We start from the raw sequence: 115,343 nt of genomic DNA on the forward strand, positions 1-115,343 counted from the left end.
GTGGAGTCGGATTCCCTCACACGCGCGTGGGCTGCGGCCCTGGACGCAGTCCCCACCGACGAGCTGGGGCCCGTCGCCACGTCGATGCTGCGCTCGGCCCGTCCCCTCGGCGATATCGAAGGCACGATCCTCCTCGCCGTCCCCAACGATTTCACCAAGCAGTGGATTGAAGACAAGGCGCAGTCGAAGCTGACGACCGCCCTGTCCGTGCACCTGGGCCGCACCGTCCGCATCGCCATCACGGTCGACCCCACGCTCGAGGTCGTCACGGAAGAAGAGGAAGAGGAGGAGCCGACCCCCGCCGCACCCGCTGCGCCCGCGGCCACCCCGGCCTCGTCGTTCGATGAGGACGAGGAGCACCACTCCCCCGCCCTCGTCACCGCGCCCACCGACTCCGGCCCGACCCACCTCAACCCGAAGTTCACCTTCGACACCTTCGTCATCGGCCCGTCGAACCGTTTCGCGCACGCCGCCGCGCTGGCCGCCTCGGAAACCCCGGGCACCGCCTTCAACCCCCTCTTTATCTACGGCGATTCCGGGCTGGGCAAGACGCACCTGCTCCAAGCCATCGGCCACAACGCGCTGTCGATGATGCCTCACCTGAAGGTCCGCTACGTCAACTCCGAAGAGTTCACGAACGAGTTCATCAACGCGATTCGTCTGAACAAGACGGACAACTCCCAGGTCGAGGCATTCCACCGCCGCTACCGCGAGCTCGACATCCTTCTCATCGACGACATCCAGTTCATCGGCGACAAGGAACAGACGGTCGAAGGTTTCTTCCATACCTTTAATGCGCTGCACAGCGCGAACAAGCAGATCGTCCTGACCTCGGACCTGCCCCCGGCCCAGCTCAAGGGCTTCGAGGACCGCATGCGGTCGCGCTTCTCCTCGGGTCTGCTCGTGGACGTTCAGCCGCCGGACCTGGAGACCCGCATCGCGATCCTGCATAAGAAGGCGGACGCCGAGGGCCTCGAGGTGACCCCTGAGGTCTTCGAATACGTGGCCTCGCGCATCTCCTCGAACATCCGTGAGCTGGAGGGCGCGCTCGTGCGCATCGGCGCGTGGGCGTCGCTGTATCAGGAGCGCATCGACCTGAACCTCGCGCAGATGATGCTCAAGGATTTCGTGTCCAACCCGGACGACAACGAGATCACCGTCAGCCTCATCATGAGCCAGTGCGCCGTCTACTTCGGCGTCACGATCGAGCAGATGGGTTCGTCGGAGCGCAGCCACAACGTCGTCGAGGCCCGTCAGATCGCCATGTACCTGTGCCGCGAGCTCACCGACCTGTCGCTGCCCAAGATCGGGCAGGCCTTCGGACGTGACCACACGACGGTCATGCACGCGAACAAGAAGATCTCGAAGCTCATGAAGGAGAAGCGCGAGACCTTCAACCACGTGTCGGAGCTTACAAATAGGATTAAGCAGAAGGCCAGGGAGTCGTGAAAATGGCGCGGGCGCTGACGAAAGTCGGCGCCCGCGCGAGATTCACAGGAGTTGTGCACAGCTGGTGGACGAATACGCATCGGCTGTGGAGAAAAAGGCCTTGCCTGTGGATCTCAAAAAGTTGTCATTTGCTTCATGCACAGGCGCTCGTGACGAATCCACAGCCTCGTCCCGGAATGACATCACAGAGATTTGACTGAAATTCCAACGCATAAGGGAGTTATCCACAGAACTCACAGCCCTTATGATGGAGGGACAGTCAAATGACAAAAATTTTTTCACAGGCCTCCGCACAACAACGTCGCCGCCGACGCTACGTGATGGCACGCGCGAGGCAAATTTCCTGCCCCACGTGGGCACACTTGTGGGTAAAGTAGTGTCCGATCCGTTTTGTGTTTTGGAGGCAGCTATGAAGTTCACCGTCGCCCGCGATGTTCTGGCCGAAGCCGTGTCGTGGACCGCCCGCGCGCTCCCCGTGCGTCCGGCCTCGCCGATCCTGGCCGGCGTGCGCATCAAGGCTGAGGGCGACGAGCTGACCCTGTCCTCCTTCGACTACGAGGTCTCCGCGAACTCGCACATTCCCGCGACCGTCGACGAGGCCGGCGAGGTCCTGGTGTCCGGTCGTCTGCTCGCCGACATCTCCAAGTCGCTGCCTTCCAAGCCTGTCTCCGTCGAGCTCGATGGCCAGAAGGTGAACCTGGTTTGCGGCTCCTCGCACTTCACGCTCGCGGTCATGCCCCTCGACGAGTACCCGCTGCTGCCCGCGCAGCCCACGGGAGTCGGCGCGATCGATTCGTCGACGCTGTCGCAGGCTGTGTCCCAGGTGTCGATCGCCGCGTCGCGCGACGACACGCTGCCCCTGCTGACAGGCGTGCGCATCGAGATCAACGGCCCGTCGATCACGCTGCTGGCTACCGACCGCTACCGCCTCGCCATGCGCGAGCTCGATTGGGAGCCCACCGACACCTCGATCGAAGAGGTTGCCCTGGTCAAGGCCCGCATCCTCCAGGACGTCGCCAAGTCGATGACCTCGGGTGCCAAGGTCGAGGTCGGCCTGTCCGGCGAGTCCCAGCCCGGCGCCTCGTCCCTCATCGGCTTCACCGCCCAGGGTCGTCGCACCACCTCGACCCTCATGGACGGCGACTACCCCGCCGTGCGTCGCCTCTTCCCCGACACGACGCCGATCCAGGCCGTCGTCGATCGCCACGCGCTGCTCGAGGCCGTCAAGCGTATGTCGCTGGTCGCCGAGCGCAAGACCTCCGTGCGCCTCGCTTTCACCGAGGGCCAGCTGGTCCTCGAGGCCGGCCAGGGCGACAACGCCCAGGCCTCCGAAGCCATCGAGGCGACCCTGAACGGCGACGACATCTCGACCGCGTTCAACCCGCAGTTCCTCATCGACGGCCTGCAGGTCCTGGACACCGACTACGTGCGCTTCGGCTTCACGCACCCCACGAAGCCGGCCGTCATCACGGGCCAGAAGAAGGCCGACGAGGGCGAGGTCACGCAGTTCCGCTACCTGCTGATGCCCATCCGCTTCGGCATCTGACGTGCGCGTCTCCCACCTGGCCCTCGACGACTTCCGCTCCTGGAAGCACGGGGTCGTCGAGCTGCCCGAGGGCCCCACGGTCCTCGTGGGTGCGAACGGCCAGGGAAAGACAAACCTCGTCGAGGCGCTCGCCTACCTGTCCACGTTCTCGTCGCATAGGGTCGGCGCCGAGGGTGCCCTCGTGCGCATCCCCATCGACGAGGACGAGGCCGCCCCGGGCGGTGCCGTCATCCGCGCGCGGGTCGTAGCCTCGGGCCGCGAGCAGGTCATCGAGCTCGAAATCGTTCGCGGCAAGGCCAATCGCGCGCGCATCAACCGTGCGCAGGTCAAGCCCCGCGAGATTCTGGGCATCGTGCGCACGGTCGTGTTTGCACCCGAGGACCTCTCGCTCGTGCGCGGCGACCCGTCGGTGCGCCGATCTTTCTTGGACGACCTGGCCACGCAGCTCTCCCCCATTCACGCCTCCGTGCGCTCCGACTTCGACCGGGTCGCGCGCCAGCGTGCGGCGCTCATGAAGGCCGCACAGGCCTCGCTTCGTCGCGGCCACTCCCCCGACCTGTCGACCCTCGAGATCTGGGACCAGCAGTTCGCCGCCCTGTCCGCGCGCATCACGGCCACTCGCGCATCCATCGCATCGCGCCTGGAAGAGCCTGCCGCGCGCTCCTACGACGACGTCGCTGACTCCCCGCGCCACCTGCGCCTCGCCTTCGACGCCTCGGTCGACCGCGTCATCGGCACCGACCCCGAGAACCCGGCCAGCGCCGACCTCACCAACGTGGATGCTCAGACCGAGCGCATGCTCGCCGCCCTCGCGTCGGTGCGAGAGAAGGAAACCGAGCGCGGCGTCAACCTCGTCGGCGCACACCGCGACGACCTGACCCTCAGCCTCGGCGCGATGCCGGTCAAGGGCTATGCCTCGCACGGCGAATCATGGTCGGTCGCCCTCGCGCTGCGCCTCGGCGCCTTCGAGCTGCTCAGCGACGACGGCGACACCCCGATCCTTATCCTCGACGACGTCTTCGCCGAACTCGACTCCTCGCGGCGCGAGGGCCTGGCCGCCCTCGCCTCGAAGGCCGAGCAGATCATCGTCACCTGCGCGGTCGCCGGCGACCTGCCCGCCTCCCTCGACCACCACGCCCTGCACGTGCGCCTCGACCCCGAGCGCGGCACCGTCATCGACGAGGCCGACGATGAGTGAGCGCGAGGACGTGGCCGCCGACGAGCTGAGCGGAGCTGTGGCCCCCGGCGAAGAAGCCGACGCCGACGAGTTCGTCGTCCGTGCCCTCGAGCGAGCCCAGAGCGTCGCCCGCACGCACGGCTACACGAGGTCCACCCTGCCCTCGTGGGGCCTGGACGAAACACGTCCCCGACGCAGCCTCGACGGATCCAGCGAATACGCAGCCATCGAAACCGATGGATTCGGCCGCCTCGCCGACGAGGAGAGCGTTGCCGCGCGCGCCGCAGCCCGAGCCGCCGCCTACCGCCACGCCAACGGGATCGAAGCCCCGGCCTCGTCGACAGATGAAGACCCCGAGGGTGACCTCGCGGCCCTGCGCCAGGCCCTGGAGGGAACCGGCGCCTCGTGGAGCCGCGCCCCCGGCATGGCAGCCATGCGCCCGCGCTACCGCAGGGCCAACTCCCTGGGCGCGATCCTGGCGCGCACGATCAAGATGCGCGAATGGGACACCCCCACCAAGATGGGGTCGATCATGGCGAAATGGCGCGACATCGTCGGCCCGCAGGTCGCCGAACATGCCCGCATCGAGACCTTCGAGGGCCACCGCCTGGTCGTGCGCACCGACTCCACGGCCTGGGCCAAACAGCTCCAGCTGCTCCTACCCACCATCGAGCGGCGCATCGCCGAAAAGGTCGGATCCGGCGTCGTCGAGCAGGTCATTATCCGAGGCCCCGTCGCCCCCTCGTGGCGCAAAGGCCCATACGTCGTGCGTGGCCGAGGTCCGCGCGCCGACTACGGGTGACAGCTCCGCGCACGTCGGCGTCCAAATGATGTTTCTGACCGCGCGGTCTCTGATACGCTGTTCCGTTAGCCCGCGCGTGAGGGCTTGTTAAGGAGACATCATGAGCAATCCATTCGCCAGGAACGAAGGAAGCGCCCAGGGATTTGGCCAGCAGGGCGGATACCCCGGTGCCGCCCAGGGCGGATACCAGCAGGGATTTGGCCAGCAGGGTGGGTACGCCCCCGGCCAGTACCAGGGTGGATTCCCCCAAGGTGCACCCCAGCAGGCCTACGGCCAGTGGAACCCGCAGGGTGGATACGGCGGACAGGGTGGATTCCCCCAGGGCGCGCCCCAGCAGGGCGGCAAGTCCAAGACGCCGCTCATCATCGGCATCATCGCGGCCGTCGTCGTCATCGCGATCATCGTCGGTGTCGTCATCTGGGCGATGTCGGACTCCGATTCCGACGACTCCTCGAACACTTCCGCCCCCGCACCCGGCACCTCCGCACCGGCGAACCCGGGGAGCGGCAGCGCAAACCCGGCGAACCCCGCGCCCGGCAACCCTCAAGCGCCGAACAACACCAACCCGTCCGCCGCACCCACGCAGGGAAACGGAACGGGAGCCAACGGCTTGCTCAGCATGACCCCGGTGGGCGCTAACTGTCTCTACGAGATTACCGATATCTCGTACGGACCCAAGGCCGATAACAACGAGCAGACGCTCAAGATCACCTTCAAGGTCACGAACAAGGGTAATGCGGCGGAATTTGGTGGCATGTACCCCCGTCCGTACCAGAACAACGAAGAGCTCGGCTCGCCTAACTTCTTCCGGACTCCGGAGCCCGACGACTTCGAATACGTGCCTGGCGTAGTCGACGTTCCTGCTGGGCAGTCGGTCGAATATGTCGTCTACCGGGTTATCTCGGATAAGAGGGACCCCATCGAGTTCCGCGACCCGAACTGGATCATCCTCCAGGGCCAGGGCAAGGATTACCAAAAGTGGACCTGGCAGCCGAAGTGATCAGCTGATCAGGCGTCGCGCACGCATCCGCTCAGAGCTCTGTATCGGCGTCGTACGGAGCCTCCTGGCGCGCGAATCATCGCTGCTGACGAGTGAGTAACGGGGCCGCCCTCCCAGCCGGGAGGGCGGCCCCGTGCGTCCCAGCCGCAACCACAATCGACATGTGACTGATCACAGTCTACTTTTCGTTGGAATCATGCAGTTTGTAAAGTAACCCTCCGAGCCTGTCAATCCCGGGAACAAGCGCCACTTTTGGTAGAATCTACAAGGTTAAACATCTATTTTCGCGCAATGCGAGGGGAGCCACGTGGCTGACAACGAGAAGACCGCCGAAGGCGAGCAGTCCTACGGCGCATCGGACATCACCGTCCTCGAGGGCCTGGAAGCCGTCCGCAAGCGCCCGGGCATGTACATCGGATCCACCGGCGAACGCGGCCTGCACCACCTGGTGTACGAGGTCGTCGACAACTCCGTGGACGAGGCCCTGGCCGGCTACGCCGACCACATCGAGGTCACGATCCAGGAAGACGGCGGCATCAAGGTCGTCGACAACGGTCGAGGCATCCCCGTCGACGAGCACCCCACCGAGCACAAGCCCACCGTCGAGGTCGTCATGACGATCCTCCACGCCGGCGGCAAGTTCGGCGGCGGCGGCTACGCCGTCTCGGGCGGCCTGCACGGCGTCGGCATCTCCGTCGTTAACGCCCTGTCCACCCGCGTGAACACCGAGATCCGCCGCCAGGGCTACGTGTGGCGCATGTCGTTCGCAAACGGCGGCACCCCCATCACGCCCCTCGAGCGCGGCGAAGAAACCGACGAAACCGGCACCACGCAGGTCTTCTACCCGGACCCGGAGATCTTCGAAACCGTCGAATTCGACTTCGAGACCCTGCGCCAGCGCTTCCAGCAGATGGCCTTCCTCAACAAGGGCCTGCGCATCACCCTGACCGACGAACGCGAGTTCGCCACCGACGAAGGCGACGAGATCGCCGGCGGCGAGGAGGCCTCGGACAAGAAGACCAAGGGCCACCGCACCGTCTCCTACTGCTACGAGCACGGCCTGCGCGACTACGTCGAATACCTCGACTCCGCCAAGAAGTCCGAGACGATCAACAACGAGATCATCGACTTCGAAGCCGAAAACGACGAAGGCACCATGAGCGTGGAAATCGCCATGCAGTGGACCACCGCCTACTCCTCGTCCGTCCACACCTTCGCCAACACCATCAACACGACCGAAGGCGGCATGCACGAGGAGGGCTTCCGCACCGCGCTGACCTCCCTCGTCAACCGCTACGGCCGCGAAAAGGGCATCATCCGCGACAAGGACGACAACCTCACCGGTGACGACGTCCGCGAAGGCCTGACCGCCGTCATCTCGATCAAGCTCACCGAGCCCCAGTTCGAGGGCCAGACGAAGACCAAGCTCGGCAACACCGAGGCCCGCACCTTCGTCGCCCAGCAGGTCTACTCCAAGCTCACCGACTGGTTCGATGCCCACCCCGCCGACGCCAAGGCCATCATCAACAAGGGCCAGGCCGCCCAGGCCGCCCGCGTCGCCGCCCGCAAGGCCCGCGAGGCCACCCGCCGCAAGGGCGTCCTCGAGTCGGCTTCGATGCCCGGCAAGCTGCGCGACTGCTCCTCGCGCACGCCCTCCGAGTGCGAAATCTTCATCGTCGAGGGCGACTCTGCAGGCGGCTCCGCCGTCGGCGGCCGCGACCCCGAGCGTCAGGCCATCCTGCCGATCCGCGGCAAGATCCTCAACGTCGAAAAGGCGCGCTTGGACCGAGCCTTGTCCTCGGACACCATCCGCTCCCTCATCACCGCCTTCGGCACCGGCATCGGCGAAGACTTCGACATCTCGAAGCTGCGCTACGGCAAGATCGTCATCATGGCCGACGCCGACGTCGACGGCCAGCACATCGCCACGCTGCTGCTGACCCTCCTCTTCCGCTACATGCGACCCCTTATCGAGGGCGGCCACACCTTCATCGCCATGCCCCCGCTGTACCGCATCAAGTGGACCAACGCCGAGCACGAATTCGCATACTCCGACAAGGAGCGCGACGAACTGCTCGCCGCCGGCGCCGCCGCGAACCGCCGCCTGCCCAAGGAAGGCGGCATCCAGCGCTACAAGGGTCTGGGCGAAATGAACGACCACGAACTGTGGGAGACCACCATGGATCCGGCCAGCCGAATCCTCAAGCAGGTCACCCTCGACGAGGCCGCAGACGCCGACGAGACCTTCACGATCCTCATGGGCGACGACGTCGACCGACGCCGCACGTTCATCCAGCGCAACGCCACCGACGTGCGCTTCCTCGACATCTGACATCACCCACGACCAGCCCAGCCCCGGCCTCGTACCGGGCGGGCCTGATCGAGCAGAAACAACGTAAGGAAAAACGTGAGCGACGAGCAGACTACTGACGCGCGGCACATCTCGGACACCGAGCGCATCCGCCAGGTCGACCTGCAAAAGGAGATGCAGCGCTCCTACCTCGACTACGCCATGAGCGTCATCGTCGGGCGCGCCCTGCCCGACGTGCGCGACGGCCTCAAGCCCGTCCACCGCCGCGTCCTGTACGCCATGTACGACGGCGGATACCGCCCCACCTCCTCGTTCTCCAAGTCCTCCCGCGTCGTCGGCGAGGTCATGGGTAACTACCACCCCCACGGCGACGCTGCGATCTACGACGCCCTCGCGCGCCTCGTGCAGCCCTGGTCGCTGCGCTACCCGCTCGTCGCCGGTCAGGGTAACTTCGGTACCCCCGGCAACCTGGGCCCCGCCGCACCCCGTTACACCGAGTGCAAGATGGCGCCCCTGGCCATGGAAATGGTCCGCGACATCGACGAAGAATGCGTCGATTTCCAGGACAACTACGACGGCCGCAACCAGGAACCCACCATCCTGCCCGCGCGCTTCCCGAACCTCCTGGCCAATGGCTCCGAAGGCATCGCCGTCGGCATGGCCACCCGCATCCCGCCGCACAACCTGCGCGAGCTCGCGCGCGGCGTCGAATGGGCCCTCGAGCACCCCGAAGCCTCCCGCGAAGAGCTCCTCGAAGCGCTCATCAAGCTGATCCCCGGACCCGACTTCCCCACCGGCGCCACCATCCTGGGCCACAAGGGCATCGAAGACGCGTACCGCACCGGCCGCGGCTCCATCACGCAGCGCGCCGTCGTCAACGTCGAGGAGATCCAGGGCCGTCAGTGCCTCGTCGTCACCGAGCTGCCCTACCAGGTCAACCCTGACAACCTGGCCGACAAGATTGCCCAGCTCGTGCGCGACGGAGCGATCGGCGGCATCGCCGACATCCGCGACGAGACATCCGGCCGCACCGGCCAGCGCCTCGTCATCGTCCTCAAGCGCGACGCCGTCGCCAAGGTCGTCCTCAACAACCTCTACAAGCGCACCAGCCTGCAGGAGAACTTCTCCGCCAACATGCTCGCGCTCGTCGACGGCGTGCCCCGCACCCTGTCGATCGACGGCTTCATCCGCCACTGGATCAACCACCAGATCGACGTCATCGTGCGCCGCACGAAGTTCCGCCTGCGCAAGGCCCTCGAGCGCCTGCACATCCTCGAAGGCTACCTGAAGGCCCTCGACGCCCTCGATGAGGTCATCGCCCTGATCCGCCGCTCCCCCACGGTCGACGAGGCCCGCGCCGGCCTCATCGAGCTGCTCGACGTGGACGCCGTCCAGGCCGACGCCATCCTGGCCCTTCAGCTGCGCCGCCTGGCCGCCCTCGAGCGCCAGAAGATCATGGATGAGCACGCCGAACTCAAGGCCCGTGTCGACGACCTTAACGACATCCTCGCCAAGCCCGAGCGTCAGCGCGCCATCATCTCCGCCGAACTCGGCGAAATCGTCGACAAGTTCGGCGACGAGCGCCGCACCCGCATCCTCCCCTTCGACGGGGAAATGTCGATGGAAGACCTCATCCCCGAAGAGGACGTCGTCGTCACCATCACCCGCGACGGCTTCGCCAAGCGCACCCGCACGGACAACTACCGCTCGCAGAAGCGCGGCGGCAAGGGCGTGCGCGGCACCCAGCTGCGCGGCGACGACGTGGTCGAACACTTCTTCGTCACGACCACGCACAACTGGCTGCTCTTCTTCACCAACCTCGGCCGCGTCTACCGCGCCAAGGCCTACGAGATCCCGGAGGGCGGTCGCGACGCCAAGGGCCAGCACGTCGCCAACCTGCTGGCCTTCCAGCCCGACGAGCACATCGCACAGGTCCTCGCAATCCGCACCTACGAGGACGCAGACTTCCTGGTCCTGGCCACCAAGCGCGGCCTCGTCAAGAAGACCCCGCTGAGCCTGTACAACTCGCCCCGCTCCGGCGGCATCATCGCCATCAACCTGCGCGAGGACGAGGACGGCAAGCCCGACGAGCTCGTCTCCGCACAGACCATCATGGCCGACGAAGACCTCATCCTCGTCTCCCGCGACGGCCAGGCCGTGCGCTTCACCGCCACCGAAGACCAGCTGCGCTCCATGGGCCGCTCCACGTCCGGCGTGCGTGGCATGAAGTTCCGCGGCGACGACGAACTGCTCAGCATGGAGGTCCCGCGCGAGAACACCGACCTGCTGATCGTCACCGAGTCCGGCTACGCCAAGCGCACCCCCGTCGAGGAATACCCGACCAAGTCGCGCGGCACCCTCGGCGTGCGCGTCGGCAAGCTCGTCGACGAACGCGGCGGCCTCGTCGGCGCCCTCGTCGTCCGACCCGATGAAGACGTCATGGTCATCACCGAGTCTGGCAAGCTCGTCCAGGTCAACGCCTCCGACGTGCGACCCACCGCCCGCAACACCATGGGCGTCATCTTCGCCCGCCCGGACGACGGCGACCGCATCATCGCGATCACCCGCAACTCCGACTCGGGCGACGAGGACGAGACCGACGAGTCCGAGAACACCGAGGCTGTCGAGGGCGCTGAGGGCGCGGAGGTTGCTGAGGCGACCGACGCCCCCGCGGACGAGGCCTCGGCCCCCGCTGGCGGTGACGATACCGCAGACGCTGACAAGTGACGCGTGATCACGGGACGAGGCCCACGCCTCGTCCCGTGATCAATCTGCCAAAGCGGCGCGGAACCAGCGCCGGTGCCAGGCGATGCGGTAGCCTGGCAGGTAGGAAGTGCGACCTGGAAGGAAACCCATGAGCGACCACGTCTCGAGCACCCGCAGCGACGCTCCCCGCCGAGTTGACCTGGCCATCGCGCGCATCGACGCGTGGACCGTCATGAAGGTGGCGTTCCTGCTGTCCGTCGCCCTGGGTATCGCAATGGTCGTCGCCACGATCGTCCTGTGGCTCATGGTCGACGCCATGCACGTCTTCAGCCAGCTTGAGGAATTCCTCAAGACCATGGGCGCCGGACGCTACGCGGACCTCCTGGACTACGCTCGTCTGCCGCGCGTCATCTCCTACGCGACCATCGTCGCAGTCATCAACGTCGTGCTGCTCACCGCCCTGTCGACGCTGGGAGCCATGCTCTACAACGTCGTCGCCTCGTTGGTGGGTGGCGTCAAGGTGTCTCTCATGGATGAGTGAGGGCACTCGCGCAAGGGGTCGGCTGATGTCGGCCCCTTTTGCTATGCCTTGTGACGGTTATCGCGCTGCTTGTAGCCCCGCCTGATCTCCTTGTAGCCCCGCCTGATCTCCGGCCGCCGCGTGTCCTGCCCGCCCGCGAGTCGTCCGCGCCGCGAGCTTCGCTCGGCGCGTCGTCTCGAAGCACGGCCAGGCCCCGCAGGCCACGCGGCGGCCTCCAATCGGGCGGTGCTTGGTACGTGTGCCCCGCCACCGCCCACCGGCACTGCGGCAGCTCCCTCCGGCGCCCTTCACATCAGTGGCGCCTTGTCGCTGACGTGTGGCCGGGGCGTCGTCTCGAAGCTCGGCCAGGCCCCGCAGGCCCCGCGGCGGCCTCCAATCGGGCGGGGCTTGGGGTGCGTGTGCTTGCTCTGGCCCCGCCACCGCCCACCGGCACCGCGGCAGCTCCCTCCGGCGCCCTTCACATCAGTGGCGCCTTGTCGCTGACGTGTGGCCGGGGCGTCGTCTCGAAGCTCGTCCCGGCCCCACTATCGCTCACTGTCGCCCGATGTCGGCGCTGCGTGGCCTCACCTGACTGTGTGTGCTGTACCTCGCTCGATGCCGGGTCATTAATTTCGCACGTAATTCCCCTGCGACTGTTTCAGGATTTGAATTGTGATCGTTGGTATTTCAACGTTTCTGCGTGTTGTTGTGGGGTCGGTCCGATCGAATTACGTGCGATTTTTCTAGGAGTGGGTTTGAAGCTACGTGTGGGTGTCGCAGATCCTTCGCGTGAAACCGGTTTGCCTGTGCTTGTGCGTGCTTGCGTGGGATTGAAACCGGCGTCGCCTTTGCGCGCTCGTACGTGGCTGGGGTTGAAACCGCCATCACCTTTGCGGGTGAGATACGGGTGTTTTTAGTGCGTTTTTCGGTTGCAGTGGTGTTGTTGGTTTCAATGGTTGCTGTTCAGGGGTGCGCAGTGGTGATGGTGGTTTCATGCTGGCCTGCATCAGTGGCTGCAGTGGTGTCATTATTTGCAAAGTCGCCACGGGCGGGGTCCTGCGTGTGAAGAAGTTCGCCCAGCACGGCCTGATCGTGGGTGTGAGCGTGAAGTAGTTCGCCCAGCGCGCTCGAAACACCCCACATTTGACGTTTTTAAGGTTGCTGGGCGAATTTTGTCACGGGTTGAGTGGGGGACAGGGCGCGCCGGGCGAACTTTGTCACGCCTACCGGCTCGCTACTGTCACCGGCCCTTGCTCGGCCACAGGCCCCGTCCCCGTCCCGGAACAGTCCCGGCCCCGCCACCGCCTGCCGGCCCCGCCACCATAGTTTGCGGTGCCTCCGGCACCCTCCACATCGGCGTCGGTGGGGGTTTTGCAGCATTAGGAGCTGGATGTCGGCGTGTCGGCGGCGTGTCGGGGTTCTAATGACGTCATTTCCCCATGTGGCAGCAGTGAGGTCACGGTTCGAGGCCAAAGTGCAGACCACCTTGATGAACAACGCTGACAACGGGCTGTTATGGGCGAGGTGGTCAAGGTTTTGGGTACACCGGTGATGTCGGTTTCTGTGGTTCCTTGTTGGGGGTGTGCAGTGGTGATGGTGGTTTCAATGTCGCCACTTTATCGCCCAGTGGGCCTGGTGGCTGGGTCTATCTACTGGCGACCTTAACCCACCGATGCGCAGCTAAACCCCATTGGTGGCATGGTGGGCAGCCCGCCCAGACCACCACCTGTCGGGTTAACGTGCGCGTAGGTGGGCTTAGATAGCCACCAGGTGGGCCCGCGTGCGCATCACAGGGCCCGGGTGTCCGGTTCGCTAGTTGATGCCAATCCGCGTCGGGCGAGCCCGCAACAGTGCGCTGAGAACAGCACGCAGAAATCGGCCCGACCGCGACGGCTGACGGTAATCGGGCGCAAGCGAAGACCTCTGACACCGCCACGCATAGGGGTTGTGGCTGAGCGGCCCCGGCCATGACGACGCGACGACGGTGGCCGGCGCGGGCAGGGGGAGCAGCGGACTCACCCAGGAACCCGCCGTCACGTAGATGTGTATCAGCCCGCAGATGCTCGCGAAAAATCCACCGTCAACAACCGGGGCTGGAAAACCCACGGGATCAAACGCGTAGACGTGCTTGAGCGGCGGAGGAGTGACCGTCGCAGCCGCGTACAGCGCGAGATTCGCGCCCTTCGAGTGTCCGACAACAATAATCGGCCCATCGGATCGCGACGCCGCATATGCCAGATAGTTGGCGGCCCACCGCTGCGAATCAGTCGGGAAATCAAGGCCGAAGCGGGCATCCTCCGCCCACCCGACCGCGCTTGCATTCGTCCCGCGGAAGACCACGTAGGTCGCCCCGGCCTCGTCGATGAAGGTGACGGAACCGAACTGAGCAAGCGGGCTCGACGTCAGCCGAGTGACCGCATCGCACACCGCAGGTCCCCGAAGCGCGCGCTCGCACCGGCGGCCTCGAGGAGGGGACGATCGGCGTGGGACGCCAACGAATAGCGATACAGAGACGGGATTGACGAGGCCTGGGCGACTTCTCGGAGCAGGCATCCGCGCGCGGAACGAGGGCCGGGCAGCGCGTGGAAATCCACGTAGACCAGGCACGAGAGAGCGAGGGCGTCGGCGGGGGAGAGGTCCGCTCGTAGCGGTGTGTGCGAGTCTCGGACGTGCTCGATGACGGTGGTCACGAGGCCTCCTCCTCTCCATCGAGGGCCGGACGATCGCGGTCGTGTTGGACGTCACCAACGCTCGATTTTGCCGGATGGCCCTGTGCTGTGTACTATATCCGAGTGCCCGAAAGGGTGCCGGTTGGGCCTATAGCTCAGTAGGTTAGAGCGCAGTCCTGATAAGACTGAGGTCGGTGGTTCGAGCCCACCTAGGCCCACCATCCGCAGGCGAGCGAAAGCGGAGGATCATCATGAAGAAATGGGTCACCTGTTGTGTGGCTGTCGGATCCGTCGTGGCCGTCGGCATCGCCGTCCGACAAATTCTCGTTGATCTTTCCGATAACGCTGACCTGTGGACGTCCGTCACGGACGCCGTGGAGGACTGAGTTCCTCCAACGGGGCTATGGCGCAATTGGTAGCGCACCTGCTTTGCAAGCAGGGGGTTACGGGTTCGAGTCCCGTTAGCTCCACTCGACGTACAAGGCTCGAATCCTTGCCATCTTGGATGGTTTCGGTTCGGGCCTTTTTGCTGTCTTAGGTCCGGCCCGGCCCGGGCGTTGGTGAGGGTGGCTCCGGCGTCGGCGTCATCCCGTGGACACTCACCTCAACCACGTTGAGGCCTGGCATGGGAGCCGGATGCCCCGCGTACTTGCTCGTAAGCGGCGAGTGCCTCGCGTCGCGACTCGGCCAGGTCGACGACAGGGACGACAGGCCGATCGGCTCCCTCCGGGATCCAGCGCTTGACATAGCAGCTGCGCGGGTCGAAGCGGGTGCGCTGGAGGTCAGGGTTGAAGATGCGGAAGTAGGGCGCAGCGTCCGCGCCGCAGCCGGCCACCCACTGCCAGGAGACAGGATTGTTGGCCTCGTCTGCGTCCACGAGAGTCTCCCAGAACCATTGCTCGCCGTCTTGCCAGGGCTGGAGCATGTTCTTGGTGAACAGCGATGCCGCGACCATGCGCACCCGGTTGTGCATCCAGCCTGTCTGCCATAGTTGCCGCATTCCAGCGTCGACGAGGTCGATGCCGGTGCGGCCCTGTCGCCAGGCCTGCGCCAGGTGGTCGTTGGGATCGTAGGGGAATTCCGCGAAAGCCGGACGCATGGGGGTGTCCTCGAGATATTCGCGGTGGTGGAGCAGGTGCCAGCTGAACTCGCGCCAGTAGAGTTGCCTGGTCCAAGCGGCTATATCCTCGCCCGAGGCCGTGCTGCTACGGGCTGCGGCCACGGCTTGGCGCGGCGATAGTTCCCCGCACCGCAACCTCGGCGAGATTCTACTGGTGGATGTTTCCTCCCCGGGCAGGTCGCGGCGTGTGGCATAGCCGGGCAACCAGCTGTCAATCGCATCCAGTTGCTGCAGGGCCGCCAATTCACCGGGCTCCCAGTGCTGTGCGAGGGTCTCTTCCCACCAGGCGGGGCCGTCGTCGAGCAAGCCAATGTCCTCTAAGTTCTGCAGGACGCCGTCCTCCCGCAACGAGGCGAGGGCTGTGGCCGCGCCGTCCGGATCAATGACCGGTGAGGGCTCGGGCAGGAGGGGACCGAGGGGCAGGGAGGCTACGGCGTGGCTGAACGGTGTGAAAACTTGGTAGTGGGAGCCGTTGGTCGTCTGCATCAGCCAGGGCTCGGTGAGCAGGCTGCCGGGGTGGCTGTGCACCTCGGTGCGGGATTTCAACTCTTGCTTGATGGCGGCGTCCAGTCGGCAGGCTGCCGGGGCGTAGCGTCGTGTCCAGTGCACGACGGTAGGTTGTAAGGCGTCCACGACTCGGCGCATGACGTTCGCGGCATCACCCCGGGCGAAGACGAGTGGAATGCCAAGGTCAGCAAGCCGCGGTGCCAGCTGCTGCAGACTGCGGTGGTACCACCACCGGGTGGCCGCACCGAGCGGGCGTGGGCCGTGCCGGTTGTTGTCTTCATCGGTCCTGCGGGTTTCGTGGATCCATAGTGCCACCACGGGCCCATGTGCTGCCGAGCAGGCGGCCGTCAGAGCTGGATGGTCAGCCAGACGGAGGTCGTCGCGAAGCCAGATCAGTGTGGTCATGGATGGTCCTTGAGAGTGTTCAGCGCAGGAGTTGGCCGGCGATCGTGTCGGCGAAGGGTGGGAGGGTCATCGGCTGCTGCTCTCGATCAAGGAAGGGGTCCGCCCAAACCCGGGCTTGGAGTGCTGTGGTCATGCACGTTATCGTCGCTGGTCATCGTACTTGACAGGCGAGCTGTGCCACCAGATACGTCGGAGGTCTGGGGATGGCGCGTGGCCGAGCCAACACTCTCAACCTGTCTACGGAGGTCCGCGTGTCACCCGCAACCTGGTGGTTGCGGGTTTTCTGTATGTGAGCTTCGACAATTTGAGCAGGTCAGCGGTGCCGCTGAGGCCATATTGTGCGCTCGGATAAAACTTGTCCGACCACCTGGTTACAGGTGGGGAATCAGGGTGCCACATCACAAAATACATGCAAAGTGGCCCATCAGCTGCACTGAAAGCCCGTATTTATCCACAGCGCTATGCACAGTTGTGTATAAACCGTGTGGACGGTTGTTTGTCGGCGCTCCACCATTGTTTGAAAACTGACCTACATAAGTGAAGTTGGAAGGCTTCTCATCTCGGAAAATAGCTTCTTCACACTTGTTGAGAAACTCGTAAAATTGGCTTGAAATATACACTTTTCGCACATTCAGGAGAAGGCTGTGCACATCAACCACACGTGGTCGAAGGCTTCCAAGCCGGCCCAGCTGCTTGCCATGCTGGTCACGACCGCCCTCGTTATGCTCGGCGTCACGACGCTGCCCACATATGCGGCGGCCCCGACGCTCAAACTCGCCATCACACCCGACGAGACCTCGTATCTCTCCGGTGTCGAGCAGCGCTACGTCGTCGAGTTCGCGTGCGCCTCCACCACGGAGGACTGCCTCGACTCGGTCGTCACCATCACGCTGCCCCACACGGTGACCCCCGCGGGCAACTCGAACCTCGACTCGGCCCCCGAAGGCGTCAACGCCACGGCGACCGCCGGCAAGAAGGTCGTCACCCCCACGATCAAGGCTCCGACCGCTAACGCCGATGGCCTCGTCACCTACAACCTCGGAACAGTCGCCGCCGGCTCGTCGTTCCAGACGGTCCTGACCTTCACCGCCCCGCGCGGCGTGACCCCCGGCGGCTCCACCGTCACCCCGGTCGCGACCTTCACCTCGGGCGAGAGCAAGGAAACCTCCCAGGCGACCGTCACGATCAAGTCCGAGCCGACCCCGCTCCTGAGCAAGACCGGCCCGGTCGCAACCCCCAAGAACGTCGACGTGACCTACCAGATCACGCCGAAGTACGACACCAACGTGGACGGCCTCAACGGCAAGTCCAACATGACCGATGTCGTCATCACCGACCCGCTGCCCGCGTGCGCGAAGTACGTGTCCTCCTCGGCCTCGGGTAACACCAAGACGAACACGGCCGCGACCGTCGAGAGCTCCTACGACGCCGCGACCCACACCGTCACCTGGAACGTCGGCGACGTCAACCCCGCGTTCATGAACATCGTCCTGTCCGTCACCGTCCACTACGACGACACCTGCACGGACGAGACCGTCACCAACACCGCGAAGCTCACCGGCAAGGAGATGCACAACGAGACCAACGTTGTCACCGCCGATGCTTCCTTCACGCACCGCTTCGACAGCGAGATCCGCTACGGTGGCGGCTTCAACAAGCGCGCCATGAGCCAGTTCGAGCGCGGCAAGCAGGGCAACTGGCTGTACAGCTACTCCAACAACTCCAACGTCCCGGTCGTCATGGAGTACACCGACTACATGACCTGTGGCCTCGTCTCCCCGACCGACGGCTCCAAGGACTGCGACAAGCCCCTCATGCGCGTCAAGACGATCGACACCCAGACGACGACGCCCATCGAGATTACCTACTGGACCAACAAGGGCAACACCGGCACTCAGACCGTCTACCGCGGCAAGGCATTCGACTTCTCCTCCTTCGCCGCCGACGAGTACCTGACCGTCTTCCACTACAAGCAGACGATCCCCGCCGGTGAGTCCTCGATCCTGAACGTCGCCGGCCCGGTCGGCGCCGGCACCCCAACGACCGAGGACGGCACCACCTACGTCCAGGCCGATACCAACTCCGCCGCATGGAAGGCCGGCAAGTCCGACCAGTACGTGCGCGTCCAGAACTGTGTCTCCGACTGGTCCATGAAGTCCCTCGACGGCTCCCGATCCATCCAGATCCCCGCCGACGACTACTGCGACATCCTCACGCTGGGCACCGCGCTGCCCAAGTACTACAACGCCAAGTCCACCATCAAGGGCAACCTGGCGTCCCCCGGCTCCGAGGTTACCTTCAGCGTCACCGCGAACAACACCTCGACCGTCGTTGACTCCCAGCCCGTCATCTCCGACCTGCTGCCCTGCGGCATGACCTTCGTCGAGGACTCCGTCACCGGTGGTCCCGCAGGTAAGGAAAAGACCGTCACGGTCCGCGACGTCACCGACGCCACCGGCTGCACCCGCCAGCTCGTCCAGGTCACCTGGCCCGGCTACCAGACCAAGGGTGGCACCACCATCCAGCTGCGCGGCAAGGTCGGCCCCTCGATGAGCGCAGGCACGCACAAGAACGAGGCCTACATCTCCGCAGCCGAACCCGAGTACGCGCTGACCTCCAAGAAGACCACGATCTGCTTCTACGGCTCCACCGACGACACCTACGATGTCAACGGTGATGGCAACACGGCCGACCAGGTCTGCCCCGTCTCCTCGACCTTCACGGTCTCCGAGCAGGCCGGTGCCGACGTCGTCCTCGAGAGCCTCGGCTCCGTGGAAGGCTCGACCTACAAGAAGTACACCGACGGCGTGTCCATGATCCGCCAGGGTGAAGACGGCCAGTACCGCATCACCCCCACCAACTCCGGTAACGCGGACCTGTCCGACATGACCGTGTACGGCATCCTGCCCCACGTTGGTGATACCGCCATCCAGGGTTCTGATTCTCGTGGCTCCGAGTGGGCGCCCATCCTCACCGGCCCCCTCCAGGTCGGCGCAGGCTCGGGCATCGACCCCTCGCAGGTCACCATCGAGTACTCAACCTCCTACAACCCCTGCCGCGGCGAAGTCATGAAGCAGGGCGACGCGATGGCGGCTGGCCCCGCCGGATGCGACAACAACTGGACCGCTACTCCGGCCTCGTGGGCCGACGTGAAGTCCTACCGCATCTACATCAACGGCAAGGCCACCCCGATCAAGGCCGGCGCATCGATCCCGATCATCGCGCCCATCAAGGCCCCCGATAACGCGACCGGCATCGCCTACGAGTCCGTCGCGATCGCGGCCACCCAGGCCTCGAACAACCGTGCCATCCTGCCCGCCGAGCCGATCAAGGTCGCCATGGCCCTCGCGCTCGACGTCGCCCTCAACAAGACCGTCGTCTCCGACGCTTCCAACCTGAAGCCCGGAGACCAGGTCACCTACCGCATCGACGCCGGCAACATCGGCCAGGGCAAGGCCCCCGACCTCAAGGTCAAGGAAGCCTTCCCCGCAGGTACCACCTTCGTGTCCGCCGAGACGCACAAGTGCGCCTCCGGCTACACGACCGGCCTGCCGCAGGAATGTAAGGGCACCGACGAGGCCGGCACCTTCGACGGCACCACGTGGACGATCGGCGACATGCTCGCCGGCGAATACGCCTCGCTCTTCGTGACCGTCACGCTGGACGCCGGCACCGACGGCAAGACCCTCAACAACACGGCCGCCTTCGTGAACCCGCCCGAGTACGACCTCGTGCCCGGCAACAACTCCTCCTCGGCGTCCATCACCGTCAAGCATCGCCTCTCCGGCAAGGTGTACTACGACGCGAACGAGTCCTCCTCCTTCGACAACGGTGAGGACCCCTTCAAGGACATCACGGTCGAGCTGGTCGGTGCCGACGGTAACGTCGTCGCCACCACCAAGACCGACGCGGACGGCAACTACTCCTTCACCGGCCTTGACGCCGGAACCTACACGGTCAAGGTCACCAAGGCCGGCGAGATCGCCGAGCTGACCCAGACCGAGGATCCGGACGGCACGAAGGACAACGCCTCCGGCGCGATCACGCTCAACGCCGACAACCCGGTCCGCGAGAACGTCAACTTCGGCTACATCAAGAAGCACGCGATCTCCGGCAACGTCTACCTCGATCAGAACCGCGATAAGACGAAGAACACGGGCGATATCGACCTGTCCGGTGTCACCGTGAAGCTGCTCGACAAGGACGGCAACGTCGTGGGTACCACCACGACCGACAAGGACGGCAACTACTCCTTCACCGGCCTCAGCGACGGCACCTACACCGTCCAGGTCGACAAGACCGGCCCGCTGGCGGACAAGGAGCAGACCGAGGATCCCTCCGGTAAGACGGACTCGCGTTCGCAGGCCATTACCTTCACGCGCAGCGACCCGGACGTCACCAACGTCAACTTCGGCTACGCCGAGGACTACACGGTCTCCGGCACTGTGTACTACGACAAGGACCGCTCCGAGTCCCTCAACAACTCCGAGCCCGGCTTCGACGGCATCACCGTGAACCTGCTCGGCGAGGACGGCTCGGTCGTCGCGACGACCACGACGAAGGCAGACGGCACGTACTCCTTCTCCAAGCTGCCCGCCGGCAAGTACACCGTCAAGGTGGAGCCCTCCGACCTCCTCAAGAAGCTCGAGCAGACCGAGGACCCGGACGGCACCAAGGACCACACCTCCGGCGTCGTCCAGGTGAACCACGACAACCCCTCCGTGAAGAACGTGAACTTCGGTTACGCCACGAACTACACGATCAAGGGCACCGTCTACCGTGACGCCGACCGCTCCGAGTCCCTCGAGAACGGCGAGAAGCTCTACCAGGGTGTGACCGTCGACCTTCTCGACACGGACGGTAACGTCGTGGCCACCACGACCACCGACGCCAAGGGCGCCTACGCGTTCACCAACCTCGAGGAAGGCACCTACAAGGTCCGCGTCCACAAGGAAGGCCCCATCGCCGACCTCGTCCAGACCGAGGACCCCGACGCCACCAAGGACAACACCTCCGGTGACATCACCCTCGAGCTGAACGACCCGATCAAGGAGAACGTCAACTTCGGGTACATCTCGAACAACTCGATCTCCGGCACGGTCTACCGCGACGACAACCGCTCCAACTCCCTCAACGGGGGAGAGGCCGGCTACCCCGAGCAGACGGTCCAGCTCCTCGATAAGGACGGACAGGTCATCGCGACCACCAAGACCGACGCCAACGGCAACTACTCCTTCGACAACCTGCCCGACGGCACCTACTCCGTCAAGGTCGTCAAGGACGGTGCCCTCACCGACCTCGAGCAGACCGAGGACCCGGACGGCACCAAGGACAGCGCCTCCGAGCCCATCGTCCTGAACGAGGACAACCCCACGAAGAAGAACGTCAACTTCGGCTACGTGCCCGACTACTTCATCAAGGGCACCATCTACCGTGACGGCAACCGCTCCGGCGCGCTGGACACGGATGAGAAGCTCTACGAGGGCGTGACGGTCAACCTGGTCGACGCCGACGGCAACGTCGTCGCCACCACCACGACCGACGAGAAGGGCAACTACTCCTTCGACAAGCTCCCCGCGGGCACCTACTCCGTCAAGGTCGTTCAGGATGGCCCCATCGCCGGCCTCGAGCAGACCGGCGACCCGGACGCCACGAAGGACAACGCCTCCGAGCCCATCACGCTGAACAACGACAACCCGTCCAAGACGGACGTCAACTTCGGCTACGTGAACAACAACTCCCTGTCGGGCACCGTCTACCGCGATGACTCGCGCAACGGCGACCAGGACGGCACCGAGCCCGGATACTCCGGCGTGACGGTCCAGCTCCTCGACAAGGACGGCAACGTCGTGGGTACCACGACGACCGACAAGGACGGCAAGTACTCCTTCGAGCACCTGCCCGACGGCACCTACTCCGTCAAGGTCGTCAAGGACGGCGAGCTCGCCGACACCGAGCAGACCGAGGACCCGGACGCGAACAAGGACAACGCCTCCGAACCGGTGACCCTGGGCGAGGACAACCCCTCCAAGGACAACATCGACTTCGGATACGTTCCCGACTACTCGATCCACGGCCTCGTCTACCGAGACGGTGACCGCTCCGAGTCGCACGGCGCGACCGAGAAGGGCTACGCCAACCAGACCGTCGAGCTGCGCGACAAGGACGGCAAGGTCGTCGCGACCACCACGACGGACGAGAACGGCGCCTACTCCTTCGAGAAGCTGCCCGCCGGCGACTACACCGTCAAGGTCGTCAAGGACGGTGCCCTCACCGACCTCGACCAGACGGAGGACCCGGACTCCACCAAGGACTCCACCTCCGGCGTCATCTCGCTGAGCAACGACCACCGCACCGAAACGGACGTCAACTTCGGCTACATTGCCAACAACTCCATCAACGGCACCATCTACCGTGACGGTGACCGCGATGGAAAGAAGGGCGACACCGAAGGACGCTACTCCGGCGTGACGGTCCAGCTCCTCGACAAGGACGGTAAGGTCATCGCCACCACGACGACCGACAAGGACGGCAAGTACTCCTTCGAGCACCTGCCCGACGGCACCTACTCCGTCAAGGTCGTCAAGGACGGTGCCCTCACCGACACCGACCAGACCGGCGACCCCGACAACAAGCTGGACAACGCGTCCGAGCCGATCACCCTCGACGAGAAGAACCCCACCAAGGGTGACGTCGACTTCGGCTACGTCCCGAACAACACCATCAAGGGCACCGTCTACCGCGACGACAACCGCGACAAGACGATCGACGGTGACGAGCCCGGCCTCGAGCGTGTGAGCGTCCAGCTCCTCGACGAGGACGGCAAGGTCCTCCAGACCCTCGACACCGACGCGGACGGCAACTACGCCTTCCAGCACCTGCCCGACGGCAAGTACACCGTCAAGGTCGTGCGCTCCTCGTCCATCAAGGACTACGACCAGACCGAGGACCCCGACGCCACCGTCGACGACACCTCCGCGGTGTACACGATGGGCCCGGAGAACTCCCTGCAGGAAAAGGTCAACTTCGGCTACGTCCCGGACTACTCGATCGCCGGTCGCGTCTACCGCGACTCCGACAAGTCCGGCTCCTACACCGACGGTGAAGAGACCTTCTCCGGCGTGACGGTCGACCTGCTCGACAAGGACGGCAACGTCGTGGCCACCACGACGACCGACAAGGACGGCAACTACTCCTTCGAGAAGCTGCCCGCCGGCACCTACCGCGTCAAGGTCCACCCGGACGGCGACCTCGCCGGCCTCGACCAGACCGAGGACCCGGACGGCATCGCCGACTCCATGTCCGGTGAGATCACGATCGGCTTCGACAACCAGAAGGTCACCGGCGTGAACTTCGGTTACGTCGCGCCCGACGTCCCGGCCACCAAGCCGAAGAAGGGCCTCGCCCGCACCGGCTTCGACGGCCTGATCGGCGGGGCTGGCCTGGGAGCGGCCGTCGTTGGCGGCATGTTCCTGTGGATGCGTCGCCGTCGCCAGGACTGAGGATCATTCGGCCTGAGCCTCGACGAGGCAGTGGCTGAGTGAGCCGACAAGGGGCGGGTACTTCGGTACCCGCCCCTTTGGCGTACCTGGGTGGTCGTGTGATGTACCCGGGCGGTTGTGTGGGCCGGGCTACTTGTGGCCTCACGGGTGTTCCGGGTGCCGTCGGGCCCGGCCGCTGTGTGTTCCGGTGGGCGGCGGCCCGCCCGCTCGCCGTCCGCGCCGCGAGCTTCGCTCGGCGCGTCGCCTCGAAGCCCGGCCAGGCCCCGCCACCGCCCACCGGCACCGCGGCAGATCCCTCCGGCGCCCTCCACACCAGTGGTGCCGGGTGTGTTGATGGGCACGGCGCGTCGTCTCGAAGCCCGGCCAGGCCCCGCCACCGCCCACCGGCACCGCGGCCAGGCCCTGCCGCCATCCACCGGTGTGGCCGGTGACTCTCGTGAAACCGTCATCACCTTTGCTGGCGCGTGCTCTGTCTCCAGTGAAACCGACGGCACCATTGCTCGACAGAAACACCCGTTTTTGATGCTATGTCTTCGAGCAAAGGCGTCGTGGGTTTCATGGTGGCATCATGAGGCTCCAGCATTGGTGCCCGCGGTTTCACACAACGGCAGGGCGAGCAGTTTCGGCGCGAAAAAGTTCGCCCTGCTCGGCCTGGTGTGGGCGTAAGCGCGAAAAAGTTCGCCCAGCATACGAAAAATGGCCCAAAAATGGTGTTATATGGCGTGCTGGGCGAGTTTTTTCGCGGGCGTGAGCTCGAAGGCCTCGTGTGGGTGGCAGGTGGTCAGTCTCCAGTGTTCAAGCCACCGCGGCACCCGGTGTGACTGGTGTTGTGGGTGCCTGGGGGATGTCGCGAAGGTGGGCAGGAAGCTGTTGCAAACGCAAACCTGTGAGGATGAAGCCGATGACGCCGCGTCCAACGATCTGCATACAGAAGCGCCCGGGGCCGTGGCCCCGGGCGCTCCCGGCAACAACTGAGCTCCGATAACTAGCGGAACAACTTTAGGGCGTTAGGCCCAATCATGAACGGCGCCAAGATCATCGACGAGCCCAGACCCACGCTGAAGCCGGCGATCACGTCGGTCACCCAGTGGACGCCCAGGTACAGGCGAGTCACGCAGATGAAGACGATGAGCGTCAGCGCCGCGGCCCACAGCAGGTAGCGCAGACGGCGACCGACGCGCGTCGTCGTCAGGACCAGCACCAGGGACACGAACAGCGCAGTCACGGCCGTCGCGTGACCCGACGGGAACGAATAGCCGTCCTCGGTGATCAGGCGTAGCGCCTCCTCGGGGCGAGGACGCTCGTACAGGTGCTTGATGATGTAGCTGTTTGCGGCCGAGAACACGACGGAACACAGGATGTACAGGGCGTTCATGACCTTCTTGATGAACCACCACACGGCGCCCGCCACGACCAGCGCCACGACGACCGCGCGCTTGGGGTCGAACAGCCACGAGGCGCCCGTCATGAAGGAGTTCATCGCCGGCGTGCGCGACGCGACGAAGTCAGACCACACCGTGGTGTCGATCGACAGGGGACTCGTGATGAATCCGCCCGCGACGGCGACAGCAGCGACGAGGAGAACCCCGATGATCACGGGGGGAGTCAGGAGGCGACGAGCAATCATAGTGAAATCCTACCGTAGTGTCAGTCGTTGGCGCCGTACTCGTACATCCAGCGCCCGGCCCGGCGTGAGAAGCGCGAATGCTCCCGCATCTGCCCGGATTCGCCAGTCGATGTGTCCCGCCACGAGGCCACGAACGTCACGGTGCCCTCCTCGTCGGAAGGACCCCCGGCCTCGGCCCCCAGGATCTGCAGACCCGTCCACTGCGTCCCCTCCACCCAGTAGGGGGGAGCGGGGCGCGTGCGCGGGTGCCACGTGCGGAACAGGTAGTCCTCGTCGCGCAGCGCGAACGCCGTGTAGCGCGACCGCATGAGCGCCTCAGCGGTCGGAGCTAACTCGCCGTCCAGGTAGCGCCCGCAGCACTGCGCCAGCATCGCCCCCGACCCGCACGGGCAGGTACGAGGCCGGGGCGCGCCAGCGCTCGCAGCGCCGGGGGCAGCGGGGGAGGAGGTCACGCCTGGTCGCCCAGGGAGGCCAGCCAGCGCTCCGCATCCAGGGCCGCACGGCAGCCGGAGCCGGCCGCCGTGATGGCCTGGCGGTACGTGTGGTCTACGGCGTCACCGCAGGCGAAGACGCCCGCGACGGACGTGCGCGTCGACGGCTCGTCGACCGTGATGTAGCCGGCCTCGTCGAGGGCGACCTGGCCACGCAGGAAACCCGTGCGGGGCAGGTGACCGATCGCGACGAACACGCCGTCCACGGCGATCTCACGCGTGGAACCGTCCACCGTGGAGGCGAGGCGCAGGCCGGTCACGGCCTCGTCGCCCAGGACCTCCTCGACGGTCGCGTTCCACTCGAAGGAGATCTTCGGGTTGTTCAGGGCGCGCTCGGCCATGACGCGCGAGGCGCGCAGGGTGTCGCGACGGTGCACGACGACGACCTCGGACGCGAAGTTCGTCAGGAAGGTGGCCTCCTCCATCGCGGAGTCGCCGCCGCCGATGACGGCCAGGCGACGATCCTTGAAGAAGAAGCCGTCGCAGGTTGCGCAGTAGGAGACGCCGCGGCCGGAGAACTCGTCCTCGCCGGGCACGTTCATGTGACGGTACTCCGAGCCGGTGGCCAGGATGACGGCGCGCGCGTAGAAGACCTCGTCCTCGGTCGCCACGGCCTTCACGTCGCCCTCGAGGTTAACGGCGATGACGTCCTCGTAGCGAACGTCCGCGCCGAACTTCTCGGCCTGCTCGCGCATGTTGTCCATGAGCTCGGGGCCCTGAATGCCCTCCGGGAAACCGGGGAAGTTCTCGACCTCGGTCGTGTTCATCAGCGCGCCACCCGCGGCCAGCTGACCGGCCAGCACGATGGGGGCGAGGCCGGCGCGGGCCGTGTAGACCGCGGCCGTGTAGCCGGCCGGACCCGAGCCGACGATGACAACGTCGTGGACGGTGGCGCCCTCGGGCACCTGCGCCGACGGGATCTGCACCTCGGCGGTCTCAGCGGTGGTATCGGTGGATTCGGCCGTCACCAGGCCCGGAATCGTCACGAAAGACATGCGTACCCTCCTTCAGGGTTACTGAACTGTAAGTTCGGAGATCCACGCCCAGTTGCGTCCGTCCTGGCCCTTGGGCATGGAGCGGAACTGCAGCGCGATCGAGTCGGTTTCGACGGCCGCGGGCAGCTGAATCGTCGTCGTCGGAGACAACGCTGACATGGCCAGCTCTGTTCCGCCGCGCGGGTTCGCCGGGTCCGTGACGTTACGCACGACGACCTCGCCGCCGGTCGTCGCCGGATCCATGTTGAGCGTCACCGAGGACACGGTGGCCTTCTGCTGGAGCTTCACGACGATCGTCACGGAGGTCTCGTCGCGGAACTGGTTGTTATCGAACCAGCGCGAGGACCAGGACGTCGACGGGTTTGAGTCGATCATGTTGATCGCGCGGTCCGGGTGGTCGCCGTCGTCGTTGTTCCACGACAGGACCTGCACGGAAGAAATCACGGGGGTCGTGGTCGGGGCCGGCGGGGGCGTCGTCGTGAGCGCGGGGCTGGGCTCCTCGTCAGACTGCTGCTGTGCGACGCCGGCGCGCAGGGACTGGGTGAGATCCAGATCGGTGACCGGTCGGGTGGCCATCCACGGACCCCAGATCGCGCCAAAGAGCACCAGGACGACGCCGAAGATCAGCGCGGGCTTCGTCGGGTCGATGAGCGTGCCGGAGCGCTTGGAGGAGCCCTCCTCGTTTGACGAGGCCGGGGCTGCCTGCGCGGGAGCGGCAGGCATCGGGGGGACGGGGTCCATGACCTCGGTGGCATCCTCGACCGGGGGAGCGGGCACCGCCTCGGGTGCCTGCACGCGCGGGATCTGATGCGTCGAGGGGCCGTCCGTCAGGGGAGCGGGATGGGGGTAGTCCTCGGGGTTGACCTCAGCGCCGCGCTCGTATCCGCTGGCGGCGGGGGCCGGCGGCGGGGGAGCGAGGGGGAACGCGGGGGCCTCAACCTGCGCGGCGTCCGTCTCGTCCGTCACGGGCTCGATGCCGTACTCCGCGAGGGACTCGGGGATCGCCTGTGCCTGCGCGGCCTCCGTGGCCTCGGCAATGTCGTCGACGATGGGCGCGGCCACGGCCTCGGCAACCAGCGGGTTTTCGACGGGTGCCTGCGTCGCGGGGCCGAGGGTCGGGACCTCGGCGGGCGCGGGGGCCGGCGGCATGTCGGCAAGTTCCGCGCCCTCAGCAGCGGCCAGTTCCTCAGCCTCATCGGCTGCGGGGGCCGCGGGAGGCGCGGGGGGCGCGGGGATCGGCGAGGCGGAGAGCACCTCATCAAACGACGGCAGCTTCTCGTCGTCGCCGGTGCGTTCGGGCGTGGGAGCCATCGGTTCCTCCGTCTCGTCGGGTGTGTGTCCCGTCATTATCTCAGCTGGTGCGGGGGTGGGCGTGGAGGACGCTGCCAGGATGTTCACCACAGCGCCGGGCACGCGCAGGCGGGTGAGCAGCGGGCGCATCATGACGGCGGATTCGCCGGGCGCTGCGAAGCGCAGGACCAGGAGGTACACGAGGCCGGTCAGCGCGGACACGAGCGAGAGCTTCACGCCGGCCAGTGCCATGCGGCCCAGCGTCGACGAAATCTCGGTGTGGATGCCCATGAGCCACAGGAGGCCGAAGCCCACGAGGCCAGCGACGATCGCCGCGCCGAGGTAGGACACGTAGGAGCGCAGCAGGCCCGCGCGGTCGACGTAGCGGTTCTCGCGCGACACCCACACGACCGCGATAATGCCCTGGGTCAGGCGGCACACGGTCTCGCCGAGCGCGGCCGCGACGACCCACCAGCGGGCGCCGGTCAGGGCGTACATCGACCAGCCCACGATCACCTGGAGGATCGTGGGACCAATGCCCATGAGGAACACGGGCTTGACGTCCTCGTAGGCGAAGAAGACGCGCTGGCTCATGAGGACCATGCCGGTCGAGGCGACACCGGGCATGAGCGAAGCGAGAACGAGGGCGTAGCCGGTCACGGCCTCGGGATCCCCGCCCTTGGCCGCCATCGCGATCTCCATCATGGGGATGGAACCGGCCATCAGCATGGCTGCGGCGACGAGGGTCAGCGATGTAATAGTGCGCACGCCCAGGTGGTAGTTGTCGGCCACCGCGCGGTCGTCGCCGTCGGCGACGGCGCCCGCCATGCGGGTGAAGATCGCGGTCGTCAGCGACACCGTGATGAGTGACTGGGGCACCATGAAGATCATGAACGCCGTCGAGTAGGCGAGGATGCCGACGACGCCGCCCTGAGCGCCGTTGCGGCCGATGAAACCGTCGGCCATGGCAGCGAGGTTGTTCGTGGACAGGACGCCGACCTGGGACACGCCCAGGGTCGCGAACGTCCATCCGGCCACGCGCGGCATCGACCCGAAAGAGGTTCCGCGGAAGTGGAAGTCCGGCTTGAAGGAGACTCCCGCCCGACGCATCGGCCACAGCAGGCACAGGGCCTGGCAGATGACGCCGAGGGTCGCGGATCCGGCGAGGACCCAGAACTGCGCGCCCGTCAGGTCGCCCGCGGGAATGCCGCCGTCCGGTGCGCCGCCCCAGATGGCGAGGAAAGCGCCGAGGCCCGCGATGCCCACGACGTTGTTGACGACGGGCGCCCACATGTAGGGCCCGAAGATCTCGCGCGCGTTGAGGAGCTCGCCGAGCAGGTTATACAGGCCGTAGAAGAACAGCTGCGGCAGGCACAGGAGGGCAAAGAGAATCGCGAGGTTGCGAATGTCCTCGGTGTAGCCCGCAGCCGTGATCATCACCAGGACGGGGGCGAGCACCATCGTCGCGAACGTGACGAGGAAGAGCAGGGTTCCCGCGAGGGTCAGCAGGCGGTTGACGTAGGTGTCACCGTCGTGGCGGCGCTTGATGGCGCCGACGATCTGCGGGACCAGGACGGCGTCGAAGATGCCGGAGGCCAGCAGGTTGAAGACCGTGTTGGGCAGCGTGTTCGCGGTCTGGAACGCGGCACCGACACCGCCGGCGGTCGCGCCGACCGCGGCGATGAGCATCGCGTTGCGCACGAAGCCGAGGATGCGCGACACCATGGTGCCCGACGCCATGAGCGCCGATGCCCTCAGGATCGATCGGCGAGGCGTGTTCGAGCTCATGGGGTCTCCTTCGTCGTTGCTGTCTCGGATTCAGTGGTGATGTCTGTCGTGTCGGTGTCGCCGGATGCGGCCCGCGCCTTGCGTGCGGCCCTCTTGCGCAGTGAACGCGTGATGCCGACCAGGAAGAGCAGGCCGAAGAGCGAGGCGATGACGGCCGTGATCGCATCCTCCCACCCGGCGCGCATGCGCACGGTCACGGTCTGGGAGTCGTCGAGGACGAGGCCGTCGGGTGTGGTGACCTTGTACGTGACCTCGATGTCGCCACTGCCGATCGCGCCCACGGGCACCTCAACCGTCGTCGCGCCCTGCGCGGCGAGCGTCTGGGATTGGGCGGGGGTGGCGCGCAGACGCGGGTCGTCGGGCACGAGGGTCACGTCGACGCGCACCGGCCAGGGCAGGTTATTGCGCACGAGGACAGGGAAGTTCGCTGATTTGTTAATGAGGTTGACGGCCGAGGAGGGCTCGACGGTCACGGCGGAGAGCATGGTCGTGACCTGCGAGGTGACGGCAGTCGCCGCGTCGAGCTGCTCGGAGGGGGTGAGCTGCGCGGACAGAGCCGGGAGAATCTGGGGGGTGACCGAGGCGTACACCGCGTCGGCGTCGTCCGTCGCCTTCGCCAGCGGTGTGAGCATGGTCAGGGACGAGGCCATGGCCGAGATCGCGGTCTCCGTGTCGGCCTCGAGGACGCCGGCCCCGACGGTCTGGCGGTCGATGTCGGTGGGTTCACTGGCGGCCATCTCGCTGAAGGACATGGCGCTCACCCAGCGTGGCGAGAACAGGGCTTTTGTGCGGCCGGTGAGCCGCTCGTTGATGACGGTTCCGCGCTGGGCCGCAGCGAAAATGGTGCGCGAGGAGGCTGGGCGCTCGCGGGTGATGATCGCGGTGATTGCGGTGAGGGCCTGTTCGGCGTCGAGCTCGTCGCCGCCGGATGCGTTCCACGACAGGAGCGCCGCGATGTCGCTCTGCTGGGCGAGGGTGCGTGCGCCCGTCCCGTCCGTCGAGGTCTCGCCGGTGGCGGGGTCGACGTTGACGCGCGCGTAGGAGGTGAAGGGAACGTCTTCGGAGGGGGTCAGGGTGCCGACCGGAGCGATCGTGATCTGCTGCGAGGAGGCGAAACCCGACAGGAATGACGTGCCGAAGGTCGTGTCCGCAGGCCAGGCGACGTTACGCAGGATCGAGGGCCCGGAGTCGGGCGCGGAGGTCGTCGTGGTGGACTGGCCGGCGGTGTTCGTGGATGCGCTCGGCGTGGGCGTGGCCTCGGGTGTCCCGGAGGGGGAGGGCGTGGCCGAGGCCGACGGGCTCGGGCTGGCCGGAGAGTTGGCGGGTGCGACCCACCCGGCCTTGCGCAGCGTGTCGGGGAAGTCGGCCATCGAGCGCGAGGCGCGGTCCCAGAAGCCGGTGTTGCCCGATAGCGACAGGGCACCGAGGTCGGCATCTCCCTCGGGCAGGGCGATGATCTCGGTCGCGTTCGACAGGAGCGCCGCGACGAAGGCCTCGGACTGGAGGTCACGCGCGCGCTGCGCTGGGTCCGTGGCCGTGGGGGCGGGCGTCGGGGTGGGGGACGCGCTCGGCGAGGCCGAGGGGGCACCGGACTGACCCGATTCCGCGTCGGACTGGCCGGACTGGGCGGGGTCAGATCCGGATTGGCCCGCGTCGGCCGAAGGGGAAGCCGAAGGGGAAGCCGAAGGAGAAGCCGAAGGAGAAGCCGAAGGGGTCGGCGTGGCCGTGGGCTGCGGGCCGCGAGGGATCAGCAGCGGGTCGACGGCCAGGGTGACGCCGCTGGCGGAGGCGAGGCTGAGGACCGCCGAGCGTTCGCCCTGGTCCTGGGTGGCGCTCGTTGATGTCCAGGGGATCACGGTGCTCACGCGCGAGGCGGAGACCTGCGCGCCCGAGTCCCACACGATGATCGATCGGTCCTTGCCCGAGTATTCGCCGGAGGTCGCAGTCACGGTTGTGACGCGCGGGCCCCACTCATCGGCGTCCGTGAGAGGCAGCGAGGACGTGGGAATGTGGATCTCGAAGGAAGTCGTGGCTCCTCGGGCGACGTCCGTGAGCGAGGAGGAGGCCGCGTGGGTGGCGTCCGGCTCGTCATCGGAGAGGGCGGTCGTCAGCGCGGGGACAGAAATCGGGGTCTCGTTGGCGACGAACACCTCGAGGGAGATATTCGCGAGCGTCGTCGGCGAATCGTTACGGACCGTTCCAGAGATAACGAGTTCGTTTTCATCTGTGATGATTCGAGGCGACAGCGAGTTAATGGAAACAGATAGAGCAGAATCCTCTGAGACCGTACCCATGACGGCGGGGCGCGACTCGTCCGACTGCGAGGTCACGGTGGGCGCCGGGGCGGCCCCGGCCTCGCCGAGACCGAGGCCGAAGGGAAGAGCCATCGCCGCGCACAGGACGCCAGCCGTCAGCGCGCGCCTAGTCACGGCCATCCCGATACAGCAGGTCCAGGGCGATGCGCACGATGCGACGCTCGTTGGGGTAGGCCAGCTGGCGCGACACGTCGCGCAGCGGCACCCACGCGGCCTCCTCGGCCTCGTGATCCGGATCCCCATCGACGGAGATCGTGCCGGACTCGTACCCCATCAGGTAGTGGTGGACGACCTTGTGGACGCGGCGGTCGTTGCCGGAGAACCAGTAGTCGATCGACGCGAGGTGGCGGATGATGCGCCCGTGGATGCCGGTTTCCTCGGCGACCTCGCGCAGCGCGGCCTGCTGGGGGGTCTCGGAACCCTCGAGGTGGCCCTTGGGCAGGCACCACTCGATGCGACCCGCTCGATTGCGTCGCGCGATCAACGCCGCATAGGGAATTCCGTCACGCACGTCGACGACGATGCCGCCCGCGCTGGTTTCCGCGGAAATCGGCAGGTGAGAGCGGCCAGCGCGCACAGAAGCGGACCGACGCGGGGGTCGGGGCACCCCGCCTCGGCGGTCAACTGGACGTGCAGGCATGACTCCACTTTAGCCGGTACGCGGCCCCCGGTAGTCGGCCAGGGTGCTTTCCTGGCATGCTTAAGGGCGATGAGTACCCAGTCAACTTCCCCGAATAACGGCCCCGTGACCGCGCAAAACGCCGGAACGACGGACATTCCTACCCTCATGGCGAACGCCACGAGGACGTTTGCGGCGCTCCCGCCCGCGATTATGGAACTCGGCACGATTTTTGACGAGGCCGGGGAGGAGCTCGCGCTCGTCGGCGGGCCCGTGCGTGACGCGTTCTTGGGAGTTACTCCGCACGACTTTGACATGACGACCTCCGCGCGCCCCGAGCGCACCGAGGAGCTCCTGGCGAAGTGGGGCAACGCGACCTGGGACATCGGCAAGGAGTTCGGCACGATCGGCGGGCGCCGCGGCGACCTGGTCGTCGAGGTGACGACCTACCGCACCGACGAGTACGAGATCGGCTCGCGCAAGCCCGAGGTGACCTTCGGCGACACCCTCGAGGGTGACCTGACGCGCCGCGACTTCACGGTCAACGCGATGGCGATGCGCCTGCCGCAGATGGCCCTCGTCGACCCGTGCGGCGGCCTGGCCGACCTCGCGGACGGCAACCTGCGCACCCCCGTGTCCGCCGAGCAGTCCTTCGACGACGACCCGCTGCGCATCATGCGCGCCGCGCGTTTCTCCGCGCAGCTGGGCCTCGACGTCGACATGGACGTCATGAACGCGATGGAGACCATGGCCTCGCGCCTGGAGATCGTCTCCGCCGAGCGCATTCGCGCCGAGCTCGAGCGCCTCATCATTTCGCCCTACCCGCGCCGCGGCATCGAGCTGATGGTGCACACGGGCGTCGCCGACATTGTCCTGCCCGAGGTCGCCGGCCTCGTCTCCACGGTGGACGAGCACAAGCGCCACAAGGACGTCTACGAGCACACCCTCACCGTCGTTGAGCAGGCGATGGACCTGGAGACCGGCCCGGACGGCGCCGTGCCCGCACCTGACTTCATCCTGCGTTTCGCCGCCCTCATGCACGACGTCGGCAAGCCGGCGACCCGCCGCTTCGAGCCGAACGGCACCGTCTCCTTCCACCACCACGAGATCGTGGGCGCGAAGATGACGCGCAAGCGCATGAAGGCCCTGCACTTCGACAAGGCGACGATCGAGGCCGTCTCCACCCTGGTCGCGCTGCACCTGCGCTTCCACGGCTACGGCGAGGCCGCCTGGTCCGACTCGGCGGTGCGCCGCTACGTGGCCGACGCGGGCGACCTCCTTGAGCGCCTCCACCGCCTCACTCGCGCGGACTGCACGACCCGCAACCGCCGCAAGGCCAACTACCTGTCCGCCGCCTACGACGACCTCGAGGCGCGCATCGCCGCCCTGCGTGAGCAGGAGGAGCTGGACGCGATCCGCCCCGACCTCGACGGCGACCAGATCATGGAGATCCTCGGGCTGCGCCCCTCGCGCGCCGTGAAGATCGCCCGCGACTACCTGCTCGAGCTGCGCATGGAGCGCGGACCGCTGGGCGAGGAGGCCGCCCGTCAGGCGCTTCTCGACTGGTGGGCGTCGGACGACGTGCGTGCCCTCGCCGAGGAGTACCAGGCCCAGCAGGCCCACTGGGAGGCCAAGGTCGCGGAAAAGAAAGCCCGCAAGGCCGCCGCGAAGGCCGCCCGCGAGGCCCAGGGGCAGTAAGAAGGGGCGCGGGGCGACAATCGTCACGCCCGCGCATGGTGCACCCCCGGCCATGCCGCCGTACTCTGGGAATAATTCAACTTTTTGTTAGGAGAGTTATCGCATGAGCACGTTCACCCCCGAGAAGGCATCGGCCGACATCGGCGTGTACGGCCTGGGAGTCATGGGCGCAAACCTCGCCCGCAACCTGGCCCGCAACGGCTACGCGACCGCCGTCTTCAACAGGACCCCGGCTCGCACCGAGAAGCTCATGGCGGAGCACGGCGACGAAGCGACCTTCGTTCCCGCGTCCACGCTGGAAGACTTCGTCGCGTCCCTGCGCGCGCCCCGCGTCGCCATCATGATGGTCCAGGCCGGCCCCTCGACGGACGCCGTCATGGAGCAGCTCGCCGATCTCATGGACGAAGGCGACATCATCGTCGACTGCGGTAACTCCCTGTTCACCGACACGATCCGCCGCGAAAAGTGGGCCGCCGAGCGCGGCCTGCACTTCGTGGGCGCGGGCGTCTCCGGCGGCGAGGAGGGTGCCCTGTGGGGTCCCTCCATCATGCCCGGCGGCACCCCGGCCTCGTACGACCGCCTCGGCCCCATGTTCGAGGCCATCGCCGGCACCTACGACGGCGTGCCCTGCTGCACGTACATCGGCGCGAACGGCGCCGGCCACTTCGTGAAGATGGTGCACAACGGCATCGAGTACGCCGACATGCAGGTCATCGCCGAGGCGTACACGCTCCTGCGTGAGGGCCTGGGTGCGACGCCTGCCGAAATCGCGGACATCTTCGCCGCCTGGAACGAGGGCGAACTCAACTCCTACCTCATGGAGATCACCGTCGAGGTCCTGCGCCAGGTGGACGCCGAGACCGGCAAGCCCCTTGTCGACCTCATCGTGGACGCCGCCTCGCAGAAGGGCACCGGCAAGTGGACGGTCCAGACCGCCCTCGACCTGGCCGTCCCCGTCACCGCGATCGGCGAGGCGACCTTCGCGCGCGGCGCGTCCTCCGAGCCTGCCCAGCGCGCGGCCGGCCAGGCGCTCGCGGGCAACGCTAGCGCCCTCGTCATCGAGTCGGACGAGGCCCGGGCCGCGTTCATCGAGGACGTGCGCCAGGCGCTGTTCGCCTCCAAGATCGTCGCTTACTCGCAGGGCTTCGACGAGATCGAGGCCGGCGCGAAGGAATACGAGTGGGGCATCGACAAGGGCGCCCTGGCTCGCATCTGGCGCGCGGGCTGCATCATCCGCGCGGCCTTCCTCGACGACATCACCCGCGCCTACGAGGCCGACCCCGACCTGCCGCTGCTGCTGGCCGCCGAGCCGTTCGCGACGCGCTTCCAGGAGTGCACGCCCGCGCTGCGTCGCGTCGTCTCCCAGGCGGCCCTCGCAGGTGTTCCGATTCCGGTGTTCGCCTCGTCCCTGGCCTACTTCGACCAGATTCGCGCGACGCGCCTGCCGGCGGCCCTCATCCAGGGTCAGCGTGACTTCTTCGGCTCCCACACCTACCACCGGGTAGACAAGGAGGGTGTCTTCCACACCCTGTGGGCTGTCGATGGTCGTCCCGAGGAACAGTGGTCCTGATCTGAGATTGCGGCGGAAGCTGCACGAGGGGGTGGGTGCGCGGCACCCACCCCTTTGTGTTGCAGCCCATACTTTGGGGTTCTTTCAGGAAACCTGGTTAATCTAGGGGTATACCAATCCGCTGAAAGGGCGAATACGTGGCTACTAACAACGGACAGTCTGACTGGAACGACATCATCGAGCCTGGCGGCTCCGGCACGTCAGGGCGGGATTCGCTGCCCTCGCGACGTGCGGCGCGCGCCGCGGCCGGATCGCATGCATCCCGGAAGGCTGCCAAGGCCTCGTCGGCCGGTAAGAAGGGCCCGGCGAAGAAGAAGCACCGGTGGGCCAAGCGCATCGGCTTCTCAATTCTGACCGTCTTCCTGGGCGTGTTCATCGCGGGCATGGCGATGTTCCTGTACCTCTACAACACGCTGACCGTGCCCGCGCCGGATGACCTGGCGCTCGCGCAGAAGACCACGGTCTACTACGCCGACGGCACGACCGAGATGGGTACCCTGGGTGACATCAACCGTCAGATCATCGACACGACGACGCTTCCCGACTACGTGTCGAAGTCGATCGTGGCCTCCGAGGATCGCACGTTCTACACGAACTCGGGTGTTGACCTGAAGGGCATTTTCCGCGCCCTCGTCAACAACCTGCGCGGCGGCGCCCGCCAGGGTGGTTCGACGCTGACCCAGCAGTACGTGGAGCGCTACTACATCGGCGAGACCACGTCCTACACGGGCAAGCTTAAGGAAGCCGTCCTGGCTATCAAGATCAACCGTGAGAAGTCCAAGGACGAGGTCATCGGTGCCTACATGAACACGATCTATTTCGGTCGTGGCGCGTACGGCATCGACGCGGCCGCCCAGGCGTACTTCGGCCACGGCGCTTCTCAGCTGACCCTGTCCGAGTCGGCGCTCCTCGCGGCCGTCATCCCCGCGCCCTCCGCGTGGGACCCCGCCGTCAACCCCGACAAGGCGAAGGAGCGCTGGGAGCGCGACCTGAACCTCATGGTCGAGGACGGCTGGATCACACAGGCAGACAAGGACGCCGCGGTGTTCCCCGACACCATCGACCCCGACACGCTCAATAGGGCCTCGATGACCGGCACGAACGGCTACCTGATGGCCCAGGTCAAGCAGGAGCTGATCGCTTCCGGCCAGTTCGACGAGGACAAGATCAGCCAGGGTGGCCTGCGCATCACCTCTACGATCGTCAAGGAGCACCAGGAGCAGGCCGTCGCGGCCGCCGAGGGCATGAACGAGGTCGAGGGCTGGGATCCGACGCACCAGCATGTGGCTCTGTCCTCCATGGACCCGGCGACGGGCGAGATCCTCGCCGAGTACGCGGGCGCGGATTACGAGAAGCGCCAGCAGAACGCCGTCACGCAGGACATCGCGATGGCCGGCTCGTCCTTCAAGCCGTTCGCCCTGCTGGCGAACGCGCGCCTGGGTGGCACGGTCTACGACACGTACTCGGGCAAGTCCCCCCAGTATTTCCGAGGCATGGGCACCCCCATCTCGAACGACGGCGGCTACTCCTTCGGTAACGTCACCCTCGTGAAGGCGACCGCGTACTCGATGAACACGGTGTTCGTGGGCCTGAACGACGATGTTGAGCCGGAGAATACGCTCAAGGCCGCCATTGACGCGGGCATCCCCGAGGACACGGTGGGTCTGAACGACGAGCTGCTCAACGTCCTGGGCCCCTCCTCGCCGCACAACATCGACCTGACAACCGCCTACTCGACGATCGCGAACGGTGGCGAGCGCGTTACCGCCCACATCGTCAAGAAGGTTGAGGACTCGAACGGCAAGCTGCTCTACAGCGGCGACGTGGCCCCCAAGCGCGTCTTTGACGTCGAGGAAGTCTCTTCGATCATGCCGGCCCTCGAGGCCGTCACGAAGGGCGAGGGCACGGCCGCCAACGTCGATGCGTCGATCGCGCGACTGACGACGGCCGGCAAGACCGGTACCTCCTCGGACCAGCTCTCCGCCCAGTTCGTGGGCTTCGTGCCCGGCATGGTGACCGCCGTGTCGATGTACCAGTCCGACGACGCCGGTAACTCGGTGCCCCTGGATGACGTGGGTGGCCTCGATCAGTTCCACGGCGGCGACTGGCCGGTCGACGTGTGGATCGACTACATGAAGCCGGCGACCGCGAACCTCCCGGGCGACGACTTCCCCTGGAAGGTCGAGTCCAACCGCAAGGCCCACAACAACGCGCCCACGCCCGCGCCGAGCGCGACGACCGAGGCCCCGCAGTCCGCTGCTGAGCCCACCGAGACGCCTACCCCCACCGAGACGCCCTCCGCCGAGCCCACCGAGAATTCGGAGAACGGCGGCAATGGTTCCAACAACGGCAACGGCGGGAATAACAACGGCGGCAATAACAACGGCAACGGCGGGAATAACAACGGCGGCAATGGTTCCAACAACGGCAACGGCGGGAACAATAACGGCGGCAATAACAACGGCAACAACAATGGCGGCCGAAGAAACTAGCCGCGCGTCCTAGCGCCGATGTTGCGGGCCCCGAGGAGCATCCTCGGGGCCCGCAGTGCGTTCACAGCGGAGTATGCGTACGCGGATAGGAAACGACGATCCGGATAGGTTACGAACATCTGGATAGGTTAATAACCTATCCACAAGCGAATAACCTATCCGGATGCGCACAACCTATCCAGATGTGAGCGTATGTGCTCCCGTCGTGTGCCCTCCGTTGCCGCGCTCATAATGGGATGAGCAATGACGTGTCGTAGACGAACGTCAGATCTTGCATGCACAGCAAAAGGGGTGGCCCCCGCTCGCATGAGCGGGGGCCACCCCTTCAATCAGCATTCAACCGATGCGTGAAGCCTTCACTTCGCGGCGGAAACGCGGACCTTGAGGTTCGCGGACACCTCGGGGTGCAGGCCGACGGTCACCGTGTAGTCGCCAACGGCCTTGATGGGCGAGGCGATGATGACGCGACGACGATCGATGGTCTGGCCCAGCTGCTCCTTGACCGCGTCAGCGATCGCAGCAGCGGAGACGGCGCCGAACAGGCGGCCGGAGTTGCCAACCTTGCCGGAGATCTCGACAACGGCACCCTGGAGGGCGTCGCGCACGGCGCGAGCGTCGTCGATCGTGGCGATCTCGTGGCGGCGACGAGCAGCGGCGATCTGGTCGATCTGCTTCTGCGCGCCGGCGGTCCACTTGGCGGCGAAGCCGCGGGGGACCAGGTAGTTGCGGGCGTAGCCAGCCTTGACCTCGACGACCTCGCCGGCGTGGCCGAGGTTGGGGACGTCGTGGGTGAGGATCAGTTTCGTGGTAGCCATATCAGCTGTGTCCTTCCCTTATCAGCGGCCGGTCGTGGAGTAGGGCAGCAGAGCCATCTCACGCGCGTTCTTGACGGCGCGAGCGATCTTGCGCTGCTCCTGGGTGGAAACACCGGTCACGCGGCGGGCGCGGATCTTGCCGCGGTCCGAGATGAACTTACGCAGCAGAGCGGTGTCCTTGTAGTCGATCTTTTCGATCTTGGCCGACTTCAGCGGGTTGGCCTTCTTCTTGATGGGCTTGTTGCGAAGTTGGGGCTTCGCCATGATGGTCTCCTAGTGAATCCGGGCGGACTGTGCCGCCCCAAGCGTGTTGTCTTCGACGTGGCGCTTTCCGGCGTAGGTGCCGGGGCGCTCGACTTTAGAACGGGGGCTCGTCGCCGAAGGAGGTGGCGCCGCCAGCGGGGGCGGAGCGCCACGGGTCCTCGGGGGAGCCGCCGGTCGGTGCGCCGTAGTTGGCGCCACCCTGGCCATATCCACCCTGGCCGCCGCCGTAACCGCCGCCCTGCTGGGGCGCGCCCTGCTGGCCGCGGTTGTCGGACTGGTAGCCGCCGCCACCGGAGGGGGCGGTGCGGGTGACCTGCGCGCGTGCGCGGCGCAGGGAGGGGCCGACCTCGTCGACCTGCAGCTCAACGACCGTGCGACGTTCACCCTGCTGGGTGTCGTACGAGCGCTGGGTGAGGCGACCCTGAACGATGACGCGCATGCCCTTGCGCAGCGACTCGGCGACGTTCTCAGCGGTCTCGCGCCACACGGAGCAGCGCATGAAGAGGGTGTCGCCGTCGCGCCACTCACCGGCGTTACGGTCGTAGGTTCGGGGGGTGGAGGCCACCGTGAAATCGGCGACCGCGGCGCCGGACTGCGTCCAACGCAGTTCGGGGTCAGCGGTCAGGTTACCGATGACAGTGATGACGGTATCTCCGGCCATGTCGGCTCCTCGGGCTTAGAGGGTGTGGTGTCGGCTCAGTGAGCGTCGGGGCGCAGGAGCTTCGTACGGAGAATGGTCTCGTCGATGCCCATGCGGCGGTTGATCTCGAGAGCGACCTCGGGGGTCGTGGTCATGTCGATGACGACGTAGATGCCCTCAGAACGCTTGAGGATGTCGTAAGCAAGGCGGCGCTTGCCCCAGACGTCAACGTTCTCGACGGATCCGCCGTTGGCAGCCACGGGTGCCAGGTACTTCTCCATCATGGGGGCGACGGTGCGCTCGTCGATCGAAGGATCGAGGATCACCATCAGTTCGTAGTTACGCACGTTGGTTCCCACCTCCTATGGTCTTTACGGTCACGGACGGTCCGTGACAGGAGGGCGTTGCGTATGGCCCGTGAGGGCCTGCTGGACCGGCCGCGGGTGCGGATAGTCCAGCTACCCACTTTACACGGGTGGCAGCGTCTTCGCTAGGGCGTTTCCGGTCACGATTGGGCTCCTCGGGACGAGGCCCGGGTACACCCCGCCGGGACGCCGACCCCCGCGTGGAACCGGGGGTGCGCACGAGGCCGGCCCCGGCCTCGTCGATCGACTACAGCGAGCGGGCGCCGAGCCAGTTGGTGAGGGCCCGCATGCCCGTGTAGACGGCCGAGTAGGCGAGCCAGACCATTGCGAGCGCCAGGGACGGGCGAGCGGTGAGGGTGGCGGAGTGGGCGATGACCCACAGGAGGGGCGCGTAGACGACCAGGTTGACGATGCCGGCGACGGCCAGGTAGCGGCCTCGGCCCGCGCCGATGAGCACGCCGTCAAGGAGGAACACGTAGCCGGCGACCGGCTGGAAGAGCGCGCCGACGATGATGGCGACGGTCGCGTAGTCGATGACGGTCTGGTCGGTCGTGAAGATGCGCGTGATCCAGGGCGCGGTGATCGCTAGGACGACGCCGACTGCGACGCCGAAGCCGATGCCCCAGCGCGACAGCGTGCGCAGGAGGGGGCGCATCGCGCCGCGCTCTCCGGTGCCGGTCGTGAATCCGGCGAGCGCCTGGGCGGCGATCGCGAGCGCGTCGAGCACGTAGGCGGCGAACGTCCACAGGGTCCACACGATCTGGTGGGCGGCCAGGGCCTGGGTGGAGATCGCAGTGACCGCGCTCAGGGTCGCGAGGAGGGCGACGCGCAGCGCGAGGGTGCGTACGAGCAGAGGCGCGCCCTCGAGCGCTGCGCCGAACAGGCCGTCCGTGGAGGGACGCAGGCTCACGCCCTCGCGCCGGGCCGCGCGCACGATCATCCACCCGAGGAAAGCCGCCATGAGCGTCTGCGTGATCGCGGTGCCCAGGCCTGAACCCGCCACCCCCAGGTTGAGGGGGTACATGAGCACCCAGTTGGCCACCGCGTTGAAGGCCGCGCCCACGGACGCCGCGATCAGCGGGGTGCGGGTGTCCTGCAACCCGCGCAGGGTGCCGGTGGCTGCCAGGACGACGAACATGCCGACGAGGCCGGGCGCGGAGGCGCGCAGGTAGGCCAGGGCGTGCGGCATCGTCGCAGCGTCGGCCCCCAGCCAGGTGAGCAGGGGAGAGGCGAAGACGGCCAGGAGGATCGCGGCGAGGGCGCCAAGGCCTCCCGCCAGCCACATGGCCTCGACCCCCGAGCGGATCGCAAGGTCCCGTCGCCCGGCCCCCAGGTGGCGGCCCGCCAGGGAGGTCGTCGAGTAGGCGAGGAAGATGAAGAGCCCGACCGCCGTGTTCAGCACGGTCGACGCGATGCCCAGGCCCGCCAGCTGCGGGGTGCCCAGATGGCCCACCATCGTGGAGTCGATGACGGTGAACAGCGGCTCCGCGATCAGGGCCCCCAGGGAGGGCAGCGCGAGCGCCAAGATCATCCGCGTGGTGATCGTCGGGGTCGACGAGGCCGGGTCCCCCTCACGCTTCGCGGGTGAGGTCGGGTCGCTGGGTCCCTGTGTGCTCGTCATGACACTCCGATTCTTTTCCACAATGTGTGCACAGGCCTGTGGAAAGCCGTGCATTGGGAAATTCTAGATGGCTCAATGAATGACAATGATGTGACTGTGATGAGGATATCTGCCCTGACAGATCGGTCATTTCGCGTTGTGCACAGGCGTCGTCGGCGTTGTGCACAGGTTATCCACGATATGTGCACATGCCCGTGCACAGCGTCGGTCGCGCAATCTCCTACAACGCGTTAGTCTTCGCCTGAAGGCTCTCTATCCACAGGGCTTCAGGCCGCGCTCGCGGCACTCAGCCCGGCCCCGGCCTCGTCCCTACACGCCCGCGCACCCGAGAGGATCACGATGTCCGACGACCAGTTCGACCGCGTCCCGCCGCAGGACATCGACGCGGAGATGAGCGTCCTCGGATCGATGATGCTGACGACCGAGGCCGCCAACATCGTCTCCGAGATGCTGCGCGGGCAGGACTTCTACCAGCCCAGCCACGAGACGATCTTCGACACCATCGTCGAGCTCAACGGCCGCGCGGAACCCGCCGACGCGATCACCGTCGCCGGCGAACTCAAGCGCGCTGGCGTCCTGTCGAAGGTGGGCGGCGCCGCCTACCTGCACACCCTCATCGCCTCCGTGCCCACCGCCGCGAACGCCGCCTACTACGCGCGCATCGTGCGCGAACGCGCCATCATGCGACGACTCGTCACCGCGGGCACGCGCGTCGTCCAGCTCGGCTACGCGGATGCCGGCGGCGACGTCGACGAGATCGTCGACCAAGCCCAGGCCGAGGTCTACGCCGTCTCCGACGGGCGCGAAACCACTGACTACGTGTCCATGACGCAGATGAGCTCGGACATCCTCAACGCCCTCGAAGACATCGAGAAGAACCAGGGCAAGCTCAACGGCGTGCCCACCGGCTTCACCGACCTCGACGAACTCACCCAGGGCCTGCACGGCGGCCAGATGATCATCGTCGCCGCCCGACCCGCCATGGGTAAGTCCACGCTCGCCCTGGATTTCTGCCGATCGGCGTCCATGAAGCACGGCATCACGTCGCTGATCTTCTCGCTGGAAATGAGCTCGCAGGAAATCGCGATGCGTATGCTCTCCGCCGAGTCCGGCGTGCGCCTGTCCAAGATGCAGGCCGGCAAAATGAGCGACGTCGACTGGCGCAAGGTTGCCGAAACCACCTCGCGCATGAGCGAGGCGCCCCTGTACGTCGACGACTCCGCGAACATCACCATCTCCGAGATCCGCTCGAAGTGCCGCCGCCTCAAGCAGCAGGAAAACCTGGGCCTCGTCGTCATCGACTACCTCCAGCTGATGACGAGCGGCCGTCAGGTCGAGTCGCGTCAGCAGGAAGTCTCCGCGATGTCGCGAAACCTCAAGCTCCTGGCCAAGGACCTCGACATCCCGGTCATCGCCGTCGCGCAGCTGAACCGTAACTCTGAGGGCCGCACCGACCGTAAGCCCATGATGAGCGACCTGCGTGAATCCGGCTCGCTCGAGCAGGACGCCGACATCATTATCCTGCTGCACCGCCCCGACTACTACGACAAGGAAGATCGCCCCGGCGAGGCCGACATCATCGTCGCCAAGCACCGCGCCGGCGCGACCGCGACCGTCACCGCCCTCTTCCAGGGCGACATGGCGCGCTTCGTCAACTACACCGGACGCCCCGAGCCCGGCGGCGGAGAGTAAGGGCTGGTTTACCCGGCCGCTGGTGTTGCTGGCCCCGCCTGTGCTTTGTGGGGCCGGGCTGCTTGGTGTGCCCGTGGGCGGCGGCCCGCCCGCGAGCCGTCCGCGCCGCGAGCTTCGCTCGGCGCGTCGTCTCGAAGCCCGGCCAGGCCCCGCCACCGCCCACGGGCACCGCAGCCAGGCCCCGCGCCTCGAAGCCCTCCCGTGCCCTCCGGTCCCTCTGGCGCCCTCCACACCGGCGGCACTTGTGTCGCTTGGACTAGCATGGCCAAGCCCCGCTGCCGCCCACGGGCACCGCAGTCTGTCCCTCCGGACCCTCCGGTGCCCTCCACACCGGCGGCGCTGTGTCACTGTGCGTGGATAGCACGCTCACCGCTCCCCCTAGCAATTTCGCACGTAATTCCCCTGAGACTATTTCAGAATTTGAATTGTGTTCGTTGGTATTTCAACGTTTTTGAGTGTTGTTGAGGGTCTGGTCCGATCGAATTACGTGCGAGTTTCTGAGGAGTCGGCATGTGGCTGAGCGCGGCGCGGTCGTCTGAAACCGGTGTCGCCTTTGCGGGCCGGCGAGGTGGGCCAGTTGAAACCGGTGTCGCCTTTGCGGGTGAGAAATGTGCGTTTTTGTTGTGTTTTTCGGTCGCAGAGGTGTCGTCGGTTTCAACGGGTGCTGTTCAGGGGCGCGCAGTGGTGACGGCGGTTTCATGCTGGCCTGCAGCAGCGGTCGCAGTGGTGGCGGTGGTTGCACCATCGCGACGTCACCGCGTCCAGTGCGCGAAAAAGTTCGCCCTGCGTGGCCTGTTGTCGGCCTGAGCGTGACAAAATTCGCCCAGCGCACGAAAAATGCCCCAAAATCGGCGGTTTGTGGCGTGCTGGGCGAGTTTTGTACCGGGTTGGCCCAAGAATGCCCAGTGCTGGGCGAGTTTTGTACCGGTCTGGCATTCCCGGGGCTCCCGCCGTTTCCGACGTAGCCCGACCTTCCATGCGTGCCCGGCCTCAGTCCTGGTGACCCGCGCGCGCCAGGCGCTTGGCGCGAATCGAGGAAAGCAGCCAGTCGGCGCTCAGGCAGCTCAGCGCCACCCACACGACGCCCATCGCGATCCAGCGGAACGTCGGAACGGTCTCGTGGAAGATGAACACCGCGACGAGGAGCTGCAGGGTTGGCCCCAGGTACTGCAGGAAGCCCATCGTCCCCAGGGTCAGGCCCCTCGCCGCCGAGGCGAACATGATGAGGGGGATCATCGTCAACGCACCCGCGCCCACCAGGAGCGCCAGGTGAACCACCCAGGACACCCCGGAGCCGTCGGAAGAAGCGATCGTATGGAAAGACGTGGAGGATGTGGCCGCCAGGTAGGCGTAGTAGCCGAGCAGGACGGGCGAGACTGCGGCCGTCTCGATCGCCATGCCCGCGAGCGGGTCGACGCGTGCGGCCACGTCCTTCTTCACGAGGGAATACAAGCCGAACGTCAGAGCGAGCGTGAGGGAGACGATGGGGACTGAACGCTGGCCGATCACGAGGATGACGACGGCGACGACGCCGAGGGCCAGGGCCACTTTCTGGATCGGCGTGACGCGCTCGCGCAGCACGATGAGGCCCAGCGCGATCGTCACGAGGGGGTTGATGAAGTAGCCGACCGCCGCGTCGGTTGTGTGGCCGGCGAGGACCGCGTACACGTACACCGACCAGTTGACGACGACGAGCGCGCCCGCGACCGCGAGGCGCCACAGGGCTCCCCGGTCGGCGATCAGCGCGCGGATCTTTCCCAGCGAACCCGTCACAGCGAGCGCGACCAGGCAGAAGAACAGGCCCCACACCGCGCGGTGAACGATGACCTCAACGGCGCCGGCGGGGGAGAGCAGTGAGAAGTACAGGGGGAAGAATCCCCAGATCACGTAGCAGGAAACGCCGAGGGCGAGTGCGCGTGGTTCGTTCTTCTGGGTGCTCATGCACCCAGTGTATGAACATCGTGTGGGCAGACGCCGCCGCGGGAACGGCCGTGATCACCTGGCGAGAAAGCGTGAGGGGCCGCGTCGTCCCCCGAAATAAGGGCGGTCTCGTCGATACCGAGGACCACGCCGAGGGCCTCCAGATAGCGTTCCTGCTGGCTCTCCTCGCCCGCCCGGCGCGCCATGACGGTCGGGTTGTGGATGAGGCGCGCGGCCAGGTGACGCAGTGCTCGGGCCGCGTCGTCGGTCGAGAGGGGAGCGTCTCCGAGATGATCGATCTCCTCCTCAACGATGCGGAAAACGCGTGAGCGCAGGTGTCGCACGACCGGGTCCATGGATCGGGCGCCGAGGCCGCGCTCGAAGGAGGAGACCTCCTCGTCGATGATGGCGCGGGCGCGCGTCAGCGCGTCAGCATCGGCGGCGGGGACCGACGCCTGGATGGTCGGCAGGTCGATGAGAGTGACGTTCGGGAGCGAGGCGACAGAGCTTTCGGTGTCGCGCATGAGGGCGAGGTCCAGGACCACGGTTGGCCCGGCCTGGGCGGCCATGTCGCGAGTCAGGACGGGGCTTCCCAGCCCTCGGCACGTCACCACGAGGTCGGCGCATTCCAGAGCAGAGGGCAGGTCTGCGGCATCAACCCAGCCGATGCCTCGTCCCTCGGCGAATTCGCGTGCGCGCCCAGACGTCGAGTAGACGGACACATCCGATGCGCCGAGTGCGTGCAGGGCGCTGACGGTCGCGCCCGCGTACGCGCCCGTGCCGACGATGAGCACGCGCGTGTCATCCCACGCGCTCAGGTGACGGAAGGCCATGTCGAGGCCGACGGCGACGACGGATCGTCCAGCCCCGGCCAGTCCGGTCTCGGTGGCGACGCGGCGGGAGGTGGCCGAGGCTCGCTCGGCGGCGCGCCCCAGGTCGCAGCTGAGGGTCCCGTCCTCCCAGGCTGTGCGCGCGGCGCGGCGCATTTGCCCGGCGATTTCGCGCTCGCCGATGACCATGGACTCCAGTCCCGCCGCCGTTGAAAACAGATCGACGAGGCCGTCGCGACCCCACAGGTGCCGCAGGCGCACGTCCTCGCGCGGCGCGTGCGAGGCGGTGGCGAGCTCCCGCTCAACCGCGTCCTTCAGCGTGTGGGGGTCGGACGAGGCAGGAGCGTCGATGTAGATGGTGACGCGATTGCAGGTGCGCAGGACCATGACTCCGCGAGCGTGCGGAAGCGCGCGCATGAGGGTAGGACCCAGGTCGTCCGCGCTGGAGAGCCGGGCGATGTCGTCGAGGGGGGTGTAGCGGTGGTCCGCGGAGAGCACATGAATAGTCACAACGCGTCCATTTAAGGGCACGGGGGAAGCGCAGGCAGAGGAGCGAAGCCATTTATGTTGGTGACGCCGTGTCATTTCGGCATATGAGCGAAATAAATGGCGTTCTCCCGCGGATAAATGGATGTAAAGGCACGTAAATCCAAGCATTTGCGACGTGTGAGAAATTGTCTTGAACTAAACTGGAAAACGACGGAAATGCGCGAATTAACGCATGAAAACATCATTAAATTAAGGGAGATACATGACGACGCCCCCGCTGATCGCCGCCCTGACCGGGCAACGCGGGCCCACCCCCGTGTGGTTCATGCGTCAGGCCGGACGCTCCCTGCCTGAGTACCGTGAGCTGCGCGCCGACGTTGGCCTGCCCATGCTCGAGGCCTGCCTGCGCCCCGACGTGGCCGCCGAGGCAACGGTGCAGCCCGTGCGGCGCCACGGCGTGGACGCGGGCATCTTCTTTTCGGACATCATGGTCCCTCTGCGCCTGGCCGGGGTGGGTGTCGAGATTGAGCCGGGGGTTGGCCCGGTCCTCGATCATCCCTATCGCACGCGCGAGAGTATCGACGAGCTGCTGAGTCATCGTTACGGGGAGGGGTCCTGGACGGATTCCACCGGGCGTGCGTGCGACTGTGCCGAGGGTGCCCAGTCCGTGCGCGACGGCGTCGCAACGGCGGTGCGCGAGCTGGGCTCCACGCCGCTCATCGGATTCGGCGGCGCCCCCTTCACCCTGGCCGCGTACATGGTTGAGGGGCGTCCCTCGCGCGATCACATGGCTGCGCGCGCGCTCGCGGCGTCGGACCCGGGCGCGTGGGATGCTCTCATGACCTGGTGTGCGCGGGTGAGCGCCGACTTTATTACCGCTCAGATCGAGGCTGGTGCCAGCGCCGCGCAGCTCTTCGACTCGTGGGTGGGGTCTCTCTCGCCTCGTACCTATAGGGAATCCGTCGCGCCGTATTCGCGCTTGGTTGCGCAGCGCGTCGCCGGCGCCGTTAGCCCGGTGACCGGTGAGCGCGCTCCGCTCATCCACTTCGGGACGGGCAGCGCGCCGATCTTGTCCGACATGGCCGAGGTCGGTGCTGACTGCGTGGGCGTGGACTGGAAGACGGACCTGTCGTGGGCTATTGAGCAGGTGCCCGGGAAGGCCGTGCAGGGAAATTTGGACCCCGCGCTGCTTCAGGCTCCGTGGCACGTTATCGAACAGGCTGTTCGAGATATTCTCGACGCCGGACGCTCCGCCCCCGGGCACGTCTTCAACCTTGGGCACGGCGTACCACCCACGACCGACCCCGACGTGCTGACGCGCATCGTGGAGCTGGTGCACGAGCTGGGTGACGAACGATGAACCCCCTGGAGGCCATCCCCGCCCACCCCGGCGCGGTCGTCGTCGGCGGTGGCATCGCCGGCCTCGTGAGTGCGTGGGAACTGGCCCGCGCGGGCGTGCGTCCCCTCCTGATCGAGGCGCGCGGCTACCTGGGCGGCCTCATCGCCCGGGGCACGGTTGGCGGAGCGAGCGTGGACCTGGGCGCGGAAACATACGTTGTGCGTGGCACCGACACCTCCTCGATCGTGGAGGCCCTGGGGCTGACCTCGGTCGAGCCCGCCGGATCGGGTGCCCGCCTCTATGCCCCCGCCCTGCGCGGCGGCTGGGAGCTGCGCCCCTTCCTGCGCGACTCGTTCCTGGGAATCCCGGCCCACCCGGACGCGCCTGACTGTGCTCACGTGCTCGGCGAGGCCGGGGTGAGCCGCGCCCTCGACGACCGCTCGATGGGCGCCGGCGTCGGCATGGACGAGGCCGGGGAGACTCTGGCCGGTTTCGTGGCTGCGCGCATGGGGGAGGCTGTGCTGGAGCGCTCGGTGCGGCCGATCATCGCGGGCATCTACACTGCCGATCCTTCCGTGCTGGCGACCGACGCGGTCGCTCCCGGCCTGCGCGCCGAGACTGCCCGTCACGGATCCCTGGCCGCTGCGGTCGCGGCACGTCTGGCCGCCGCCGGATCGCGCCGCACCCCCGAAGCCTGCGTCGAGGGCGGCATGTTCGTCCTCGTCGACGCGCTGAGGGCTGCTATCGAAGCGGCCGGGGGAACCGTCCTGACCCGCGCGGGCGCGTTCTCACTGAGGCGTGAGGCCACGGGATGGACCCTCGAGTGCGGGCCGACCAAGCCCGGGCCCACCCCCGGAGCTGAACCCGTGCCGAACGGGCCGGGCGTGAGCGTCACGACGGAGCGCCTCGTGCTCGCATGCAGCGCCAGCGCCGCCCTGCGCCTGCTGACCGAGGCGCGCATCCCCGGCCTCGTCCCCGATGTGAGCGTTCCCGAGGGTGCGCCCATCGCGCGCCTCACCCTGGCCGTGCGCGCCCCCGAGCTGGATGATGCGCCCGTCTCCCAGGGCCTCCTGGTCGCCCCCGCGCCCGCCGGCGAGCGGCCGGTAGAGGCCAAGGCCCTGTCCCACCTCAACGTCAAGTGGCCCTGGCTCGCCGACCAACTCCCGCCCCAAACGCACCTGCTGCGCCTGTCCTACGGGCGCCTCGGCGAGGCCGAACCCGCCGTCACCGTCGAGGGGGCCCTGCGCGATATCCGCACGCTCACCGGCGTCACCATCGCCGCCGAGGCCGTCACTGACCACCTCCTCGCCCGCTGGAACGGCACGCTCCCGCCCCTGCCGCCCGAGTATCGCGGCCGCGTTGGCGCGCTCGAGGAACAGGTGCGTCCCCTGGGGGGCGTGGCCCTCACGGGTGCATGGGTCGCTGGAACCGGCATCGCCTCCGTCGTCACACATGCCCGCGCGGGCGCGAAAGGACTGTTATGACCACGCGGACGTTCGTTCTGGGAACCAGGGGATCGCGCCTGGCGCTCGCCCAATCCACCACCGTCGCGCGGGCGATCGAAGAGGCCGGGGCTCGCCTCGGCGAGGACGTGCGCGTCAATCTGGAGGTCGTGCGCACGCACGGTGACGTGTCGGCGGCGCCCCTGGCAGCGCTCGGAGGCGTCGGCGTGTTCGCCGCGCAGCTGCGGCTCACCCTCCTTGGGGGAGAATGCGACCTGGCCGTCCACTCCTACAAAGACCTGCCCACCGCCCCCACGCCGGGCCTGCGCATCGCGGCCGTCCCGCAGCGCGAAGACCCCCGCGACGCCCTGTGCGCGGCCGACGGGGCGACACTGGCATCCCTGCCGGAGGGCGCGCTCGTCGGCACGGGCTCACCCAGGCGCGCCGCCCAGGTGCTCGCCGCGCGCCCCGACCTGCACGTCTGCGACCTGCGCGGCAACGTCCCCACGAGGCTCTCGCGCGTGCGCGGCATCGACCTGGGCGCCGACGCGGGCACCGCGCCCTCCGCCCTCGGCACGGGTGAGCGCCTCGACGCGGTCGTCCTCGCCCTCGCCGGGCTGCGGCGCATCGGCCTCGACGCCCACGCCACCGACGTGCTCGACCCCACCGTCATGATGCCCGCCCCCTCGCAGGGTGCCCTCGCCATCGAAACGCCCGACGAGGAGGACCCCCTCCTGCGCGTCCTCCTGGGCACCCTTCACCATCGGCCGACCGCGCTCGCGGCCAGCGCCGAGCGGGCTGTCCTCTCCGCCCTGGGTGCGGGGTGCGCGGCTCCCGTGGGTGCGTTCGCCCGTGTGGACGAGGCCTCCTCGGCCCTCCTGCTCGACGCGCGCGTGATGAGTGTCGACGGGCGCGAGCGGGTCGAGGCGAGTGGCGCGCTCCCGCTCACGGACTCGGTTGGTCGCGGCGACGCCGCCCACCTCGGCGAGGATGTGGCGCGCCAGCTGCTCGCGCGGGGCGCGGCCGAGGTCACCGACCTGGGAGCGACGAAAGCGCCGAGGCAATCCTCGTGAACGAGCCCCACGCGAGTGCACCCTCCGTGAACGCGGAGTTGACCGGGCGGCGGATCCTCCTGACCCGCGCCAAGTCCGATGACGCCATCGCGCGCGTCCTGCGCCTCGCCGGGGCCCAGGTGGATGCTCTCGCCCTCACCGTCTCGACGCCGCTGGATTCCGCACAGCTCGACGCGGCGCGCGCACGGCTCGCTGACGGCGGATACGCGTGGGTCGTCTTCTCCTCCTGGAGGGCCGCGCGGGCCGTTGCGGATGCCCTTCCGCGAGCACGCTCGCTCGGCACGCGTATCGCCGCCGTCGGCGAGGCCACGGCCCAATGGGTCAGTGACCACGCGGGCGTGAGCGCCGACCTGACCGGGGCCGGATCCGCCGCCGCTCTGCTCGAGTGCTTCCCCGCCCCGTCGGCTGATGCGCGCTCGGTCCTCATCCCCCGGTCGGCGGCAGCGCCCGATACGCTGCCGGACGGGCTACGCGCCCTTGGCTGGAGTGTCGAGGCCGTCGACGCCTACACCACCACTCCCGCGGGCGCCGACGATATTGACGCCGATATCGCGGGGAATTTTCGCGCGGGGCGCTACGACGCGGCGGTCCTCACCGCCTCCTCCCAGGCGCGCGCCCTCCCCCCGCTCCTCGGCCTGCCGCCCCCCACAACCCGGGTCGTGACCATCGGCGCACCCACCGCAGCCACCGTCAGGCGGCAGGGGATCGCGGTCGCGGCCCAGGCCTCGTCCCCCACACCCGATGCCATCGTCCGCGCCCTCATCGACGCCCTCGCCCGCCCCGCCCACGCCGACGCACCCGAAGAAAGAGACTCATGACCACCGTCCCCGAATCCGTTACCTCCTACCTCGCCGAGGCCGGGGTGGACTCCTCCCCGATCCCGACGATCCGCCCACGCCGCCTGCGCTCGACCCCCGCGATGCGCGCGCTCGTGCGCGAAACCCACGTCGACCCCGCCAAGCTCATCTGGCCCGTCTTCGTGCGCGACGACATCGACGAACCCCGCGAGATCGCCGCAATGCCGGGCCAGTACCAGCACACGATCGACTCGCTGCGCCGGGCCGCAGCCGAGGCCGCCGAAGCGGGCGTGGGCGCCATCGACCTGTTCGGCGTGCCCGCTCGCCGCGACGCGATCGGCTCCCAGGCGTGGGCGGAGGACGGGATCCTCAACCGCGGCCTCGCCGCCGTGCGCGCCGAGGTCGGCGACGCGCTCGTCGTGTGCGCGGACACCTGCCTGGACGAGTTCACCGACCACGGGCACTGCGGCCTCCTCGATTCCGAGGGAGGCGTCGACAACGACGCGACCCTGCCTCTCTACCAGGCGATGGCGATTTCCCAGGCGCGCGCGGGCGCACACATGGTGTCGCCCTCGGGCATGATGGACGGCCAGGTCGCCGCGATCCGCGCCGCCCTCGACCAGGCGGGACACGCGGATGTCGCCATCCTCGCCTACTCCGCGAAGTACGCGTCCGCCTACTTCGGGCCCTTCCGCGAGGCCGTCGGTTCCACCCTCAAGGGCGACCGCCGCACCTACCAGCAGGACCCCGCGAACCGGCGCGAGGGCCTTTTCGAGGCGCTGCTTGACGCTGCTGAGGGAGCCGACATGCTCATGGTCAAGCCCGCCGGCCCCTACCTCGACGTGCTGGCCGACGTGGCCGCCGCCTCCGACATTCCCGTCGCCGCCTATCAGGTGTCAGGCGAGTATGCGATGGTCGAGGCCGCCGCCGCCAATGGGTGGATCGACCGCACCCGCGTCATCGACGAGTCCCTCACCGGCATCTTCCGCGCGGGTGCCGACTCCGTCCTCACCTACTGGGCCCTCGAGGTCGCCCGCCGGGCCCGCTGAGCGCGCGTACCATACCAACAACCCCGTTTTCTTCTGTGAAGGTAGCCGTGACCACTAACGAAACCGCATTCTCCCAAGCAAAGGCCGTCATCCCCGGCGGCGTCGACTCGCCCGTGCGCGCCTTCGGCGGCGTCGGCGGCACCCCGCGCTTCATCGCGAGCGCGAGCGGCGCACGCGTCACCGATGTTGAGGGGCGCTCCTACGTGGACCTGGTCGGGTCGTGGGGTCCGGCGCTGCTCGGCCACGCGCACCCCGCGGTGGTCGCAGCCGTCCAGGAGGCGGCCTCGCGCGGCCTGTCCTTCGGTGCACCCACCGAAACTGAGACGCTGCTGGCTAGCGCCGTGCGCGAGCGCGTGCCCTTCGCGCAGCGCGTCCGCTTCGTGTCGACGGGCACTGAGGCGACGATGACGGCGATCCGCCTGGCGCGCGGCGCCACCGGACGCGACCTCATCGTGAAATTCGCCGGCAATTACCACGGCCATTCCGACGGCCTGCTCGCCGCCGCCGGGTCGGGCGTCGCCACCGGCGGCCTACCCGGGTCGGCCGGCGTTCCCGAGGCCATCACTGCCCAGACCATTGTCTTGCCCTACAACGATGTTGACGCCCTGCGCGCGTGCTTCGAGCAGGTGGGTGGCAGTATTGCCGCCGTCATCTTCGAGGGTGCCCCCGCCAACATGGGCACGGTCCCGCCCCACCCCGGGTGGAACCGCGAGATCCGCCGCCTGTGCACCGCGCACGGCGCGCTCATGATCCTCGATGAGGTCCTCACCGGCTTCCGCGTTGATCCCGCCGGCTGGTGGGGCCTCGAGGCCGTGGCCGGGTGGGTCGAAGGCGCGCCCTCGGGCCGCTACAGCGCCGGCTTCGTCGACGCGTCCTGCGTGGAGGGCGCCGACTGGGTGCCCGACCTGGTGACCTTCGGCAAGGTCGTGGGCGGCGGCATGCCCCTGGCGGCCGTTGCCGGGCGTGCGGACGTCATGGACCTGCTGGCCCCCCTGGGCCCCGTCTACCAGGCGGGCACGCTTTCGGGCAACCCCCTGGCCACGGTCGCCGGCCTGCGCACCCTCGAACTGGCTGATCAGGGCGTGTACGACCGTGTCAATGCCTCCGCGCAGGAGATCAGCACGATCGTGTCGGATGCGCTTAGCGCTGCCGGCGTCGCGCACCGCGTCCAGCGCACGGGATCCCTGTTCTCTGTCATGTTCGGCGAGGCCGCGGCCACCTCGGGCGTGTACGACTACGACCAGGCGCGCGCCCAGGAGGCGTGGCGCTACGCCCCCTTCTTCCACTCGTTCCTGTCCTCGGGTGTGGCCCTGCCGCCCTCGGTGTACGAGGTGTGGTTCGTGTCCGGCGCTCACGGTGAGGCGGAGCTGGAGGCTATCGCCGCCGCAGCTCCGGCGGCCGCGCAGGCGGCCGCTGCGGCTCAGCCCGAGTGATCGACCGCGTCGCGTAGCCCGTGCTGGCAACGAGGAGGGGTGGGAACCCTTGCTGGATTCCCACCCCTCGATATGCGCGGTTAGACGCGGTGATGCGTCAGTTGGAGCTCTTCATGAAGTTCCACACGATGACCAGCATGGCGCCGACCGGCTTGTTGGTCGTTGCCATGTCACGCATTTCATCGGCCGAGACGTCGGCGCTGGATCCCGCGAAGCCGCTCATGCCGTTGACAGCCTCGTTGACCGCGGCATCCGTCGCCTCCAGCAGGTTCAGGTTACCGACCGTGCTGATGAAAGACACGTGCCAGCCGGTGTTATCCTGCACCGCGAAAATGCCGAGGCGCTCGGGGTTGACGAGGCCCTCCGTGAATCGGACGGTCTGGCTCTGGGGCTTGGAGCTCGTGTATCGAGAGTTGTAGCTGGAGCCAGAGTCGGCGTAGCTGTAGGTCACAGTGTCGTTATTGAACTCAACTTTGTAGTTGCCATCGAAGGTGATGGACGTCGTGCCGAAGTTGACGACAGCTCCACCGCTCACCTTCGTGGACGTCAGTCCCCAGTTCACCTGGATGCTGTCGCCGACGCCACCGGTCGAGCCGGAGCCGCCGTAGACCGCGGCAACGCGACGCTCGGGTAGGTCAAGGTAGCGGTAGACCTCTTCGCTGCCCAGGCTCGCGCCGTTACGCAGGGCGTCGACCATGCCCGACACCGCTTCCTCGGGCGAGGAGGCTCCCTTGACGTCGGAGAACTTCGCAGAGTAGTTCGGCTGGCCCGAGCCCGTGCCCAGGTACTGTTCAGCTGCCGTCATGTAGCCGGACAAGTACCACTTTCCGTCTTCCTGGACGGAGACGAGCGTCAGCTTGTTGTTGGGGAAGTTCGTCAGGACGTTGCCGGAGGTGGTCGGGTTCTTCTCGATCCTCTCCTTCATATCGTCGAAGACTTTCGACTCGTTCGCCGTCAGGTCAGAACCCTTGGCTTCCTTGTAGTGCTCGCGGATCTTGTCGGCCAGCTCGGGCTTGACCTGGATGTCACCGTCCCACTTGGTAATGGTGATGAGCGCCAGCTGATCGGACTTGCTGTCGACCGTGTACTCCATATCGGAATTCTTGATCTCGATCTGGTCGATGTAGTCCTTGAGGGCCTGCGCATCCATCACCTTTGACCAGTTAGCGCCGCCGTTGGCCTTGTAATCCTTCTGCCAGGCGGTGGCCGCCGTGATCTCGGAGGGGGACAGTGCGCCCGCCAGCGACACGAGGGAGTTCTTTGAGAAAGCGGAATCGATTCCCTCAGCCAGGGCCTCGGGGCTCTTGTAACCGCCGCCAACCATGCGGGTGAGCGCGAAGGCGCCACCACCGATGATGACGAGAACGGCAACGACAATCACCGAGATGATGGCCGCCATCTTGCCGCGGCTCTTCTTTGCGCCCTGCTGGGGAGCCTGCCCCTGGTACTGGGGGTTGTAGGCGCCGGGCTGGGGGGCCTGTCCCTGGTACTGGGGGTTGTAGGCGCCGGGCTGGGGGGCCTGTCCCTGGTACTGGGGGTTGTAGGCGCCGGGCTGGGGGGCCTGTCCCTGGTACTGGGGGTTGTAGGCGCCGGGCTGGGGCACCTGCCCCTGGAACTGACCGTTGGGGCCGGGCTGGCCGCCGTAGTTCGGGGTGGACATCGTTGTTACCTTTCACCGATGGGAGTGAACGTCGCAGTATTTCACTTTTGAAATACATTGGCAAGTGACGGTGTGACAGCGCGATGGGGCGGTGAGACTGACCGGAGCGACCGATAGGTGATGTCGTCCGTGAGTTTCTTATGGATAGCTGCGGACAGTGAACGCGGGGTCTGGGTCAAAGCAGAATGTTGCTTTCCCTGGGTTGGGGGTGAACCAGACGATGTCTGAGTGGGCTTCCTTGAGGGTGAAGGTGCCGACCCCCTCGATGGTGGTGCTGTCGCCGCGGTGGAGATCCACAGCGCCTCCGAGGAATTCGTAGTGTTCTTTGTCGGTGCGTGCTGACAGGCCGAAGGAACCGAGCTGGCGTCCCTTGGAGACTTCTCCGGAGATGCTGATGTAGACGGCGCGTCCATCGGGGATGGTTCCCAATTTCATGGATCGTTGCTTGTCGTATGGGGTGAGGTAGTAGTTGCCGGTGCAGGCTTCGCCTGTGGATTTTTCTTTCCAGGGCCAGGCGTAGGCGATGTGTGCGTAGGTCCAGGGGATGACGAACGCCAGGACGAGGACAGCTACAACGATGGCGCGGACGCGTGCGGGTCTGTTGCTCATGGGATACGCCCAACGGTGACATCGCCAAAGTTTGCGTAGAAATCTTCCCAGCTCATCGTGAAGGTTGCTCCAGTGTCTCCTGTGCCTTTAATGCTGCGATTGTTAAGGCCCCACGGGTTGATGAGGGTGACGCCGTTCTCGTCTGCTCCAATCACCGTATATGCATGTTGGGAGACAATCTTAATTTTCTCGTGAGCCCCGTCGGGGGTGGTGACGGTCGTGTCATGTGTGAATATACTGGATTCTGCGACAACGGGTCTCTCCGCTTTGATGCCGTTGACAGCAGCTTCTTTCATGGCGCCTCGATCAAGTCCACCCCTAAAAGTCGGTGTGGCGTTCTCACCGGAGATGTCTTTCATTGTCCAAGCGCTGAAGCTTCCTGATGCTCCCCACGAGGGGAACTTTCCTTGCGTTCCCCCCATGTGCGACTGAACGAAGGCCTTTTCGAAGATGGAAGCGATGTCCGCCTGTGTATCGTTTCCATTGCCGTGAACGAGGACATCCTGCACGAAGACGCGTTGGTAGCCGCCATCATATCCAGGCAGAGTGACAAAGAAGCCGATACATTGTTCATTGGAGTCGAAAAGAGGAGTGATCATCTTTGCGAGATGTTCGCGTCCTTTCTTGGTCTGGTTGTAAGCGTTTAGTGAGGCGAGTAAGTGGCAATCGCCAATGCGGCCCTGATCGATGTCAAAAAGAGAGGAAGAAGGGTCAGCTTGTCGGGCAAGGATTTCCTCCAGTTCTGTATATGTCAGGGAGCGAGTATCCCCATAATCGAGCGTGTTCTTGACGCCATTTGATGTTTCCTCATGAATATCCTCTGGTGTGAAATACAAGGCCTCCCTGAGAAAAGCGGCCGTGCTCAATGCTCCTTCTGATAGGATATGTTTCGCATCGTCATAGGATTTCTGGAGATAAGCTAGTACGCCCTCAATCTCAGCGTGTTGACTTGATCTGGTTTCTGGGGACATTGCTTGGAATTGCTCCCACAATTCGTCTGCTTGGGCGCGGATGTTGTTGACTATTCTGATGACCGACTCCAGGATAAAGTAGTAGCTCTTCAGAGCGTCGGCAGCCTGGAGGCAGCCGTCTTCCCAAATGCTTATCTCTTTTTGTTCCGCTCGTGCGCTGTCGTTAAAGGCCTCTCTAGCGAGTCCTCTCCAATCTCCGCATGTGCTGATAGCGTCGGTGAGGCTAGTGCCCAAATCGCGAATATCTCGCCTGCGATTTCTGATTTCGTTTTGGCTCGACCAAATTGCACCAAGGTCTCCCGTTACTTCTGGGAAACGCTGTGAAAACCGTGTTGACATAATTCCCTCATTCCTACAGCTTGGCTCGAAGTGCCGCGAAGAACTCTGCCGCTTCATCGTCGGTGTCTGCGGATGCTTGTGCGGTGGTATGTAGGCTGTCGGAGCATCCATTGAGCCATTTTCGCGTCGTTTGGCCGCGCTTGTTGTACATGGAGACGAAGTAGGCCAGTGCTTCCTGCACGACGGCGTCTCCGCAGTCGAAGGAATCGTCGGACTTGGTGAGCTCCAAGTCGGACATTCTGTCGGCCAAGCGGCTCATAAGTACTGATGCCTCTTGGACATCCACGGGATTCATCTGAAAATCGCTCATGACATCCTCCTTGATGTTGTGCTTAACAGACGGACTTTAGTGGGGGAGAGCACAATATGCAAATCTCCTCATCGGGCCATGGTGGGCGACGGCGCCCGAGCGGAGGTGCTCAGACCGGGGGAAGGGAGGAGGTGCTACGAGTGTCAGAGGGGTGCAAGAAAGCAACGAAAAAGCGTGACACCTTCGTGGTGTCACGCTGGCGGGGGTGGGGCGCGTGTCGTTCACGCGCCCCGCATAAGCTCAGGCGCGAGTGCGAGCGATCGAGAGAAGAGCGGGGGAAACGATCAGGGCGGTCAGAGCGATGACGATCGCGAAGACGACCGATGCGACGGAAGCGACCTGAAGGGCAGCGAACACGCCGAGGCCCGCGAGAACAACGATCAGGGCGATGAGAACGGAAGCCGAGGCGGTGGCCTGGGACATGGTGGGGGCGGTTTCAGCCTTGACGATCTGGTTCATGGGGTTCTCCTTATGAGTGTCTTCGCGCGGAAGCACGAAGCGCGCCCCGCACGCCAGCGTGTTTGTGAACCTGTTGGTCCGTGCCGCCCGGGTGGGCGACGGCATCAAAAAAGGGGGCTGACTCGTGGTCGCCCCCCTTGGTGCAGTCACAATTCTACGCGGATTCCACCGCTCGGTCTATACCGCACAAGCCCTTGTAAGGCATGGCACAGGCATCGTAAAAAGCTGTTAAAGCATTGTTTTGTCAACGAAAAAGACATGCGTGAAGATTAGTAGAGAACATATCACTTCGTGCAAGTGTGCCCGAGTGGGGACTCCACCCGGGCACACAGTGTCACTCGGCTCGTGCCACATTCACAGCTTGGAGGCCCTTTGGTCCTTCAATCGCCTCATATTCGACCTTCTCGCCCTCTAGAAGAGTGCGGCGCCCAGATTGGCCGATGATGTTTGAATAGTGCACGAAGACGTCGCCGGATTCGTCATCAGGAGTGATGAATCCGAAGCCTTTGGCGTCGTTGAACCACTTGATGGTCCCGGTAGCCATGGGCCCTCCTTCGTGTTCGCCCCAACGCTGGGGCACCGTTCGGCCCCGTCTGCGGAGTCGACATGGTCCCGTTGCCCCGGCCCGGCATCGATGCCCCCCGGACTGGGCGTGCGGAATCACAGTTATACGGTACCGCACTCGCGGCGAAAATGTGGCTGACCTGCACAATCGTGACGAAGAAGTTTTCCGCGTGACGACGCTACTTATCTCCACTTAGTCGAACCGGAACGATCGCCTGCACGTCCTCTCCCTCGAAGGCGACGTTGCCGATCGCCACGTCCACCCCGAAGACGCTCGCGAGGGTGTCCGCGTTCATGACGGAGGACGCGGGGCCGACCACGGCCTCGTGAGTGGAGGAGAAGAGCGCGACCTGGTCGGCGACGCGCAGGGCGTGCGCCGGGTAGTGCGTGTTCATGATGATGGCGAGGCCTCGGTCCCTCACGAGGCGCTCGAGGAGTCCCAGGACGATTAGCTGGTTGCGGAAGTCGAGGCCGGTTTCCGGCTCGTCGAGCACGAGGACGCGCGGGTCGGCGACGAGGGCGCGGGCGATGAGGATCATCTGGAACTGGCCGCCCGACATGGTTGCGCAGGGCATCTCGGCCAGGTGGGAGGCGCCCACCTCGTCGAGGACGTCGCGGGCCATGCGCTCCTCGCGCGCGCCGGGCTGGGCGAGGGTGCGCATGTGCGGGGCTCGCCCGACCATCACCATCTCGAGGCCGGTGAGCGCCACGTTGGATGCGTTGCGGGCCTGCGGCACGTAGGACAGGACGCGGCCCAGCGCCCGGGTCGACATCGACGAAATGGGGGTGCCGTCGATGAGCGTGCGCCCGCTGTCCCATTTCTGCAGGCCGATCATGGTGCGCAGCAGCGTCGTCTTGCCGGCGCCGTTGGGCCCCAGGATCGCTAGGAGTGAGCGCTCGGGCACTTCGAAGGACACGTTCGTCAGGATCGGGGAGGGTGCGCCCGGATAGGTGAAGGTCGCGTTTTCGACGCTGATCATCGCGCTCCCCCCGTCCGACGCAGCAGCACGATAAAGAAGGGTGCACCGATGATGGCCGTCAGGATCGAAATGGGAATTTCCGAGGCCGACAGGGAGCGCGCGAGGGTGTCGATGACGATCATGAGCGCCGACCCGAGTAGCAGCGAGACGGGGATGACCGCTCGGTTGTTCTGCCCGCACAGCATGCGCGCGCAGTGTGGCACGAGCAGGCCGACCCAGCCGACCTGGCCGCACATTGAAATGACCGAGGCCGTGATGACCGTCGAGGCGACGATGAGGATGGCGCGCATGAGGGAGACGTTGACGCCTGCTGAGCGGGCCTCGTCCTCAGACAGGGAGAGGATGTTGAGCTGCCAGCGCAGTGCCACGATGACGACGACGCCCGCGATGATGAAGGGGGCGCCCAGCGCGATCTGGTGGTAGGTGACCGCGGCAAGGGAGCCCATCAGCCAGTAGGTGATCTCGGGGAGCTGGCTCGTGGGGTCGGCGGTGAGCTTGAGGAGCGAGAGGACCGCGTTCGCCAGGGCGGATACGATGACGCCGCCGAGCACGAGCGTGATGACGTTGAAAGAACCCGTGCGCGTGCGCGAAATCGCCGTCGTAAACGCCATCGTCCCCAGGCCTGCGACGAGCGCCGCAGCCTGCACGCCGATCAGGTTCCAATCCAGCAGCAGGGCGATGACGGCGCCGACGCACGTGCCCGCCGCGACACCCAACGTGTCCGGAGTGGCCAGGGGATTGGAGAAGAGAGACTGGAACGAGGCGCCGGCAACCGACAGGCCACCGCCGATCAGGATTGCCACGATGATGCGCGGCGCCCGCAGGTCAAACACGACGGAGTTGACCCGCGGGGGCACCGCCGGGCCACCCCAGAACCTCGCGCGCAGCGCCGCAACCACGTCCTCCAGGGACACGGAAAAACGGCCGATCAGCATGGCTGCCGCCGCGCACACGACGATGAGGGCGATCAGCGTGGGGACCACCCACACGCGCAGCCGCCCGTTCCTGGTCAGTACAGACTTCATGATGTCCTCTCCCCGACGCGCGCCGGGAGTAAAGCGCACAAGGGACCCCGGCCTCGTCGATAGGGGAGACGAGGCCGGGGCCAGGTATCAGGACGCGGAGTCCGGGTTGACGATGCGCTGGGCCTGCTCGTCCGTGAGCGTGAAGTTGTACATCTTCTGGTAGTAGTCCTTCGTCATCGACACGAGGTCAACGTCGGAGAACTGCTCCGGGTACAGGGACGCGCCGATCCAGTTCGCCACGATCGGGGAATCCGGGTTGGGGGTGAACCAGTTCCACATGCCCAGGCCGGTGGAGTAGACGCGGCCGGACTTCACGGAGCTGAGGGTGGACAGGTCCACGCCCTCGACCGAGTTCGTCAGGACGGTGTTCGCCGTCATGTTCGACATGCCCTTGCCGGTGACGAGGAGGACCTGGGGGTCCCACGTGAGGACCTGCTCGAAGGTGACGGGCGTGTGCGAAGTGTCGGTGTCGCGCGTGACGTTCGTGTAGTTCAGCGAGTCGGCCCATTCGTTGGTGAACCAGCCGTCCTTGCCGCCCGCAACCGCGAGCTGGCCGTCGGCCGCGCCCATGAGGACCATCGTCGAGACCTTCTGGTCCTCGGGGACCTTCGCGGTGCGCGCGCGGGCGTCGGCGACCAGATCCTTGCCGAGCGCGATCTTGTCGGCCATGTGGCCATCCTCGTTGAAGACGTCCTCAAGGAGCTCCATCCACTCCGCGTAGGTCTCCGAGGGGTTGCCCAGGGTCGTGAAGCCGACGGCCGGGATGCCAGCCTTGCGGAACATTTCGCCGTGTTCCTTGTTGAAGGCGTTGTAGAAGACGACGTCGACGTTCAGGTTCAGGAGGGCCTCGGCGTTGAGCTCGCCCTTGTCGTAGTAGCTGGTGTCCACCTGCATCATTTCGGGCGCCATCTCGGCGGCGATCGTCTGGCTCATGGCCTTGACGCGGGCGGCGCTCATGCCCACCAGGTAGGGGGCCTTGCCGTCGAAGTAGGCCAGGTAAGTGGATTCGATCGGGATCTGGTCGATGGCGACGCGGGTGATCTTCTCGGGCAGGACGACCTCGTTGCCTGCGTGGTCGGTGATCGTGCGCGTCGACGAGGCCGAGGCCTCCTGGGTGGTCGCCTCCGATTGGGTGGTGGTGGAGCCGGAGCTGCCCGCGCAGGCGGTGAGGGCCAGGGTGGCGGTGGCCAGGATCGCGGTCAGGGTGGCGAGGCGGGTTTTCATTGGGTCCTCTCGTGTTTTTGGGATTACGAGGGAGATGCTACACAAAATTAGGTGTTCCTCACAAGGCGGAGTGCGGCATTATGACACGGTGTATTTTCCTGGGGGTCGTGCAGAGGTTTTGGCGGCGTCGATGTGCGTGTTTCTCGGACGCAGATGAGCACGCTCGTTTTTATCCTGGCGTCGATAGGTTGAAGTGTGCGGAAGGAGCATCATGGCTGTGGAGCTCGATCTGGAGCGCGCCCTCGTCATTGGGGTTGCGTCCAGTGCCCTGTTTGACCTGGAAGAGTCCGACGCGGTGTTCCGCGAGCAGGGGGAGGAGCGGTATCGGGAGTATCAGCGCGAACATCTCGATGAGGTGCTCGAACCGGGTGTCGCGTTCCCCTTCATTCGGCGCCTCCTCGACCTGAATGACCTGTCGGATCGGGAGCGGCTGGTGGAGGTCGTCATCCTCTCACGTAATGACCCGGAGACCGGGATGCGGGTCATGCGTTCCGTCGCGAGTCACGGCTTGGACATCACGCGCGCGATCTTCATGCAGGGCCGTGCCCCGTATCGCTTCATGAAGCCACTGCGCATGTCGCTGTTCCTCTCCGCGAACGAGGCCGACGTGCGAGAGGCGATCAGCCTGGGATTTGCGGCGGGCCACGTCGTCGGGCACGCCGTACCGGACGATGGGGACACGGATCTGCGCATCGCCTTCGACTTCGACGGTGTGCTGGCTGATGATTCGGCCGAGCGCGTGTTCCAGAGTGGGGGCCTCGAGGAGTATCAGGAGAATGAGAGTGCCCTGGCCGAGGTGCCTCTCGACCGCGGGCCGATGGCCGATTTTCTGGAGAAAATCAACAGAATTCAGGGTCTTGAGGACTCAAAAAGTGTGGATGATCCGCAGGGATACCGGCGTCGGGTCCGCGTCGCCGTCGTGACGGCGCGCAGTGCCCCCGCCCATGAGCGTGCAATCAACTCGATCCGGCAGTGGGGCCTGCGCGTCAACGATGCTTTCTTCCTGGGAGGCCTCCCGAAGGGGCCCATGCTGGAGGTGCTGCAGCCGCACATCTTCTTCGACGATCAGCGCCGCCATGTGGAAGGTGCTGCCCTCTCCACCCCGAGTGTCCATATCCCCTTCGGAGAAATCAACAGGGAGTAGGTGTTGGTGGTCGTTGTGGCTTCCATTGTTGAGGGTGCCGGTGAAAGTGGGGCGGGGGTTGCACGCACGTGCAACCCCCGCCCCACTTGTGTCTCAGATGTCTTGTTGCGGAAAATCCGAGTCAGTCGTCCAGGTGGGCGACCGCGTAGTCGGCCTCTTCCTGAGTGAACTTCTCGCCGTACTCGCTGACGAGCTGCTCGCGAATTGCCTCATCGGACATGTTGAGCGTCTTTTCGTATTCCTTGGCCTTGGCGAGGGCGTTCGCGTTCCAGTCGGCCTGGATGTTGTCGATCGCGTACTGGGCTGCCTCGGGGGAGAATCCCTCAAACTCGCTGGTGAGCTGGTCGTAGATTCCCTGCTTCGACATGTGAAGCGTCTTCGAGTAGTTCTCTGCGGACTTCAGCGCCTTGCGGTGGTCGCGCGGAACGTCGTCCTTCTTGGGATCGGTCGTCGATGGCGCTTCGGTCGTCGGATTGTCTGTCGGCTTGGCGTCGTCCGTGTCGTGGTGGACGAAAAGCGTGACCTTAGCGTCCTTGCTGAGAGTTGCTCCCGCCTCGGGGGTCTGAGAGGTGACGGTCCAGTTCGTCACGTCGAGTACCATCTTCTTGCCCGACTCATCCTTGAAGGAGATGTCGACCTTGCCGAGTGCTTCGAGCGTCGCACGGGCCTCGTCGCCGCGCATGCCGACGACGTTGGGCACGGTGATGTCCGCACTCGATTCGGTTGTCGTTGACGTTGTCGAGGGCTCGGCGTCCTTGGTGCTGTTCTTGCCCTTGGGGTTCGTCAGGCTGCCGATGAGGACAAGGCCGACGAGGACTGCAATGGCGATGAACCACCACTTTTTGTAAAACGGCTTGCTCTGAGGGGGTGTCACCTGCTGAAAAGGTGAGTGAGGGGCGCTCGGGGCGTTGCCTGTCGCGTTGTTTCCGAGGCCGTACTGCGGTGTTGGGCTTGTCATCATGACTCCTGTGTCGAGTGGACTTAGTGAGTAAACCTAGTGATGTGGGACATGTTTGTCAACAACTAATTACTTTAAAATCTTGGACTTGTCAGGCATCAAGTGGGCTACCCGCTGCATTGTGGAGGGTGATACCGGCCCGGCGGTCGCAGATGTGGGCGGGGCCTGGGAGACTAGGCACATGAGCACATCCGCGCGCGATGCCCGCCGCCTCACCCCCGTTGAGGTGGCGACCGCTGGCGCGCTCTCGGGTCTGGCCGTCACCTTCGGCCTCATCGCCGCGGTCACCCCCGTCTTCCAGCTCTTCTTCCAGGTCGCCACGGCCGTCCCCCTCGCGATGGTCTCACTCAAGCTTCGGCCTCGGGCTGCCGTCGCGGCCTTCGCCTCGACGATCCTCCTTGCCATCGCCGTCGGCGGCGTCGCCACCGCCGGCCGCTCCTTCCAGGCCGCCCTCGTCGGCCTCATCATTGGCTTCCTCCATAAGAAGCGCGCTTCCTGGCTACCCGTCGGCGGCGTCGCCGCCGGCCTCGGTGTCATCTGGGGCGTCGGCACGGGCGTCGCGTTCTGGGTCCTGTCCGACCTGCGCACCCTTGGCCTTGAGAGCATCCAAAAGACCCTCAATGGCTTTCTCAAGCTGATTGGAAACATCCCCTACTCCGGCGGCTTCGTCGACGCAGGGCATCAGCTCGGCCAATGGTTCGTCGACTGGTGGTGGATCTGGATCCCCATCACCCGCTTCATCGGCGTCGCCTTCCTGGTCCTCGCCGCACGGTGGCTCCTCGGTGCGATCCTCAGCCGCATCTCCCTCGACGCGGGCTGGGACCCGCTCCTGGATGCGTCCGCCCGCTCGGTGGACCCGCGTGAAGGGGCCGAGGCCTCGTCCCACTTGCCCCTCACCCTCACCGACGTCGACTTCACCTACCCGGGCGCCGACCACCCCGCCCTGCGCGGCGTCACCCTCAGCTTCCAGCAGCCTGAATTCACGGTCATCGTCGGACATAACGGCTCGGGCAAGTCCACCCTGGCCCTCCTCCTCGCGGGCGCCGAACCCGGCTCTGGCGTGCGTGAGGGTGGCGGCGTCCTCGGGGCTGTCGGCGGGACCGCGCTCGTGGGACAGCGCTCCGAACTCCTTGTTCTCGGACAGAGTGTCGCCGAAGATATCACCTGGGGCATGAGCGCGGAGCATATCGCCGGCCTCGACCTCGAGGAGCTGCTCGAGCGCGTCGGCCTCGCAGGCCTCGCCGACGCCGACCCGCGCTCGCTCTCCGGCGGGCAGCTTCAGCGCCTCGCGCTCGCGGGCGCGCTCGCGCGCTCCCCGCGCCTGCTCATCTCCGACGAATCCACCGCCATGATCGACCGGGCCGGCCGCGCCGAGATGCTCGACCTCCTCGCCTCCCTGCCCGCACGCGGCATCGCCGTCGTCCACATCACCCACGACCCCGCCGAAAGCGCGCGCGCCGACCGAGTCGTCACGATTCGTAGCGGGCGCATCGTCTCGGACCGACGCGCGGGGGAGGGGAGCGCCGCCGCGGACGGGCTTCGCATCGACGAGGCCGGGGATCCTCTCGGTTCCCCCGCTCCCGGTGCGCCGACTGTGTCGTCTGTGTCGGGCGCGCCTGCGCTCATTAACGCCGCCCATCTGTGGGCCGACCGCGTCGCCCACACCTACGACCTCGGCACCCCCTGGGAGAAGCCTGTCCTGCGCGACGTCAGCCTGATCCTCGACCCCGGGCAGGCCATGCTCATCACCGGGGACAACGGATCGGGAAAGACGACACTCTCGCGCGTCCTCACCGGCCTGCTCGTTCCCACCTGGGGGCGGGTCACTCTCGGCGGGCGTCCCATGGAGCGCTGCGTCGGCGACGTCGCCCTCTCCATGCAATTCGCGCGCCTCCAGCTCCAGCGCCCCTCCGTGCGCTCCGACATCCTCGCCGCCGCCGGTCATGGGCCGCGCATTGGCACCGGATCTGTGCATCGCAAGGGTGCCATCAGCCGCGAGGAAGGCGACCGCATCGTCGCCGAGGCCATGGAACTGGTCGGCCTTGACCCGGCCCTGGCGACGCGCGGCATCGATGACCTCTCCGGCGGCCAGATGCGCCGCGTCGCCCTCGCTGGGCTGCTCGCCTCCCACCCGAGCGTCCTCATCCTCGACGAGCCCATGGCCGGCCTCGACGCGGCCTCGCGCGACCTGCTCATCTCCGTCCTGGACGAGCGCCGGCGCGCCGGCCTGTCCATCCTCGTCATCTCCCACGACCTCGAGGGGATGGACGCCCTGTGCGACACCCACGGACACCTCGCCGAGGGGGTGCTCTCATGATGGAACCCCACTCCGCCTGTGGGGCTACCGGCCCCGGCGGCGGTGCCACCGAGGGCCGCTTCTCAAGGACCCCTCCCGGCCTCGGCGAAGGGCCCCCGCGCCCCAAGCCGCGGCGCAGTGCGGGCTTCACCCTGCCTCGACCCCTGCCCTGGTCGACGCCACTGTCGCGCGCCTGGCCCGGCACACTTATCGCCTGCTGGACGGTGCTCACCACGTGCGTGATCCTGTCGCCGCGCTGGTCGACGCTCGCGATCGTGGGAGGCCTCCTCCTCGTTGCCTCGCTAGTCGTCCGTCTCCCCCTCGGTGTTGCACCGCGTCCGCCCATGTGGTTCGTCTCCGGCTTCATTGGCGGCTGTCTCGGTGCTTGGCTGGGGGATGGCCTCGAGCTCTTCCTACGCGTCTCCACCCTGGCGCTCGTCGTCCTGTGGGGATCCGGGCTCATCGCGTGGGTGACGCCGACCGCCTCGCTCGCGGCCGCTCTGCGTTTCTTCCTGCGGCCGCTGCGGCTCCTGGGGGCGCCGGTTGATCAGTGGTCGCTCGTCATGGCCTCCGCCCTGCGAGGCCTGCCGATGCTGCGAGACCAAGCGCAGGCGGTGCTCGACACCGCCAAGCTGCGCCTCGGTCAGGACATGGCGACACTGTCGCTGCGCGGGTATGCGCGCCTGAGTGTCGACGTCATTACTGCGATCCTGTCGGCCACCTCGCGAGGTGCGGCCGAAACCGGGCGCGCCATGTCCATGCGCGGAGCCATCGAGTCCCAGGACGGTGCGACTCGTGGGGCGCGCGTGCGGCTCGGATGGGTGGATGTCGCTGTGATCGCTGCAAGCCTGTTGGGTGTCGCTGGCATCGTTGCGTGCAGGTTGATGCTCTAGTGTGCCGGTCGCATCTTTCTGCGAAATAGTGCGGTTTAATCGAGGTTGTACGGGATCTTGTGCCCTGGGTCATACGGCGCTGATTTGACGCGGGGGGTGTGATGCCCCTATTCTTTCTGGGTACGCGCGAGTGGCGGAATAGGCAGACGCGCACGGTTCAGGTCCGTGTTCCAGTGATGGAGTGGGGGTTCAACTCCCCCCTCGCGCACGATGAAACCGCAGATCCTTTCGGGATCTGCGGTTTTTGTTTTCCCTGGTTGTGGCTTGTGGCCCCGCTGGTGTTCCGGGCGCCGGAGAGCCCGCCCGCGAGCCGTCCGCGCTGCGAGCTTCGCTCGGCGCGTCGCCTCGAAGCCCGCCCGTGCCCTCCGGTCCCTCCGGCACCCTCCATACCGGCGGCGCCTGCGTTGCTGGTGCGTCGCTTGGTGCGTTGTCTCGATGCCCGGCCAGACCCTGTCGCCGCCCACCGGCACCGCGGCCAGGCCCCGCCACCGCCCATCAATTTCGCACGTAATTCCCCTGCGGCTTGTTCAAACATTGAATTTGCGTCGTTGGAATTGCAACGTTTTTGGGGTGTCTCGAAAAATGACCGCGATAAATTACGTGCGAAATATGGGTGGCGGTGATGTTCTTGCTCCCGTGGGCACCACAGCCAGGCCCCGTGCCTCGAAGCGTTCCCTGTCCTCAGTTTCGCATGCAATTCCCTGACACCTGCAGTTCGTCACTGAGTGAAAAGCCCGGAATTTCAACGATTATATTTCAAAGCATGAAGTGTGCGCGGGGGAATTGCATGCGAATATGTGCCGATCGGGCCCGCGTGCGTGTGAAAAGTCCTCCATGTTGGCTCGGTGCCCACTGTTGGACCCTGGCAGCCCGCCTATCTCGCATCCCACACCCCATATAGTTGAAGATTCAACCGTAACCCCATAGGCTGAACCCATGAAATACTTCGGATTCCTGAGCTTCGGCCACTACTCGAACGGCGGCCGCCACGGCATCACCGCCGCCGAGTCCCTTCACCAGGCGATCGACCTGTCCGTCGCCGACGACGAGCTCGGCGTCAACGGCGCCTTCTTCCGCGTCCACCACTTCGCCCCGCAGGCGGCCGCGCCCATGCCGCTCCTCTCAGCCATTGCCTCGCGCACGAAGGCCATCGAGGTCGGCACGGGCGTCATCGACATGCGCTACGAGAACCCCCTCTACCTCGCAGAGGAGGCCGCCGCCCTGGACCTGATCGCGGACGGGCGCACGGCCCTCGGCGTCTCCCGCGGCGCCCCCGAAATCGCCTACAAGGGATGGGAATCCTTCGGCTACCACTCCGAGCAGCGAAACGGTGCCGACCTCGCCCGCGCCCACTACGAGCGCTTCCTCGATGCCATCGACGGAAAGGCGATGGCCGAGGCCGCACCCCTGCACGAGCAGTACCCGACCCAGTTGAACCCGGGCACGCCTCTGCCGGTCCTCCCGCACTCGCCCGGTCTGCGATCACGCATCTGGTACGGTGCGGGATCCAACGCATCGGCGATCCAGGCGGCCCGCGACGGCGTGAACCTCATGAGTTCCACGCTGGTCTTCGAGCACGGTGACAAGCCTTTCGGTGACATCCAGGCTGAGCAGCTGCGCGCCTACCGCCAGGCGTGGGCCGAGGCCGGCCACGGCTGGACGCCGCGTGTGTCCGTGTCCCGCTCGATCTTCCCGCTCCTGTCCGAGCGTGACCGCGGCCTGTATGGCCTGAGCGCCTCGGGAGACCAGGTCGGCCACCTCGACTCGGGAATCGCGACCTTCGGGCGCACCTACGCGGCCGACCCCTCGACGCTCATGAAGCAGCTGAGCCAGGACCGCGCCCTCGCGGAGGCCGACACCCTCCTCCTGACGATCCCCAACCAGCTCGGATTCGAGGAAAACTGGTCGATTATCCGCAACTTCGCGGAGTACGTGGCCCCCGCGCTCGGGTGGGAGCCGGCGCGTCCGGGTGCCCTCCCGACGGGTTACGACATCGACGAGGTCGTGGCCGAGTAGCCGGTCCCGTGCCTCGACGTGTTCCCTATCCTCAGTTTCACATGCAATTCCCTGACACCTGCAGTTCGTCACTGAGTGAAAAGCCCGGAATTTCAACGATTATATTTCAAAGCATGAAGTGTGCGCGGGGGAATTGCATGCGAGTTTTTGGGGTAGCGGGCACATTGATACCTGCTGGTCGCGCAGCTGGAACCCGCGAGCCAGGTTGGCCGGTTGTCTGAAACCGCCATCGCCTTTGCTCGCTCGTGCTCGTGTGGGATTGAATCCGTCATCGCCTTTGTGGGTGCGAAATGGGTGTTTTTGGTGCAGTTTTCGGGTGCAGAGGTGATGCCGGTTTCAATGGTTGCTGTTCAGGGGCGCGCAGTGGTGTTGTCGGTTTCAAAGTCGCCACGTTGTCGCTCCTCTTGCGCGAAAAAGTTCGCCCGGCGTGGCCTGATGTGTGCGTGAGCGCGAAAAAGTTCGCCCTGCGCGCTCACAATGGCTCAAAATTGGCGTTTTTACGCTTGCTGGGCGAACTTTTCGCGGAAATGCCGCTGAAGGGGCCGTGCTGGGCGATTTTTTCGCGCCAATCGGCCCTGCGCCCAGGTCTTGTAGGCGACGTGGCGCACGAGGCTGGCTGCGGTGGGGGTTTTGCAGCATTAGAAGCTGGTTAGCGGCGTGTCGTACCTCTAATGACGCCATTTCCCCCGTTTGGTGACGGCCCGGCCGAGCCGAGCGCCGCAAGTGCGCGCAGCGCGTGCGGCAGCCGCGACAACTGGACATTAGGTCAGCAGCTGCTGTATAGTTCAGTGCATGCTGACTATTGCTTCGCGCCTCGACGTCATGAACCGGCTCGGCCGGGCCATGGCCGACCCGACGCGTTCCCGGATCCTGATGTCCCTGCTTGACGGCCCGAGCCACCCCGCCGTGCTCTCGCGCGAGCTGGGGCTGACCCGCTCGAACGTGTCCAACCATCTGACCTGTCTGCGCGACTGCGGCATCGTGGTCGCTGAGCCCGAGGGCCGCCAGACTCGCTACGAGATCGCCGACCCGCACCTGGCCGCGGCGCTGACGGCACTGGTCGATGTGACCCTCGCCGTGGACGAGAGCGCGCCGTGCATCGACCCAGCCTGCTCGGTGCCAGGCTGCTGCGCCGCGAGCAGTTCGGGGGACGCCTCGTGAGCGCCGCCTGCGGCTGCGACGAGCCGACGACCAGTCCCGCGGACGAGGCAGAGGAGGTAGAGCGCCCGTGGTGGCGTGATCCCGGCCTGGTCGTGCCGATCCTCTCCGGCGTCGCGTTCGGCACTGGCCTGGCGCTGGAGTGGTCGGGGCTGCACATCGCGGCGCTGGTCGCGTTCTGGGCGGGCCTGCTGCTGGGCGCGTACACGTTCGTGCCCGGTGCGATTCGGAATCTCGTTGTGAAGCGCAAGCTCGGGATCGCGCTGCTGATGACGATCAGCGCCGTGGGCGCGGTGATCCTCGGCTACGTCGAGGAGGCGGCCGCGCTGGCGTTCCTCTTCTCGATCGCCGAGGCCCTGGAGGACAAGGCGATGGACCGCGCCCGCGGTGGGCTGCGCGCGCTGCTGAAGCTCGTGCCGGAGACCGCGACCGTGCTGCGCGACGGGACCTCCGCCTCGGTCCCGGCCAGGGAGATCGCCGTCGGCGACGTGCTGCTGGTCCGCCCTGGCGAGCGGGTCGCGACCGATGGGCTGGTCCGCTCGGGCCGGTCGAGCCTGGACACTTCGGCGATCACGGGTGAATCGATCCCGGTCGAGGTCGCGCCCGGAGAAGCGGTGTCGGCGGGCGCGATCAACAGCGCCGGCGTGCTGGAGGTCGAGGCGACCGCCGCGGGTACCGACAACTCGCTGACCACGATCGTGGAGCTGGTAGAGCAGGCCCAGGCCGAGAAGGGCGACCGAGCCCGGATCGCTGACCGGATCGCCCGCCCGCTGGTACCCGGCGTGATGGTCCTCGCCGTCCTCGTCGGCGTGCTCGGGTCCCTGCTCGGCGACCCGGAGACCTGGATCACCCGCGCCCTGGTCGTCCTCGTTGCGGCCAGCCCCTGCGCGATGGCGATCGCGGTGCCCGTCACCGTGGTCTCCGCGATCGGTGCGGCGACCAAGTTCGGCGTCGTCATCAAGAGCGGGGCCGCCTTCGAGCGCCTCGGCGGTATCCGGCACCTGGCCGTGGACAAGACCGGCACTCTGACCCGCAACCGGCCCGAGGTAACCGCCATCGTCGCCGCCCATGGGTTCGACGATGCGCAGGTGCTTGCTTGGGCTGCCGCAGTGGAGCAGCACTCGACGCACCCACTCGCAGCCGCCATCGCCGCCGCGGGCTGGGGAACCCCCGCCGCGCAGGACGTGGCCGAGGAGGCCGGGCACGGCATCGGTGGCCTGGTCGACGGCCGCAGGGTGGCGGTGGGCAGTCCGCGCTGGATTGACGCCGGTCCGCTCAAGGCCCGGGTCGAAGACCTGGAGGCCGAGGGGCAGACCTGCGTGCTCGTCACCGTCGACGGCTTCCTGGCCGGTGCGATCGGCGTCCGCGACGAGCTGCGCCCCGAGGTCCCCGAGGTCGTGCGGACCCTGCGCGACCAGGGCGTCGAGGTGAGCATGCTCACCGGCGACAACTCCCGCACCGCTGCTGCGCTGGCGAAGCTGGCCGGGATCGGCGACGTGCACGCCGAGCTGCGTCCCGAGGACAAGGCTCGTATCGTCGCCGGGTTCTCGGAGACGTCGCCGACCGCGATGATCGGCGATGGCATCAACGACGCGCCCGCCCTGGCCGGGGCGACCGTGGGCATCGCGATGGGCGCGACCGGCTCCGACGCCGCGATCGAGTCCGCCGACGTCGCCTTCACCGGCCACGACCTCGGCCTCATCCCGCAGGCTCTGCGCCACGCCCGCCGCGGCGGCAGGATCATCAACCAGAACATCGTTCTGTCCTTGGCGATCATCACTGTGCTGCTGCCGCTGGCGATCACCGGCGTGCTCGGCCTGGCAGCGGTCGTCCTCGTGCACGAGGTCGCCGAAGTCGTCGTCATCGCCAACGGACTGCGGGCTGCGCGTGCCCGCAAGCAATAGGTGTTCCGTCCAACGCCATAACTCAGACATGCGCTACGAGAACCCCCTCTATCTCGCCGAGGAGGCCGCAGCCCTGGACCTGATCGCCGACGGCCACACCGCCCTCGACGCTCATTAAGCAGCTGAGCCAGGACCGCGCCCTCGCGGAGGCCGACACCCTCCTCCTGACGATCCCTAACCAGCTCGGATTCGAGGAAAACTGGTCGATTATCCGCAACTTCGCGGAGTACGTGGCCCCCGCGCTCGGGTGGGAGCCGGCGCGTCCGGGTGCCCTCCCGACGGGCTACGACATCGACGAGGCCGGGGCCGAGTAGCCGGTCCCGCGCGGTTCGGTGACTGGGAGTAGGCGACTCGGTTATCGCATCTTGCCGTCTGTGATCGGGAGAGAGGTGTCAAGCGTCGATCAGCGCCTCGTCATTAAGCCGGGGTGGGGCATTGGGATGCCCCACCCCGGTTTCCCTTTTTGTGTGTGCTGGCATACACTGGTCGGACACTATCCATGCAAGACGATGAGGTCTTCTCATAATGGCTCGACGCTCCAAGGGCGCGGTGTCAATCAATCCGCGCTCCGCTCAGAATATGTCCACGCGACCGGCAGATTTTGCCAAGAAAAAGCAGGCGATCAGCCCGGTCAAGGTATTCGGCGCCGTAGCGGCGCTGGCGTGTATCGTGACCTGCCTGTTCGTGCAGCTACCCGGCCTGGATGTGGCCGGCACGCGCATGTTCGGCATCTTCCTGGCGGCGATTCTGCTGTGGGTGACGGAGGCGGTGCCGCTCGCGGGCACGGCGGTCCTCGTCATTTTCCTGGAGGTCCTGTTCATTTCGGACCACGCGCTGCTGAGCGTGGGTGAGGGCGCCCCGGCATACACGAAGTTCTTCGGTGCCCTGGCTAACCCGGTTATCATCCTGTTCCTGGGCGGCTTCATGGTGGCCGATGGCGCCGCCAAGTACAAGCTGGACCGTGCCCTGTCGGCCGTGCTCCTCAAGCCATTCATGGGCAAGCCGCGCCTGACCGTCATGGGCGTCATGCTGATCACCGCGATCATGAGTATGTTCATGTCGAACACGGCGACCACGGCGACGATGTTCGCCGTCATGATGCCCGTCATCATGGCCCTGCCCGAGGGCAAGGCACGCACCGGCATCGCCCTGTCGATCCCGGTCGCCGCGAACGTCGGCGGCATGGGCACGCCGGTCGGCACGCCCCCGAACGCGATCGCTCTGGGCGCCCTGGAGAACGCGGGTGTGAAGGTGACCTTCCTGCAGTGGATGCTCGCGGCTGTCCCGCTCATGCTGATCCTCCTGGCGCTGTCGTGGGCGTTCATCGCGTGGCGTTACATCCCCACCGACGCCAAGTTTGATATCGACACGTCGGCGCGCTTCGAGAAGTCGCGCAGCGCGATCATCTTCTACTCGGTCGCTGGCCTGACGATCCTCCTGTGGATGACGGAGTCCCTGCACCACATTTCCGCTAACGTCGTCGGCTTCCTGCCGGTCGTGGTCCTCCTGATGACGAAGGTGATGAGCGGGGATGACCTGCGCGCCCTGGACTGGCCGGTCCTGTGGCTGGTCGCGGGCGGTATTGCGTTGGGCTCGGGCGTGGCCGCTACGGGCCTCGACAAGTGGATGCTCGGATCGATCCAGTGGGCCTCGATCCCCGGCATCCTCCTGATCTTCGTGCTGGCCCTCGTGGGCTGGGTGACCTCGAACGTCATTTCGCACTCCGCGTCCGCGAACCTCCTGATCCCCATGGGCATGGGCCTGGCGACGACGGTCTCCACGAGCGCCGCCGAAATCGCCATCGTCATCGCCCTGGGCTGCTCGCTCGGCATGTGCCTGCCGATCTCGACTCCGCCGAACGCGATCGCGTACTCGACGGGCACGACTCCCACCCGCGAGATGGCGATCGTCGGCATCGTCGTGGGCGTCGTGGGCATCATCCTCCTGGCGTTCATCGCGCCGCTGACCTGGGGATTCATCGGGGTGATGTGACGTGTCCGGGGACGAGGCCATGGTCGGGTCGGGGGCGGTGCGCCCCCGGCCGGGGCTGGCCCACGGGTGGACGCAGGGGCCGGCGGCGGAGGACGCATCGGTGCTGGCCCGCACGGACGTGCGAAGCGGCGGGCACCGAGCCGGCTACCCGATTCACATGCTGGTCGTGGGCGACGACTCGCGCTCGATTGCCGCGCCCGTGACGAGGGATCTGGCGCATGCTTTCCCGGGCCTGTGTCTGGACCGTATCGATGGGATCGAGGACCTGGCCGGCTACGAGGCCAGCCTGAAGCCGGGCGACCACGTGCTGATGGGCCTGGTGACCTCCGAGGTCGATGACATCGATGCGCTCATTGACCGGGCGAGGACCTTCCCGGCGATGCAGCGCATGCAGTGGGTGGTGGTGACGGATAAGTCCGAGCATCGCGACCTGGCTCGGTGCATGCAGTCCTGCGCGCTCGCGTCTGTCTTGAAGTCCCCGTGGACGGTGCCGCTGCTGTCGGGTCAGGCGTATTCGACGATGGTGCGCTACCTGCAGGGGTGCGGCTATTCGGATAGGCAGATCCGCTCGCTCATCGCCGATCCGCCGCCTTTCGCCGTGCAGGGTCCGCTCTTGGAGGGCCTGGACCGCGACGAGCACGCGGTCGTCATGGAGCTCCTCGCCGGCGTCGAGCGCGTGCTCGGCCAGAGGCCTCGGCTGATTGTCCCCGAGGGGACGCAGCTGGTGACCCAGGGCGAGCCGGTGGGCGCCGTCTACCTGGTGCTCGACGGTCAAGTGTCGCTGAACAGGGATTCCCCGCAGGGCGAGGTCTTGGCGCACCTGGCGTCGTCGGGACCGCTCATCGGCCTCGTGTCGCTGGCCCGCGCGGAGGACGCGTTTTTCACGGGCGAGACGGCGACCGAGGCGACGCTGGTGCGCCTGACGACCGAGCAGCTCCAGATCGTCATCTCTGAGGACCCGTCGATCGGCGCGACCCTGACGGCGCTTGCGATCCGCTCGCTGACGCGCCGCCTCATGCGCGCCGAGGACCTTCACCTGCAAAACGCGATGCTCGCCGAGGACCTCGAGGCCCAGAAGGAGGCCCTGGCCGCCACTCTTGAGGACCTGCGCGCCACCCGCGCCGAGCTGGTCGAACGCGCGCGCTTCGCGATGCTTGGCGAGCTGAGCGCCGGTATCGCCCACGAGCTCAACAACCCGGTGACCGCCCTCGTGCGTGCCGCCAAGCATCTGCACGAGGATGTCGATGCGGCGCTCGCGGCACCGGCCACGGCCTCGTCGAGGGAGGCGATGGCCCGCGCCCTCACCGCGCCCCCGCGCTCCACGTCGGTTGAGCGCGCCCTCATGAAGGAGCTCCTGCCCGTCGTCGGTGACCGCACGCTCGCGCGGCGCCTTGTGCGCGCGGGGGTCCAGGGGGCGGACGGCGCGCGTGCGCTCGCGCAGATCCCGGGCGGTATCGACGCGTACGAGGCCGGGGCGCGCCTGGGCGGATCCCTGCGTTCGGTGCTCGCCGCGGGCGACCGCGTCATTGAGCTGACCCAGTCCCTGAAGGGCTACGCGCGCCCGGATGCCGAGGACCTCAAGCCCGTGGACGTGCGCGAGGGCATCGACGACGTCCTGCGCCTGACCGCCCACAGGGTGCGCGGTATCCGCATCGACTGCGACTACGAGGACGTGCCGCCCGTGTGTGCGCACCCGGCTAAGTTGCAGCAGGTGTGGACGAACCTCATCATCAACGCGGCCGAGGCCATCGAGGACGAGAACGCCGACCTGGTCGCGGCAGCCGAGGCCTCGGGCGGCGTGCCTGAGCTGCCCGCCCGCGGCGAGGCCGAGGCCCTCATCCGCATCACCGTGCGTCCCACGCCCGAGGGCGTGAGCGTCACTATCCACGACAACGGCCCGGGCATCGACCCGGGAATCGTCGACAAGATTATGGAGCCCCACTTCACCACCAAGGCGGGGCGCGTCCGATTCGGCCTGGGCATGGGCATGTCCATCGTCCGAAGCATCATTGCCGATCATGGGGGCACCCTCACGATCGATTCTCACCCGGGATCCACGATCATGCGGATCTCGATGCCCGCCCAACCACACGAGGAGGAATCATGACCCTGACAATCCTGTCCCTTGAGGACGAAGCAGACGTGCGCGACGCACTCGAGCGCGATCTTGAACAGTTCTGGGACAAGATCCGGCTCGAAGTCGCCGAGGACGTTGACGACGCGTGGGCCGTCATCGACGAGATCGTCGAGGACGGGGACGAGCTCGCGCTGGTGCTGTCCGACCATCGCCTGCCCGGAAAGTCGGGCGTGGATTTCCTCGTGGAGCTCATGAAGGACGAGCGCTTCGGCGCGACCCGCACGGTCCTGGTCACCGGGCAGGCCGACCAGTCTGACACGATCCGCGCGGTCAACCAGGCGGGCCTGGACTACTACATCGGCAAGCCCTGGAACCCCGAGGAGCTGCGCACGGTCGTACGCGACCAGCTCACCGAGTATGTCCTGGAGACCGACGTGGACCCCCTGCCCTACGTGAGCGTGCTCGACGGCGTGCGCGTCATGGAGGCAATTCGCTAAACCCTTGACAAAAGGGCCGCCGCACAACCAACGACGGTTGCGCGGTGGCCCTTGTTGTCTCTGTCAGCCCTGGGCCTGCTGGCCCGGGTCGTTGCACATGGTGATGCCTTCGAAACCGGCCGCGCCCAGCACCTGGAAGATCTCGTCGAGGAGGACCATCGGCTCGGCCGTGCCCGCCGCGAACTCGGGGTGGCGGATCTCGATGGCGGCCATCCCGCGAGGATCCGTGACTGGCTCGGTGTCGAACTTCTGGGACAGTAGGAGGTTCGCCTCCTCCAGGTCAGCGGGGGAGCCGAACGCCCAGGTCACGGCCTTGTTGCCAGCGCCCGTGGGGGTGCGCTGAATATACATGCGCGTCATGAGGATATGGCGGCCGTGGCGGGGGAACACGTCGCCCACGCGGGTGAACAGCGCGATGTCCGCCAGGTCCCCGCCCAGCGACGAATCCACGAGCGCGTAGGCGTAGGCGCCGATGCCGCGCAGGGTGAGGGCGTCCGCGAGGAGGCCCATGACCTCGTCGTCGAAGGGCTCGGGCTGGAAGTACACGCCCTCGCCGACCTCCGGCACGTCAGGGCCGAGGAGCGTGATGTCGAAGCCGGCGTCCGCCAGCGCGTCCCGCACGAGCGCAACGTTGTGCTCCGGGAAAGGGTGCAGCGCGGCCGCGTTCGCGGCGATGCGCTCGATAAACACGTAGGTGGAAAAACCAAGCTCAGCCATGCGCTCATTGTAAGCGCGCGACAAGCACAGCATGCGACGAGGCCGTGGCGCCCCGGGCGGTCGTCAGGTGACCACGAGGGGAGGCCACGGCCTCGTCAAGGAAGGAGAGTCAGCGCAGGCACAGGCCCTGTTCGTTGAGGACCTCCATGATGGGGGAGACGTGCGCGCCGCCCACGCCGATGTTGGTGGCGACCAGGTGCGAGAAGGACTCGAGGCGCGAGCCCGAGCGCAGGTCGTAGTACTCGGTGACCTCGCGGTCGTAGTCGGCCAGAGTCTCGGTGTAGGACTCGACGCGCGGGTAGGTGTTCTTCGCGGTCATGATGGACAGGGGCATGCGCGGCTTCTGGCCCGGATCCTGGTCCGGGTGGCCGACGAGCAGGCCGACGATCGGGAAGGTCAGCTCCGGCAGCTCCAGCGCCTTTACGACGGGGCGCGGATCGGCGAGGATCGAGCCGAGGTAGACGGTGCCCAGGCCCATCGACTCGGCGGCCACGACCACGTTCTGCGCGGCCAGGAGCGCGTCCTCCAGCGCCGTGAGGAACAGGTTGATAGACCCCAGGGCCTCCGAGGAGACGCCCTGCTCGGCGCGGATGCGGCTGTTGCGGTACAGGTCAGCGACGAAGATGAACAGGTCGCCCTTCGTGCCGCCCACGTAGGGCTGGCCGGAGGCAGCACCGATCGCCTCGCGCTGATGTGTAGGACCGTGCAGGACTGCAGGAACGAGGAGGTGGCGGTGTGGCGCGCCACGTCCATCAGCGTGGTGACCTCTTCCTCGGTGAGGGGCTGGTCCTTGTAGGCGCGGATCGTCCGGTGGGCGAGCTGGCTCGCAATCGTCTCGTTCGTCATGCGTTCATTCTACGATTGGGTGCGTGAAACAGATAGAGCCTTTCGGTCCTTTTGCGCTGGCAGCAAACGTCACCCCCGTCGCCGTCCCCTCCCCGGCCGGCGAGCTCAGTGGCCTGCTGACCGGCCCGAGCGCCCCCGCCCTCGTCGATGGCACGCCTGCGATCTCGGCGGTGTCGGCCCCGGGTGGCGCGGGGGAGAACCGCGCGCTCCTCGTCCCCGGCTACACGGGATCCAAGGAAGACTACTCGACCGTCCTGCCGTTCCTCGGGGAGGCGGGATGGGACGTCCTCGCGTACTCGCAACGAGGCCAGGGCGGGTCCGCCGCGCCCGCCGGCCTGGGCGCGTATGGGATGAGCGACTTTGTCGGTGACCTCATCGCCGTCGCCGAGGCCTGGGCCGGGACCACGGGTCGCGTGCACCTCGTGGGCCACTCCTTCGGCGGCATCGTCGCGCGCGCGGCCGTCGTCAAGCGCCCCGACCTCTTCGCCTCCGTCACCCTGTTCTGCTCGGGCCGGGCTGTCTACGACTGGATGAACACCCTGCCGATTCTCGACCCCCTGCCCACGGGCCCCGGCGCGCGCCAGCAGGTGCTGCGCACCTACTTCCCGGACATGAACTTTGACGAACCCGGCGTCGGATGGGCAGAATTTCAACGTATTCGCGCGCTGGACACGGCCTCGGAAAACCTGGTGGGCATCGCCCGCATCCTCTCCCAGCTGCGCCCCGACACCCCGGCGCTCGCGGCCACGGGCGTGCCCGTGCATGTGCTGTACGGGGACCAGGACGAGATCTGGCCGCCCTCGTGGTACGCCGAGGAGGCCGCCGACCTGGGGGCCCGCGAGAGCATCATTCGAGGGGGCACGCACAGCCCGCAGTTGCAGTTCCCGCAGCAGTGGGCGGAGTTAGCCAGCTCCTACTGGGCGGACGTGGAGTCGGGGGCGCTGGTCTGGTCCATGTGATGTGGGAGGGTGTGACATCGTCCCAAAACGGGCCTTGTGATGCATATCTGTGAGGATGGATGCTTAGTATGGTGTTTATGAACAAGCGTTCCATCCTTACTGCAGTGCTGGCGCTCGGCCTGGGCATCTCCGCCCTGACCGGCTGCGCCACCGATTCCGATTCCGCTCACTCCTATGTGACCCCGAAGGACGTCAAGACGGTCGAGCGTCCCATCGCTCAGATCGACGAACACGGCATCAAGGTCCCCGAGAAGCGCGACCTGAAGATCAAGCTGGCCGACTCCGACAAGGCCGCCAAGTGGAAGATCGAGGTCTCTGACCCCACGGCCCTCGAGGTCGGCAAGTCCGAGAAGAACGTCGTCACCCTGCACCCGCTGCGTGCGCTGGGCGAGGACGACGACCCGGTCACCGTGAGCCTGACCGATCCGGACGGCATCACGACCGACTTCAAGGTGACCATCACCCAGGGTGCCAACTGATTCCATACTGACAACGCTGTGGGCCCAGGATCTGCGGATCCTGGGCCCTTTGCGTTGCCTCGTGCGGGAGACCGGAAGCGGGGCACCCGTGGTGTGTCGGTGCCCCGCCCGGTCGTTAGTGCAGAATGCGCGCCAGGAAGTCCCTGGTGGCTTGCTCGCGCGGGTTATCGATGACCTGCTCGGGCGGGCCCTGTTCGACGATCTGTCCGTTTCGCAGGAACACGACGCGGTCTGCCGCCTGGCGGGCGAAGCTGATCTCGTGCGTCGCCATGAGGATGGTCGAGCCCTGCTCCTTGATCTCACGCACAAGGTCCAGGACCTCGCCGACGAGGACCGGGTCCAGTGCCGCCGTGATCTCGTCCAGGAGGAGCAGCTCCGGGTTCGTGGCGAGCGCGCGTGCGATGGCGACGCGCTGCTGCTGGCCGCCCGAGAGGCGATCCGGGTACTCCTTCGCCTTGTCCTTCAAGCCGATGCGGTCCAGCAGCTCCATGCCGCGCTCGTGCGCGCGTTCCTTCTTCCAGCCGTGCACCTTGCGGGCCGCGAGCGTCACGTTGTCCAGCACCGACATGTGCGGGAACAGGTTGTAGTGCTGGAACACGACGCCAATGCGCGCGCGGATCTGATCCGCGTTCGCGCGCGGGTCCGTGATGTCCTCGCCAGCCAGGAAGATCTGGCCGTCGTCGACCCGCTCCAGCAGGTTCGCGCAGCGCAGCAGCGTCGACTTACCCGAGCCCGAAGCGCCCAGAAGGACCACGACCTCGTGCGCTGCGACGTCCAGGTCCAGGCCGCGCAGGACGACGTTGTCGCCGAAGCGCTTGACGACGCCGACGGCGCGCAGAACCGGGGTGGTGTTGTCCGAGGCGGGGGAGGCCTCGTTCATCGTGGGGACCGACATCAGACGGTGCCTCCCATCTGCTCGCGCTTACGCAGTCGGGCCGTGTACCAGTCCGACAGGCGAATGAAGGGGAACGACAAAATGATGAACAGCAGGCCGGCGACGACGTAGGACGTCATGTTGTAGGTCTTGGCCTGGACCATCTGCGCCGAACGGATCGCGTCGACCGCGCCCAGGACCGAGATTAGGCCGACGTCCTTCTGCATGGAAATGAAGTCGTTCATGAGGGCGGGCGTGACCTTGCGGATCGCCTGCGGCACGATGATCATGCGCAGCGTCTGCCCGTGAGACAGGCCCAGCGAGCGTGCCGCGTAACGCTGGGAGGGGTGGACGGAGTCCAGGCCCGCGCGCAGCACCTCGGCGACGTACGAGGAGTACGTGAGGATCAGCGCGACCGTGCCCAGGAACGCGGTCGGGATGCGCGTCGTCGGGTTGAGCGCGGGAATGCCGAAGCCGATCAGATAGAGGACGACCAGGAAGGGGACGCCTCGGAAAATATCCGTGTACGCGGCCGCCAGGAAGCGGATCGGGAAGAACACGGGACCGGCCAGCGTGCGCGCGGCCGCGAGCAGAGTCGCGAAGACGGCGACGCCCAGCACCGAGATCAGCAGGATCCGGATGTTGAGCCACAGGCCGGACAGGACCTGGGGGAAGGCCTCGACGAAGTACTTGCCGTTGAAGAAGGTGTTGCGGGTGGCCTCCCACCCGTCGGAGTTGACGACCACGGCGATGAGGACTCCCGCGACCACGATCGTGGAAGCCAGGGAGATGAGAATCGACCGGACCGTCTGCTTGCGTCGATAAGCGCGGCGGCCACGCTCCACCGCCGAAACGGTGAGCGTGGCCGCCGCGTTACTTGAGTAGTCACTCATGAGTGTGGGGCCTCACTTGAGGGTGGGCACGTTCTGTGCCTCGTTCAGCCACTTTTCCTGCAGCTCGGCGAGCTTGCCGGATGAGGCCAGGCGATCGACAGCGGCGGAGACCGTGGGGGTGAGCTTGGAGCCCTTGGGCAGGACGATGCCGTACTCCTCGCCGCCCGTCGTGTCGTCGAACTGGCCGATGATGACGCCGTCATCGATCTGCGCGGAGACCATGTAGAACGCGGTCGGCAGGTCGACGATGATCGCGTCCACGCGGCCCGTCTGCAGGGCCAGGACCGTGTCGTCGGAGGAGTTGAACATCTGCAGCTTCTGGCTGAGGCCGGACTCCAGGTGATCGGAGGCGAACTGCTGAGAGGTGGTGCCCGCCTGGACGCCGATGAGCACGTCCTTGAGGTCAGCGATGGACTTCGCGTCGGCGGCCGGGGTGCCGGCCTTCGTGATGATTGCCGAGGTGGTCGTGTAGTACGGGGACGTGAAGTCGACGGCGTTCTTACGCTCGTCGGTGATGGAGAACTGCTGAATGTTCAGGTCCCAGTCTTTGGCGCCGGGCGTGATCGACGCGTCGAAGGTGGCGCGCACCCACTGGACGTTGTCGGCGGTGTAGCCGAGTTCCTCGGCCAGGGCGTAGATGACGGCGGACTCGTAGCCTTCGCCCGAGGCCGGGTCGTTGTCCAGGATCCACGGCGAGTAAGCGGGATCGGAGGTGGCGACGGTGAGCTTGCCTTCCGTCACGGTCGGCAGCGCGCCGGGGCCGTAGGTCTGCTCGGCGTCGGCGGAAGAAGAAGAGCTCGTGCCGCCCGTGCAGGCGGCCAGGCCGAGGGCCGCGATGGCGGCAACGGCAGCGAGGGAACGGACAGAGCGGCGCATGGGGCCTCCCGGTGACGTGGGGGATTCCGCCTTGTGGGCGGGTCTGACTCGATGAGAGTATCGGTGCGCCGAAAAATGCGCTGGCGTCATTTCGCTGCACGAAACAATGGAACGAGGTCTGGGCTGGGGAAACGTTGGAATCGTTGGGGTTTCGTGGGGTTGGGGGATGGGACACAGTGCCGCGTGGGTATGCGAAAGGGCCGGGCCGCGCCGGCCCGGCCCTCCCGTCAGATCACTTCTGGAACTTGTCCTTCAGATCGGAGACGACCTCGGTCGCCTTGTCCTTGGCAGCCTCGACGGCCTTCTCGACGTTCTCCTCGCCGAAGGTTTCCTTAGCCTTCTCGAGACCCTCTTCAGCCTGCTTCTTCAGATCTTCCAGACCCATGTTTCCTCCTTGGAACGAGCCGCCCATATGAGTCGAGCGGATGGTCTCACCCTATGCCCGAACCGGGGTGCTCGCGCGTTCAAGGCCTCCCGTGGCATGATCGTTCCCTGCGCGTCCGCGCCGTGGGACATTGTGCCATCGCGATCAGACGCCTTCGGCGAGCTTCCAGTCGTCGAAGGTGAACTCGGGGGAGACGACGCAGGTGGCCAGCGCGTAGTCGCCGCGGGCAAAGGTGCGCTGCCAGGTGCCGGCGGGCACGAGGACCTGCACGGGGTTGCTCGCATCGGAGGCCTCGGCGCCCGCCGGAGAGCCCAGCGTGACGATGCGCGGGTTGGCCTCGGGCGCGTTGCCGCTGCCTCCCAGGTGCACCTCGAGGGCGCCGGGCCCCGACCAGATCCACAGTTCGTCGGAGTGGACGAGGTGCCAGCGGGCCTCCTCGTCGCGGTTGAGGAGGAAGATGATCGCGGAGGCGCTGTGGCGGCTCCCGCGCGGCGTATCCACCTGCGCGGGCGCGGTCCACGTGCGGCGGTAGTGGCCGCCCTCGGGGTGGGGCGCGAGGCCCATGGCGTCAATCAGCGGGGACACGTCGGTCATGCGAAGCTCCAAACGAAGGGAAAGGGAGGCTGAGCGAAAGGGAAACGACAGAGTTAGCGCGAGGCCGAGTAGCGCACGCGCCCGGACACGACGGTTTCGACGACGCGGCCGGCGCCGTGGCGGGCGACGGTATCGATGGTTTCCACGATCGAGGTGACGGGCACGTCGACGACGCACATGTCGGCGACCGCGCCCGACTGGAGCTGTCCCAGGCGATCGGGGCCGGTCGCCAGGCCCATCGCGGTGGCGCCGCCCAGGGTTGCGGCCTGCAGGAGGCGGCGCGCCAGGTCCTGATCCTCGTAGCCCTGAGCTCGTGCCAGGTCGAAGAGGAGGGCGACGTCCTCGAGCAGGTCGAGGGACGGGGAGGAGGACAGGGAGTCCGTGCCCACCGCGATCATGTTGCCCTCGGCGAGGTAGGCGCCGACGGGCGGCGCGTCCAGGCCGATCACACGGTTCGAGCGCGGGCACAGCGCCACGGCCGTCTGGCGGGCGCGCAGTCGTCGGCGGTCGTCGGAGCGCATGTACACGCCGTGGGCGACGTGGCAGTCGGGTCCGAGGACACCCAGCTGGTCGACGAACTGCGTGGAGGAGAAGCCGCCGCCGCGCGAGCGCATCGCCGTGAACGAGGAGGAGTGCTCGCTCTTCCACAGGTCCGCCAGGGCGGTTGTGCGCGTTTCGGACCATTCGGCCTCGGAGTGGGACTCACCCAGGTGGATGTGGATGCGCATGCCGCGACGCCTGGCCATGTCCGGCAGATCCAGCAGCGGCTCAGCGTCGAGGGAGTAGGGGGCGTGTGGGGAGATACCCACGGCCGGAGGGGTCGGCATGGCGTCCAGGGATGCGGAGACCTCGCGTTCTCCTCGGGCTCGCCACTCGTCGTTCGACCAGCTCATGACCTCCCAGTAGGCGACGCCGTGCAGGCCCGCGTCGTGCAGGGCCGAGGCCGCGGCTGCGTCCGTCACCACGTCGGCGGCGGCGGTCGTGCCGCTTTCCAGGAGCAGCCGGGCGCCGGCGGCCGCGTCGCCTCCCCAGTCCAGGCCGCCCGCGTCGTAGACCTCGTCGAAGGCGCGCGCCCAGTCGTCAAAACCTCGGTACTGCCCGGCACCCACGGACGCCATGCCCGTGTACTGCAGGTGCGTGTGCGCATTGACGAGGCCGGGGAGCAGCACGCCGTCAAAGTGGCGTTCGGTGAAGGAAAGGCCGCGCTGCGTGAGCGTTTCGACGACCCAGTCGCGCGCTCCCACGTGCTCGATGCGCCCGTCGCGCACGGCAACAGCGCCGTCGAGGATCGAGGGGGCGGTGATCGGGATGACCATGCCGGCGGACCAGACGACCACGTCGCTCATGGGGGACCTTTCAGTGGGGGACGCTGAGTAACAGTGTAGAAGTGGGGCGGGCGCACCCGCCCACCGGTGGACGTGACCTGCGACTACGACAGGGACAGGGCGCCCAGCGCAGCTGCGGCCACCGCGTCGTCCGCCTCGCGCGGCAGGTCGTGCAGGCCGGGGGATAGCTCGCCTTCGCGGGTGAGGAGTTCGCGCAGGGATGCCAGCTGCACGCCGAAGCTCATGTCCATGATCTCGATGGGGTTTCCCTCGCCCGCCGTGTAGTTGATGCCCTCCCCGCGCTCGAGGATGCGCAGCGTCTTGCCGGAGGGGCTGGTCAGGGTCTGCACGTGGGGATCGCCCGACTCGGCCATGACCCAGGAGGCGGCCACGGCCTCGTCGATGGATACCTCCCCGTCGACGCCGCCGGCGACCGTGACGATCGCGCCGCCCGGCGCCGCTTCCAGCGCGCTCAGCGGGATCGTCGCCCGCTCGCCCGTCGCGGAGATCAACATGCCGGCGCTCGCGGCTGCCTGCTCCAGCGAGGCCACGGCGAACCCGTCCATCGACGCCTGCAGGGCGCGCACGGGGTCCAGCTCCACGACGGTCACGCGCGCCCCGAGCGCCGCGCCGAAACGCGCGCAGCCGCGACCCACGTCGCCGTAGCCGATGACGACGACGCTCATCCCCGCCACGGGCGCACCGACGCCGCGCGGGTCAATCAGGTCGAGGATCGTCGTCCAACACGACTGACCCGTCCCGTAGGCGTTGTCGAACAGGGTCTTCGACCGCGCATCGTTCGAGGCCAGGACCGGAATGCGTAGATCGAAAGAACGAAGGGGGCGCAGCCCCGAGGTGGTCTCCTCCGCCGCGCCGACCAGCGCGTCCAGGACGCCGGGGCAGCGCTGGGTATCGTGCGCCAGGCGGATCAGGTGGGAGCCGTCATCCAGCAGGAATTCGCTGCGCTGGGCCAAAAACTCGCGTGCGAGCTCCCACTCGCGCTCGCGGGAGGCGCGCGAGTCCGCGAACACGGGGATGCCGGCCTCGCGCAGGCGGGCAGCGACGTCCTCGCGTGTCTCGGATGCCCAGCCGAAGACGCTGATGCGCGCCCCGGCCTCGGAGAGCATGAGGGCCAGGGCGGCCGTTTTCGGCTCCAGGACGAGGGAGAGTCCCACGCTTCGGCCCGCCACCAGGGGAGCCAGGGCGCGTGCCGCCGCCTCGGTAACCGGCATGTGGGTGCGCGCCCACTCGATGCGCCCCTCGTCGCCGGGGCCCGTGATCGTGCGCCCGTCGGGGGCGATGACGGCATGGAACGTGCCTCCGGGCGCCAGGCCCGTGATCGCCCCGGGCGTGGGGGCCGCATCTTCCTCGAGCGCGAAGACGACCGGGGGTGAGGCCGGGGTCCCCTCGGCCTCGGCAATTGGGCGCACGTGGGCGCCAAACGAGCGAAGCAGGGTGGCCAACGCCGGGTCGTCCGTCGCGAAGGAACGCCCCGCGATGAGCATGTTCGTGGCCCGCGCGTAGGCGCGTAGCAGCAGCTGGGCGGCGAGGGGATCCAGGGCTGGGGTCATGTGTCAAAAGTAGCAACTGGGTGCCTGCGCGTCCCCGCGAGGGTGCGTGCGGCCCGTTGAGGGGCCCTCGAGTACCTGCCCGCGGGTATGCAAAAGGGACCGGGCCCTGCGGCCCAGCCCCTTCTGTTGGTTCACTTGCCGAGCTTGTCCTTGGCCTCGTCGGCAACCTCGGTCGCCTTGTCCTGGGCGGCTTCCTTGGCTTCCTCAGCCTTGTCCTGGGCGGCGTGGGCGGCTTCCTTGGCCTTGTCCTTGGCCTCGCCAGCCAGCTCGGTGAGCTTGTCCTTGGCTTCCTCAGCCTTCTCCTTGGCCGCGTCGACGACCTTCTCGATGCTCTCTTCAGCCTGCTTCTTCAGATCTTCCAGACCCATGGTGTTCTCCTTGGCGTAGTGCCGTTCCGACAACCGGAACGGATACAACCGATCCTACCGGCCGTTTGTCTAGGTGGCCTGGGGTGTGGGAACACAGTCCCGCATGCTGGTGTAAGGGTTAGACGAAGGCCGTTAGAATCGGTGATTTCCGCCATCTCGGTCAATGATTGGGGGGCTTTCAGGGGCCAACCAGGGCACTCCCTCATGGAGGTGAGATGCGCCTCGGGAATAACGTGGAGACATGACAGAGAACAACGCGGGTCTGGTGACCCGAGCACTGACGAAGACATACATGCGCGGGCACACGCCCGTCCACGCCCTGGCGGGCGTCGACCTGACCCTCCCGCAGGGTACGCAGGTGGCGATCATGGGCCCCTCGGGCTCCGGTAAGACGACGCTCCTGCACTGCCTGGCGGGTGTCCTGCGCCCCAGCTCCGGATCGATCACGCTCGATGGTGAAGAGATGACGACTATGTCGGAGCGGGTGCTCTCCGACCTGCGCCTGCGCCGCTTCGGCTTCGTGTTCCAGGATGGCCAGCTCCTGCCCGAGCTACCCACGGAAGAGAACATTGCGATGCCCCTCATGCTGGCGGGCACGCCCAAATCGCAGGCTATTTCCCGCGCCCGCGAAATCCTCGCGAACCTCGGGCTCGACGGCGCTGGCCCCTACCGCCCCGGCCAGCTGTCGGGAGGACAGGCACAGCGCGTCGCGATCGGCCGTGCGCTCGCCACCGATCCCTCGGTGATCTTCGCGGATGAGCCCACGGGGGCCCTCGACCAGGCCACCGGCGGTGAGGTCATGTCCCTGCTGACGAGCGCCTGCGCCTCCACGGGGGCATCCCTTGTCCTCGTCACCCACGACCCCGCCGTCGCCGCGCGCCTGCCGCACACTATCCACGTGCGCGATGGCCGCATCTCCCTCGAGGCACGAGGCAGTGGAACCCCCAACCAGGGGGTGGCCCGATGAGCGCGGTACGCACCGCCGCCGGGGCGCTCCTGCGGTCGCGTGACCGGGCAACGTCCGTCCTCACGGTCGCGGCCTTTGCCCTGCCGCACGCGTTCCTGCTCGCGGTCACGGGCGGCGTCATGGCCTTCGGGGCGAGGGCTGCCGTCGCCGCTGCGTCCGCCACGGCCGACGACCCCTCAAGCCTCGACGGGATGGCCTCGTTCTACGTGATGCTTGCGTACTTCGCGGCCACCCTGCTCATCGTCCCCATCATTTCGATGGGGGCAGCGGCTGCGCGCCTGGGCATGAGTCGGCGCGAGCGCGACCTCGCGGTCCTGCGCCTCGTCGGCCTCGCGCCGGGCAAGACGAAGCTCGCCTGCATCCTCGAAACCTGTGTGTTTGCGGTTGTCGGCGTCGTCGTCGGCTCGATCCTGTACGCCGTGACGCTGCCCGCGTGGGGTGCGCTGTCCTTCCAGGGCCGCCCGATGGGGGCCGGCGAGATGTGGGTGGGGGTTGTGGCCCTCCTCGTCGAGGGACTTGCCATGATCGTCCTGGCCGCCCTGTCCTCGTGGCTGGCCATGCGCAAGGTTGCGATCACCCCCCTGGGCGTCGCGCGTCGCACGCAGGCGGGCCGCGTGAGCGCGGTCGGCCCCGTCCTCGGCCTGGTTCTCCTCGTGGTGTGGCTGAGCGTCGGCACCCTCGCGATGAACCTGGGAACTGCTATCGGCATGGCCGTATTCCTGGGCTTCATGGGCGCGATCTTCCTGATCGTCAACCTGGTGGGCATCTGGTCGATCAGTCTCATGGGGCGCATCATGGCTCGGGCCTCGCGCAGTCCCCAGATGATGGTGGCCGGGCGTCGCATGGCCGACGACCCGCGCGCTGTGTGGCGCTCCTTCGGGGCGGTGGCCCTCGTTGGGTTCCTCGTGGGCATCATGTATCCGGCGAGTGATTCGATCTCGATGAGCGGGGACAGGACCGATGAGGTCGCGCTTATCGTCATCGGCGACATCAACAGAGGCATGTTGCTGACCTTCGCGATCACCCTCGCGCTGGGCGCCGTGTCGACCGCGGTCAACCAGGCGATCCGCGTCCTCGACTCCGCCGACCAGGTACGAGCCCTGTCCTACATGGGGTCCCCGCGCGGCTTTATGGACCGCAGCCGTCGCCTCGAGGTCGCGATTCCCGCGTTCGTCATGATCGTTGGCTCGATGCTGCTCGGCATGGTGTTCATGTCGCCGATGCTTGCGGCGGGTGCCGGAAAGGGTGTCCTCATTGCGCTCGCCTCATCGATTGCGGGCGTCATGCTCATCGTCGTTGCCTCCGAGGCGACCGTCCCGCTGCGCCGCCGCATCCTGTCGGGCGTGCGCGAGGGGCGCGAGTAGTCCTCTCCAGCGTTTACGCATGTCGTGGCCCCGGCCTCGTCCCCCTATCGACGAGGCCGGGGCCGAGTCGCGCTCAAATTGAGCGATATTGAAGAAATCAAACGTATGTGACGCGCGCCTCATGAGTGCTAGGATTGCGCCATTCACACCGCAATAGTCGATGGAGACATCGTGTACCGCTCGCCTTCCCAGTACTCGCACGCGGAGGGGGTCGGTGGGGCCGCGCGAGGAGCGCAGGTCACCAGGCCAGCCGCGCGTCGCCGGCGTCCCGCGCCGCCCTCGTATCCGCCCGCCGTGCGCCCGAGCGTGCGCGCGCGAGCCGACCTCGACGAGGAGATCTTCTCCTTATCCGACTCGACCCAATGCCCGCTGTCAGTGGGTGCGCGGCGCTTTTCGCGCCTCGGGGCCTTCGTGGCTGCCGTGCTGCTCGCTGCGGCTGTTGCCTTCTGGTGGTTCTAGTTAGATTCATTCACATCGCGAACGAGGAGGTTTGATGATGAGTGGAAAAGATGAGGCAGCGATACCTGTGGGGGTTGCTCCTAGCAGTCCAGCGAGGGCTCGGGTGTCTGAGGGCATCTCTCCTGCATCGCCGCAGTGGCAACAGGGAACGGCTGCGCGGATCCTGCCCGCGAAGCCCATCGTGAAGAAGCCGCGGGTTCCCAAAATTTGGATCATCTTTGCCGTCGTCGGCCTGCTGCTGCTTCTCGCGCCGAGCATCGTCACATTCCTGATTAATTTAGGGCCTGGGGATCACTCGGATAATGGCGATGGTCAGTACTGGCTTCCGGGTCTTCTCCTCGTCCCATGCATGATTTTTGGTTTACTCACCGTATTTCTTGCTTTCTGCGTGGGAATTGGCGAGTGGGTCGCATGGGTGTGGACTGCACGTCAACAAAACGCGCTGTCGGCGCGCATGTTCATCATTCCCCCGGTGGTCATAGTCGCCTTTTACTTCGTTACCAGATTCTGTGGGGCTACTCTGTTCAATCTTGGCATCTAGCGAAACTACCCGATGCAGCGAGCGAGCGTAGGCTCGTCGGGGCCTTCGTGGCTGCCGTGCTGCTCGCCGCGGCCGTTGCGCTATGGTGGTGGTAGTCATTACCCCAGCGACGGGCAGTGAAAGGACCAGGCATGAACGAGAGTAACGACGTGACGATGCGCGGCGAGAATGTCCCCGAGGCCATGGTTGCATCCGCTGTCGTGGCGCAGCCCGTCGCGCCTGGCGGATCGACCGCGGCAATCACTGGCGCACCTGTTACTCCCCCGCGGCGTCGGGGCTCAAAGCTGGCGCGCTTCTTCGTCATCTTGGGGATCGTGCTGCTCTCAAGCGTGTTCGTTTTGCCCCTGCTAGCTGAAGCGATGGATAGCGGCAGTAATCCCTCCGGTGTCGCGAGCGGCTGGACCTTCTTCTTCGCCGTGTTTTATGTTGCCCCCTTCGGTCTTATTTCGTTCCTGCTCGCGATCTTCGCCAAGCTCGCGCAGAAGCTTGATGAGAAGGAACAGGGCCTCTGAGGGTTTCAACCGCGCGCCGCGGCCGTTGCGCTATGGTGCTGGTTCTGGGGTACCCCGGTGTCTTCCCGAATGGAATAGAAGGCCGTTAAGGCGGCTTCATGATCTGGAGGTTGCTTCAGTTGGATAGCGTGCTGTTACTTGTCGCCCCCATCCTCATTATTTTCCTTATCGCGCTGGCAATCGATGCTGGGGTAACGAAGAGGCGCGAGAGGAAGGCCGCCGAAGCGGCGGCGTGGGCCGCACAGGCCTACGGAGCTGCTTGGGATCCTCAAGGCGCACTGAGCGTCCAGAAACCACGCCGCGGCTCAAAGGTGGTGCGCTCCTGCGTCATTTTGGGATTCGTTATCCTGGGAAGCGTCGTCTATTGGCCGCTGTTGGTGCTCCTGGTAGACCCTATTGTTTCGGGTGGCAATGCATCAGAAGCTGATGCTGGCCTTATGTTCCTGTTGTGCCTTATCTTCGTGGCTCTGTTCAGCCTTCTTGCCTTCCTGTTCGCCTTCATTGCACATCTCGCCGTCAAGGGTGCGGAGCGGAATCAGGGGTACTAAGACCGTCCACGCGTACGCCGCGGCCGTTGCGCTATGGTGGTGCAAGACATCACCCCAGCGGCGGGCAGTGAAAGGATCAGGCATGAGCGAGAGCACGAGTGGAGTGTCCCCTTCGACGAAGAAGAGTGGAAACTACAAGATTCCGCTCATTCTTGGTGCTATTGGGCTTCTGCTGATGATTAGCCCGTTCTTCTATTCGGCGTACGTCGACGCAACCGTCGGTCGGGGTGATCCCAATAGCGTTTCGTCGGGTTGGGCCTTCGTGTGGGCCTTCTATCGCTTCACTCCGGCCGGCGTTATTGTTCTCGTGATCGCCCTTTTCATGGCGTTCGCGGAGAAGATATCCAACATGCCGAGCAGCGACAACTAAGGTTCGTCGCCCGGCTGAGTCTGGCAGCGTGAGGTTGCCCCAGCCTCGTTCCCGGTGCGAGCACCCGTGCCTCCCGTCGGGCACAATGGACCCATGATGACCCCCACTGACCCCGCGCTTTACGCGGGCGCCGACCTGCGCCTGGCCGCCGTCGACATGGATGGCACCCTCCTGGACGATGACAAGAACTTCCCGCCCGGCATGGACGAGCTGCTCGACCAGATGGACGCGCGCGGCGTCACCTTCGCGCCCGCGTCCGGCCGTCAGGTGTGGACCCTCATCGACATGTTCCCCGGGCGCCCCGGCATGACCGTCATCGGGGAAAATGGTGGGATCGTCATGCGTGACGGCGTCGAGGTCTCCTCCCACCCGGTGGATACCCCCACGGTGCGCGAGGTCATCCGCCTCGTCCGCGAGGCCACCTCGGGGCCGGAGGGGATCGACGGCGGTCTGGTCATGTGCGGCAAGCAATTCGCCTACGTCGAGCGTACCGACGACCGCTTCGTCGACGGCGTTCTGCCCTACTACCACCGCACCAAGCGCGTGGATGATCAGATCGCCATCATCGACGCCATCGAGGCCGGCGAGATCGGCGACGCGATCGTCAAGCTCGCTGTTTTCGTCCTCGGCCCGGTTGAGGCGCTCGCGGAGGCGACGCTCGCGCGATTCGCCGACACGCACCAGTACGCGATCTCGGGTGCGAACTGGGCGGACCTGCAGATCCGAGGCGTCGACAAGGGGAGCGCCGTGCGCGACCTGCAGCGCTTCCTCGGTGTTGATCGCTCCCAGACCGCCGTCTTCGGCGACGCCGGGAATGACCTGTCCATGATGAGTGAGGGCGACCTGTCCTTCGCGATGGCCAACGCCTCGCAGGACGTCGTCGAGGCCGCTCGCTTCGTCGCCCCCTCGAACAACGAGGCCGGGGTCGCCCAGGTGCTGCGCGCGCTTGTGGGGTGAGTGCGTTTTGCGGGGGGTTGTTTTGTCGTTAGTCTCAATTCTTGAAAGACTTTTCGGTACGGGGGATGTGTGGGTTCTTCACAGTCTCGTTGCCGCACGTCGGTGCAATAGAGGAGGAATCTGATGAGCACGTCATATCCTCAGCAGCCTGCAGCGCAGCCGGCGCAGCCCGCGCAGCCGGCATATCAGGGGGTTCCCCAGGCGGGAGTACCCGCGCAGCCTACAGTTCCCGCGCAGCCGGTGCCGCAGGGGTATTCGCCAGCGCCCCAGGGATTTGCGCCGGGCTATGCGCCCGTGCCCCAGGGGCCTGTGAAAGTGCGGGTTAACTACCTCTCCCTCGTCTTCGGAATTGGTGTATGGGTGTTCATCGCGCTGTTAGTGCTGGACGCGTGGAGACTGATGCACTCGCCGGATGTGTCCGCGAGTGGGAAGGCTATTGTCGGCTTCTATCCTCTTTTTGTGCTGGCCCTCGGCGGTCCCTTGAACCTCATCGGTATCATCGTCGCTTCCTCAAGGGCGAAGGAGAAGCCGGCGAAATGGAAGCTCAATAGGCTGGGAATTATCCTCAATGCGAGCCCGTACGTCATCTTTTTCGTTATCATGTTCGTCGGCCTGGCCGTGGCACCGTTTTTCTCGTAGGTCGTGAGCGCACGCCCAGTGATGGCGTGTGCTTGTGTATGACGAGGCCGCCGCTGCGATCACTGGGAGGAGAATGCCATGAACGACTGCAGCGTTCCCGCAGGTGGGCCTCGCGAACACGCGTCGCGATGGATGTACAGGCCGTCCCTATTCTGCGTATTCGCGGGACTTGCGGTGATGATCGGGGGTTTCGTCGTCCTGTCAGCCTCGGTTGTTGACGAGATGAGTGCAAGTGCTAACCTCGTCATACCCGGCGAGTTTGCGGTCATGAGCGACGGCGAGTTTGTCCGTTCCCTCCTGCCTGCAGCCGGCGTGGCGGGGATCGTTCATCTGGTGGGTGTCGTCGCCGGGCTGATGGGACGAACGCGCGCCGAGGATTGGAGGGAGCTCGCGCGCTGCGCGCTCGGAGTGGGTGCGAATGCCTTCTTTCTTGCCTGTGCCTGTATCACCCCCGTCGTTGGCTTGGTCCCCGATCCGCGGGCGCTCGTGCCCCTCCTCGTTGTGTGCGGCGCTGCGGTCCTGGCTGCGTGTGTGTCCCTATTCCGCGGCATGCGTGCCAGCGCGGGCGCGATATCGGTGGGCGCGGGAGCCGCGGGCATGCTGGCTATGGCCGGAGCGTTGCTTGTCGGCCTGTTCGCGATGCTCCACGAACTAGCTACGACGCCGGGGCGACCCTTCTTGCCCGAGTTGATTGTCGTGGCCGTCTGCATCTACATGTCCGTCCCGGCGGGCCTTATCCAGTTGACGGGCCTGATCGTGGGTATACGGGCGCGTCGGCACGCCGACAGCGAGGCCGAGCGGGCGCTTGCCGGGCGAGGAATAGTCCTGAACGTGCCCCTGTGCTGGTGCGTGCTTTTCCTCCCCCTGCTGGTTCTCATCTGAACCTGCCCGGCGCTTTGCTGGCGATGGCCGAGGTGTCGCCTTTTCGTTGCAATATCGGTCCTGTGCTCGCATGAGGAGACCGTCGCTGCGTGCGCTTGTGGGGTGAGCGTGTTTTGCGTGGGAGTTGCCTTGTCGTTAGTCTCAATTCTTGAAAGACTTTTCGGTACGGGGGATGTGTGGGTTCTTCACAGTCTCGTTGCCGCATCATGTTGGTGCAATAGAGGAGGAATCTGATGAGCGTCCCTTATCCTCAGCAGCCTGCGGGGCAGCCCGCAGTTCCCGCGCAGCCGGCGCAGGCCGCGCAGCCTGTGCAGCAGGTTGTGCCCCAGGCGGGCGTGCCATATTCGCTGGCGCCCCAGCGCCAGGTCCCGGAAAAGATCAGTAGGCTGTCCTTCATTTTTGCGATCATCGGACTGGGTGTCCTGGTTCTGTCACTCCTGTACTGCGCCTATATCGTTTTCACTGCTGTGCACAGTGACCATCCCGAAGGCGGTGGCTTTGTATGGATCATTCCGTTCGTTGTATACATGTGCCTCCTGCCACCCATCAATCTTGCCGGTCTGATTGTTGGCTTCCTGAAGTTGGGGCCCTCGGTCTCTGGCCGACAGCGGATGTGGAGCCTGCTCGGTATCGGCCTGAATATTCTTCCCTGGGTGATCGCTGCAGCTCTTCTTGCCTGGATTAGCACGTCGAGCTTCCCCGGTGCTGCTGGCGCCGTGATGGCTCTCGGATGACTATTGTCTGCGAATAGCGCCCATTGAGTGGAGGAAGCAAATGAGTATGTCGTATCCACAGCAGCCTGTGGGGCAGCCCGCAGTTCCCGCGCAGCCTGCATATCAGGGGACTGCTCCGGGCTATGCGCCTGTGCCTCAGGGGCCCGTGGTTCAGAAGGTGAATCGAGCGTCGATCATCTTGGGTGTTGTCGGGTGGGCCCTCATTGGCCTGACGATACTGGCCATGTGGCTTGCTATCCGAGCCAGCGCATCCGATCCTGACCCGAGTGGCAAGGAAGCGATCGGATTCTTGCCACTCTTTGCGCTGATGTTTATTGGCCCGGTGAACCTCGCCGGCGGTGTTATCGGGATTGTTGGGGCAGTGGGGAAACCGAAGACGAGGAAGCTCAACTGGCTGGGAATCCTCCTGAACGCAAGCCCATACGTCGTCTTCACCGCCTTCATGATCGTTCTGATGCTGTTCATGTAGGTCACTGAAGCGTTGGACGGAGAAAACCATGAATGATCACAGCGGTCCCGCACCTGTGCCCAACAAGCGCATGTTGAGAATGATGAACAGGTTGTCCTTTGCCTGCGCACTCGCGGGACTTGCCGTGATCATCGGGGGTTTCATCGTCCTGTCGACCTCGTTTTTTGACGAGATGAACGCCGGCACTCACCCCGTCATCCCCGGGGACTCTGCGGTGATGAGCGACGATGAGTTCATCCGTTCTGTCCTGCCCGTAGCCTGCGCGGCGGGGATCATTCATCTGGCGGGTGTCATCGCCGGGTTCGTGGGGCGAAGGCACGCCGAGGATCGCGCGGAGCTCGGGCGCTGCGCGCTTGGAGTGGGAGCGAATGCCTTCTTCCTTGGCTGCGCCGGCATCATCCCTGCCGCGGGTCTTGTTGGCGACCCGGTTGGCCTCGTTGCCCTCTTCGCTGTCTGTGGCGGTGCGGTCCTGTCCATGTGTGTTTCCCTGTTTGAGCGCTTCTTCAGCAGCGCGGGCGCGAGATCCGTTGGGGTGGGAGTCGCAGGCTTGCTGGTGATGGGTGGAGCATTGCTTGTCGGCCTGTTCACGATGCTCGGCGAAATTACTTCGACGCCGGAGGACTCGTTCTTGCTCGGCATGTTTGTTGTGATCGCCTTCGTCATCGTGTCCGTCCCGGTGGGCATTGCCCAGCTGACGGGCCTGATCATGGGAATACGGGCGCTTCGACGCGCCGACAGTGAGGGTGAGCAAGCACTCGCTACGTGGGGAATAGTCCTGAATGGAACCCTGTGCTTGTGTCTTCTGTTCCTTCCCCTGGCGGTTCTTGCCTCAATCTCGTAGAGAGCTATCCCAGCTCATTCCTCCTTGCGTTAACACCCTCTCTCCATTAATCTCAATTTTGAAATACTTTTGGAGGGAGGGGCATGGAGGCTCCGGATCGTGAACGTGGCGGGGTACAGCCGTATCCCGGCACGCCCCGCAAAAGGTGGACGCCCCTCAGATGCGGTGCCGGCGCGTTGATTGTCACCGCGATCTCCATCACCGCTGTGATCATCGTCGAGATAGTCGTCTTACTCCACCCAGACTTCCATCAGGTTGACGGCATCGTCTACAACCGTGTCATTGCGATGATCGGCGGCGGCCTCACCACTTGTCTGAGTCTCACCGGCCTCGTCATCGCCAGGGCAGAGCTGGGTGAATCAGATGTGTCGAGCAGACAGCGCAGCGCGAGCCTGTGCGGAGTGGTCCTGTGCCTGAGTCCCATCGTCGTTATTGTCTTGACCTACAGCGTGCTGGGAGCAGGCGTCGCCGAGTGGCTATTCGGATGGAAATAACACCTTTCCGCGACGAAGGAGGCCACCGATGAGTGCGTCGAATGATGTTCCTGCGCAGGGTGCCACAGCGCAGCCTGTGACCTACCCTCAGTTCGTGGCCGGCGTCGCTCCCGGAGGCGACGTTCATGACGGACGTCCGCCCGTGCGCACGCGAAGCACGTGGGTGCTGTCGCTGGTGGCTGGCCTCGGTGGTTGGGTCGTAATCCTCTTGAGCATCGTCCTCACGGTCATCTATTACATCGAAATGGCAAACGCGGACGAGATGGTGCGCAAATATGGAATCGGCGGCGGCTTGATCTGGATATTCGCCCTGCTAGCCCTTTTCGTCATCAATGTCCTCGGGGGAATCTTCGGTCTCATCGAGTTGTTGCGGTGCAACAACGTTAAGGAAGTGAGACGAGCGCTCTACGTCCTCCTGCTCAACGTGTTGCCGTGGATCATCCTCGGAGTGCTGTACTGGGTGTACGTGCCTGACTGAGAAAGCCGCTCCGAGGCCTTGTGACTGTCGATGCGTGGCGTGAACATATGCTCGTTTAGGATTGTGATCGCAGCCCGCATGGGCGCACCGATCAACACGTGAAGGACCGACCGTGACAACCCCGAACCCGTACCTCCCGGACTCGCATCCCGCTCCGGGGTATCCTCCGGAGAACGCGACTCCCACTCAATGGGGCGCGCAGCCTATGAACGGTGCGATGGGCCAGGGGTATGTGCCTGCCGCACAGCCCGGCTATCCGGGCCAGGAACCCGTGCCTCGCGCGAAGAAGAGGCGGAGCATCGGCGGTATCATCCTGCTCGTCTTCGGTGCAGTCATCGTCATGGCGTCGATTGCTGGCTGTCTCGCGATCGATCTCATCCCCGGAGACCATGGGGATAGCGGGGACGGGCTCGCCTGGGCCGGCGTTGCACTTCTTCTGTACGTGGTCCCCTTCGGCCTGATGTTGATGGTCTCTGGCCTCATCCTGGTGTGTGCAGCCCGCAGTCGCTCACGGTGACCCCATCCGGTGGGTACTCAGACGTAATGAATAACGAGTGAAGGACCGATGATGACAATGCCACATTCTCCCGGTTCCGGGATGCCTGGCACCCCCGGAAACGCGCCAGCCTACCCCGGAAATGCGCCGGTCTACCCCGGTGCCATCCCGGGCAACCCCTACGGCGACATGCAGCCGGTACTGCAGGTTGCGGCTCCGCCCAGCCATGGCCTCGTCGTAGCCTCCATATGCCTTGGGGTTATTGGGATCGTCTTCTGCGTTGGCGGGCTGTTCTTTGGAGCCTATACCTCGTTCGACTCGCACGACTCCTTTGAGAGGGTTATCGCTCCGATCAACTTCATTCTCGTCGTCGCGATGGTCTATATCCTGGGTGGGATTATGAACATCATCGGCCTTGTCCTTGGCAAGACCGGGCGCAAGCGGGCGCAGGATCCGCGTCACGCGAAGGCGTGCATGGTGGGGATTTGGCTGAATGCAGCCCCGATGCTTGTGTTTCTGGTTGCCGAGATCCTGGCCGTCCTCTGGATGATGGAGACTAGCCTATAGCGGATGCCTCTGTCCCATTGCTCTCGACGAATGAAGGACTACCTGTGACGACTCCATATTCGACCGGTCCCGGCTTGAACGGGTATCCGGCCCAGGCTCCCCAGCAGCCCGCCGTGCCTGGACGCAGCCGGGGCAAGGCCTTAGGAGCAGCGTGTCGCGGATTCGGTATCACCGGACTCGTTGTCTTTGCACTGGTCATCCTCGGGACGCTGGTGTACGTGCTGATTCCCAGGGGTGAGCACGGGCTGGACCTGGCCCCGATTGCCTTCATCTTCGTGGCCGGATTCTTCTCTATCCCCGTCATCGCGGTGAACATTATTGGCCTGGTTCTGGGCTTCGTTGCGCTCAAGCAGACGAAGAACCCCTCCGAGCGCGGCTACATCGCCCGAGGCCTGCTCATGAATGCTGCGCCGCTCGTGGTTGTTGGCCTCGTCGTTCTTCTGATCCTCTTGATCTACGGGTTCTTCTACCTCATCTCCTTGTTCTAGGACCTCCCGGACCCGACGAACTCTGCTCCCACACCATCAACTTCCCAAGGAACACCAGTGACAACACCAATTCCCCAGGCCCCGGACACGAATACTTCCCCCGGATACGGCGGCCAGCAAGTGCCCAATCCTCCACAGGCCGAGGGCCTGCCGCAGGAAGCCACGCAGCCCGCAATGCAGCAGAATTGGGGACAGATGCCCGTCGATCCGGGAATGCAAGCGGGAATCCCGCAGGCTGGGCCGGTGGCCTATGGGCCTGCGGTGCCCGCGCGGCGTCGTAGGTCGTACGCGCCGGCGGTTATTTTGTTTGGAATTGGCTTGCTGCTTACGATTTTGCCCCTCGTAGCCACGCTATTCCTTGGCCGTGCTACCAACGGCTTCCAACACAATAGCGATACTCTATTTTCGTTCTTAGGGCAGTTGTTCTACGCCCTGCCCATCGGCATGATCCTGATCCTGGTCTCTGGCATCGTGGCAATCTTGGTTGCTGTGATGAACTCTTCGTCGAAGAGCTGATCCCGAGACACGAAAGACCCCCGCGTCGAACCGCCAAACGGCGGCGACACGGGGTCTTTTCTGTCCTACTTGGCGTGGTAGCGGGGGCTGGTGCCCAGGTGGATTGGCACGCCGGCATCGGTGTTGCTGATGACGCTTTCGTCGGCTCCGCGGTAGGTGTACGAATCGTCGAATGCGATGTCGCGGGGGTTTACGAGGCCGTTCATGTACTGCAGGATTTCGTCCGTGGTGGGACCCCTGTGCATGGTCGGGTCCATCAACGGGTTCTCGTCGGGGTACTGGGACGGATCGGTGTTCATCATGGCACCGAGGTCAGCAACCCCGTACCCCGTGTACTTGTTCCAGCGGCCCTCGTTGTTCAACGCCGTCTTGGTCATCAGTTGGAGGAGTTGGTTGCTGGTGGCGTTGGGCCACTTTTGTTTGGCTAGGGCCAGGAAACCTGCGATGAGGGGCGTGGAGTACGACGTGCCGTCTGTGGTTGCTTTGTTCCCTGTTTCGTAGTTACGGACGGTGATAGGGCCACCTATTGCTGCGGTGGTGGTTCCCTGCCCCCACGAGGAGTAGGAGGCTACCTTGCCGGTGGTGTCGATGGCGCCGACGCCGACGACGCCGGACCACTTTGCGAGGCCGGTGTCCGTTTCGTTATTCGCCGTGTTACCCATGGCGGTGACGACCATAACGCCGCGGGCATTGGCGTGGGCGATCGCCCACTTGGTTGCTTCATCAAGATCTTCGTCGGACGAGGAGATGCTGATGATCTGAGCCCCGTCGCTGATGGCGCGATTGATGAGAGAGTTGTTTTCTTCGATGCCATTACCGTTGTGGACCGGGCAACCGGCAGCGGCATCTTCGCCCTCATCCTCGAACCTGGTTCGGTAGGTCAGGAGGGTGGCGTCGGGGGCAACGCCGTACGTTTTGGAGACTAGGAGTGAGGCGATGGCTGTCCCGTGGCTCTTGGAATACACGCTCGAGCGGACAGTGCAGGGGCTCTTGTCGATGATGGTGGCGCCTGCGAGTTCGGGTGCGCTGGTGTCGACCTCGCCGTCGATGAGTGCGATGGTGACACCCTTGTCCGTGTAGCCCTTGGCCCGCGCCTGATCGAGCTGGTAGTAGGTGAAGTAGGACTGGTCGGCCGCCGTGATGGGGTCGGCGGCGTGCGCGGGGGCGCCGGGCAGGGCAATGGCCCGGCCGCCAGGGCCAGGGTCATCGCACACGCACCCGCAAGGCGCAGCAGCCGCCGGTGTCGCGTTGGGCTAGTCGTCATTTGGCGTGGTAGCGGGGGCTGGTGCCCAGGTGGATTGGTACGCCGGTGTCGGTGTTGCTGATGACGCTTTCGTCGGCCCCGCGGTAGGTGTACGAATCGTCGAAGGCGATGTCGCGGGGGTTCACGAGGCCGTCGATGTATTGGTGTACTTCCTCGGTGGTGGGGCCCTTGCGTCGAGTCGGGTCCATGAGCGGGTTTTCGTCCGGGTACTGCGAGGGGTCGGTGTTGATCATGGCGCCGGGATCAACCGCTCCGTATCCGATGTAGGTGTTCCATCCGCTTTGATCGGTCCGAGCTGTCTTGGTGAGTAGTTGGAGGAGTTGGTTGCTGGTGGAGTTGGGCCACTTCTGCTTGGCCAGGGCCAAGAATCCGGCGACGAGGGGAACAGAGTTTGATGTTCCGTCCGTAAATCCTTTATTCCCGCTCTCGTAGTTGTGTACGACGACGGGGCCGCCTACAGCTGCGACGGTGGTGCCTTGGCCCCACGAGGAGTAGGAGGCTACCTTGCCGGTGGTGTCGATGGCGCTGACACCCACGACGCCGGACCACTTCGAATAGGTGTCGAGTGTTTCGTCTTTCGCGTCGTTACCCATGGGGGAGACGACGATGACGCCGCGGGCGTTGGCTCGGGCGATCGCCCACTTCGTTGTGTCAGAAGACTCATCGTTAGATGAGGATATGCTAATAATCTGAGCGCCGTCGCTGATAGCGCGGTTAATTAGGGAGACGGGGTCTTCAATACCGTTGCCGTTGCTGCTGGTGCAGTCACGGCCGGACACGTCATTGTCTCCGGGCTGGCTGGTCGTGTAGGTCAACAGTGTGGCGTCGGGGGCTACTCCGTAGGCCTTGGAGACCAGAAGCGAGGCCATTGAAGTGCCGTGTGTCTTGGAGAAGGGACTCGAGGTGACGGTGCAGGGGCTCTTGTCGATGATTGAGGCACCTGCGAGTTCGGGTGCGTTGGTGTCGACCTCGCCGTCGATGAGTGCGATGGTGACGCCCTGGCCCGTGTAGCCCTTGGCCCGCGCCTGGTCCAGCTTGTAGTAGGCGTAGAAGGTCTGTTCGTTGGCTGTGATCGGGTCGGCGGCGTGAGCGGGAGCGGCGGGCAGGGCGATGGCCCCGGCCGCCAGGGCCAGGGTCATCGCGCACGCACCCGCGAGCTGTAGCCGCCGTCGGCGGCCGGACACGTGGTTCGTGGTCACCATTGGCGGGGATCCCATCCGTCGTCCTTCTGGGAAGCGGGCTTCAGGTCCTTGTCTGATCCGTAGGTCTGCGACATCGGGTTGACGTAGCCGGGGGGCAGTGCGTCGTCCTCGTCGTCCTCGAACTTGAAGGCCGTGTACTTGCGCCGCTTGCCCTTCTTGTCGTCCTTGCCGCCACCGGCACCCGCACCTGCACCCGCTCCCATGAAGCCGCCCATGCCGGGCCGCCCGGCCGCGCCGGCACCGCCAGCGGCGCTGCCGCCGCCCGTCTTTCCTGCAGCATTAGCTGCTCCGCCCGTGCCGTTCGTACCCGTCAGGCCGGTCGTCCCGCCCGACGCGCTCGTGCTACCAGGCAGGCCGCCTCCACCGAAGCCGCCACCGGAGGCCGAGCCCCCGCGTAGCCCGCCGAGGCCGCCCACGCCCAGCCCGCCACGACCGGAGGCTCCCAGGCCACCCGCGCCCAGCCCGCTACGACCGGAGGCTCCCAGGCCGCCCGCGCCCAGGCCGCCGCGACCGGAGGCTCCCAGGCCGCCCGCACCGAGTCCGCCTGCGCCGCCGCGACCCAAGCCGCCCGCACCACCGCGACCCAGCGCGCCGAGCGAAGCAGCACCCAGGCCAGAGGCGCCGCGCGCGCCGAGGGCGGCGGCACCGAGGGCACCCGCGCCGAGGACGCCGGCGCCGAGGGCTCCTGCGCCCGCGAGGCTCGTGCGCCCGGAGGCGTCGAAGCGGGTGGAGGGCCCCCCGTTAATGTTCCACAGAGGATGATGGCGATCGCTTGGAGGCGCGGGGGTGTAACCGCCGCGAGTGAGGCCGTTAGCGTAGCGCTCGCCACCGATGCGGGTGTGCATCAGGTCGATCCCCTTCAGATCCTCGGGGTCGGTGATGGGCTTGCTGCGGCTACCCAGCTGGCCCTCGCTGGTATAGCGATCGGGGATACGTTGGGACTGGAGCTTGCGCAGCTTCTCGGCATCAGCGTCCTGCGCGGTTGGGTCGTCGTAACCGCTCGGGTAGGCGCTGGAATTGGCGCCGCGCTGGAATGCGCGTCCGTAGTCGCTCTCGCGGTCGCCCGGGTACACGCCGGGCTGATCGGGGGATGCTGACTTGTTTCCGTTCTCGAGTTCCTTGGCAACCCAGGGAGCGGAAACTGAGGGGTAATCCGATACGTGCCCGGTTTTTTTCGTACCCACTTTCCTTGCCCTCGAGGTTTGTTTTACATCTCGGGCGTGGTTCGCCAATTCGTGCATGGAGTCGTTCAGGCGCCGAAGGATGTCCGCCGAGTTGGCCTCGCGCTGCGCGTTGGCCTGAGCGGCGACGGCATCGTAGACGGCCGCGCCGGTCGAGGCGACGGCGTTGACGCCGGCCCCGAAAATACCAAAGCTCTGCGCAACGGGGATCGTCACCTCGGCCATGTCACGCAAGGCGTCGAGCCTGGAGTCGACCAGCACGGGGGATAGCATCTCTGCCTCTTCACGGGCGTGCTGCATGACCCGGCGCATCTCCACCTCGACCTGAGCGGTCGCAAGGTAGGATTCACGCCAGTCCTGCAAGCGTTGCTCAGCATCGGCGAGCCACTTGTCGATGGCGGTGCCCGTCTGGCCTCGGAAACCCTGGTATTCGCGGTAGTGCCGTAAGCGTCGCTCGGCCTCGTTAATGGCATCCATCGTGGTGCGGTGTTTGAGATCGAGGTTCGCGAGAGATTCGTTTGCCTTCGCGTCCTCCACGAATTGCATGAGGCGCTTGTACATCGGACTCTTAACCACTGCAGTGTCCTTCCCTATCCTCAGAAGTCAGAACTGCCGCCGACAACAGGATTGTTAGTATCCTGTGAGCCTGTGGAGGTCGTTGATGACGAAGGCGTCGTGGAAGTGGGATTGAGCGTTCCCGCAGCTTGATGGACCGGAATACCGAGCGAGGAGACGAGAGAACCGAGGAAAGGAATGGAAGCCATGTTGGCTTCTTCGCCCTTAAATTTACGCATGACCTCGTCTTCCGTCTTCTTGAAGTCGTCCTCGGTATCGAGAACTTTCCGGTCGAAATCACGGAGCTTATCGCCCTCGGATGCGAAACCTTCCCGAGCGGTGTTGTAGGCGTCCTGGAGTGCCTGACGAGCGGCCTCAACGCCAGACTCGGTGCCCCACACGTCGGCAACCTGAGCGTCCGCAAACTCGCGAGCGGTCTGAGCGGCCGTGTTGAAAGACTCCGCTCCAAGGGCTCCATCCTGGCGCGTCTGATCATGATTCTGGGAGCTGAAGCTCACGTCGCTCACGACAACCTCCGGGCGTAACAAGCGCAGGCGTGGCCTGCAGACGTCAATGAGATGATGTTCATCATATGACCATCCGGCAAAGCGCGCAAAAATGCGGAGTAAGTGTCGACCATGACGAGGAGAAAGTGCTCCGACGTTACGGCTTGCGCAAACGATGTTTGGTGGCGATGAGTTGGGGGCCGCAGCGCAGCGCGCCGCGGCCCCCCGAAGCAAAAACCTCTCAGAAGGTTAAATTCACTCGCCCGCCTCGAAGGTGGCCTTCTCAGCCTCGGTGTCCGGCACGAAAGAATCCGTGTCCAGATCCGCCCAGTACTCCTCGGCCCACGGATCCTCGATCGGCTGCGAACGCTTCCACAGGATGTAGCCCGCGCCGGCGACGGCACCCACCAGGGCCGTCAGGCCGAAGGCGCGGAGCGCGCGGCACTTGCGGCGCTTACGCGTGGGGGTGGTGAGGGCGACAGCCGACGCCTCGGAAGCGCGACGAGCGCGCTCCGACAGCGAACCGCGAGCCGACAGTGCGGCGCCCGCCTGGTTGACGGCGAGGGAAGCGCGCGGCAGGTAGTCGTCCACGAGGTGCTCGCGAGCGTTCTCGATCGCGGGGCCGGCCTGCGCGGCAGCAGCCTGCGCACGAGCGGCGGCGTTCTCGATCGCGGGGGTCGCGTGCTCGATCGCGGAATTCAGCGCGGCCTGAGCGCGAGGCGCGGCCCAGTCGACGCCCTGGCCAGCCAGATCGGCAGCCCGCACGGCAACCTTGCCGGCGTAAATGGCAGCGGCGTCGCGAAGCTGCTGAGACGATGCGCGCAGCTTCTCTGCATCGAAAGTCGGCGAAGTAACCATGATGTCTCCGATTCTGTCCACAATAAACAGGGGCGCGGACGCGCCACTCACTCCTATTGTGCAACAACGGGCTGTGATCTGCAGCCCACCGGCTCGCGTGAGGTGCGTGACGGACAGGAAACACCCAGGAAAAGATGCGACCATTACAGTCATGAAAGCTATTCTTCACACCTCCGCCGGCGACATCACCGTCGAACTGTTCCCCAACCACGCCCCCAACACGGTCAACAACTTCGTGACCCTGGCCAAGGGCGAGCGCGAATGGGTCGACCCCACGACCGGCCAGAAGACCTCTCGTCCCCTCTACGACGGCACCATCTTCCACCGCGTCATCCCCGGCTTCATGATCCAGGGCGGCGACCCCCTCGGCACCGGCACCGGCGGCCCCGGCTACCAGTTCAACGACGAGATCCACCCCGAGCTGAACTTCAACGATCCTTACCTGCTCGCCATGGCTAACGCCGGCAAGCGCATGGGCAAGGGTACCAACGGCTCCCAGTTCTTCATCACCGTGGCCCCCACCCCGTGGCTGCTCGGCAACCACACCATCTTCGGTAAGGTCGCCGACGAGGAATCCAAGCGCGTCGTCGACGCCATCGCCACCACCCCCACGGGCGCCCAGGACCGCCCCGTGACGGAGCAGGTCATCAACTCCATCGAGATCGTCGACTGACCCTCTCCCCTCATCATCGACGAGGCCGGGGCCGCCCCCGCTGCTGCGTGCAGTGACCGGGATGGTACGCCCCGGCCTCGTCCCTTACCCGCCTGCTGAAAGGGAAGCTATGAGCATGCCGAGCTACGGCCAGCGCTCTGATCCGCGCGCCGCCCCCGACTGCCCGCGCCACCCGGGCGTGCGCAGTGTCGACTACTGCAAGCGCTGCAACCGCCCGATGTGCGTGGACTGCGCGATCCCCACCGAGGTCCGCTCGATCTGCGTGGACTGCACGTCCTCCAAGAAGCGGTGGATGGGCTCCGCCTCGCGCGCGGCCGCAGCCGGCACGCCGGTCGTCACCTACGCGATGATGGCGATCTGCGTCCTCATGTACGTCGTGACCCTGCTGGCACCCACCACGAAGCTCGATCTGGCGCTCGTGCCTGCTGAGCTGATGTCGCACCCGTGGACGGTCCTCACCGGCGCGTTCCTGCACGGGGGCATCATGCACATCCTCTTCAACATGCTCTCCCTGTACTGGGTGGGGCGCGCGATCGAACCGGTCCTGGGCCGGTGGCGCTTCCTCACGCTCTACCTGGTGAGCGCGCTGGGCGGCTCGGCCTTCATTCTTGCCTGGTGCCTCATCCAGCCCTCTGAGATCTTCGTGAGCACCGTGGGCGCGTCGGGCGCAGTCTTCGGCCTGTTTGGCGCGGTGTTCGTCCTCCAGCGCCTGGGCGGCTCAGACACGACCGCGATCCTGACGCTGCTTGGCATCAACCTCGTCTATGGCTTCATGGTCAGCGGCATCTCATGGCAGGGGCACATCGGTGGTGCGATCGCCGGCGTGGGCGCCACGTGGGTCCTGGTGCGCATGGCCCGCCCGCGTCCGGGCGTCACGCAGGTGTATCAGAACCGGCGCGAAGCGGTCGTCGCACTCGGCATGATCGCCGGCATGCTCGTGCTCAACGCCCTCGCGTTCCGCGTCTTGTACGAGGTCTACGGCGCGTGAGCGGTCAACGGCCGACAGGCGCATGGCATCTAAGGATGACCTAATATAGGAAGGGTCCGGCAAATAGTGCCGGGCCCTTCCTCATGCGCCCACAGGAGAGACCATGACCAGCCCCTGGGACCTGTACGACCAGCTCATCGACGAGATCCCCGCCGACATCACCGTCACCCAGATCCTCACCGACGGCAAATGGCGCCGCGTCGCTTCCAGCGAAGATGGCGTCGGCATGGCCTTCGGCATGAACGTCCAGTCGCGCCCGCGCGCCACCGAGGACCCCTCCGACCTCGTCGGCCGTCCCCTGCGCGACGTCGCCGCCCTCGCCAAGTCCTGGAACTTCGAGGACGCCGGCATCGGCATGGCCGCCGTCAACGCCTACCACTCTCACCCCGTACGCGCCCTCGCCCACGGATTCCGCCCCTGCAAGGAAAACAACTGGGCGCGCACCTTCCACCCCTACGCCCCCCTCGTCGCCGGCAAACGCGTCGCCGTCATCGGCCACTTCCCCTTCGCGGCCGCCGCCATGCCCGACGTCGCCGAGCTCAACATCCTCGAACGCAACGTCCTCGAAGGCGACTACCCCGACTCCGCCTGCGAATACCTGCTCCCCGAAATGGACTACGTCTTCATCTCCGGATCCGCATTCGTCAACAAGACCATGCCGCGCCTCCTCGCGCTTTCCTCCGACGCCCACACCGTCGTCCTCGGCCCCTCCGCCCCCGCGTCCCCCGCGATCCTGCATGCCGGCGCCACCACCGTCATGTCCTTCGCCAGCGCCCACCCCGCGCGCCTCGAAGACGGCCTCGCCGGCCGCTCCCTCCTTGGCATGTACGACGCCGGCATGAGGGTTGAGCTCAGCAGGCCCTGACCCGAGGACGAGGCCGTGACCCGGTAGTCAGCCACGGCCTCGTCGATAGAAATAGTGGGGCGTCCCGGCCGCAGCCGGAACGCCCCACACTCACACTCACTGGAGACGGCAGGCTCGCGCCCACCGCGCCCCGTCAACGCCAACGCAGCGTCATCAGGAAGCCGACCATCATCGTGCCCAGGCCCACCGCGATGTTCCACGCGCCCAGCTTCGGAACCGGGTACGTGCCCGACGAAATGTAGTAGACGACAACCCACAGCAGGCCCAGGATCATCAGGGCCACAAACGTGGGCGCCCACCAGGCGGGGCTAAGCGGAATACCGTCAGTCCAGTTCTGGATGTCGGTATCATCCTCAACCTCGTGCCCATTCTTCTTACGCTTCTTGGATTCGGCCACGTCGGGTCCTCTCTGCTGGCCCGCGCGGGAAGAAAACCGCCCGGCGGTGATGAATTAGTCGCAACACTAGCGTAGTCTCGGACGTGGAAAGTGCCAAAGCGCAGCGCCACACAAGGGGGAAAGATGCACGCACGCAGCGTCCGCCACATCGCCGGCGTGCTCGCCGTGACCATCGCCTCCGGCCTCCTCTTCTCCGTCTCCGCGCTCAACGAACGCAAAAACCCCGCGGCAACCTCCGACCTGTCCACCCTCGTGCGCAACCGCCAGGAACAGGTCAAAGCCCTCGAAAACGAGGTCTCCGCGCTCGATACGCAGATCCAGAGCTACACCTCCGTCGCCCCCCAATCCGGCGACGAGGATGTCTTCACCGCTCGCTCCACCCAAAGCGTCACCGGCCCCGGCGTCCAAATCACCCTCAGCGACGCGCCCCCGGGAGAAATTCCCGAAGGTGCAACCCCCAACGACCTCGTCATCCACCAGCAGGACATCGAAGACACGATGAACGCGCTGTGGAGCGGAGGCGCCGAAGCCATGACCGTCCAGGGCGTGCGCATCACCTCGCGCACCGTCATCCGCTGCATCGGCAACGTCATCCTCGTGGACGGAACCAGCTTCTCTCCGCCCTATGTGATCCAAGCAATCGGTGATCCTGCCACCCTGCGCGCGACGGTTACCGCAAACCCACGTATGGTGAATTATCAGGCCTACGTGACAAAGTACGGCCTCGGGTGGGACATGCAGACCAAAGACTCCCTGAGCTTCGCGCCCGCAACCACCCCGCTGACCGTCAACTACGCAACCGTGGAGGAATCGAATGGGTGAACACGTCGCCCCGACCACGCCGGCTAAGAAAAAACGCTCCAACATCTTCTGGAACATCGTCGGTGTCGTCGGCGAACTGCTCATCACCTTCGCCATCATCGTCGGCCTCTTCTCCGTCTGGCAGCTCTACTGGACGACCTACGAGGTCGCCGGACAGGTCTCCCAGACCATCGCCTCGTACGAAGAAGAACACCAGCCCGCCAAGCGCACCCTCGGCGAAGTGCGCACCGACGACCCGCCCGCCTTCGACCGCGAAGTCGGCGACGGCGAGGTCTACGGCCTCGTCCACGTGCCCACCTGGGACTGGATGAAGATCCCCCTCGCCGAAGGCACCACCTCCTACGTCCTCGACCAGGGATGGGCCGGCCACTACGACATGACCACCCAGCCCGGCGGCGTCGGCAACTTCTCCGTCGCCGGCCACCGCCGCACCTACGGCAACAACTTCCGCTGGATCGACCGCCTCACCCAGGGTGACAAGGTCGTCGTGGAAGTCGATGACCACTACCTCGTCTACTCCATGGTCTCCTCCGAGATCATCGACGCGACCGACCCCACGCAGATGCGCGTCGTCGCCCCCGTCATCGACGATGTCTCCTGGTCCGAAACCCCCACCGAGCGTTGGATGACCATGACCACCTGCCACCCCGAATACGGCAACTGGCAGCGCTACATCGTCCATCTCAAGTTCGAATCCTGGACCCCCAAGGACACGGGCGTCCCCGCCGAACTCGTCGACGAACCCACGAACTGAAGGACCTCACATGTACGCATGGATCTTCCGCCACCTGCCCGGCCCCACCTGGTTCAAGGTCATTGAATCCCTGGCCCTCATCGGCGCGGCCGTCGCCGCTCTCTTCACCTGGGTCTACCCCTGGGTCCAGTCCTACCTGGAACTGGGACAGTCCTCCGTCGGCTGAGCCTGAGCCGCTCGCTTGAGGAGGGACGAGGCCGGGGAGACCCGGCCTCGTGTCGTATCCACGGACGTTGGCTGGGCTGCGCCGTACGCGACCGCGCGCCCGGAGAGCGGACAGCGCCCGCGCGCCCACTAGGGGAGCGCCCTACGATGGATGCCGGAGAAGAGGCCACGGCCTCGTACATGAAAGGACCCGCGATGGCACGAATCCTCTGCGTCGACAACTACGACTCGTTCGTCTTCACGATCGTGGGCTACCTGCGCCACCTGGGTGCTGTTGTGGACGTTGTGCGTAACGACGTCGTGGATCCCGCGTGGTTCGAGGCCGGCTACGACGGCGTCCTCATCTCCCCCGGACCCGGCGACCCCAAGAGCGCCGGCGCCTCCCTGCAGACCATCGCCGACTGCGCCGAGCATGGCATCCCGATGCTGGGCGTGTGCCTGGGACACCAGTCCCTCGGTGAGCTTTTCGGCGCGACCGTCGGGCACGCGCCCGAGCTCATGCACGGCAAAACCTCCGTCATTACGCATGACGGGCGCGGCGTCTTTGAGGGCGTGCCCTCGCCGCTGACCGTCACCCGCTACCACTCGCTGACGATCGACCCCGCGACCATGCCCGACGAGCTCGAGGTCTCCGCGACCACCGAGTCCGGCATCATCATGGGCGTGCGCCACCGCTCCCTGCCCCTCGAGGGCGTCCAGTTCCACCCCGAGTCCGTCATGACCCAGTCCGGGCACCTCATGTTCGCCAACTGGCTGGCCGCCTGCGGCGACGCCGACGCGCGTGAGCGGGCCGTGTCCCTGAAGCCCGTCGTCGCGGAGCGTTTCAAGCTGTAGGTTGCGCGGAGGCTTCTTAACGCTGCTGCCGCCGCGCGTGTTGCCCGCGCCCCCGCGCATACACTGAGGCCCGCGCCGGAGGATTTCTCCTCGCAGGCGCGGGCCTCACTGATCAACGGGGACAGCTACGAAGCGGTACTACCGCGACGCGGCCCGGGGCTCACTCAGTGGCCGTTCCCGTTATTGTTGCCGTTGTTGCCGCCGTTGTTTCCGTTCTGGCCGCCCTTCGACACCTTCAGCTTCACGGTCGAATTCTTCTCCACCTTCGAACCCTCACCGGGTTCGACGGAGAGGACCTGGCCGGCGGGCTGGTTGCCTGCGACCTCTTCGATGGTGACGGTCAGGCCCAGGGCCTTGAGCTGCGCCTCGGCGTCCTCACGGCCCATGCCCACGACGGTGGGAATCTCCACCTGCGCGGCCTTGCCGCTCGAGATGGACACGCCAATGGCGGTGCCCTTCTTCACCTTCGTGCCGGTCGCGGGATCCTGCTCGACGATGCGGTCCTTCTCCTTCTCGGAGTCAACGCTCGTCACGTTGCCCAGCTCCAGGCCGACGCCCTTGAGGGTGCTGCGTGCCTGATCCTGGGTCATGCCCGACAGGTCGGGCACGTCCACCTGATCCGAGCCGGAGGACAGGTAGGCGCGGATCGTCTGGCCGGCCTTCACCTTGGAACCGGGGGAGGGGTTGGTCTGCGCGACCTTGCCCTCGGGAACGGTGTCGGAGGCGACCTTGCTGGAGTCGAGCTCCCACTTCAGGCCCAGGGCCTCGATCGCCTTACGGGCGTCGTCGGGGCTCATGCCAACCAGGTTGTCCGGCAGGGTCACCGAATCGGGGCCGGAGGAGATGGTGACGCGAACGGTCGCGCCCTTCTCGGCCTGCGTGCCCGCAGCGGGGTCGGTGGAGGCCACGGAGCCCTCAGCAACGGTGTCGGAGGCGACCTTGTCGGGGTTGAGCTCCCACGTGAAGCCAGCCTGCTCGATCTGGGTCTTCGCCTCGGCCTGGGTCAGGCCGACGACGTTGGGAACCGCGATCGACTCGGGCTCGGCGGCACCGCGCGTGAGGGCCCACACCGAGCCGCCGATCAGCAGCAGGGCGATGAGCAACACGGTCGCGATGATCGCCGTGCGACGCTTGCGGGCCTTGGCAGCCTCGTTCGCGGTGTCATCGGTGGCAACAGCGGGCAGCGACGTGGAGGTCGCGGCCATCGCCGCGGCGGGCGCGTGGCTGGGGACCGCGGCCATCGGCGTGGTCGCGGCGGTGCGTGCGGACGCCATGCCGGCGGCGGGCAGGACCTCGGTCGCCCACGAGTCGGCGGGCGGCGCGCCCACGTCGAGGCCTCGGGCCACGCGCTGCAGGTCCGCGAGCATTGCCGCGGCGCTCGGGTAGCGGTCCTCGCGGTTCTTCGCCAGGGACTTCAGCACCACGCGGTCGAGCGAGTCCGGGATATCGGACAGGATCGACGAGGGAGTGGGCGGGATCTGCTCAACGTGCTGGTAGGCGACGGCGACGGCCGAGTCACCCTTGAAGGGTGGGCGGCCCGTCAGCAGCTCGAAGAGGACGACACCGGTCGAGTACAGGTCGGAGCGAGCATCAACGGTCTCGCCGCGAGCCTGCTCGGGGGAGAGGTACTGGGCGGTGCCCACGACGGCGTTCGTCTGCGTCATCGTGGCCTGCGAGTCCGTCAGGGCGCGCGCGATGCCAAAGTCCATGACCTTGACCTTGCCGTCTGACGTCAGCATGATGTTGCCGGGCTTGATGTCGCGGTGCACCAGGTGGTTCGCGTGCGAGTACTGGAGGGCAGACAGGACGCCCGACACGATCTCGATGGCCTCGTTGATCGGAACGGCCGTGCCGTCGGAGATCAGGTCCTTGACCGTGTGCCCCTCGACGTACTCCATGACGATGTAGGGCACCGCGATCGAACGGCCGGTCGCATCCTCGATGATCTCCTCGCCCGTGTCGTACACGGCGACGATGTTCGGGTGATTCAGCGACGCCGCCGACTGCGCTTCGCGACGGAAGCGCGCCTGGAAGATCGAGTCCTGCGCCAGATCGCGGCGCAGCATCTTGATTGCTACGACGCGCGACAGGCGAGTGTCGAAGCCCAGGTGGACTTCGGCCATTCCGCCTCGCCCGATGAGCGAGCGGACCTCGTATCGGCCAGCTAGACGGTGGGCCATGGGCTCTGCCATGTCCTAACCTCCTCGATAATGTGTGCTCCCGCACTTGGTTGTATCAGGGAGCCAAGCATGTGTTTGATCGTAATAGCTGCAAGCGCGATGAGCGCAATCACGATGATTGCGACGATAACCGCGCGAATAATCTGCCTGGATGCTGGGACGGGTGGTGCGACGACGCTGCGCGAGTACGCGGTCTTGGCCGCCGGACGGGTACGTTGCGCGCTGCGAGCGTCGAGCTCGTGCCAGCGCGGCCCGCGCTTGGCCTTCTCGGGCCGCGGCTCGTAGACCGAGCGTCGCTGGCGCTTTGAGGGCGTGGCTGCGCGAGGCTGGGGAACGGTCCCGTACACGCGCGGCGACGAGGCCGTGGCCGCCTTGTCGCGGCGAGGCGACTCGGAGCGGGCGGGCTGAGGAATGCGCGGGGTCGCCTGACGAGCCGCCTGACGCTTGGCTTCTTCGGCCTCGCGGCGTTCGCGAGCTTCACGGCGCTCGCGGGCTTCTTGAAGCTCGCGCTGGCGCTGTTCTTCCTCGCGGGCGACGGCTGCGCGGCGCTGCTCCTCGGCTGCGTCTTCGGCCTGGCGGGCTGCCTCGCGCTGGCGCAGTCGCTCGGCGAGGGCGGCGCGTCGATCCTGCGGCTCGGACGGCAGCGGGGTCTTCGGCGCGGCGGTGTGCGCGGGCGCTGCGTCGGCCGGAGGGGCCGGGATAGGCGCGGAACGCTGCGCGGGCGCCGAGGCCTGGGGGCGCTGGGCGGTCTCGCTGCTGGGCTGGGGGACCTGCTCGGAGCGAGCGGGAGCCGCGTGCCTCGGGATGGAACCCGTGGTCGGGCGGGCGGTGGCGGCCTGCGCAGGCGCAGGGGCAGCGGGCACAGGAGCCGGGTGCGCGGGCGCTGTCTTGGGTGTGGATCGCGTCGGGATCGGGGCCGACACCGGTGCCGGCGGGTTCGCTGCGGGGGCCGGGACGGCTGCGTGGCGACCGGTCGAGGTCAGCGATCGGACAGCACCCGACACCGCGGGCGCCTGCTCGCCGGTCGTCTCGGGGTGCAGGCGACGAACCCGGGTGGGAGCGGACACGGGGTGAGAGACCGGGGGAACCTCGGCCTCGTCGAGGATGCGCGGCACGGCGGCGTGGCGACCCGTGATCGGGATCGGGGCCGAGGAGGGGGCAATCGTCGTCGCTTCGTCGAGGACGGGCAGCTTGGCATGGCGGCCCGTCGTCGCGCGCACCTTCGGAGTGAGTCCCGAGGGGGGCTGCAGCATCTCGTCGGGCAGAGTACGGCGCGTCAGGTGACGCACCGGTGCGACGATCGGCACCGACGGCTGGACGGGCGTGCGCACCTCTTCGGGGCGCTGCGCGGCCTTCGGCAGGGGCAGCGGGCGAGGGGTCACGGAGACGCCCATCGCCTTGGCTGCGCTCGCGATTTCGCGAACGGCCGCGGATCCGGACTCGGGGCGCTTCGCGGGATCCTTCTCCAGCAGGTGCAAGATGACGTCGGCCAGAGGCTCGGGAACGAAATCCGGCAGCGGCGGAACGGGATCGTTGACATGCGCGAAGGCGATGTCCACCTGGGTCTCGCCGGTGAACGGACGTCGACCGGCCGCGGCCTCGTAGGCGATGACGCCCAGGGCGTAGAGGTCACCGATGGGGGTGGCGACCTCGCCCATGGCCTGCTCGGGCGGCAGGTACTGGGCGGTGCCCATGACCATGCCCGCGGCGGTCAGGTTGACCTGGCCCTTCGCGCGAGAGATGCCGAAGTCCGTCAGCTTCACCATGCCATCAGGGCGAACAATGATGTTCGCGGGCTTGATGTCGCGGTGTACGACGCCCGCGCGCGCGGCAGCGCCCAGCGCCATCGCGACCTGCACGAGGATCGGCATGAGGTACTCGGGCTCAATGCGGGAGCCGCCGCGCAGGTAATCCGTCAGCGGATGGCCGTCGACGAGCTCCATGATGATCCAGCCGATGCCGTCTTCCTCGCCCGAATCCTGAGTGTTGGCGATATTCGGGTGCGAGATCGACATCGAGTTACGGGCCTCGAGGCGCAGGCGCGAGAGTGAAAGCTCCTCGCCCGTCAGCTCGGGGCGCAGGACCTTCGCGGCGACGATGTGGCCGCTGACGCGGTCGCGGGCCTTCCATACCTCGCCCATGCCGCCCTGGGCGATCGGGGTGAGCAGCGTGTAGCGTCCCCCGAGCACTCGCCCGGCACCGGAAGTCATGCGTGGCGTGCTCACTTGAGCCCCGCTTCCAGGAGGGCGCGGGCGATCGGGCCGGCCACGTCTCCGCCGTGCGGCGTGGGATCGTTGTCGTCGCCCTCAACGAGGACGGCGAAAGCGATGTGCGGGTTGTCCGCCGGGGCAAAACCGACGGCCCAGGCGTTCGCGCGGTCGCCGTTGCCGGTCTCGGCGGTGCCGGTCTTGGCGGCCACCGCAATGTTCGGCAGGGCCATCGTGGT

At 66.2% G+C, this 115,343-nt stretch carries 102 protein-coding genes, 3 tRNA genes and 1 pseudogene (1 of these 106 running past the window's edge); 61 read left to right on the forward strand and 45 right to left on the reverse strand.

All coding sequences use genetic code 11. From position 1 onward, the window contains the following. The 8 genes from dnaA to FBF35_RS00040 all read left to right on the forward strand — a co-directional run bounded on the left by dnaA (position 1) and on the right by FBF35_RS00040 (position 11,532). Complete coding sequence (dnaA, locus tag FBF35_RS00005) at positions 1–1,449, forward strand: chromosomal replication initiator protein DnaA (protein ID WP_060566056.1); 1,449 nt, start codon at positions 1–3, stop codon at positions 1,447–1,449. 409 nt (positions 1,450–1,858) lie between these two features. Next, positions 1,859–2,995 (forward strand): DNA polymerase III subunit beta, encoded by a 1,137-nt coding sequence (gene dnaN, locus FBF35_RS00010; protein ID WP_060566057.1) that lies wholly within the window; start codon positions 1,859–1,861, stop codon positions 2,993–2,995. 1 nt (position 2,996) lies between these two features. Continuing rightward, positions 2,997–4,193, forward strand: coding sequence for a DNA replication/repair protein RecF (gene recF, locus FBF35_RS00015; protein WP_060566058.1), 1,197 nt, complete (start codon positions 2,997–2,999; stop codon positions 4,191–4,193). Then, positions 4,186–4,974, forward strand: a complete 789-nt coding sequence (locus FBF35_RS00020) for a DUF721 domain-containing protein (protein WP_060566059.1) — start codon at positions 4,186–4,188, stop codon at positions 4,972–4,974. Before recF ends, FBF35_RS00020 begins: the two co-directional genes overlap by 8 nt. A 100-nt stretch (positions 4,975–5,074) precedes the next feature. Next, positions 5,075–5,974 (forward strand): hypothetical protein, encoded by a 900-nt coding sequence (locus FBF35_RS00025; RefSeq protein ID WP_060566060.1) that lies wholly within the window; start codon positions 5,075–5,077, stop codon positions 5,972–5,974. Positions 5,975–6,281: 307 nt separating this feature from the next. After that, positions 6,282–8,306 carry a DNA topoisomerase (ATP-hydrolyzing) subunit B gene (gene gyrB, locus FBF35_RS00030; protein ID WP_060566061.1) on the forward strand — a complete coding sequence of 675 codons (2,025 nt, stop codon included), beginning with the start codon at positions 6,282–6,284 and terminating at the stop codon, positions 8,304–8,306. Positions 8,307–8,381: 75 nt separating this feature from the next. Continuing rightward, complete coding sequence (gene gyrA / locus FBF35_RS00035; protein ID WP_060566062.1) at positions 8,382–11,012, forward strand: DNA gyrase subunit A; 2,631 nt, start codon at positions 8,382–8,384, stop codon at positions 11,010–11,012. Between the two features lie 127 nt (positions 11,013–11,139). Beyond that, entirely contained in the window at positions 11,140–11,532 is a 393-nt protein-coding gene (locus FBF35_RS00040; RefSeq protein WP_003791401.1) for a DUF3566 domain-containing protein, read from the forward strand. Positions 11,533–13,323: 1,791 nt separating this feature from the next. Here FBF35_RS00040 and FBF35_RS00050 read toward each other — a convergent pair. Together FBF35_RS00050 and FBF35_RS10700 are read right to left on the reverse strand one after the other, a co-directional pair. Then, entirely contained in the window at positions 13,324–13,938 is a 615-nt protein-coding gene (locus FBF35_RS00050; RefSeq protein ID WP_316043221.1) for an Mbeg1-like protein, read from the reverse strand. Then, positions 13,914–14,201, reverse strand: coding sequence for a hypothetical protein (locus FBF35_RS10700; RefSeq protein ID WP_316043222.1), 288 nt, complete (start codon positions 14,199–14,201; stop codon positions 13,914–13,916). Before FBF35_RS10700 ends, FBF35_RS00050 begins: the two co-directional genes overlap by 25 nt. Positions 14,202–14,324: 123 nt before the next feature. Here FBF35_RS10700 and FBF35_RS00055 point away from each other — a divergent pair. The 3 genes from FBF35_RS00055 to FBF35_RS00060 all read left to right on the forward strand — a co-directional run bounded on the left by FBF35_RS00055 (position 14,325) and on the right by FBF35_RS00060 (position 14,650). Continuing rightward, positions 14,325–14,401: transfer RNA gene (locus FBF35_RS00055), tRNA-Ile, on the forward strand. Between the two features lie 30 nt (positions 14,402–14,431). Next, positions 14,432–14,566, forward strand: coding sequence for a DLW-39 family protein (locus FBF35_RS10555; RefSeq protein WP_003791404.1), 135 nt, complete (start codon positions 14,432–14,434; stop codon positions 14,564–14,566). An 11-nt stretch (positions 14,567–14,577) separates the two neighbouring features. Further along, a tRNA-Ala gene (locus tag FBF35_RS00060) sits at positions 14,578–14,650 on the forward strand. Between the two features lie 134 nt (positions 14,651–14,784). Here FBF35_RS00060 and FBF35_RS00065 read toward each other — a convergent pair. Further along, the gene (locus FBF35_RS00065) at positions 14,785–16,212 is read right to left on the reverse strand and encodes a cryptochrome/photolyase family protein (RefSeq protein WP_060566063.1); all 1,428 of its coding nucleotides are present in this window, start codon (positions 16,210–16,212) and stop codon (positions 14,785–14,787) included. A gap of 644 nt (positions 16,213–16,856) precedes the next feature. Here FBF35_RS00065 and FBF35_RS00070 point away from each other — a divergent pair. Further along, positions 16,857–23,714 (forward strand): SdrD B-like domain-containing protein, encoded by a 6,858-nt coding sequence (locus FBF35_RS00070; RefSeq protein WP_060566064.1) that lies wholly within the window; start codon positions 16,857–16,859, stop codon positions 23,712–23,714. 985 nt (positions 23,715–24,699) lie between these two features. Here the strand turns inward: FBF35_RS00070 and FBF35_RS00075 are convergent. Genes FBF35_RS00075 through FBF35_RS00100 form a run of 6 tightly spaced genes read right to left on the reverse strand, consistent with a single transcriptional unit; the run spans position 24,700 to position 32,797 of the window. Next, entirely contained in the window at positions 24,700–25,341 is a 642-nt protein-coding gene (locus FBF35_RS00075; protein ID WP_060566065.1) for a phosphatase PAP2 family protein, read from the reverse strand. Positions 25,342–25,361: 20 nt separating this feature from the next. Continuing rightward, the gene (locus tag FBF35_RS00080; protein ID WP_060566066.1) at positions 25,362–25,793 is read right to left on the reverse strand and encodes a YchJ family protein; all 432 of its coding nucleotides are present in this window, start codon (positions 25,791–25,793) and stop codon (positions 25,362–25,364) included. Continuing rightward, a complete protein-coding gene (gene trxB, locus FBF35_RS00085; protein ID WP_060566067.1) occupies positions 25,790–26,827 on the reverse strand; it encodes a thioredoxin-disulfide reductase in 1,038 nt (345 codons plus the stop codon). Before trxB ends, FBF35_RS00080 begins: the two co-directional genes overlap by 4 nt. A gap of 18 nt (positions 26,828–26,845) precedes the next feature. Next, positions 26,846–29,905, reverse strand: coding sequence for a murein biosynthesis integral membrane protein MurJ (murJ, locus tag FBF35_RS00090; RefSeq protein ID WP_060566068.1), 3,060 nt, complete (start codon positions 29,903–29,905; stop codon positions 26,846–26,848). Next, entirely contained in the window at positions 29,902–32,340 is a 2,439-nt protein-coding gene (locus tag FBF35_RS00095) for a DUF6049 family protein (protein ID WP_060566069.1), read from the reverse strand. Before FBF35_RS00095 ends, murJ begins: the two co-directional genes overlap by 4 nt. Next, the gene (locus tag FBF35_RS00100) at positions 32,327–32,797 is read right to left on the reverse strand and encodes an NUDIX hydrolase (protein WP_003791425.1); all 471 of its coding nucleotides are present in this window, start codon (positions 32,795–32,797) and stop codon (positions 32,327–32,329) included. Before FBF35_RS00100 ends, FBF35_RS00095 begins: the two co-directional genes overlap by 14 nt. 210 nt (positions 32,798–33,007) lie before the next feature. On the opposite strand from FBF35_RS00100, the gene FBF35_RS00105 reads away from it, so the two are divergent. The 3 genes from FBF35_RS00105 (at position 33,008) to FBF35_RS00115 (ending at position 38,599) form a co-directional block, all read left to right on the forward strand. Then, positions 33,008–34,537 carry a CCA tRNA nucleotidyltransferase gene (locus FBF35_RS00105; protein WP_060566413.1) on the forward strand — a complete coding sequence of 510 codons (1,530 nt, stop codon included), beginning with the start codon at positions 33,008–33,010 and terminating at the stop codon, positions 34,535–34,537. A gap of 103 nt (positions 34,538–34,640) precedes the next feature. Then, positions 34,641–36,107, forward strand: coding sequence for an NADP-dependent phosphogluconate dehydrogenase (gene gndA, locus FBF35_RS00110; protein WP_060566070.1), 1,467 nt, complete (start codon positions 34,641–34,643; stop codon positions 36,105–36,107). A 137-nt stretch (positions 36,108–36,244) separates the two neighbouring features. Next, positions 36,245–38,599: a transglycosylase domain-containing protein gene (locus FBF35_RS00115; protein WP_060566071.1), complete on the forward strand. Its 2,355-nt coding sequence runs from the start codon at positions 36,245–36,247 to the stop codon at positions 38,597–38,599. A gap of 356 nt (positions 38,600–38,955) precedes the next feature. On the opposite strand, the gene rplI is transcribed toward FBF35_RS00115, so the two are convergent. The 5 genes from rplI to FBF35_RS00140 all read right to left on the reverse strand — a co-directional run bounded on the left by rplI (position 38,956) and on the right by FBF35_RS00140 (position 42,304). Beyond that, positions 38,956–39,414 (reverse strand): 50S ribosomal protein L9, encoded by a 459-nt coding sequence (gene rplI, locus FBF35_RS00120; protein WP_007589133.1) that lies wholly within the window; start codon positions 39,412–39,414, stop codon positions 38,956–38,958. 21 nt (positions 39,415–39,435) lie between these two features. Continuing rightward, entirely contained in the window at positions 39,436–39,678 is a 243-nt protein-coding gene (gene rpsR / locus FBF35_RS00125) for a 30S ribosomal protein S18 (protein WP_003791435.1), read from the reverse strand. A 94-nt stretch (positions 39,679–39,772) separates the two neighbouring features. After that, a complete protein-coding gene (locus FBF35_RS00130; RefSeq protein WP_003791437.1) occupies positions 39,773–40,339 on the reverse strand; it encodes a single-stranded DNA-binding protein in 567 nt (188 codons plus the stop codon). A gap of 35 nt (positions 40,340–40,374) precedes the next feature. Then, positions 40,375–40,665, reverse strand: a complete 291-nt coding sequence (gene rpsF / locus FBF35_RS00135; protein WP_007589137.1) for a 30S ribosomal protein S6 — start codon at positions 40,663–40,665, stop codon at positions 40,375–40,377. 265 nt (positions 40,666–40,930) lie between these two features. Further along, on the reverse strand, positions 40,931–42,304 hold the full coding sequence (locus tag FBF35_RS00140) for an MATE family efflux transporter (RefSeq protein WP_060566072.1): 1,374 nt from the start codon (positions 42,302–42,304) through the stop codon (positions 40,931–40,933). A gap of 339 nt (positions 42,305–42,643) precedes the next feature. Between FBF35_RS00140 and dnaB the strand changes: the two genes are divergently transcribed. Further along, positions 42,644–43,996, forward strand: coding sequence for a replicative DNA helicase (dnaB, locus tag FBF35_RS00145; protein WP_003791442.1), 1,353 nt, complete (start codon positions 42,644–42,646; stop codon positions 43,994–43,996). A 990-nt stretch (positions 43,997–44,986) separates the two neighbouring features. On the opposite strand, the gene rarD is transcribed toward dnaB, so the two are convergent. Together rarD and FBF35_RS00160 are read right to left on the reverse strand one after the other, a co-directional pair. Continuing rightward, positions 44,987–45,937, reverse strand: a complete 951-nt coding sequence (gene rarD / locus FBF35_RS00155; RefSeq protein WP_060566073.1) for an EamA family transporter RarD — start codon at positions 45,935–45,937, stop codon at positions 44,987–44,989. Then, positions 45,934–47,256: a glutamyl-tRNA reductase gene (locus FBF35_RS00160; protein WP_060566074.1), complete on the reverse strand. Its 1,323-nt coding sequence runs from the start codon at positions 47,254–47,256 to the stop codon at positions 45,934–45,936. Before FBF35_RS00160 ends, rarD begins: the two co-directional genes overlap by 4 nt. 241 nt (positions 47,257–47,497) lie before the next feature. Here FBF35_RS00160 and hemE point away from each other — a divergent pair, with 241 nt between their 5' ends. The 6 genes from hemE to FBF35_RS00190 are packed head-to-tail and all read left to right on the forward strand — an operon-like array spanning position 47,498 to position 54,368. Continuing rightward, entirely contained in the window at positions 47,498–48,595 is a 1,098-nt protein-coding gene (gene hemE / locus FBF35_RS00165) for a uroporphyrinogen decarboxylase (protein ID WP_060566075.1), read from the forward strand. Continuing rightward, a complete protein-coding gene (locus tag FBF35_RS00170; RefSeq protein ID WP_060566076.1) occupies positions 48,592–50,058 on the forward strand; it encodes a protoporphyrinogen/coproporphyrinogen oxidase in 1,467 nt (488 codons plus the stop codon). Before hemE ends, FBF35_RS00170 begins: the two co-directional genes overlap by 4 nt. Then, entirely contained in the window at positions 50,055–51,089 is a 1,035-nt protein-coding gene (gene hemC / locus FBF35_RS00175) for a hydroxymethylbilane synthase (RefSeq protein ID WP_060566077.1), read from the forward strand. The genes FBF35_RS00170 and hemC overlap by 4 nt, the downstream gene beginning before the upstream one ends. After that, positions 51,086–51,907 (forward strand): uroporphyrinogen-III synthase, encoded by an 822-nt coding sequence (locus FBF35_RS00180; protein WP_060566078.1) that lies wholly within the window; start codon positions 51,086–51,088, stop codon positions 51,905–51,907. Before hemC ends, FBF35_RS00180 begins: the two co-directional genes overlap by 4 nt. Continuing rightward, entirely contained in the window at positions 51,904–52,935 is a 1,032-nt protein-coding gene (gene hemB, locus FBF35_RS00185) for a porphobilinogen synthase (RefSeq protein ID WP_060566079.1), read from the forward strand. Before FBF35_RS00180 ends, hemB begins: the two co-directional genes overlap by 4 nt. Positions 52,936–52,982: 47 nt before the next feature. Then, positions 52,983–54,368 (forward strand): glutamate-1-semialdehyde 2,1-aminomutase, encoded by a 1,386-nt coding sequence (locus FBF35_RS00190; RefSeq protein WP_060566080.1) that lies wholly within the window; start codon positions 52,983–52,985, stop codon positions 54,366–54,368. Between the two features lie 97 nt (positions 54,369–54,465). Here the strand turns inward: FBF35_RS00190 and FBF35_RS00195 are convergent, their stop codons facing one another. The 9 genes from FBF35_RS00195 to FBF35_RS00235 form a co-directional block, all read right to left on the reverse strand. Then, positions 54,466–56,028: a hypothetical protein gene (locus tag FBF35_RS00195; protein ID WP_060566081.1), complete on the reverse strand. Its 1,563-nt coding sequence runs from the start codon at positions 56,026–56,028 to the stop codon at positions 54,466–54,468. 138 nt (positions 56,029–56,166) lie between these two features. Next, entirely contained in the window at positions 56,167–56,637 is a 471-nt protein-coding gene (locus tag FBF35_RS00200) for a hypothetical protein (RefSeq protein ID WP_060566082.1), read from the reverse strand. Next, positions 56,634–57,947, reverse strand: a complete 1,314-nt coding sequence (locus FBF35_RS00205; RefSeq protein ID WP_060566083.1) for a C2 family cysteine protease — start codon at positions 57,945–57,947, stop codon at positions 56,634–56,636. Before FBF35_RS00205 ends, FBF35_RS00200 begins: the two co-directional genes overlap by 4 nt. A gap of 13 nt (positions 57,948–57,960) precedes the next feature. Further along, complete coding sequence (locus FBF35_RS00210; RefSeq protein WP_060566084.1) at positions 57,961–58,257, reverse strand: hypothetical protein; 297 nt, start codon at positions 58,255–58,257, stop codon at positions 57,961–57,963. Positions 58,258–58,497: 240 nt separating this feature from the next. Beyond that, a complete protein-coding gene (locus FBF35_RS00215; protein ID WP_034465337.1) occupies positions 58,498–58,716 on the reverse strand; it encodes a hypothetical protein in 219 nt (72 codons plus the stop codon). Between the two features lie 334 nt (positions 58,717–59,050). Further along, positions 59,051–59,260 (reverse strand): cold-shock protein, encoded by a 210-nt coding sequence (locus FBF35_RS00220; RefSeq protein ID WP_034465339.1) that lies wholly within the window; start codon positions 59,258–59,260, stop codon positions 59,051–59,053. A gap of 199 nt (positions 59,261–59,459) precedes the next feature. Beyond that, positions 59,460–60,260, reverse strand: coding sequence for an ABC transporter ATP-binding protein (locus FBF35_RS00225; protein ID WP_060566085.1), 801 nt, complete (start codon positions 60,258–60,260; stop codon positions 59,460–59,462). Next, positions 60,257–61,285 (reverse strand): FecCD family ABC transporter permease, encoded by a 1,029-nt coding sequence (locus FBF35_RS00230; protein WP_060566086.1) that lies wholly within the window; start codon positions 61,283–61,285, stop codon positions 60,257–60,259. Before FBF35_RS00230 ends, FBF35_RS00225 begins: the two co-directional genes overlap by 4 nt. A gap of 87 nt (positions 61,286–61,372) precedes the next feature. After that, positions 61,373–62,509: an ABC transporter substrate-binding protein gene (locus FBF35_RS00235; protein ID WP_060566087.1), complete on the reverse strand. Its 1,137-nt coding sequence runs from the start codon at positions 62,507–62,509 to the stop codon at positions 61,373–61,375. A gap of 211 nt (positions 62,510–62,720) precedes the next feature. On the opposite strand from FBF35_RS00235, the gene FBF35_RS00240 reads away from it, so the two are divergent. Next, complete coding sequence (locus FBF35_RS00240) at positions 62,721–63,653, forward strand: 5'-nucleotidase (RefSeq protein WP_060566088.1); 933 nt, start codon at positions 62,721–62,723, stop codon at positions 63,651–63,653. 121 nt (positions 63,654–63,774) lie between these two features. Here FBF35_RS00240 and FBF35_RS10585 read toward each other — a convergent pair whose 3' ends face one another. After that, positions 63,775–64,527: an Ltp family lipoprotein gene (locus FBF35_RS10585; protein ID WP_241772520.1), complete on the reverse strand. Its 753-nt coding sequence runs from the start codon at positions 64,525–64,527 to the stop codon at positions 63,775–63,777. 265 nt (positions 64,528–64,792) lie between these two features. On the opposite strand from FBF35_RS10585, the gene FBF35_RS00250 reads away from it, so the two are divergent. The 10 genes from FBF35_RS00250 to FBF35_RS00305 all read left to right on the forward strand — a co-directional run bounded on the left by FBF35_RS00250 (position 64,793) and on the right by FBF35_RS00305 (position 77,444). Beyond that, a complete protein-coding gene (locus tag FBF35_RS00250; protein WP_060566089.1) occupies positions 64,793–66,928 on the forward strand; it encodes a DUF2232 domain-containing protein in 2,136 nt (711 codons plus the stop codon). Continuing rightward, positions 66,925–67,800, forward strand: a complete 876-nt coding sequence (locus FBF35_RS00255) for an energy-coupling factor transporter transmembrane component T family protein (protein ID WP_187348954.1) — start codon at positions 66,925–66,927, stop codon at positions 67,798–67,800. The genes FBF35_RS00250 and FBF35_RS00255 overlap by 4 nt, the downstream gene beginning before the upstream one ends. Positions 67,801–67,924: 124 nt before the next feature. Beyond that, positions 67,925–68,008: transfer RNA gene (locus FBF35_RS00260), tRNA-Leu, on the forward strand. 728 nt (positions 68,009–68,736) lie between these two features. Further along, positions 68,737–69,816: an LLM class flavin-dependent oxidoreductase gene (locus tag FBF35_RS00265; RefSeq protein WP_060566091.1), complete on the forward strand. Its 1,080-nt coding sequence runs from the start codon at positions 68,737–68,739 to the stop codon at positions 69,814–69,816. 290 nt (positions 69,817–70,106) lie between these two features. Next, the gene (locus FBF35_RS10450; protein ID WP_187348955.1) at positions 70,107–70,469 is read left to right on the forward strand and encodes a hypothetical protein; all 363 of its coding nucleotides are present in this window, start codon (positions 70,107–70,109) and stop codon (positions 70,467–70,469) included. A gap of 139 nt (positions 70,470–70,608) precedes the next feature. Further along, complete coding sequence (locus FBF35_RS00275) at positions 70,609–70,977, forward strand: ArsR/SmtB family transcription factor (protein ID WP_007588138.1); 369 nt, start codon at positions 70,609–70,611, stop codon at positions 70,975–70,977. Further along, a complete protein-coding gene (locus tag FBF35_RS00280; protein WP_060566092.1) occupies positions 70,974–72,878 on the forward strand; it encodes a heavy metal translocating P-type ATPase in 1,905 nt (634 codons plus the stop codon). The genes FBF35_RS00275 and FBF35_RS00280 overlap by 4 nt, the downstream gene beginning before the upstream one ends. A gap of 579 nt (positions 72,879–73,457) precedes the next feature. Further along, positions 73,458–74,870, forward strand: a complete 1,413-nt coding sequence (locus tag FBF35_RS00295) for an SLC13 family permease (RefSeq protein WP_060566414.1) — start codon at positions 73,458–73,460, stop codon at positions 74,868–74,870. Between the two features lie 19 nt (positions 74,871–74,889). After that, positions 74,890–76,977, forward strand: a complete 2,088-nt coding sequence (locus FBF35_RS00300) for a sensor histidine kinase (protein WP_060566415.1) — start codon at positions 74,890–74,892, stop codon at positions 76,975–76,977. Continuing rightward, positions 76,974–77,444 carry a response regulator gene (locus FBF35_RS00305; RefSeq protein ID WP_060566093.1) on the forward strand — a complete coding sequence of 157 codons (471 nt, stop codon included), beginning with the start codon at positions 76,974–76,976 and terminating at the stop codon, positions 77,442–77,444. Before FBF35_RS00300 ends, FBF35_RS00305 begins: the two co-directional genes overlap by 4 nt. Before the next feature lie 63 nt (positions 77,445–77,507). On the opposite strand, the gene FBF35_RS00310 is transcribed toward FBF35_RS00305, so the two are convergent. Then, complete coding sequence (locus FBF35_RS00310; RefSeq protein ID WP_060566094.1) at positions 77,508–78,161, reverse strand: hypothetical protein; 654 nt, start codon at positions 78,159–78,161, stop codon at positions 77,508–77,510. A gap of 109 nt (positions 78,162–78,270) precedes the next feature. Then, positions 78,271–79,007 (reverse strand): annotated as a pseudogene (locus FBF35_RS00315) (NADPH-dependent oxidoreductase). Positions 79,008–79,030: 23 nt separating this feature from the next. On the opposite strand from FBF35_RS00315, the gene FBF35_RS00320 reads away from it, so the two are divergent. Both FBF35_RS00320 and FBF35_RS00325 read left to right on the forward strand, forming a co-directional pair. Next, positions 79,031–79,966, forward strand: a complete 936-nt coding sequence (locus FBF35_RS00320) for an alpha/beta fold hydrolase (protein WP_060566095.1) — start codon at positions 79,031–79,033, stop codon at positions 79,964–79,966. Positions 79,967–80,025: 59 nt separating this feature from the next. After that, positions 80,026–80,445, forward strand: coding sequence for a hypothetical protein (locus FBF35_RS00325; RefSeq protein ID WP_060566096.1), 420 nt, complete (start codon positions 80,026–80,028; stop codon positions 80,443–80,445). A gap of 115 nt (positions 80,446–80,560) precedes the next feature. Here the strand turns inward: FBF35_RS00325 and FBF35_RS00330 are convergent, their stop codons facing one another. The 8 genes from FBF35_RS00330 to FBF35_RS00360 form a co-directional block, all read right to left on the reverse strand. Next, a complete protein-coding gene (locus tag FBF35_RS00330; protein ID WP_060566097.1) occupies positions 80,561–81,340 on the reverse strand; it encodes an amino acid ABC transporter ATP-binding protein in 780 nt (259 codons plus the stop codon). Continuing rightward, positions 81,340–82,212, reverse strand: coding sequence for an amino acid ABC transporter permease (locus FBF35_RS00335; protein ID WP_003797044.1), 873 nt, complete (start codon positions 82,210–82,212; stop codon positions 81,340–81,342). The genes FBF35_RS00330 and FBF35_RS00335 overlap by 1 nt, the downstream gene beginning before the upstream one ends. A gap of 12 nt (positions 82,213–82,224) precedes the next feature. Continuing rightward, positions 82,225–83,088 carry an ABC transporter substrate-binding protein gene (locus tag FBF35_RS00340; protein ID WP_060566098.1) on the reverse strand — a complete coding sequence of 288 codons (864 nt, stop codon included), beginning with the start codon at positions 83,086–83,088 and terminating at the stop codon, positions 82,225–82,227. Positions 83,089–83,320: 232 nt separating this feature from the next. Beyond that, positions 83,321–83,473, reverse strand: a complete 153-nt coding sequence (locus tag FBF35_RS10455) for a hypothetical protein (protein ID WP_003797040.1) — start codon at positions 83,471–83,473, stop codon at positions 83,321–83,323. A gap of 144 nt (positions 83,474–83,617) precedes the next feature. Further along, positions 83,618–84,067 (reverse strand): cupin domain-containing protein, encoded by a 450-nt coding sequence (locus tag FBF35_RS00345; protein WP_060566099.1) that lies wholly within the window; start codon positions 84,065–84,067, stop codon positions 83,618–83,620. A 53-nt stretch (positions 84,068–84,120) separates the two neighbouring features. Beyond that, positions 84,121–85,413: an amidohydrolase family protein gene (locus FBF35_RS00350; protein ID WP_060566100.1), complete on the reverse strand. Its 1,293-nt coding sequence runs from the start codon at positions 85,411–85,413 to the stop codon at positions 84,121–84,123. An 83-nt stretch (positions 85,414–85,496) separates the two neighbouring features. Next, positions 85,497–86,963, reverse strand: a complete 1,467-nt coding sequence (locus tag FBF35_RS00355) for an adenosylhomocysteinase (protein WP_060566101.1) — start codon at positions 86,961–86,963, stop codon at positions 85,497–85,499. A gap of 131 nt (positions 86,964–87,094) precedes the next feature. Next, a complete protein-coding gene (locus FBF35_RS00360) occupies positions 87,095–87,331 on the reverse strand; it encodes a hypothetical protein (protein WP_060566102.1) in 237 nt (78 codons plus the stop codon). A gap of 241 nt (positions 87,332–87,572) precedes the next feature. Between FBF35_RS00360 and FBF35_RS00365 the strand changes: the two genes are divergently transcribed. The 19 genes from FBF35_RS00365 (at position 87,573) to FBF35_RS00455 (ending at position 99,653) form a co-directional block, all read left to right on the forward strand. Next, entirely contained in the window at positions 87,573–88,298 is a 726-nt protein-coding gene (locus tag FBF35_RS00365; protein ID WP_060566103.1) for an ABC transporter ATP-binding protein, read from the forward strand. Further along, complete coding sequence (locus FBF35_RS00370) at positions 88,295–89,662, forward strand: ABC transporter permease (protein ID WP_060566104.1); 1,368 nt, start codon at positions 88,295–88,297, stop codon at positions 89,660–89,662. Before FBF35_RS00365 ends, FBF35_RS00370 begins: the two co-directional genes overlap by 4 nt. 171 nt (positions 89,663–89,833) lie before the next feature. After that, positions 89,834–90,121, forward strand: coding sequence for a hypothetical protein (locus FBF35_RS00375; RefSeq protein WP_060566105.1), 288 nt, complete (start codon positions 89,834–89,836; stop codon positions 90,119–90,121). Positions 90,122–90,224: 103 nt separating this feature from the next. Next, complete coding sequence (locus FBF35_RS00380; protein ID WP_131726617.1) at positions 90,225–90,662, forward strand: hypothetical protein; 438 nt, start codon at positions 90,225–90,227, stop codon at positions 90,660–90,662. 131 nt (positions 90,663–90,793) lie between these two features. Next, entirely contained in the window at positions 90,794–91,174 is a 381-nt protein-coding gene (locus tag FBF35_RS00385) for a hypothetical protein (protein WP_060566107.1), read from the forward strand. Between the two features lie 98 nt (positions 91,175–91,272). Further along, complete coding sequence (locus tag FBF35_RS00390) at positions 91,273–91,722, forward strand: hypothetical protein (RefSeq protein WP_060566108.1); 450 nt, start codon at positions 91,273–91,275, stop codon at positions 91,720–91,722. Between the two features lie 82 nt (positions 91,723–91,804). Further along, a complete protein-coding gene (locus FBF35_RS00395) occupies positions 91,805–92,092 on the forward strand; it encodes a hypothetical protein (protein ID WP_060566109.1) in 288 nt (95 codons plus the stop codon). Positions 92,093–92,185: 93 nt separating this feature from the next. Next, positions 92,186–93,049 carry an HAD-IIB family hydrolase gene (locus tag FBF35_RS00400; protein WP_060566110.1) on the forward strand — a complete coding sequence of 288 codons (864 nt, stop codon included), beginning with the start codon at positions 92,186–92,188 and terminating at the stop codon, positions 93,047–93,049. 123 nt (positions 93,050–93,172) lie between these two features. Continuing rightward, positions 93,173–93,688 carry a hypothetical protein gene (locus FBF35_RS00405; protein WP_060566111.1) on the forward strand — a complete coding sequence of 172 codons (516 nt, stop codon included), beginning with the start codon at positions 93,173–93,175 and terminating at the stop codon, positions 93,686–93,688. A gap of 177 nt (positions 93,689–93,865) precedes the next feature. Then, complete coding sequence (locus FBF35_RS00410; RefSeq protein WP_241772521.1) at positions 93,866–94,570, forward strand: hypothetical protein; 705 nt, start codon at positions 93,866–93,868, stop codon at positions 94,568–94,570. A 233-nt stretch (positions 94,571–94,803) separates the two neighbouring features. Further along, the gene (locus FBF35_RS00415; protein WP_060566113.1) at positions 94,804–95,304 is read left to right on the forward strand and encodes a hypothetical protein; all 501 of its coding nucleotides are present in this window, start codon (positions 94,804–94,806) and stop codon (positions 95,302–95,304) included. A gap of 40 nt (positions 95,305–95,344) precedes the next feature. After that, on the forward strand, positions 95,345–95,773 hold the full coding sequence (locus tag FBF35_RS10590) for a cell division protein FtsW (protein WP_241772522.1): 429 nt from the start codon (positions 95,345–95,347) through the stop codon (positions 95,771–95,773). Between the two features lie 28 nt (positions 95,774–95,801). Next, positions 95,802–96,614 (forward strand): hypothetical protein, encoded by an 813-nt coding sequence (locus FBF35_RS00425; protein WP_060566114.1) that lies wholly within the window; start codon positions 95,802–95,804, stop codon positions 96,612–96,614. A gap of 83 nt (positions 96,615–96,697) precedes the next feature. Further along, positions 96,698–97,108, forward strand: a complete 411-nt coding sequence (locus FBF35_RS00430) for a hypothetical protein (protein WP_060566115.1) — start codon at positions 96,698–96,700, stop codon at positions 97,106–97,108. Positions 97,109–97,136: 28 nt separating this feature from the next. After that, a complete protein-coding gene (locus FBF35_RS00435) occupies positions 97,137–97,586 on the forward strand; it encodes a hypothetical protein (RefSeq protein ID WP_060566116.1) in 450 nt (149 codons plus the stop codon). Between the two features lie 112 nt (positions 97,587–97,698). Next, positions 97,699–98,103 carry an iron transporter gene (locus FBF35_RS00440; RefSeq protein ID WP_131726618.1) on the forward strand — a complete coding sequence of 135 codons (405 nt, stop codon included), beginning with the start codon at positions 97,699–97,701 and terminating at the stop codon, positions 98,101–98,103. A gap of 48 nt (positions 98,104–98,151) precedes the next feature. Next, complete coding sequence (locus tag FBF35_RS00445; RefSeq protein ID WP_241772523.1) at positions 98,152–98,649, forward strand: hypothetical protein; 498 nt, start codon at positions 98,152–98,154, stop codon at positions 98,647–98,649. Positions 98,650–98,693: 44 nt separating this feature from the next. After that, the gene (locus FBF35_RS00450) at positions 98,694–99,137 is read left to right on the forward strand and encodes an inner-membrane translocator (protein ID WP_241772524.1); all 444 of its coding nucleotides are present in this window, start codon (positions 98,694–98,696) and stop codon (positions 99,135–99,137) included. Between the two features lie 57 nt (positions 99,138–99,194). Next, positions 99,195–99,653, forward strand: a complete 459-nt coding sequence (locus FBF35_RS00455; protein WP_241772525.1) for an alkaline shock response membrane anchor protein AmaP — start codon at positions 99,195–99,197, stop codon at positions 99,651–99,653. A gap of 65 nt (positions 99,654–99,718) precedes the next feature. Here FBF35_RS00455 and FBF35_RS00460 read toward each other — a convergent pair whose 3' ends face one another. The 5 genes from FBF35_RS00460 to FBF35_RS00480 form a co-directional block, all read right to left on the reverse strand. Beyond that, positions 99,719–100,867, reverse strand: coding sequence for a S8 family peptidase (locus FBF35_RS00460; RefSeq protein WP_241772526.1), 1,149 nt, complete (start codon positions 100,865–100,867; stop codon positions 99,719–99,721). A 46-nt stretch (positions 100,868–100,913) separates the two neighbouring features. Continuing rightward, positions 100,914–102,134, reverse strand: coding sequence for a S8 family peptidase (locus FBF35_RS00465; protein WP_060566118.1), 1,221 nt, complete (start codon positions 102,132–102,134; stop codon positions 100,914–100,916). Beyond that, positions 102,113–103,876 carry a hypothetical protein gene (locus FBF35_RS00470; protein WP_187348957.1) on the reverse strand — a complete coding sequence of 588 codons (1,764 nt, stop codon included), beginning with the start codon at positions 103,874–103,876 and terminating at the stop codon, positions 102,113–102,115. Before FBF35_RS00470 ends, FBF35_RS00465 begins: the two co-directional genes overlap by 22 nt. Positions 103,877–103,896: 20 nt before the next feature. After that, positions 103,897–104,382, reverse strand: coding sequence for a hypothetical protein (locus FBF35_RS00475; protein ID WP_060566120.1), 486 nt, complete (start codon positions 104,380–104,382; stop codon positions 103,897–103,899). A 234-nt stretch (positions 104,383–104,616) separates the two neighbouring features. Next, on the reverse strand, positions 104,617–105,219 hold the full coding sequence (locus FBF35_RS00480; protein ID WP_187348958.1) for a hypothetical protein: 603 nt from the start codon (positions 105,217–105,219) through the stop codon (positions 104,617–104,619). A gap of 151 nt (positions 105,220–105,370) precedes the next feature. Between FBF35_RS00480 and FBF35_RS00485 the strand changes: the two genes are divergently transcribed. From FBF35_RS00485 to FBF35_RS00495, 3 genes are all read left to right on the forward strand, one after another. Further along, the gene (locus FBF35_RS00485) at positions 105,371–105,892 is read left to right on the forward strand and encodes a peptidylprolyl isomerase (protein WP_003791590.1); all 522 of its coding nucleotides are present in this window, start codon (positions 105,371–105,373) and stop codon (positions 105,890–105,892) included. A 109-nt stretch (positions 105,893–106,001) separates the two neighbouring features. Further along, positions 106,002–106,880 carry a rhomboid family intramembrane serine protease gene (locus tag FBF35_RS00490; protein WP_060566122.1) on the forward strand — a complete coding sequence of 293 codons (879 nt, stop codon included), beginning with the start codon at positions 106,002–106,004 and terminating at the stop codon, positions 106,878–106,880. Positions 106,881–106,983: 103 nt separating this feature from the next. Then, a complete protein-coding gene (locus FBF35_RS00495) occupies positions 106,984–107,745 on the forward strand; it encodes a Rossmann-like domain-containing protein (RefSeq protein WP_060566123.1) in 762 nt (253 codons plus the stop codon). A gap of 133 nt (positions 107,746–107,878) precedes the next feature. On the opposite strand, the gene FBF35_RS00500 is transcribed toward FBF35_RS00495, so the two are convergent. Further along, positions 107,879–108,142, reverse strand: a complete 264-nt coding sequence (locus FBF35_RS00500) for a cell division protein CrgA (protein ID WP_003791600.1) — start codon at positions 108,140–108,142, stop codon at positions 107,879–107,881. 123 nt (positions 108,143–108,265) lie between these two features. Between FBF35_RS00500 and FBF35_RS00505 the strand changes: the two genes are divergently transcribed. The 4 genes from FBF35_RS00505 to FBF35_RS00515 all read left to right on the forward strand — a co-directional run bounded on the left by FBF35_RS00505 (position 108,266) and on the right by FBF35_RS00515 (position 110,717). After that, on the forward strand, positions 108,266–108,964 hold the full coding sequence (locus FBF35_RS00505) for a DUF881 domain-containing protein (protein WP_060566124.1): 699 nt from the start codon (positions 108,266–108,268) through the stop codon (positions 108,962–108,964). Next, positions 108,957–109,718: a class E sortase gene (locus tag FBF35_RS00510; protein ID WP_060566125.1), complete on the forward strand. Its 762-nt coding sequence runs from the start codon at positions 108,957–108,959 to the stop codon at positions 109,716–109,718. Before FBF35_RS00505 ends, FBF35_RS00510 begins: the two co-directional genes overlap by 8 nt. Positions 109,719–109,728: 10 nt before the next feature. Beyond that, the gene (locus FBF35_RS10460) at positions 109,729–109,884 is read left to right on the forward strand and encodes a hypothetical protein (protein ID WP_007588533.1); all 156 of its coding nucleotides are present in this window, start codon (positions 109,729–109,731) and stop codon (positions 109,882–109,884) included. Between the two features lie 146 nt (positions 109,885–110,030). Beyond that, positions 110,031–110,717, forward strand: coding sequence for a glutamine amidotransferase-related protein (locus tag FBF35_RS00515; RefSeq protein WP_187348959.1), 687 nt, complete (start codon positions 110,031–110,033; stop codon positions 110,715–110,717). Positions 110,718–110,881: 164 nt separating this feature from the next. Here FBF35_RS00515 and pknB read toward each other — a convergent pair whose 3' ends face one another. The 3 genes in view from pknB to FBF35_RS00530 are tightly spaced (at most 11 nt apart) and all read right to left on the reverse strand, a layout consistent with a single transcriptional unit that may run on beyond the window. Next, on the reverse strand, positions 110,882–112,909 hold the full coding sequence (gene pknB, locus FBF35_RS00520) for a Stk1 family PASTA domain-containing Ser/Thr kinase (protein ID WP_060566127.1): 2,028 nt from the start codon (positions 112,907–112,909) through the stop codon (positions 110,882–110,884). Then, positions 112,882–115,107 carry a serine/threonine-protein kinase gene (locus FBF35_RS00525; RefSeq protein WP_060566128.1) on the reverse strand — a complete coding sequence of 742 codons (2,226 nt, stop codon included), beginning with the start codon at positions 115,105–115,107 and terminating at the stop codon, positions 112,882–112,884. Before FBF35_RS00525 ends, pknB begins: the two co-directional genes overlap by 28 nt. 11 nt (positions 115,108–115,118) lie before the next feature. Beyond that, positions 115,119–115,343 carry the end of a peptidoglycan D,D-transpeptidase FtsI family protein gene (locus FBF35_RS00530; protein ID WP_060566129.1) on the reverse strand. It continues 1,227 nt past the right edge of the window, so only the last 225 of its 1,452 coding nucleotides appear in the window; its start codon lies beyond the right edge, outside the window — the gene reads right to left on this strand; the stop codon is at positions 115,119–115,121.

The sequence above is a fragment of the Schaalia odontolytica genome (assembly GCF_005696695.1).
Lineage (GTDB): Bacteria > Actinomycetota > Actinomycetes > Actinomycetales > Actinomycetaceae > Pauljensenia > Pauljensenia odontolytica_C.

Bases quoted from the DNA above. Each gene is read 5' to 3' on its own strand.
- dnaN (WP_060566057.1), top strand. From the start codon at position 1,859: ATGAAGTTCACCGTCGCCCGCGATGTTCTGGCCGAAGCCGTGTCGTGG.
- FBF35_RS00020 (WP_060566059.1), top strand. From the start codon at position 4,186: ATGAGTGAGCGCGAGGACGTGGCCGCCGACGAGCTGAGCGGAGCTGTG.
- FBF35_RS00025 (WP_060566060.1), top strand. From the start codon at position 5,075: ATGAGCAATCCATTCGCCAGGAACGAAGGAAGCGCCCAGGGATTTGGC.
- FBF35_RS00040 (WP_003791401.1), top strand. From the start codon at position 11,140: ATGAGCGACCACGTCTCGAGCACCCGCAGCGACGCTCCCCGCCGAGTT.
- FBF35_RS10555 (WP_003791404.1), top strand. From the start codon at position 14,432: ATGAAGAAATGGGTCACCTGTTGTGTGGCTGTCGGATCCGTCGTGGCC.
- FBF35_RS00065 (WP_060566063.1), bottom strand. From the start codon at position 16,212: ATGACCACACTGATCTGGCTTCGCGACGACCTCCGTCTGGCTGACCAT.
- FBF35_RS00075 (WP_060566065.1), bottom strand. From the start codon at position 25,341: ATGATTGCTCGTCGCCTCCTGACTCCCCCCGTGATCATCGGGGTTCTC.
- trxB (WP_060566067.1), bottom strand. From the start codon at position 26,827: ATGTCTTTCGTGACGATTCCGGGCCTGGTGACGGCCGAATCCACCGAT.
- murJ (WP_060566068.1), bottom strand. From the start codon at position 29,905: ATGAGCTCGAACACGCCTCGCCGATCGATCCTGAGGGCATCGGCGCTC.
- FBF35_RS00095 (WP_060566069.1), bottom strand. From the start codon at position 32,340: ATGGCCGTGACTAGGCGCGCGCTGACGGCTGGCGTCCTGTGCGCGGCG.
- FBF35_RS00105 (WP_060566413.1), top strand. From the start codon at position 33,008: ATGGCGAACGCCACGAGGACGTTTGCGGCGCTCCCGCCCGCGATTATG.
- gndA (WP_060566070.1), top strand. From the start codon at position 34,641: ATGAGCACGTTCACCCCCGAGAAGGCATCGGCCGACATCGGCGTGTAC.
- rplI (WP_007589133.1), bottom strand. From the start codon at position 39,414: ATGGCTACCACGAAACTGATCCTCACCCACGACGTCCCCAACCTCGGC.
- rpsR (WP_003791435.1), bottom strand. From the start codon at position 39,678: ATGGCGAAGCCCCAACTTCGCAACAAGCCCATCAAGAAGAAGGCCAAC.
- FBF35_RS00130 (WP_003791437.1), bottom strand. From the start codon at position 40,339: ATGGCCGGAGATACCGTCATCACTGTCATCGGTAACCTGACCGCTGAC.
- FBF35_RS00140 (WP_060566072.1), bottom strand. From the start codon at position 42,304: ATGACGAGCACACAGGGACCCAGCGACCCGACCTCACCCGCGAAGCGT.
- dnaB (WP_003791442.1), top strand. From the start codon at position 42,644: ATGTCCGACGACCAGTTCGACCGCGTCCCGCCGCAGGACATCGACGCG.
- rarD (WP_060566073.1), bottom strand. From the start codon at position 45,937: ATGAGCACCCAGAAGAACGAACCACGCGCACTCGCCCTCGGCGTTTCC.
- hemE (WP_060566075.1), top strand. From the start codon at position 47,498: ATGACGACGCCCCCGCTGATCGCCGCCCTGACCGGGCAACGCGGGCCC.
- FBF35_RS00170 (WP_060566076.1), top strand. From the start codon at position 48,592: ATGAACCCCCTGGAGGCCATCCCCGCCCACCCCGGCGCGGTCGTCGTC.
- hemC (WP_060566077.1), top strand. From the start codon at position 50,055: ATGACCACGCGGACGTTCGTTCTGGGAACCAGGGGATCGCGCCTGGCG.
- hemB (WP_060566079.1), top strand. From the start codon at position 51,904: ATGACCACCGTCCCCGAATCCGTTACCTCCTACCTCGCCGAGGCCGGG.
- FBF35_RS00195 (WP_060566081.1), bottom strand. From the start codon at position 56,028: ATGTCCACCCCGAACTACGGCGGCCAGCCCGGCCCCAACGGTCAGTTC.
- FBF35_RS00200 (WP_060566082.1), bottom strand. From the start codon at position 56,637: ATGAGCAACAGACCCGCACGCGTCCGCGCCATCGTTGTAGCTGTCCTC.
- FBF35_RS00205 (WP_060566083.1), bottom strand. From the start codon at position 57,947: ATGTCAACACGGTTTTCACAGCGTTTCCCAGAAGTAACGGGAGACCTT.
- FBF35_RS00210 (WP_060566084.1), bottom strand. From the start codon at position 58,257: ATGAGCGATTTTCAGATGAATCCCGTGGATGTCCAAGAGGCATCAGTA.
- FBF35_RS00215 (WP_034465337.1), bottom strand. From the start codon at position 58,716: ATGAACCAGATCGTCAAGGCTGAAACCGCCCCCACCATGTCCCAGGCC.
- FBF35_RS00220 (WP_034465339.1), bottom strand. From the start codon at position 59,260: ATGGCTACCGGGACCATCAAGTGGTTCAACGACGCCAAAGGCTTCGGA.
- FBF35_RS00225 (WP_060566085.1), bottom strand. From the start codon at position 60,260: ATGATCAGCGTCGAAAACGCGACCTTCACCTATCCGGGCGCACCCTCC.
- FBF35_RS00230 (WP_060566086.1), bottom strand. From the start codon at position 61,285: ATGAAGTCTGTACTGACCAGGAACGGGCGGCTGCGCGTGTGGGTGGTC.
- FBF35_RS00235 (WP_060566087.1), bottom strand. From the start codon at position 62,509: ATGAAAACCCGCCTCGCCACCCTGACCGCGATCCTGGCCACCGCCACC.
- FBF35_RS00240 (WP_060566088.1), top strand. From the start codon at position 62,721: ATGGCTGTGGAGCTCGATCTGGAGCGCGCCCTCGTCATTGGGGTTGCG.
- FBF35_RS00250 (WP_060566089.1), top strand. From the start codon at position 64,793: ATGAGCACATCCGCGCGCGATGCCCGCCGCCTCACCCCCGTTGAGGTG.
- FBF35_RS00255 (WP_187348954.1), top strand. From the start codon at position 66,925: ATGATGGAACCCCACTCCGCCTGTGGGGCTACCGGCCCCGGCGGCGGT.
- FBF35_RS00265 (WP_060566091.1), top strand. From the start codon at position 68,737: ATGAAATACTTCGGATTCCTGAGCTTCGGCCACTACTCGAACGGCGGC.
- FBF35_RS10450 (WP_187348955.1), top strand. From the start codon at position 70,107: ATGGGTGTTTTTGGTGCAGTTTTCGGGTGCAGAGGTGATGCCGGTTTC.
- FBF35_RS00275 (WP_007588138.1), top strand. From the start codon at position 70,609: ATGCTGACTATTGCTTCGCGCCTCGACGTCATGAACCGGCTCGGCCGG.
- FBF35_RS00295 (WP_060566414.1), top strand. From the start codon at position 73,458: ATGTCCACGCGACCGGCAGATTTTGCCAAGAAAAAGCAGGCGATCAGC.
- FBF35_RS00300 (WP_060566415.1), top strand. From the start codon at position 74,890: ATGGTCGGGTCGGGGGCGGTGCGCCCCCGGCCGGGGCTGGCCCACGGG.
- FBF35_RS00305 (WP_060566093.1), top strand. From the start codon at position 76,974: ATGACCCTGACAATCCTGTCCCTTGAGGACGAAGCAGACGTGCGCGAC.
- FBF35_RS00310 (WP_060566094.1), bottom strand. From the start codon at position 78,161: ATGGCTGAGCTTGGTTTTTCCACCTACGTGTTTATCGAGCGCATCGCC.
- FBF35_RS00325 (WP_060566096.1), top strand. From the start codon at position 80,026: ATGCTTAGTATGGTGTTTATGAACAAGCGTTCCATCCTTACTGCAGTG.
- FBF35_RS00330 (WP_060566097.1), bottom strand. From the start codon at position 81,340: ATGTCGGTCCCCACGATGAACGAGGCCTCCCCCGCCTCGGACAACACC.
- FBF35_RS00335 (WP_003797044.1), bottom strand. From the start codon at position 82,212: ATGAGTGACTACTCAAGTAACGCGGCGGCCACGCTCACCGTTTCGGCG.
- FBF35_RS00340 (WP_060566098.1), bottom strand. From the start codon at position 83,088: ATGCGCCGCTCTGTCCGTTCCCTCGCTGCCGTTGCCGCCATCGCGGCC.
- FBF35_RS10455 (WP_003797040.1), bottom strand. From the start codon at position 83,473: ATGGGTCTGGAAGATCTGAAGAAGCAGGCTGAAGAGGGTCTCGAGAAG.
- FBF35_RS00345 (WP_060566099.1), bottom strand. From the start codon at position 84,067: ATGACCGACGTGTCCCCGCTGATTGACGCCATGGGCCTCGCGCCCCAC.
- FBF35_RS00350 (WP_060566100.1), bottom strand. From the start codon at position 85,413: ATGAGCGACGTGGTCGTCTGGTCCGCCGGCATGGTCATCCCGATCACC.
- FBF35_RS00355 (WP_060566101.1), bottom strand. From the start codon at position 86,963: ATGACCCCAGCCCTGGATCCCCTCGCCGCCCAGCTGCTGCTACGCGCC.
- FBF35_RS00360 (WP_060566102.1), bottom strand. From the start codon at position 87,331: ATGGGTCTGGAAGATCTGAAGAAGCAGGCTGAAGAGAGCATCGAGAAG.
- FBF35_RS00365 (WP_060566103.1), top strand. From the start codon at position 87,573: ATGACAGAGAACAACGCGGGTCTGGTGACCCGAGCACTGACGAAGACA.
- FBF35_RS00370 (WP_060566104.1), top strand. From the start codon at position 88,295: ATGAGCGCGGTACGCACCGCCGCCGGGGCGCTCCTGCGGTCGCGTGAC.
- FBF35_RS00385 (WP_060566107.1), top strand. From the start codon at position 90,794: ATGAACGAGAGTAACGACGTGACGATGCGCGGCGAGAATGTCCCCGAG.
- FBF35_RS00390 (WP_060566108.1), top strand. From the start codon at position 91,273: ATGATCTGGAGGTTGCTTCAGTTGGATAGCGTGCTGTTACTTGTCGCC.
- FBF35_RS00395 (WP_060566109.1), top strand. From the start codon at position 91,805: ATGAGCGAGAGCACGAGTGGAGTGTCCCCTTCGACGAAGAAGAGTGGA.
- FBF35_RS00400 (WP_060566110.1), top strand. From the start codon at position 92,186: ATGATGACCCCCACTGACCCCGCGCTTTACGCGGGCGCCGACCTGCGC.
- FBF35_RS00405 (WP_060566111.1), top strand. From the start codon at position 93,173: ATGAGCACGTCATATCCTCAGCAGCCTGCAGCGCAGCCGGCGCAGCCC.
- FBF35_RS00410 (WP_241772521.1), top strand. From the start codon at position 93,866: ATGATCGGGGGTTTCGTCGTCCTGTCAGCCTCGGTTGTTGACGAGATG.
- FBF35_RS00415 (WP_060566113.1), top strand. From the start codon at position 94,804: ATGAGCGTCCCTTATCCTCAGCAGCCTGCGGGGCAGCCCGCAGTTCCC.
- FBF35_RS10590 (WP_241772522.1), top strand. From the start codon at position 95,345: ATGAGTATGTCGTATCCACAGCAGCCTGTGGGGCAGCCCGCAGTTCCC.
- FBF35_RS00425 (WP_060566114.1), top strand. From the start codon at position 95,802: ATGAATGATCACAGCGGTCCCGCACCTGTGCCCAACAAGCGCATGTTG.
- FBF35_RS00430 (WP_060566115.1), top strand. From the start codon at position 96,698: ATGGAGGCTCCGGATCGTGAACGTGGCGGGGTACAGCCGTATCCCGGC.
- FBF35_RS00435 (WP_060566116.1), top strand. From the start codon at position 97,137: ATGAGTGCGTCGAATGATGTTCCTGCGCAGGGTGCCACAGCGCAGCCT.
- FBF35_RS00445 (WP_241772523.1), top strand. From the start codon at position 98,152: ATGATGACAATGCCACATTCTCCCGGTTCCGGGATGCCTGGCACCCCC.
- FBF35_RS00465 (WP_060566118.1), bottom strand. From the start codon at position 102,134: ATGGGATCCCCGCCAATGGTGACCACGAACCACGTGTCCGGCCGCCGA.
- FBF35_RS00480 (WP_187348958.1), bottom strand. From the start codon at position 105,219: ATGGTTACTTCGCCGACTTTCGATGCAGAGAAGCTGCGCGCATCGTCT.
- FBF35_RS00485 (WP_003791590.1), top strand. From the start codon at position 105,371: ATGAAAGCTATTCTTCACACCTCCGCCGGCGACATCACCGTCGAACTG.
- FBF35_RS00490 (WP_060566122.1), top strand. From the start codon at position 106,002: ATGAGCATGCCGAGCTACGGCCAGCGCTCTGATCCGCGCGCCGCCCCC.
- FBF35_RS00495 (WP_060566123.1), top strand. From the start codon at position 106,984: ATGACCAGCCCCTGGGACCTGTACGACCAGCTCATCGACGAGATCCCC.
- FBF35_RS00505 (WP_060566124.1), top strand. From the start codon at position 108,266: ATGCACGCACGCAGCGTCCGCCACATCGCCGGCGTGCTCGCCGTGACC.
- FBF35_RS00510 (WP_060566125.1), top strand. From the start codon at position 108,957: ATGGGTGAACACGTCGCCCCGACCACGCCGGCTAAGAAAAAACGCTCC.
- FBF35_RS10460 (WP_007588533.1), top strand. From the start codon at position 109,729: ATGTACGCATGGATCTTCCGCCACCTGCCCGGCCCCACCTGGTTCAAG.
- FBF35_RS00515 (WP_187348959.1), top strand. From the start codon at position 110,031: ATGGATGCCGGAGAAGAGGCCACGGCCTCGTACATGAAAGGACCCGCG.
- pknB (WP_060566127.1), bottom strand. From the start codon at position 112,909: ATGGCAGAGCCCATGGCCCACCGTCTAGCTGGCCGATACGAGGTCCGC.
- FBF35_RS00525 (WP_060566128.1), bottom strand. From the start codon at position 115,107: ATGACTTCCGGTGCCGGGCGAGTGCTCGGGGGACGCTACACGCTGCTC.